Here is a 114,578-nt window from a genome sequence, read left to right on the forward strand (position 1 = left end):
TCGCCGGAGCAGCCGGAGCCGGTCAGCAGGACGGCGGTCACCAGGGTGGCGGCGAGCAGGCGGCGCATTGTCTTCTCCTAGCCGGGGGTGACCGATCGTAGCCGGGGCCGGAGAACGCGACAGGGCCCCTCCCGCCGGCACTGTCGCCACGGAAGGGGCCCCGCGAAACGTCGGGCTGGTCAGCCGGTCACGGGCGGGTCCGCCGACGGGGGCCGCCGCGGCGGGACCGGCGCCGGCCGGTGCCGCCCTCGCCGCTCTCCTCCTCGGTGTCGCCCAGCGCGTCCGGGTCGTCCACCCCGGCCAGCCGGGCCGACTCACCCTCCAGGCTGTCGGCGACCGCCGGCGCGGCCGGCGTCTCCGTCTCGTACCGGGACAGGTCGTAGCCCATCGTGTCGTGGTACTCGGCCTCCGCCTCGGCCACCCGGTCCACGTCGGCGGCCTCGGTGGTCTCCACCACCATGCGCTCCGGCGCGGCGGCGGCCTTGCGCGAGCGCCGCCGCGACGGCCCGCCGGTCTGCTCGGTCGCCGGGGCGGCGGCCACCGAGGAGGCGACCGCCTTGACCTTCTCCCCCGCGCCGGCGCCGGCACGCGGCTTCTCCGGCACCGGCTCGGTGTGGATGATCAGGCCGCGGCCCTTGCAGCACTCGCAGGTCTCGCTGAACGCCTCCAGCAGGCCCGCGCCGATCCGCTTGCGGGTCATCTGCACCAGGCCGAGCGAGGTGATCTCGGTGACCTGGTGCTTGGTCCGGTCCCGGCCCAGGCACTCGGTCAGCCGGCGCAGCACCAGCTCACGGTTCGACTCCAGCACCATGTCGATGAAGTCGATCACCACGATGCCGCCGATGTCGCGCAGCCGGAGCTGGCGCACGATCTCCTCGGCCGCCTCCAGGTTGTTGCGGGTGACCGTCTCCTCGAGGTTGCCCCCAGAGCCGGTGTACTTGCCGGTGTTGACGTCGATGACGGTCATCGCCTCGGTGCGGTCGATGACCAGCGACCCGCCGGAGGGGAGGAAGACCTTCCGGTCCAGCCCCTTGATGATCTGCTCGTCGATCCGGTACTCGGCGAAGATGTCGGTGGCGCCGACGTGCCGGCGCAGCCGGGCGACCAGGTCGGGCGAGACGTGCGACAGGTACGACTCGACCATGTCGTACGACTGCTCGCCCTCGATGACCAGCTCGCGGAAGTCCTCGTTGAACAGGTCCCGGACGACCCGGATGACCAGGTCCGGCTCCTCGTAGAGCAGCACCGGGGCACCACCTTCGGCCGCCTTGGCCTGGATGTCCTCCCACTGGGCCTGCAGCCGCTTGACGTCGCGGGCCAGCTCGTCCTCGCTCGCCCCCTCGGCGGCGGTCCGGACGATCACGCCGGCGCCGTCCGGCACCAGCTTCTTCAGCACGTCCCGCAGCCGCTTGCGCTCGTTGTCCGGCAGCTTGCGGCTGATGCCCGAGGCGTTGCCGTTCGGCACGTAGACCAGGTGCCGGCCGGAGAGCGCGATGTGGCTGGTCAGCCGGGCGCCCTTGTGCCCGATCGGGTCCTTCGTCACCTGCACCAGCACCGAGTCGCCGGAGCGCAGCGCCTGCTCGATCGAGCGGGCCCGCCCCTCCAGTCCGCTCACGTCCCAGTTGACCTCACCGGCGTACAGCACGGCGTTGCGGCCGCGCCCGACGTCGACGAAGGCCGCCTCCATGCTGGGCAGGACGTTCTGCACCTTGCCGAGGTAGACGTTGCCGGCCATGGTGCCGGAGGAGTTGCGGGTGACGTAGTGCTCGACCAGCACGCCGTCCTCCAGAACGGCGATCTGGGTGCGGTCGCCGCGCTGGCGTACCGCCATCACCCGGTCGACCGCCTCCCGGCGGGCCAGGAACTCCGACTCGCTGAGGATCGGCGGCCGGGTCCGGCGCTGCTCGCGGCCGTCCCGACGGCGCTGGCGCTTGGCCTCCAGCCGGGTCGAGCCGGAGACGCCCTGCACCTCGTCGACGGCCTTGCGCGGCTCGCGGATCTTGACCACGGTGGGCACGCCGTCCTCGGCGCCGCCCTCGACGTCCCCGGCGCCCCGGCGGCGACGACGGCGCCGGCGGCGGGTCAGCCCGTCGCCCTCGCCCTCCTCTTCATCGGGCTCCTCGGCCTCGCCGCCCTCGGCCTGGACGGCCTCCTCGGCCTCCTCCTCGTCGCTGTCCTCGGCGCCGCCCTTGCCGCGACCGCGGCCCCGGCGACCACGACGACGGCGACGGCGGGCCGCCGCGCTCTCGTCCTCGTCCTCTTCCTCGGCCTCGGCGGCCTCCTCGGCCTCGCCGGTGGGCTCCTCCTCGACCTCGAGCACCTCGACCGGCTCGACCTCGCGGCGACCGCGGCGACGCCGGCGACCGGTCTCGGCCGGCTCCTCGACGGCCTCCTCGGCCGCCGCCGGGCCGGGCTCGACCACGCGGACGGCCGGCAGCTCCTCGGGCAGCGGGGCCATGAACAGCACGGTGGGCGCGGAGAGCGCGGCCCGCCGACGGCGGGTACGCGGCTCCGGCGCGACCTCCGCCGACTCGCCGCCGGGCACCGCGACACCGGGCGGGACCTCGCCGGCCCGGCTCTCGGCGTCGGAGGTGGCGACGGCCGGCTCGGCGGCACCCGGCCGGGCCTCCTCGGTGGCGGCCTCGGCGGCCTCGGCGGCCTCGGCCTCGTCGACCGCGGTGGGCTCGGTGGGCGCCGCCGCCTCGACGGCGGGCTCCTCCTCCTCGGCCGGCTCGACCATCGGCGCGGCGGCCTCGGCCGGCGCGGCCGGGGTCTCGGCGGCCGGCTCGGCGGCCGCCGGGGCGGCGGCCTTCTTGCGCCGGGTACGGGTGACCTTCACCGGCGGGACGACCTCTGCCGAGGGCTCCTCGGCACCGGTGGCCACCTCCGGCTCCTCGGCGGCCTTGGCGGGCGTCGCCTTGCGCCGGCGACGGGTGGTCTTGGGCGGGGTGTCCAGTTCACCGGCGACCGGGGCCAGCACCTCGGCCTCGTGCGCCTCGTCGGTGGCGGAGGCCGCGGCCGCGGACGCCTCGGCGGGCGCCTCGACCTGCTCCGGCTGGCTCAGCGGGGCCGCCTTGCGCCGGGTGGTACGCCGGCGCTTCGGCGCCGCCTCGGCGGCGCTGTCGGTGGCGGCACCCTCGGCGCTGGTGCTGTCGGTGGCGTCGGCGGTCTGGCCGGCCGGCTGTGCGCCGGTCCGTTCGCCGCCCTCGGGCTCGTTCTCGAGCATGGACGTTCTCCAGTTCTGGCCGCCCCGGGCGCGGGTGAGCGCTGCCACGCAGGGTTGCCGCAAAAGTGTTTCCGCCGGGCGCGCGAGGTGCGCGACCGCCGAAGTCTGCCTGCCTAGAGCACCGACCGTCGGTCAGTGCTCACCGATGGTTGCCCCGTCGCGGTCCGCGTCCAACGGATCCACGATCGCGCCCTGCGCGGTCAGCGTGCCCTGCGCCAGCCGGATCACCCTCGGTGAGACCGGCGGCACCAGGTCGGCCACCACGCGGAGGCCGGAAAGGACGTCATCGGGCCGTACGGACGGGGTGACCTGCCGCACGACCAGTTCGAGTATCGCACACGCGGAGTCCGGTACCCCGGAAGGCGTCTCCGCGGGCGGCACCACATCGATACGCATGACGGCGGACCGGGCGTCGAAGGTGCGCCGGCCCTGCTTGGTCATCCGCTCGACCTGGATCTCGTCGGCGGCGGTGAAGGCGGCGACGGCGCGGTGCAGCGCGGCCGGCTCGACCTCGGGCAGCTCGATGCGCCAGTGCGAGGCCTCGATCCGGTCGGCCAGGCTGCCGCTCTCTGCGACCACCGCGTCGAGCACGTCCAGCCCCGGCGAGAGCGCGGCGTCCAGCGCGGCGCGCAGCTGGTCCGGGTCGACCGGCTCGCGCAGGCCGATCTCGAGGTACTCCGCCTCGCTGGCGACGCCGGTGGGGGCCGCGCTGGCGTAGGAGATCTTGGGGTGCGGCGTGAAGCCCTGGGAGAAGGCGATCGGGACGCCGGCCCGGCGCAGCGCGCGCTCGAAGGCCCGGGCGAAGTCCCGGTGCGAGGTGAACCGGAGCGGGCCGCGCTTGGCGTACCGGATCCGGACGCGCTGGACGACCGGCGCCTGCCCGCCCTCCGGCTGTGGTTTTTTGCTGATCGTCGTGCTCCTCGGTGTCAGGACCGGTCGGTCATGAAGGTGTCACGGATGCCGGTGACAATAACTTCATGATCGCCGGGCGGGGCGGGTGGCGCGCCCACGCGCGGCGCACCCGCCCCGGTACGGTCACTGCTGGGCGCCGGTGGGGACCTTCAGGCCGTTGACCGGGGTGAGCGGGAGCAGCTTCCGGCCGGTGGGGCCGATCTGGATCTCGGTGTCCATCGACGGGCAGACGCCGCAGTCGAAGCACGGGGTCCAGCGGCAGTCGTCCTGCTCGTACTCGGAGAGCGAGTCCTGCCAGTCCTGCCAGAGCCAGTCCTTGTCCAGGCCCGAGTCGAGGTGATCCCAGGGCAGGACCTCCAGCTCGTCGCGCTCCCGGGTGGTGTACCAGTCGAGGTCCACGCCGAAGGTCGGCAGTGCCTCGGCGGCGGCGTCCACCCAGCGCTGGTACGAGAAGTGCTCGCTCCAGCCGTCGAACCGGCCGCCGTTCTCCCAGACCTTGCGGATCACCGCGCCGACCCGGCGGTCACCGCGGCTGAGCAGGCCCTCGATCAGCGACGGCTCGCCGTCGTGGTAGCGGTAGCCGATCGCCCGGCCCAGCGAGCGATCCGAGTTGATCGCCTGCTTGAGGATCTTGAGCCGGTGGTCGATGACCTCCGGGCGCTCCATCGGGGCCCACTGGAACGGGGTGTGCGGCTTCGGCACGAAGCCGCCGATGGAGACGGTGCAGCGGATGTCCTTGGAACCGGTGGCGGCCCGGCCGGCCTTGATGACCTCGTGCGCCATGTCGGCGATCTCGAGGACGTCGTCGTCGGTCTCGGTGGGCAGGCCGCACATGAAGTACAGCTTCACCTGCCGCCAGCCGTTGGTGTACGCGGTGACGACGGTGCGGATCAGGTCTTCCTTCGACACCATCTTGTTGATGACCTTGCGGATCCGCTCCGACCCGCCCTCCGGGGCGAAGGTCAGGCCGGTACGCCGGCCGTTGCGGGACAGCTCCTGGGCCAGGTCGATGTTGAACGCGTCCACCCGGGTCGACGGCAGCGACAGGGACACGTTGGTGCCCTCGTACTGCTGGGCGAGGCCGGAGCACATGTCGCCGATCTCGGAGTGGTCGGCCGAGGAGAGCGACAGCAGGCCCACCTCGTGGAAGCCGGAGAACTCCAGCCCGTCGCGGACCATCTGGCCGACGGTGGTGATCGAGCGCTCCCGGACCGGGCGGGTGATCATGCCGGCCTGGCAGAACCGGCAGCCCCGGGTGCAGCCCCGGAAGATCTCCACCGCGTACCGCTCGTGCACGGTCTCGGCGAGCGGCACGAGGGGCTTCTTCGGGTACGGCCAGGCGTCCAGGTCCATCGTCGTGCGCTTGTGCACCCGGAACGGCACGTCCGCCCGGTTCGGCACGACCCGCTGGATCCGGCCGTCGGGCAGGTAGTCCACGTCGTAGAAGCGCGGCACGTAGACGCTCTCGGTGCGGGCCAGCCGCAGCAGCAGCTCGTCGCGCCCGCCCGGGGAGCCCTCGGCCTTCCACGCCCGGACGATCGTGGTGATCTCCAGGACCGCCTCCTCGCCGTCGCCCAGCACGGCGGCGTCGACGAAGTCGGCGATCGGCTCCGGGTTGAACGCGGCGTGCCCGCCGGCCAGGATCACCGGGTCGGCGTCGGTGCGGTCGGCGGCGAGCAGCGGGATGCCGGCCAGGTCGATCGCGGTGAGCAGGTTGGTGTAGCCCAGCTCGGTGGAGAACGAGACGCCGAACACGTCGAAGTCGCGCACCGAGCGGTGCGCGTCGACGGTGAACTGCGGCACGCCGTGGGCGCGCATCAGCTTCTCCAGGTCCGGCCAGACCGCGTAGGTGCGCTCGGCGAGCACGTCGGGCAGCTCGTTGAGCACCTCGTAGAGGATCTGCACGCCCTGGTTGGGCAGGCCGACCTCGTACGCGTCGGGATACATCAGCGCCCAGCGCACGGTGGCCGCGTCCCAGTCCTTGACCACCGCACCCAACTCGCCACCGACGTACTGGATGGGCTTGGTCACCTGGGGCAGCAGCGGCTCCAGCTGGGGCCAGACGGAATTGGCCGCGGCGGGGCGCGGCGTCGTGGACGGGGCACTCATGATGCCCAAGGGTACGCGCCCGCCAGCCACCCACCGCGCCGCACCGTCCGCCAATCCCCGACGGACCCCACGAAGCGCGCCTCCTGCCCCGCCCAGGTCAACGCCCCCCGCGCAGCCCCTCCGCCCCCACCGCCCGGTCCCCATGATCCAGTCGCATCTTCCGAGACGACACGCCGTGCTCGGACTCGGAAAGATGCGACCCGATCTTGAACCCCCGCGACCACCCCGCCCCCTACCACCGGCACCACCCGCGCCCGGCGACCACCGCCCAACCTCGGCACTGGTCAAGCTATCGGCGCCCGAGCGCCCGGTCTGACCCGTTACGGCACCCTCACCCGGTGTCGCCCGGGGGCGACCGACGGTGGACGGGTTCGTCGCTGGTGGCATGCCGGTACTAACCTCGCAACCGGCGCGAGAGGAGATTGCCGCGATGCCGCAGCCCCAGCCGGGGGCGGACCGGCCGGCCGACGGGAGCCCCCCGGTCACCGACGTCGGCCGGGAGCCGGCCGTCGCCGAGGAGCAGACCCCCTCTCCCGTACCCGCCGACGCCGGGCCCCGCACGGGCCCCGAGGGCACCCGTGAGCTGCCCGCCGACCGGGCCACCGCCCCGGGCGACCCGGAGCGGACGGCGGCCGAGCCGGCCACCGCGTCCCCGGACGAGCCCACCGCGCCGACCTCACCCGCCGAGGGCCGGAGGCCCGACGACCCGGAGTCAGCCCCGGTCGAGGCCGCCCCGACAGACGACGCACCTCCGCCCACCCGGATCGACACCGCACCGCCCGCCGCACAGCCCACCGGGCTCGACACCCGTGCGCCCGACGGACCGGAGCCCACCCGGGTAGACACCGGCGCGCCTGCGGCCCCGCAGCCCAGCCGGGCTGACACCGGTTCGCCGGCCGCCACCCCGGAGCCCACCCGGGTCGACACCGGTGCGCCCGCCACCCCGGAGCCGACCCGGGTTGAGCCGGAGCCGCCCGCGCCGCGCTGGACCGGTTCGGCGGCGGTCCCGCCCCCGCCCCCGCGTCGCCGTGCCTGGGGCGAGTCGGCGGAGCCCACGCCCATCCCGCCCACCCCGGTCGACCTGCCCGAACACCGCACCCCGGTGGACCCCTGGGCGGGCGCGGACACCGGCTCCTGGGAGCTGGAGCACCACCACCACCTCCCCGCGCTCCCGCCGACCCTGCCCTACCCCGCGCCGCCGCTCACCCGGCCGTACGAAGCCGCGCCCCCGGCCACCCGGCCCTACGAGGCCGCGCCGCCGCCGTCCCGCCCGTACCCGCCGCCCGCCGCGCACCCGGTGTCACCGCCGCCGATCGCCCCGTCCCGGCCGGCACCGCCGCCTCCCCCGCCGCCCGCGCCGCCCAAGCAGCGCCGGGGCCGCCGCCCGAAGGCGGTCACCCCGCCACCGGGGTGGGAGGCGCCCCGCGGGTACGTCCCGGTGCCGGTCCGGCGTCGCCGGCGCTGGCCCTGGATGCTGCTGCTGAGCCTGGTCTGCTGCTGCGGTTGCCCGGCCTGGTTCGGCAAGCCGATGTGGGAGCAGTACCCGGCCGACGCCGCGCTGCCCGGCCAGGTGGCCGACCTGACGCTGCGGCAGGACGCCCGTAGCCAGGCCACCGCCAAGCGGCTCAAGGCCGAGGTACGCGCGGCGAACCTGCTCTCCGAGGATGTCTTCGCCGGGGTCTACGGCACCGGCGACGGCAAGCGGGTCACCGTGTTCGGCGGCACCGGCTTCCGGTTCAACCCGGAGTCCGACGCGGACGACGAGATGACCCGGCTGACCGAGACCTACCGGCTCGACGCCCCCCAGGCGGTCGAGACCGGGGTGCGCGGCCGGTACGAGCGGTGCGCCACCGGCCGGTCGGACGGCGCCGACGTGGTGGTCTGCACCTCGGTCGACTACGGCAGCATCACCACCGCCGTCTTCACCCGGCTCTCCGTCGACGACAGCGCCAGCCTGCTGGACACCCTGCGGGAACAGATCGTCACGCCGCCGCCGGCGCAGCCCTGAGGTTCGCCGGGGAGCTGTCGCGACCCGAGCAGCGCCCGCGCAGGCGCCTCGGCGTCAGACGGCGCCGGGCTCCCCCGCCAACGGCGGGTGGGCGCGCGGCGGGGCGTAGCGCGGTACGTACTCCTGGCCGGTGAGCTTCTGGATCTCGGCCATCAGCTCCTCGGTCATCGCCCGCAGCGACGTGCGGTCGTCGGACCGACCGGTGAAGTCCAGCGGCTTGCCGAACCGTACGGTGATCTTCGCGCGGCCGGGCCGGGGCACCCGGGCGCCGATCGGCTGGGCCTTGTCCGTGCCGATCATGCCGACCGGGATGATCGGCACGCCGGCCGCCACCGCCAGCCGGACCGTGCCGGTCCGCCCCCGGTAGAGCCGCCCGTCGGGCGAGCGGGTCCCCTCCGGATAGACCGCGACCAGGTCGCCACCCTGCAACGCGGGGATGGCGGCGTCGAACGCGGACAGCGCCGCCCGGCCGCCGGCCCGCTCGACCGGGATGGCGCCCAGGCCGGTGAGCACGAACTTGGAGAAGGCGCCCTTGGGCCCGGTGCCCTTGAAGTACTCCGACTTGGCCCAGAAGGCCAGGTGCCGCGGGACCACGGTGCCGAGGAAGAGCTCGTCGGCGACCGAGAGGTGGTTGCCCGCGAAGATCGCACCACCGGTTTCCGGGATGTGCTCCAACCCCTCCACGGTCGGACGGAAGGCCAGCCGGAGCGCGGGCGCCACGGTGAGCTTGCCGATGGTGTAGAGCAGGGGCACTGGTCCTCCGGCGGTCGTACGTGAACAGGCGGTGTCACGGTAGCGGACGGGTCCACGCGGCCCCGCGCGGGTGGCGGGCCGGCCGGCTGGTGAGCGGGCCGGTCGGGGGCTCGGGCGGAGCCGGTGGCGGCGGCCCGGCGAAACACCGCCGGACCACCACCGCCGCACTACCTCATACCCGGCGGACGGCCACCGTCACGCGCTCGCCCTCGCCGACCTCGCCGGCGAAGCCGTCGACGCCCTCGGCGAAGTCGACCGTGTCGGCCAGCACCTCCCGGGCCACGAAGTCGGTGTACGCCGACACCGCCGCGCGCACCTCGTCGGAGGCCGACACCGACACCACGATCCGGTCCGAGACGTCCAGGTCGGCGTCCCGGCGGGCCTGCTGCACGACCCGGACCACGTCCCGGGCCAGGCCCTCGGCGGCCAGCTCCGGGGTGACCTCGGTGTCCAGCACGACCACGCCCTCGCCGCCGGGCAGCGGCGCGGAGTGCTCGGCGTCGGCGGCGACCAGCCGCAGCTCGTACTCGCCCTCGGCCAGGGTGACGCCGGCGGCGACCGGGGCGCCGTCGACCAGCTCCCACTCCCCCGCCTTGACCGCCTTGATCACCTGCTGCACCGCCTTGCCGACCCGCGGGCCGAGCGCGCGCGGCACCACGGTCAGCACCTGCTGGCAGTACGCGGACACCTCGTCGGAGAAGACGACCTCCTTCACGTTGACCTCGTCGGCGACCAGATCGGCGAAGGGCCGCAGCTGCTCCGCGACCGGGGAGGCCACGGTCAGCTTCGACAGCGGCAGCCGCACCCGCAGGCCCTTGGCCTTGCGCAGCGACAGCGCCGCCGAGGCGACCGCGCGCACGTTGTCCATCGCGGACACCAGCTCGTGGTCGGCCGGGAACTCCTGCGCAGACGGCCAGTCGGTCAGGTGCACCGACCGCTCGCCGGTGAGGCCGCGCCAGATCTCCTCGGCGGTCAGCGGCGCCAGCGGCGCCACCACCCGGCAGAGCGTCTCCAGCACCGTCCACAGGGTGTCGAACGCCTCGGCGTCGCCCGACCAGAACCGGTCCCGGGAGCGACGCACGTACCAGTTGGTCAGCGCGTCCAGGTAGGACCGGACGGTGGCGCAGGCGCCGGAGATGTCGTACGCCTCCATCTGCCCCTGGACCGTCTCGACCAGCTCGTTCGTCTTCGCCAGCACGTACCGGTCGAGCAGGTTGCCGGCGGCTTCGCCGCCGCCCGTCGGCTCAGCGTCGGTCCTCCGCTTCGCCCTGTAGCCGTCGGCGTTGGCGTAGAGCGAGAAGAAGTACCAGACGTTCCAGAGCGGCAGCAGCACCTGCCGGACGGCGTCCCGGATGCCCGCCTCGGTGACCGCCATGTCACCGCCGCGCAGCACCGGCGAGGACATCAGCATCCAGCGCATCGCGTCCGAGCCGTACGCGTCGAAGACGTGGTAGACGTCCGGGTAGTTGCGCAGGCTCTTGGACATCTTGCGCCCGTCCGAGCCGAGCAGGATGCCGTGGCTGAGGCAGTTGCGGAACGCCGGCCGGTCGAACAGCGCGGTGGCCAGCACGTGCATGGTGTAGAACCAGCCGCGGGTCTGCCCGATGTACTCGACGATGAAGTCGCCCGGGTAGTGGTGCTCGAACCAGTCCGCGTTCTCGAACGGGTAGTGCACCTGGGCGAACGGCATCGAGCCGGACTCGAACCAGCAGTCCAGCACCTCCGGCACCCGGCGCATCATGGACTTCCCGGTCGGGTCGTCCGGGTTCGGCCGGACCAGCTCGTCCACCGCCGGCCGGTGCAGGTCGGTCAGGCGTACGCCGAAGTCCCGCTCGATGTCGGCCAGCGAGCCGTACACGTCCAGCCGCGGGTAGTTCGGGTCGTCGGACTTCCACGCCGGGATCGGCGAGCCCCAGAACCGGTTCCGGCTGATCGACCAGTCGCGGGCGTTGGCCAGCCACTTGCCGAACGAGCCGTCCTTGATGTGCCCCGGCGTCCAGTTGATCTGCTGGTTGAGCTCGACCATCCGGTCCTTGAACTTGGTCACCGCGACGAACCACGACGACACCGCCTTGTAGACCAGCGGGGTGTCGCAGCGCCAGCAGTGCGGGTACGAGTGGGTGTAGGTGTCCTGCTTGAGCACCACCCCCCGCTCCTTGAGTTCGCGGATCACCGGCTTGTTGACGTCGAAGACCTGCTCGCCCTGGTACGGCGGCACCAGCGCGGTGAACCGGGTGTGGTCGTCCACGGTGACGACGGTCGGGATGCCGGCGGCGTTGCAGACGTTCTGGTCGTCCTCGCCGAAAGCCGGAGCCAGGTGGACGATCCCGGTGCCGTCCTCGGTGGTGACGAAGTCCGCCCCGAGCACCTGGTACGCGTTCTCCCCGGCCTGCTCGACCAGGAAGTCGTAGAGCGGGACGTACCGGCGCCCGACCAGGTCCCGGCCGTACACCGTGCCGACCTGCTCGTAACCCTCCAGCTCCTTGGCGTACGCGGCCAGCCGCGCGGCGCCGACGACGTAGCGGTCCCCGTCGCGCTCCAGCACCGCGTACTCGATGTCCGGGCCGACGGCGAGCGCCAGGTTGGACGGCAGGGTCCACGGCGTGGTGGTCCAGACACCGAGCCGGACCGGCCCGCGCACCAGCTCGGGGGCGGACTCGTCGGGGGTCAGCCCGAACCAGACCGAGAGGGTCGGGTCGTGCCGGTCCCGGTAGACGTCGTCCATCCGGGTCTCGGTGTTCGACAGCGGCGTCTCGCAGCGCCAGCAGTACGCCAGCACCCGGAAACCCTCGTAGACCAGACCCTTGTCGTGCAGGGTCTTGAAGGCCCACATGACGCTTTCCATGTAGTCCAGGTCGAGGGTCTTGTAGTCGTTGGCGAAGTCGACCCAGCGGGCCTGCCGGGTGACGTACCGCTCCCAGTCCTGGGTGAACTCCAGCACGGAGGTGCGGCAGGCCTCGTTGAACCGGGCCACGCCGAGGTCGAGGATCTCCGCCTTGCTGGTGATGCCGAGCTGCTTCTCGGCCACCACCTCGGCGGGCAGGCCGTGGCAGTCCCAGCCGAAGCGCCGCTCGACGTGCCGGCCGCGCATGGTCTGGTAGCGCGGCACCACGTCCTTGACGTACCCGGTGAAGAGGTGGCCGTAGTGCGGCAGGCCGTTGGCGAACGGCGGGCCGTCGTAGAAGACGTACTCGTTCTTGCCGTCGGTGCCGGCCGGGCGGGCCTCGACGCTGGCCTCGAAGGTCTTGTCGGCCGTCCAGTGCTCCAGGACCCGGCGCTCGACCGCGGGCAGGTCCGGGCTCGCCGGGACACCGGCGGCGGTCGGGTCGTGCATCGGATAGGCCATCGGGGGTCGCTCTCCTCGCGCAGCTCACTCATCTGTGGTCTGCGAGGACGAGCCTTCCGGGTACGCCTCGACGGCGTGCCCGAGCGGCCCGCGGTACCACCCCGCTTGGCGGTCGAGGTGCGACCGCCCGCTCGTTGGCCGGCTGTGACGGGCCGGACCCGTCCGGTTCTACTGGGCCGGTCACCCGGCTGTTCTTCCGGAGGCTCGCCGGTGATGGCCGGGTCATCGCCTTACGGTCGCCAAGGATACTCGACCGGCGGTGTGCAGCGCCGCCGAGTTCTCCCGCCTGCGATCCGGGTCCACCCGACGAGGCCACCGTGGCCCGCACCAAGATCGCGGTCAGCCCGCTCTGGGAGGCCCAGACCTGCGCCGGGCAGCTGCCATGACCACCGTCACAGCCCGCCGCCGTCACGCCCCCGGCCGCGGTCCCGTCGTGTCCGTGCAACCGACGGAACACAGGGAGGCCGCAATGAGTCGGATCGACGTGGGCCAGGTCGCGCCGGAGGCGTACCAGGCGGTGCTGGGCCTGGAGAAGTACGTCCGGGCGAACGTCGACCACCGGACGCTGGAGTTGGTGAAGCTGCGCGCGTCGATGCTGAACGGCTGCTCGTTCTGCGTGGACATGCACAGCCGGGACGCGCTGGACGCCGGCGAGTCGAGCCGGCGGCTCTTCGCGGTGGCGGCCTGGCGGGAGGCGCCCTTCTTCGACGAGCGGGAGCGCACCGCGCTGGCGCTCACCGACGCCGTCACCCGGCTCGGCGAGCACGGCGTACCCGACGAGGTGTGGGACGCCGCGGCGAAGCTCTGGTCGGAGAAGGAACTGGCCGACCTGGTGATGGCGATCGCCACCATCAACGTGTGGAACCGGATCGCGGTGACCAGCCAGGCGCAGCCGCCGCTGGAGGTCTGAGGTCCGGACACGACGACGCCCGGGCCGGTTCACCGGCCCGGGCGTCGTGACGGTTCAGCCCAGCTCGGGGAACCAGAGCCCGATCTCGCGCTTGGCGCTGTCGGTGGAGTCCGAGGCGTGCACCAGGTTCTCCCGGTTGGACAGGGAGAGGTCGCCGCGGATGGTGCCGGCGGCGGCCCGACGGCCGTCGGTGGCGCCGACCAGGCCGCGCACCACGTCGATCACCTGGTCGCCGGAGAGGATCAGGGCGACCAGCGGACCGCTGGTCATGAAGTCCTTCAGCGGCGGGTAGAACGCCTTGTCGACGTGCTCGGCGTAGTGCTGGTCGGCCAGCGCGGCGTCCATCGTCCGCGTCACCATGGCGTCGATCCGCAGGCCCTTGCGCTCGAAGCGGGAGATGATCTCGCCGACCAGACCGCGGCGGACCGCGTCGGGCTTGATCAGTACGAGCGTGCGCTCATCCGGGCTGCTGCTGGACACGCTGAGTTCCTCCTGTGCGCGGAAGACGGCCGGGCTGGGTACGGTCAGCCTAGCGACCCGGTCCCGGCGTCGGCGCGGCGGCTGCTCTTTCCAGCGGCCGCCGATCCCGCCTAGCCTGGTCCTGACCCCTGGGAGGTCCACTGTGGCGAATGGCGGGAACCGCACCATCGCGCCGGTACGCAAGCTCATCGCCGCGGTCCTCGGCACCGTGGCGACGTTCGTGGTCCTGTTCGGGCTGGGCATGACCAGCTGGGCGATCGTGGCCCTCGGCGTGGCCCTGCTGGTGCTGGCGATCGCCCTGGCCACCGTCCGCGGCGGCGGACGCACCTGGGTGATCGGCGTCGGGCACGTGCACAGCGCCTCCGAGCCACCCACCCAGTACGCCTTCGGCCGCTGCGAGCTGCAGTTGGTGATCGACGCGCCGGGCCTGCCTCCCCGCTCCAAGAAGATCATCGAGCCGCGGGTGCCGGTGTCCAAGTGGCCCTCGCTGGGGCAGACGCTGCCGATCCGGGTGGCCCTGGACGACCAGCGGCACGTCCGGGTGCTCTGGGACGAGGTGCCCACCCACGCGGAGAGCGCCGCCGCCGTCGACCTGCCGCCGGAGTACGCCGACGCCGAGCCGGTCGACGAGGTGCTCATCGTCCAGGAGGCCCCGCCGTGGGCCGGCCGTACGCCCGACGACGACTTCCACGACGACTTCCACGACGACCTGCGCGACGAGTTCCGCGACCCGCCCCCGGCCGACCCGCTGCGCCCCGAGCCGGTGGTGCTGCCCGACGAGCGTGAACCGGTGGTGGTGCACCAGCGCCCCGGCGGCCCGGTGGTGCTCGAGGGCACCCTGGTCGAGCCCCCGCCGGCCGGCGGGCTGCCGCGCCGGGCGGCCACCACCCCGTCCCCCCGCCCGCCGGTGGACGAGCGCTTCGACGCCCCGGTGGTCGACCCGGTGGACGTGCCGCTGGACGACCCGGAGCCCCGGGACCGGCTCGACCCCGACGAACTGGACGAGGCGATCTTCGGGTACGACCCGGCGGCGGACCCGGTCGACCAGGGCGCCCCGATCAGCGGGGTCGGGCTGACCCTGCTGGTCACCGACCTGTCCCGGTCGCTGGCCTTCTACCGGTCGCTGGGCTTCGGCGAGATCGACCGGGGCTCCGGCAACGCGGTGCTCGCCTCCGGCGCCACCCGCCTGGTGCTGCGCGAGATCACCGGCGCCGCCCCGATGAGCCGCCGGCTGGTGCACGTCAACCTGGAGGTGGACGACATCGACGCGGCCTACCGGCGGCTGAAGGACTCCGGGGTGAAGTTCACCTACGCGCCCCGGGTGGTCAACCGGGGCACCAAGCTGGAGGTCTGGGCGGCCGCCTTCCGCGACCCGGACGGGCACGGCATCGCGCTGACCCAGTGGCGGGAGCGCGCCGACGCCTGACCCCCGGCTCAGCCGAGGATGACCCGGCGGACGTGCAGGGCGTACGCCCAGACCAGCCCGAAGATGATCCCCAGCGCCAGCAGCGACCAGTGCAGCAGCCCGGAGAGCAGCAGCAGGCCCTGCACCACCGTGCCCGCCTGCCAGGCCCAGGGCCGCCCCATCCGGCCGGCCAGCACCACGCAGACGACGGCCAGCGCCACGATCGCCGCGATGGCCGCCCCGCTCAGGTCGCCGCCGACCACCCGGATGGGCTGGATGGCGAGCAGCAGCACCAGCGCCTCCAGGGCCAGCGTCCCGGCGCCCAGGCCGCGTACCGCCTTGTCGGGGTTGCGCAGCCCGGACCGCCGCTCCCCCGGCACGCCCGGGTCGGCGACCGGGTCGCGGCGGTCCTCGTCGGGGGCGCTCATCGCTTGAGCAGCCGTCGGGCGTCGGCCACGGTCACCACCGAGCCGGTGACCAGCACCCCGACCCCGGCCAGCTCACCGGGCACGTCGGACTCGGCCTCGGCGACGGCCGCCTCGATGGCGTCCGGCATCTCGTCGGCGACCTCCACCCGATCCGGCCCGAACACCTCGCGCGCCAGCGCGGCCAGTTCGTCGGCCGGCATCGTCCGGGGCGAGCTGTTGCGGGTCACCACCACCGTGTCGAGCACCGGCTCCAGCAGCTCCAGCAGGCTGCCCGCGTCCTTGTCGGCCAGCACGGCGAGCACGCCGACCAGCTTGCTGAACGCGAACTCCTCCTGCAACGCGGTGACCGTGGCGGTCATCCCGTGCGGGTTGTGCGCCCCGTCCAGCAGGATCGTCGGGGCGGTACGCACCTTCTCCAGCCGGCCCGGCGAGCTGGCCGTGGCGAAGCCCTCCCGGACGGCCTCCACGTCGAGCTGCCGCTTCGTCCCGGCCCCCAGGAACGCCTCGACGGCGGCGAGCGCCACCGCCGCGTTCTGCGCCTGGTGCGCGCCGTGCAGCGGGATGAACACCTCCTCGTACACGCCACCGAGGCCCTGGATGGTGAGCACCTGCCCGCCGACGGCGACGGCCCGGCGCAGCACGCCGAACTCGGTGCCCTCCCGGGCGACGGTCGCGCCGACCTCGAGGCAGCGCTCCAGGATCGGTCGGGCCGCCTCGTCGTCCTGCGCGGCGCAGATCACCGTGGCGCCGGGATGGATGATCCCGGCCTTGTGCAGGGCGATGTCCTCCAGGGTGTCGCCCAGCCACTCGGTGTGGTCCAGCCCGATCGGGGTCAGCACGGCCACCCCGGCCTGAAGCACGTTGGTGGCGTCCTCGGCCCCGCCGAGCCCCACCTCGACCACCGCGACGTCGACGGGCGCGTCGGCGAAGGTGGCGAAGGCCAGCGCGGTGGTCATGTCGAAGTAGGTCAGCGGCTCCGACGAGCGCTGGTCGACCAGCTCGGCCAGCGGCTTCACCTCGCGGTACGTGGCGACGAAGCGTTCCTCGCTGACCGGCTCCCCGTCCAGGGCGATCCGCTCCCGCACCGTCTCCAGGTGCGGGCTGGTGTAGCGGCCGGTGTGCAGGCCGAAGGCCCGCAGCAGCGAGTCGATCATCCGGGCCGTGGAGGTCTTGCCGTTGGTCCCGGTCAGGTGGATCGACGGGTACGCCCGCTGCGGGCTGCCGAGCAGGTCGAGCAGGGACTCGATGCGGTCCAGCTCGAAGACCATGCGGGTGAAGCCCCGCGCGGCCAGCTCGGCGTCGACGTCGGCGAACTCGGTGCGATCGGTGCGGTCGGTCACGAGGAAAGCGCCTCCAGGGCGGCGTCGATGCGGGTCAGGTCCGCCTGGGCCACCGCCAGCCGGTCACGAATCTTGGCGACCACCGGTTCGGGGGCCTTGCCGACGAAGGCGGGGTTGTCGAGCTTCGCCCGAGCCTGCGCGACCTCCTTCTCGGCCGCCGCGCGGTCCTTGGTCAACCGGGCCCGCTCTGCCGCCACGTCGATCGAGCCGCGGGTGTCCAGCTCGACGCTGACCTCGCCGGGCATGGCGAGGGTGGCGCTGGCCTGGAAGTCGCCGGCCGGGGCGTCGAGCCGGACCAGCGAGCGGATCAGCGGCTCGTGCGCCGCGATCCCGGCCACGGCCAGGCCGTCCAGCCGGGCCGCGACCCGCTGGGTCGGGCGCAGCCCCTGGTCGGAGCGGAACCGCCGGATCTCGGTCACCACCCGCTGAACGGTGCCGACCTCGCCCTCCGCGGCGTCGTCGATCCGGGTACGGTCGGCCACCGGCCAGGCGGCCGTCATCACCGTCTCGCCGCCGGTGAGCGCGATCCACAGCTCCTCGGTGACGAACGGGATGACGGGGTGCAGCAGCCGCAGCAGCTGGTCGAGCACGTGCCCGAGGACCCGTCGGGTGGCCTCGGCCGCCGGCCCGCCCTCGGCCAGCACCGGCTTGCTCAGCTCGACGTACCAGTCGCAGACGTCGTCCCAGGCGAAGTGGTACAGCAGGTCGCAGACCTTCGCGAACTCGTACGCCTCGAACTGCTCGTCCACCTCGGCGGTGACGTGCGCCAGCCGGGACAGGATCCACCGGTCGACGGTCGACAGCTCGGCGGCGGGCGGCAGCTCCCCCTCGGTGTGCGCGCCGTTCATCAGCGCGAACCGGGTGGCGTTCCAGAGCTTGTTGCAGAAGTTCCGCGAGCCCTGGCACCACTCCTCGCTCACCGGCACGTCCTGGCCGGGGTTGGCGCCCCGGGCCAGGGTGAACCGGGTGGCGTCGGCACCGAACCGGTCGATCCAGTCCAGCGGGTCGACGACGTTGCCGAACGACTTGGACATCTTCTTGCCGTGCTCGTCGCGGACCATGCCGTGCAGGGCAACGACGTCGAACGGCTGCCGGCCGTCCATCGCGTAGAGGCCGAACATCATCATCCGGGCGACCCAGAAGAAGAGGATGTCGTAGCCGGTCACCAGGACGCTGGTCGGGTAGAACTTCGCCAGGTCCGGGGTCTGCTCCGGCCAGCCGAGGGTGGAGAAGGGCCACAGGCCGCTGGAGAACCAGGTGTCCAGGACGTCCTCGTCCTGGTGCCAGCCCTCGCCGGTGGGCGGCTGCTCGTCCGGGCCGACGCAGACGATCTCGCCGGCCGGGCCGTACCAGACCGGGATGCGGTGGCCCCACCAGAGCTGCCGCGAGATGCACCAGTCGTGCATGTTGTCGACCCAGGCGAAGTAGCGCTTGGCCAGCTCGGCGGGCTCGATCTTCACCCGGCCGTCGCGCACCGCGTCCCCGGCGGCCTTGGCCAGCGGGGCGGTGTTGACGAACCACTGCAACGACAGCCGGGGCTCGACGGTGGTCTTGCACCGGGAACAGTGCCCCACCGCGTGCACGTACGGCCGCTTCTCGGCGACGATCCGGCCCTGCTCGCGCAGCGCGGCCACGATCGCCGGGCGGGCCTCGTACCGGTCCAGGCCCTGGAACGGGCCGTGGGCGGTGATGACACCGCGCTCGTCCATGATCGTCAGCGCGGGCAGGTCGTGCCGCTGGCCGATCTCGAAGTCGTTGGGGTCGTGCGCCGGGGTCACCTTCACCATGCCGGTGCCGAAGCTCGGGTCGACGTGCTCGTCGGCCACGATCGGGATCCGCCGGTCGGTCAGCGGCACGGCGACCTCGGTGCCGATCAGGTGCTGGTAGCGGGCGTCGTCGGGGTGCACGGCCACCGCGGTGTCACCGAGCATGGTCTCGGCCCGGGTGGTGGCCACCACCACCTCGTCGCTGTACCGGATCGAGATGAGCTCGCCCTCGTCGTCGGTGTGCTCCACCTCGATGTCGGAGAGCGCGGTCAGGCAGCGCGGGCACCAGTTGATGATCCGGTTGGCCCGGTAGATGAGGCCGTCGTCGAAGAGCTTCTTGAACATGGTCTGCACGGCCCGGGACAGGCCCTCGTCCATGGTGAAGCGCTCGCGGTCCCAGTCGACCGCGTCACCGAGGCGGCGCATCTGGCCGAGGATGGCCCCGCCGGACTCGGCCTTCCACTGCCAGACCCGCTCGACGAACTTCTCCCGGCCCAGGTCGTGCCGGGACAGCCCCTCGCCGGCGAGCTGCCGCTCGACCAGGTTCTGGGTGGCGATGCCGGCGTGGTCCATGCCGGGCAGCCAGAGCGCCTCGTACCCCTGCATCCGCTTGCGCCGGTTCAGGGCGTCCATCAACGTGTGCTCGAACGCGTGCCCCATGTGCAGGGAGCCGGTGACGTTGGGTGGCGGGATGACGATGGTGAAAGGGGGCTTGTCGCTCTGCGCCGACGCCCGGAAGTGGCCGGCGGCTACCCACTGCTCGTACCGTCGCTGCTCTACCTCGCCGGGCTGGTACTGGCCGGCAAGGGTCGGGGCGTCGGGGCGTCGGGCATCCAGTCTCTCGGTCACCCTGAAAGTCTACGGAGCGCTTCCGCGGACCCGACGTGCGCCACCTGTCATTCGCGTACGGTGGCGGACATGTCCGACGCGAATCTCACCGAGCGTCAGCTCGACGAGGGGCCCGACCCGGTCGATCTGACCGACGAGCCGATCCAGCTGAGCCACCGGGACCCGGCGAGCGATCCGATCCGGCGGGCGCCGGCCTCCCGCCGTCGGCGGATCGCCCTGGCCGTGGCGCTCGCCGTCGGCCTGGCCGGCGCCGCCGCCCTGGGCACCGCCGGCTGGCGGGTGGCGCAGCAGAAGGACACCCGGCTGAGTGCCCCGGACCAGGTCGCCGGGCTGACCCGGGACGACTCGGAGCGGGCCCGCAGCACGGCGGACTACCTGCGCAGCGGCTTCGCCGCGGACATCGACCTGGACACCAGTTTCGGCACCGTCTACCGGGACCCGGCGGACGAGACCCGCGCGGTGCTGCTCTTCGGTGGCACGACGCTGCTGTGGCAGCCGGAACGGGACCTGGACAGTCTCTTCGGGTTGATGGCCGACGAGACCGGCCGGGTGGCCGGGCTGCGCGAGGTGCCCGCCGGCAAGTTGGGCGGGGTGATGAAGTGCGGCACCACCAGCGGGGACGGCGGTGACTTCACGATCTGCGGCTGGGCGGACCACGGCAGCGCCGCGATGGCGATGTTCCCCAGCCGCTCCGTTGACGACGCCGCCGGCCTGTTCCGTCAGATCCGCGAGGGCGTCCAGACCCGCGGTTGAGCCGTCGCGAAAGGGCCGTGGCGTCGAGCGACCCCGCGGCCCTTCTTCGTGTACGGCTCGCGCCCGGCGTGATTCCGGGGGTGGGTATACCAATCAGGGCCACCCCTTGAAAGGGGTGGCCCTGATCGAATGGTTGTCCGGCGGTGTCCTACTCTCCCACACCCTCCCGAGTGCAGTACCATCGGCGCTGGAGGGCTTAGCTTCCGGGTTCGGAATGTTACCGGGCGTTTCCCCTCCGCCATGACCGCCGTAACTCTATCGACATGTCAAACAACTCGACCAGCAATTGCTGGGTGTTGTTCGTTTGTCGGGAGTTGCACAGTGGACGCGTAGCAGCTTTGTAGTCAAGTCCTCGGCCTATTAGTACCGGTCAACTGAACCCGTTACCGGGCTTACATTTCCGGCCTATCAACCCAGTCGTCTAGCTGGGGGCCTTACCCATCCAAGGATGGTGGGATACCTCATCTTGAAGCGAGCTTCCCGCTTAGATGCTTTCAGCGGTTATCCCTTCCGAACGTAGCTAACCAGCCGTGCCCCTGGCGGGACAACTGGCACACCAGAGGTTCGTCCGTCCCGGTCCTCTCGTACTAGGGACAGCCCTTCTCAAGTATCCTACGCGCACGGCGGATAGGGACCGAACTGTCTCACGACGTTCTAAACCCAGCTCGCGTACCGCTTTAATGGGCGAACAGCCCAACCCTTGGGACCTGCTACAGCCCCAGGATGCGACGAGCCGACATCGAGGTGCCAAACCATCCCGTCGATATGGACTCTTGGGGAAGATCAGCCTGTTATCCCCGGGGTACCTTTTATCCGTTGAGCGACACCGCTTCCACTCGCAAGTGCCGGATCACTAGTCCCGACTTTCGTCCCTGCTCGACCTGTCAGTCTCACAGTCAAGCTCCCTTGTGTACTTGCACTCAACACCTGATTGCCAACCAGGCTGAGGGAACCTTTGGGCGCCTCCGTTACCCTTTAGGAGGCAACCGCCCCAGTTAAACTACCCACCAGACACTGTCCCTGAACCGGATAACGGTCCGAAGTTAGATACCCAAATCAACCAGAGTGGTATTTCAAGATTGCCTCCACCCATACTGGCGTATGGACTTCACCGGCTCCCACCTATCCTACACAAGCTAATTCGGATACCAATGTCAAGCTATAGTAAAGGTCCCGGGGTCTTTCCGTCCTGCCGCGCGTAACGAGCATCTTTACTCGTAATGCAATTTCGCCGGGCCTGTGGTTGAGACAGTGGGGAAGTCGTTACGCCATTCGTGCAGGTCGGAACTTACCCGACAAGGAATTTCGCTACCTTAGGATGGTTATAGTTACCACCGCCGTTTACTGGCGCTTAAGTTCTCCGCTTCGCCCCGAAGAGCTAACAGGTCCCCTTAACGTTCCAGCACCGGGCAGGCGTCAGTCCATATACATCGAATTACTTCTTCGCATGGACCTGTGTTTTTAGTAAACAGTCGCTTCCCCCTGCTCTCTGCGGCCATACAACGCTCCACCCGCGTGGGGCTTCACGTCTCCGGCCCCCCTTCTCCCTAAGTTACGGGGGCAATTTGCCGAGTTCCTTAACCACAGTTCGCCCGATCGCCTCGGTATTCTCTACCTGACCACCTGTGTCGGTTTGGGGTACGGGCCGCTAAGAACTCGCTAGAGGCTTTTCTCGGCAGCATAGGATCACTGACTTCACCTGAATCGGCTCGGCATCACGTCTCAGCCTTCATGCACCACGGATTTGCCTATGGTGCGGCCTACACGCTTACCCCGGCACAACCACCGGCCGGGCTCAGCTACCTTCCTGCGTCACCCCATCGCTTGACTACTACCCGCCAGGTTCCCACGCTCACCAACATTGACCCGAAGGTCGCCGCCGGTTTGGGTGGTTAGCACAGCGAGGTTCGTCAGGGTCGCTCTTTCGCGGGTACGGGAATATCAACCCGTTGTCCATCGACTACGCCTCTCGGCCTCGCCTTAGGTCCCGACTCACCCAGGGCGGATTAGCCTGGCCCTGGAACCCTTGGTCATCCGGCGGAAGGGTTTCTCACCCTTCTTTCGCTACTCATGCCTGCATTCTCACTCGTGCCGCGTCCACAACTGGGTCACCCCGTTGCTTCACCCGCGGCACGACGCTCCCCTACCCATCCACACACCTGCACAAGGAATCAAGTCCAAGCGAGGTTGAAATGTGAATGCCACAGCTTCGGCGGTGTGCTTGAGCCCCGCTACATTGTCGGCGCGGAACCACTTGACCAGTGAGCTATTACGCACTCTTTAAAGGGTGGCTGCTTCTAAGCCAACCTCCTGGTTGTCTATGCGACCCCACATCCTTTTCCACTTAGCACACGCTTAGGGGCCTTAGCTGGTGATCTGGGCTGTTTCCCTCTCGACTACGAAGCTTATCCCCCGCAGTCTCACTGCCGCGCTCTCACTTACCGGCATTCGGAGTTTGGCTGATTTCGGTAAGCTTGTGGGCCCCCTAGACCATCCAGTGCTCTACCTCCGGCAAGAAACACGCGACGCTGCACCTAAATGCATTTCGGGGAGAACCAGCTATCACGGAGTTTGATTGGCCTTTCACCCCTAACCACAGGTCATCCCCCAACTTTTCAACGTTGGTGGGTTCGGCCCTCCACGCGGTCTTACCCGCGCTTCAGCCTGCCCATGGCTAGATCACTCCGCTTCGGGTCTAGAGCATGCGACTGAATCGCCCTATTCAGACTCGCTTTCGCTACGGCTCCCCCACACGGGTTAACCTCGCCACATGCCACTAACTCGCAGGCTCATTCTTCAAAAGGCACGCCGTCACCCCGCAAGGCTCCGACGGATTGTAGGCGAACGGTTTCAGGTACTATTTCACTCCCCTCCCGGGGTACTTTTCACCATTCCCTCACGGTACTCGTCCGCTATCGGTCACCAGGAAGTATTTAGGCTTACCAGGTGGTCCTGGCAGATTCACGGCAGATTTCAGGGGTCCGCCGCTACTCGGGAACACCCACAGAAGGTCAGCAACTTTCACGTACCGGACTATCACCGTCTACGGTTGGCTTTTCCACACCATTCGGCTAGCCACTGACTTTGTAACTCCTCGAGTGCATGTCAGTACACTCAGTAGGGTCCCACAACCCCGACCACGCAACCCCTGACAGGTATCACACGCAGCCGGTTTAGCCTCGATCCGCTTTCGCTCGCCACTACTCACGGAATCACTAAATTTGTTTTCTCTTCCTACGGGTACTGAGATGTTTCACTTCCCCGCGTTCCCTCCATACACCCTATGTGTTCAGGTGCAGGTGACACCACATGACTGGTGCCGGGTTTCCCCATTCGGACACCCTGGGATCACAGCTTGGTTGACAGCTCCCCCAGGCCTATCGCGGCCTCCCACGTCCTTCATCGGCTCCTGGTGCCAAGGCATCCACCGTTCGCCCTTGACAACTTGACCACAAAGATGCTCGCGTCCACTGTGCAATTCTCAACAAACGACCAACCCACAACCCGATCCGCCCCACACCTCGATCCCACAGGGATCCCGTTTGCAGGGCCAGGTCATGCCTGGCAACCGTCCCCCACCACAGGTGGGGTCATGGTTCTGAAAGACAACCGATGGTTGTTCTTTCAGGACCCAACAGGGTGCTTTGCGTTCCTCCTCAGCCGCACCAGGACTCCGTTCCCACCACCCGAGGGTGGCTGTACTAGGTGATCCCGGCCGTTGCCGAGCACGAACTCGCCAGTGTCTCCGCCATTGAGCACCCCACCATCGCATTCGGATGGCGCGGGCTCCTTGCACCCTTTCGGGTGAAGGTGCTCCTTAGAAAGGAGGTGATCCAGCCGCACCTTCCGGTACGGCTACCTTGTTACGACTTCGTCCCAATCGCCAGCCCCACCTTCGACGGCTCCCTCCCACAAGGGGTTGGGCCACCGGCTTCGGGTGTTGCCGACTTTCGTGACGTGACGGGCGGTGTGTACAAGGCCCGGGAACGTATTCACCGCAGCGTTGCTGATCTGCGATTACTAGCGACTCCGACTTCACGGGGTCGAGTTGCAGACCCCGATCCGAACTGAGACCGGCTTTTTGGGATTCGCTCCACCTCACGGTATCGCAGCCCATTGTACCGGCCATTGTAGCATGCGTGAAGCCCTGGACATAAGGGGCATGATGACTTGACGTCATCCCCACCTTCCTCCGAGTTGACCCCGGCAGTCTTCGATGAGTCCCCGCCATAACGCGCTGGCAACATCGAACGAGGGTTGCGCTCGTTGCGGGACTTAACCCAACATCTCACGACACGAGCTGACGACAGCCATGCACCACCTGTGACCGCCCCCGAAGGACCTCACATCTCTGTGAGTTTTGCGGCCATGTCAAACCCAGGTAAGGTTCTTCGCGTTGCATCGAATTAATCCGCATGCTCCGCCGCTTGTGCGGGCCCCCGTCAATTCCTTTGAGTTTTAGCCTTGCGGCCGTACTCCCCAGGCGGGGCGCTTAATGCGTTAGCTGCGGCACAGGGAACCGGAGAGGCCCCCCACACCTAGCGCCCAACGTTTACAGCGTGGACTACCAGGGTATCTAATCCTGTTCGCTCCCCACGCTTTCGCTCCTCAGCGTCAGTATCGGCCCAGAGACCCGCCTTCGCCACCGGTGTTCCTCCTGATATCTGCGCATTTCACCGCTACACCAGGAATTCCAGTCTCCCCTACCGAACTCTAGCCTGCCCGTATCGACCGCAGGCTTGGGGTTGAGCCCCAAGTTTTCACGGTCGACGCGACAAGCCGCCTACGAGCTCTTTACGCCCAATAAATCCGGACAACGCTCGCGCCCTACGTCTTACCGCGGCTGCTGGCACGTAGTTGGCCGGCGCTTCTTCTGCAGGTACCGTCACTTACGCTTCGTCCCTGCTGAAAGAGGTTTACAACCCGAAGGCCGTCATCCCTCACGCGGCGTCGCTGCATCAGGCTTCCGCCCATTGTGCAATATTCCCCACTGCTGCCTCCCGTAGGAGTCTGGGCCGTGTCTCAGTCCCAGTGTGGCCGGTCGCCCTCTCAGGCCGGCTACCCGTCGTCGCCTTGGTAGGCCATCACCCCACCAACAAGCTGATAGGCCGCGAGCCCATCCCAGGCCGAAAAACTTTCCACCCAGCCTCATGCGAGGCCAGGTCATATTCGGTATTAGCCCCGGTTTCCCGGGGTTATCCCAAAGCCTAGGGCAGGTTGCTCACGTGTTACTCACCCGTTCGCCGCTCGAGTACCCCGAAGGGCCTTTCCGCTCGACTTGCATGTGTTAAGCACGCCGCCAGCGTTCGTCCTGAGCCAGGATCAAACTCTCCAACAAAAACTTGTTGAAAACATGTCCTGACAACAAAAGTGTTGCCAAAGGAATCCCAACCAACAGCACTTCCGAAGAAGAACTGCCAGTCCGGGGTATAAATCATAATTGGCACTGGCTTATCAAGCACCCTGTTGAGTTCTCAAAGAACAACCACACACCATCCGAAAGCCCCACACTGTGGAACCCCCGTCCGGGGCAACCTCTCCAACTTACCCGGTCCGACTTTCGCTGTCAACCTCGTGTTTGAGGTGATCAACTTGGTGCGGCCCGATCCACGCTGACGCTCACCGTGTCCGGTGGTCGTTTCTGGCGTGGGAAGTCGGCAAGACCGGCCGATCGCCGCTTCGCGGCCACCCGCCCGGCTCCCTGCCGGCTTTCGAACACTACCCGGTCGGTCTCGCGATCGCAACCCTGTATTCCGGATTGTCTCGCACCGCCCGCTCCTCAGCCTCGCTCGGCGTCTCCGCCACGAGCCTGGTGCCCGCTCTCAGCCGGTTTGTCCGGCCTCCCGCGTGCAGAGAGAAAGTTACGCGGACTGGCCCGGAGAAGGCAAATCAATGATCGTCATTGGCGGATCCGGCGTGCCGGTCCGGCGCCGCGCCGGCGTACCCGATCGGATCGGCGCGCCGGCCGGCCGGCGGCGTGCCAGAGTGGCTGCCATGGATCCCGTGTCCCGATCCCCGGCGGTCACCCTCGCCGACGAGGCGCTGCTCGGACTCCTGGCGCCCTTCTGGCAGCTGGTGATCGCCGCGGTCGTACTCGCCGTCGTCGTGCTCTCCACCGCCCGGCTGGCCCGGCGCGGCCGGTCCCGGATGACCACCGCGTTGCTCGTCACCGCCGCGGCGATCGTCGGCCTCACCCTGATCGGCGTGCTCGTCCAGGGATGACCGGCGCTCAGAGCCGTCGGTTGGCGAGGCTGGGCAGCTCGGTACGGATGGTGTGCAGGCGATCGAGGTCCAGCTCGACCACGGTCAGCCCGGGGCCGTCGGGCACCTGACCGACCACCGTCCCCCACGGGTCAACCACCATGCTGCGCCCGAAGCAGGTGCGCTCCGGCTCGTGGTCACCGATCTGACCGGCGGCGGCCACGAAGCACTGGTTCTCGATGGCCCGCGCCCGCAGCAGCACCTCCCAGTGGTCCCGGCCGGTGTGCATCATGAACGCAGCCGGCACGACCAGGAGCTGCGCTCCCCCGTCGACGGCCAGCAGCCGGTAGAGCTCGGGGAAGCGCAGGTCGTAGCAGATCGACAGGCCGACCCGCAGACCCTCGACGTCGACCACCACCGGCTGGTCGCCCGGGGCGACCGTCGCCGATTCGAGGTACGACACCCGCCCCGGGATCTCCACGTCGTACAGGTGGATCTTGCGGTAGCTGGCGGCGAGCGCGCCGGAGCGGTCGAAGACCAGGGAGGTGTTCCAGGTGTGCGCCGGATCCGGGCCGGCCTCGTGGAACGAGCCCGCCACCACCCAGATTCCGAGCCGCTCGGCGACGCCGGCGAAGAAGGTGCCCACCGTTCCGTCCACCGGCTCCGGCTCCGGCATCCCCTTGCCCGGGCCGAGGTAGTCGACGTACTCCGGGAGGACCGCGAGATCCGCGCCGGCCGCGGCGGCCCTGACCAGCAGGGCCTCGGCGGCGGCCAGGTTGGCCGCCCGGTCGTCGCGGGCGTTGAGCTGGCAGACGGCGACGCGCATGGAGATCAGGGTACGGGCGGACGCCGGCCGGGGACAGCGTCAGACGCTGGCGAGGACCAGGGCGCCTGCGGCGAACCCGAGACCGGCCAGCTGCACCGGCCGGAGCCGTTCCCGGTCCACCGCGAGTGCGAGCAGCACCGTGCTGGCCGGGTAGAGCGCCGCGATCGCGGCGACCACGCTCAGGTGGCCACGGGCCGCGGCGGCGAGGTAGAGCGCGTTCGCGGCGCTGTCGAGCAGGCCGGCGGCGGCCGCCCAGCCGAGTACCCGCGGGCCGATCCGCAGGCGCACGCCGGTGCCGACCGCGAGCGCGACACCGAAGGCGATGGAGCTGAGCCGCAGCGCCAGCACCGGCCACATGCCGGCGGCCGGACCGGCCTGGCCGAGCAGCGCGAAGAAGACGCCGAAGAGCGCGCCGGCGGTGAGGGCCAGCCCGATCACCCGGGTGGACACCGCGCCGCGGGCGCCACCCTCGCCGAGACTGACCAGGGCGATGGCGAGCACGGCCAGCGCCGCCCCGCAGAGCGCGAGGGTGCCCGGCCAGCGGGCGGTCAGCAGCCCGGCGATGATCGGCACCACTGCGGCGGTGATCGCCGTGACCGGCGCCACCACGGCCATCATCCCGGCGGCGAGGGCCCGGTAGAGCAGCATCACCCCGGCGGCGCCGGCGACGCCCGCACCGAGCCCCCACGCCAGGTCGACGGCGGTCGGGGTGCCGGGTACCACCAGCACCAGCAGGAGCAGCAGCGGCACGCTCAACACCTGGGAGACCACGGTGACGGCGACCGGGTCGGCGCGGCGGGACGCCTTGCCGCCGGAGAAGTCGGCCGTGCCGAACGCGACCGCGGACACCGCCGCGAGCATGATGGGGAACATCGGACGGTCCTACCAGACGACGGGCGGACCCGGCCAGTGTGATCCCGTACCGAACGACGGCACGGCCCCCAGTGGTGGCCGTGCCGTCGTCGTCAGTCCGGTGCGCCGGTCAGGCGGACTTCTCCTCGCGCTCCCGGCGGGCCCGGCGGCCGGTGAACTCCCGCGGGACGATCGTCGGGTTGACGTTCTCCAGGACCACCTCGCGGGTGATCAGCACGCGGGCGGCGTCCGGGTTGCTCGGCACCTCGTACATCGCGGAGAGCAGGACCTCCTCGATGATGGCGCGCAGGCCACGGGCACCGGTGCCGCGCAGCATCGCCTGGTCGGCGATCGCCTCCAGCGCCGGCTCGTCGAACTCCAGCTCGACCCCGTCCAGCTCGAAGAGCCGCTGGTACTGCTTGACCAGCGCGTTACGGGGCTCGGTGAGGATCCGGACCAGGGCGCTGCGGTCCAGGCTGCGCACGTTGGTGATCACCGGCAGCCGGCCGACGAACTCGGGGATCAGCCCGAACTTGAGCATGTCCTCCGGCATCACCTGGCTGAAGATGTCGTCGGTCGACCGCTCGGAGACCGACCGGAGGCGGGCGCCGAAGCCGGTGCCGCCGTGGCCGGTGCGGGCCTCGATGATCTGGTCGAGCCCGGCGAAGGCGCCACCACAGATGAACAGCACGTTGGTGGTGTCGATCTGGATGAACTCCTGGTGCGGGTGCTTGCGCCCGCCCTGCGGCGGCACGTTGGCCACCGTGCCTTCCAGCATCTTCAGCAGCGCCTGCTGCACGCCCTCGCCGGAGACGTCCCGGGTGATCGACGGGTTCTCCGACTTACGGGCGATCTTGTCGACCTCGTCGATGTAGATGATGCCGGTCTCGGCGCGCTTGATGTCGTAGTCCGCGGCCTGGATCAGCTTGAGGAGGATGTTCTCCACGTCCTCGCCGACGTACCCGGCCTCGGTCAGGGCGGTGGCGTCGGCGATGGCGAACGGGACGTTCAGCATCCGGGCCAGCGTCTGCGCCAGGTGGGTCTTGCCGCAACCCGTCGGGCCGAGCAGCATGATGTTGGACTTGGCCAGCTCGACGGTGTCGCTGCCGGAACCCGGCGCGCCGGCCGCCTCGGCCTGGATCCGCTTGTAGTGGTTGTAGACCGCGACGGCGAGCGCCTTCTTGGCCTGGTCCTGACCGACGACGTAGTTGTCGAGGAACTGGCAGATCTCCATCGGCTTGGGAAGCTCTTCCCACTTCACCTCGCCGGATTCGGCCAGCTCCTCCTCGATGATCTCGTTGCAGAGATCGATGCACTCGTCGCAGATGTAGACCCCGGGGCCCGCGATGAGTTTCTTGACCTGCTTCTGCGACTTGCCACAGAAGGAGCACTTCAGTAGGTCGCCGCCGTCACCGATCCGTGCCACCTACGTTCTCCCTGCACTCGTCGGCCGGAACGCCGGCCCTGACCTGCGGGCGCCGCGCGCCCGTCCGTCTCGATCCCTGCCGCCGGCCCGACCCGGCCCAGCGGTACGGAACCGACGTTACCCGCTGACGGAGGTTTCTCCGACCCCCAAAACGGGTGTGTCAGAGGTCGGCCAGGAACGACTTCCCGACCGACCTCCGACCCGTGCTGCGTCAGCTGGCGGCGTTGGCCGCCAGGAGACCCTTCTTGCGGCTGGTCAGGATCGTGTCGACCAGCCCGTACTCCTTGGCCTCCTCGGCCGTCATGATCTTGTCCCGGTCGATGTCCTTGCGGACCTGCTCGATCGGGCGGTTGCAGTGCCGGGAGAGCATGTCCTCCAGCTGGGTCCGCATCCGCAGGATCTCCCGGGCCTGGATCTCGATGTCCGAGCCCTGCCCGTAGCCGCCCTCGGTGGCCGGCTGGTGGATGATGATCCGCGAGTTCGGCAGCGCCATCCGCTTGCCCGGGGTGCCGGCCGACAGCAGGACCGCCGCCGCGCTGGCCGCCTGACCCAGGCAGACGGTGGAGATGTCCGGACGGACGTACTGCATGGTGTCGTAGATCGCCGTCATCGCGGTGAACGAGCCACCCGGCGAGTTGATGTACATGATGATGTCGCGGTCCGGGTCGGTGCCCTCGAGCGTCAGCAGCTGCGCCATCACGTCGTTGGCGGACGCGTCGTCCACCTGGACGCCGAGGAAGATGATCCGGTCCTCGAAGAGCTTGTTGTACGGGTTGGACTCCTTGACCCCGTACGACGTGCGCTCGACGAACGACGGCAGCACGTAGCGGTTGTGCACGGCCGCGAACTGGGGCGGCAGGCTCAGATCGGTCATCGTCAGCTCCTCAGCTCAGGGTCCCGGCGCCATCCGGAACCTGAGCGGCCCCGATGATCACCTTGTCGATGAAGCCGTAGTCCATGGCCTCCTGGGCGGTGAACCAACGGTCCCGGTCCGAATCCGCCTCGATCTGCGCCTGGCTCTGGCCGGTGTGGTGCGCGACCCGCTCCTGGAACATCCGCTTGGTGTAGAGCATCTGCTCGGCCTGGATCGCGATGTCGGAGGCCGTGCCGCCGAGACCACCGGACGGCTGGTGCATCATGATCCGCGCGTGCGGGAGGGCGTACCGCTTGCCCTTCGTGCCGGCGCAGAGCAGCAGCTGGCCCATGGAGGCAGCCATGCCCATCGCCACGGTCGACACGTCGTTGTCGATGAACTGCATGGTGTCGTAGATCGCCATGCCGGAGTAGACAGAGCCACCCGGCGAGTTGATCCAGAGGTTGATGTCGCGGTCCGGGTCCTCCGCCGCGAGCAGCAGCAGCTGCGCGCAGATGCGGTTGGCGACCTGGTCGGTCACCTCGCTGCCCAGGAAGATGATCCGCTCCTTGAGCAACCGGTTGTAGACCGAGTCGTCGAGGTTGCCAATGGAGTCGCCACCGCGGGCCTCGATCGCCCGGAGCGACTTCTTGGGGATGTGCATGTCGGTCATGGCAGCCCTTCGCTCTCCGTACCGTCCTCCCCGACACTAACCGCTCAGCCGAGTGATCGACTCCCGGTCGGGGCACTGTTCGCTCTCAGCGCAGTTGTGTCTCCGACGTACCCGGAAAACGGTTTCGGCCGCCGTCCACCGCAACGGGCGGACGGCGGCCTACCGGGGAAGATCAGTGCTCGTGGTCGTGCTCGTGCGCCTGCTCGCTCTCGGCCCGCAGCGCCTCGAGGGTGACCTCGTTGCCGGCGGTGTCCTTGATCTTGATCTTCTCCATGACCGCGGCGAGGGCCTTGCCGCGACGCACGTCACCGAAGACGGCGGCGGCCGCGCCGGAGCGCACCAGCTGGTCGTAGTACTGCTGCGGCGCCATGCCGGCCCGCTGCGCGCGGTGGACGATCTCGTGGCCGAACTCGTCGTCGGAGACCTGGACGTCCTCGGCGTCGGCCAGCGTGTCCAGCAGGAGCTGGATCTTGACGCCCTCGGTCGCCGCCTCGTTCAGCTCGGCGTCGATCTGCTCCTCGGTCTTCTCCTCGGCGGCGAGGTACTCCTCCAGCGAGGCACCGATCCGCTCCAGCTGGTCGATCATCGCCGCCTTGCGGCTCTCGACCTCCTCGCGGACGACACCCTCCGGCGCCGGCACCTCGGCGGCCGCGACGAGCTGCTCCAGGGCCTTGTCCCGGGCGGCGTAGATCTGCTCGACCCGCTTGCCCCGGGTGACCCGCTCGCGCAGGTCGTCACGGAGCTCGGCGATGGTGTCGAACTCGCTGGCCATCTGGGCGAAGTCGTCGTCCAGCTCCGGCAGCTCCTTCTCCTTGACCGTGCGGACGGTCACCGCCACCTCGGCGTCCCGGCCGGCGAAGTCGCCGCCCACGAGCTGGGTGGTGAAGGTGGTGCTCTCGCCGGCGGCGAGGCCGACCACGGCCTCGTCCAGCCCCGGCAGGAGCTGCTGGCTGCCGACCTCGTGCGAGATGTTGCTGGCCGAGCCGCCCGGCACCTCCTCGCCGTCAACGGTGGCGTTCAGGTCGATCTGGACGTAGTCGCCCTCCTGGGCGGCCCGCTCGACCGTCTTGAGGGTGGCGAACCGCTCGCGCAGGCTCTTGACCTGCTCGTCGATCTCGCTGTCGTCGATCTGCAGCTCGTCCACGGTCACCTCGACGGTGGCCGGGTCCGGCAGGGTGATCTCCGGGCGGACGTCGACCTCGGCGGTGAAGTTGAGCGAGTCACCGTCGTTGAACTCGGTGATCTCGACCTCCGGGCGGCCGAGGGTCTTCAGGTCGTGCTCACGGACCGCCGCGAGGATGTTCTGCGGAATCGCCTCCTGCACCGCCTCGTTGAGGACGGTGCCCCGGCCCACCCGCTGGTCGATGACGGCGGTCGGCACCTTGCCCCGGCGGAAGCCGGGAACCTGCACCTGCGAACCGATCTCCCGGTACGCCTTCTTGAGGCTCGGCTCGAGCTCGACGAACGGCACCTCGATGGCGAGCCGCACGCGCGTCGGGCTCAGAGTCTCGACGGTGCTCTTCACAGGCGTACTCCTTGACGGATCTCAGTTGAGTCTGGGCGTGTTTGCGCGCATCGAGTGTAGGCGAGCCGGGCTGCTGCTCCGGCAGCGCCCGGGTACCGCGCGACAAAAATCGGCGACGGCCCGGGGCGACCCGGCCGGCGGACGACAGTCGGGGTGGCGGGATTTGAACCCACGGCCCCTCGCTCCCAAAGCGAGTGCGCTACCAAGCTGCGCCACACCCCGTGGCGACGAGAAGTGTATGCCGTCGGCACCCGGCGGAGGTGCCGGGGAGGCCCCCAACCCGCCGAACCCCCACTAACCGGACTCCCCCGCCACCCGCCGGGAGCCGTCGGGCGGCGGCCGCCCCGCGCACTTTCCGAGAAAGAGTGGCCTCGCAGCGGCCGGAGACCACTCTTTCTCGGAAAGTGTGCGGGGCACGGGAGGGGACGCGTGGATATGCCTGTGCGCGGTGGGTGGGGGGACCGGGTAGGCTGTCGGCGCGTCCCGTCGTGGCGGGGCGACTGCGGGCGTAGCTCAATGGCAGAGCTTCAGTCTTCCAAACTGACGGTGCGGGTTCGATTCCCGTCGCCCGCTCCACCGGCTTCCGGCCCAGGTCAGAGGCTCCAACCCCCGATCCTGGTCGGCTCGACCAATCCCCGGCTTCGATCTTGCGGGCCATCCGTGGGCCACTAGCTGCTCTGGCCGCCCTTGCGCCGGGCCTGCCGGGCGATCCGCCGATCCATGGCCGAGGCGATCTCGCGGTCCCGCTCGCTGGTCGCGTGCTGGTAGATCAACGCCGCCCGCATGCTCGCGTGCCCCATTCGCTGCATCAGCTCGCGAGTGCTCGCGCCAGAGGCTGCGGCGAGGGTGTTGCCGGTGTGCCGCAGGTCGTGGAAGTGGAAGTCGGGCAGCCCCAGCGCTGCGACCGTCCGCGTCCACTTGACCGCCCGGCCGAAGTTGCCGGACCGCAGCAGCGCTCCTTTGTCGCCGGTGAAGACCAGGGCGTCAGCATCGGCGGCGGTGAACTCGGCCAGATGCGCCCGCAGCGCCTCCATGGCAGCGGCCGGCACGGCTACGACCCGGGCCCCGGCAGCCGACTTGGGCGGCCCGAATTCAAGGCGGCCCGCAAGGCGGGCCGCGCCGGCCCGGCCCCGGCCTGCTGGCGACCTCCGGCCGGCATCGGCCGGGCGGCCGGCCACGCTGACGGACGACCAGGACGTTGAAGACCTCGGGGCTCCGCCCCGAACCCCGGCCCTCCTCAGAGATGCCGCCACGGATCACCTCGCCGGGCACCACAAGGGCTACCAGCCTCCCCGGACGGGGCCCAGGTCGTTCGTCCGGTAGGGCGCTCCACCTGGTCCCCGTCCGGGGAGGCTGGACGGTCGCAGACTGCCCGACGAGGAGATCCGCTTCAACGGTTGGCGTTGTTCTGTTGCGCGTCAGCCCGCCGTGGCTATGCGTGGGGCTCGCACATGCTGAGAGCATCACGCTCCCAGTCGCTTCCTACGAGAGCGATGGGGTAGCTGACTCCTCTGACCTGCTTGTCCTCGGTCTCGACTGAGAACCGTAGCGATAGTGGCTCTGGCTGAAATGCGGTCGAGCACTCGAACCGCAGCTCGACCACGAGCTGACCGGTGCCGGCAGGGGGTAACAGACGGGGTTGTCCGATGCTGTGCATCACGACGCCCGGCCTCTCTGCATGAACCCCACGAACCGTGATCGGCACGGGGCCAGCGTTAATCAACATCAACTTCCCAGAGAGTTGGACCGATCCCTGCGAGGCGGACGAGCCTCCGAAGTCGGCCGATGCAGGTAGGGCCACGAGTGCGACCACACCGGCCCGCTCCCGCTGATCACGCGAGTCTCGCAGCTGGCTGACACCAAAGCCGCCAAGCACAACGCCAACCACGAACGCAGCGACGAGCTGCAGGGTCATCCTCTGTCTGACCGTAAGGCGGCCAGGAGTGGTGGTACCCGACTCCACCGGCTGGTGATTCTGCTCGTCCAGGTCGATCACCGCATGCTCCCCGACATGGGCGTCAGCCTAGGGTCTCTCCGCACCGGCGCGTTGCCCGCGTCCGGGGAGCAGGTCTGTTCCAGATGTGCGGACCCACGGCGGAGATGGGCTTTGAGGCAGAGGAGCGGTACGTGCCAGACGAGGTGTTCCCCAGCGATCTTTCCGGCCACTTCTGGGCAACGCTGAAACACCGGCCGGAACTCGATCGATGGCGCTTCGAGATCCTCGACTATCAGAACAACGTCCTGCTCAGTGGCTTGGCCTGTAGCGAGCGGCAGGCCGCAGCCATCGTCAACGCATGGGACCAGGTGATCGCAACGTCGCCCGACGAAGAGGACCCCGGCATGGATTGGGTCGATGACTCGGAATGACGGGTGGACTGCTGTCCCAGGGACGCATGCAAGCCGGTGGCCGTGACGGGCCATCCACGGGCCAGTAACCGTGGCGCGCAGCGGTCACGAGCGGGCACGAGCGGCATTGCCGGCCGCAGGCGTTTCGGGCATCACGACCCCTTGAGCACGCTCTTCCAAACTGACGGTGCGGGTTCGATTCCCGTCGCCCGCTCCACCTATGAAGGCCCAGGTAGACCGCACGATTGCGACACCTGAGCCCTTTCACCCCTCCCCATATTGGATCTTGCGTGCCATCCGGGTGCCATTCACGGCCGGCGGCGGCCATTTCCGGCGATGCGGCGGTCCATCGCCTGGGCGATCTCGCGGTCACGCTCGCTGGTGGCGTGCTGATAGATCAGGGCGGCGCGCAAGGTGGCGTGGCCCATGCGGTGCATGATCTCCCGGGTGCTGGCCCCCGCAGACGCGGCGAGCGTGTTGCCGGCATGCCGTGGGTCATGGAAGTGGAAGCCGGCCAGGCCCACCGAGGCGACCGTCTTGGTCCACCTGACCGCCCGCCCGAAGATGAAGTCAGCCCTCTCAGGCTCGTACGCCTACTACGACCGGATCGACATCCTCCCCGAGGCCGGCCGGGCCTGGTCGGACGCCCACCGCAACGACTGAACCGCCCGCTCCCCCGGCCGCCCCCGGCGTCGCCCCCGCGACCCGGGGGTGATCGTCCTATACGCCCTCGGACGGCCGCTGCCACCCGCTAACGTCACGCCATGTCGAGCGAGTCCCGCGACCAGAACGCCGACGTCGCCGACCGGGCCACCCCCGTCGAAATCTTCTTCGACGTCGTCTTCGTCCTCACCATCACCCAACTCGCCGGCCTGCTCGAGCACGAACTCAGCTGGGCCGGCGTCGGCCAGACCGTCCTGATCCTCGGCCTGCTCTGGTACCTCTACAGCGGCTACGCCTGGCTCACCAACCACGTCCCACCCCGCCGCCCCGCCCGCAAACTCCTCCTCTTCGGCGGCATGGCCGGCTTCCTGCTCACCGCCGTCGCCATCCCCGACGCCTTCACCGGCAGCGGCCTGCTCTTCGGCGTCGGCTACCTGATCGTGGTCACCGTCCACGTCGCCCTGTTCACCCGCACCATTGCCCGCCCCGCGGTCCGCCGGTTCGCCCCCTACAACCTCGGCGGCGCCGCCCTCGTGATCATCGCTGGCCTACTCACCGGACCCGCCGTGCCGGTCCTCTGGGTCGCCGCCATCTTCACCCAGACCGTCCTGCCCCACCTGCTGCCCGGCCACTCCTGGGTCGGCAGCGCCGCGAGCTTCCACATCCGCCCCGCCCACTTCGTCGAACGGCACGCCCTGCTCGTCATCGTGGCCCTCGGTGAAACCGTCGTCGCCATCGGTATGGGCGCCCGGGTCGACCATCTCAACGCCGGCGTCGCCGGCGCCGTCGTGATGGCCCTCGCCCTCCCCGTCACCCTCTGGTGGACCTACTTCACCGACACCGCCGCCGGCGAGGCGGCCCTCGAACGCGCCGACGACGCCACCCGAGCCCGCATGTCCGTCCGCGTCTACGTCCTCACCCACTTCGTGCTGCTTCTCGGCATCATCGCCACCGCCACCGGCCTGCACGCCGTGGTGGCCCACCCCGAGACCCCCGCCGGATGGCCCGCCGCGCTCGCCCTCACCGCCGGCGTGGCCCTCTTCCTCGCCGCCATCGCCGACCTTCGCCACTCCCTCGGCGTCGGGCGGACCACCAGCCGCCTTGCCACGGCCGCGCTCGTCCTGGCCAGCACCCCCATCGGCGCAAGCGTCAACTCTGCCCTGCACCTGGGCGTCGTGATCATCCTGATGCTCGTCATGCTGCTGATCGACGGGCACCGTCCCGGCGCACCACTCAGCCGCGCGGCGCGTACATGATCACTGCGACGCATGGGCGGCGCTCCTTCGCTCTGGTCGGGCGGTCGCCAGGGGGCACGAGCGGTCTCACACTCGCTGTCTTGGCGTGGCCCACCAGGGCCTTGTCCGCCCTGATCTTCGTCCTTCCAGACTGACGGTGCGGGTTCGATTCCCGTCGCCCGCTCCACTCCCGAAGGCCAGCTTGACCGCATGATCGCGGCACCTGGGCCTCCCGCTCTCCCCCATTGTTGGATCTTGGTGCCATCCGCGTGCCATTCACTGGGAGCGTCGGCCCTTGCCGGCGATGGGGCGGTCCATCGGGCGATCTCGCTGGTAGGTGCTGGTAGACGAGAACGGCCCGCATGGTGGCGTGTCCCATGCGGGGCACAAGCTCCCGGCCCGATTGATCTGTAACGGCTTCGCGTCGGGCTTGGCGAGCGTCATTCGGGCTCGGTCTGCTTCGGCACCTGCCCCCGGTCGCGTAGCAGGACGGCCAGGTTCTTCCGGGTGCTCAGGGTGTGAGGGTGCTCCTCGCCCAGGATCCGGTTGCGGGCGGCCAGCACGGCCCGGTACTCGGCCTCGGCCTGCTCCAACTGCCCCCGGTGGTGCAGCAGGACGGCCAGGTTGTGCCGGGTGGTCAGGGTGTGAGGGTGCTCCTCGCTCTGGATCCGGTTGCGGGCGGCCAGCACGGCCCGGTACTCGGCCTCGGCCTGCTCCAACTGCCCCCGGCGGCGCAGCAGAACGGCCAGGTTGTGCCGGGTGCTCAGGGCGTGAGGGTGCTCCTCGCCCTGGATCCGGTTGCGGGCGGCCAGCACGGCCCGGTACTCGGCCTCGGCCTGCTCCAGCTGCCCCCGGTCGCGCAGCAGGCCAGCCAGCTCCTGCCGGGCGGTCAGAACGTCGGGGTGCCGTTCGCCCTGGATCCGGTTGCGGGCGGCCAGCACGGCGCGGTACTCGGCCTCGGCCTGCTCCAGCTGCCCCCGATGGTGCAGCAGGACGGCCAGGTTGTGCCGGGTGGTCAGAGTGTTCGGGTGCTCCTCGCCCAGGATCCGGTTGCGGGCGGCCAGCACGGCGCGGCACTCGGCCTCGGCCTGCTCCAGCTGCCCCCGGTCGCGCAGCAGAACGGCCACCTCGTGCCGGGTGGCCAGAGTGCTGGGGTGCTCCTCGCCCAGGATCCGGTTGCGGACGGCCAGCACGGCCCGGTACTCGGCCTCGGCCTGCTCCAGCTGCCCCCGGTCGCGCAGCAGGCCAGCCAGGGTGTGCCGGGTGACCAGGACGTCTCGGTGCTCCTCGCCTAGGAGTCGCGTTTCCGCGGCGAGCACCTCACGCAGATCACTGTCGGCCTGGGCGTAACGGCCGACCGCCCTGTAGTAGTAGGCGCCGTAGGTGGCGGGCCAGCTGATTTTTTCCCTGGCTTCGTGGGGGAGGTCGGCGTCAGGCGACAGTAGGTGCAGGGCGCTCGGGGCGTGCGGGGCGACAGCCTGCCAGATCGGCCACCAGGCTGGATCACCTGGTTCTTGGGTTTCGATGTCCATGGCACGCAACAGCAGTTGCGTGACCAGCGGAAGGTAGGCGTCCAGGTGTTCGGCGACGTCAGGATGCGCCCGGTTGGTGTCACGCACCACGGGATGCAGCGCCACGGCGTCCGCAACCTCCTCGGCGGTGGTCGTGGTGTCCTGGGCGAGGGTGACCAGGCTCAGGCCGGCAAGCGCGGTCAACGCTTGCCAGAGCCGAGCGGCGCTGAGACCGGGAAACAGCGGGGAGGCGGCCATCGTTGGCACGTGCAGCAGTAGACCGTAGGGAATGGGTGCGAGCTCGAAGCAGGACAGCAGGCGCAGAAGCGGCCGCGCCTCGGCGATGCCGCGCCGCTGCAGCAGTGCCAGGGACAGCTCCCACGTGTGGGTGATGACGGCGTTGCCCGCCTCCTGCGCGGAGCCGCTTGAAGGGTTGGACCACGGGAACAGCTGGCCAAAGTCACGGTCAAGGGTGGCTTGGTACTCGGTGAACGTCACCGGAGCTCCCGGCTCCCGGAACGCCGCTGGCGTCGCGGTGACGGTCGCCAGATAGGAGCCGGCCAGGTGTAGCGCCAGTGGCAGCCCGCCGAGCCGCTCGGCGAGCGCGTCGGCTTCGGCGCGGGATCCGGCCACCGGACCGGCGACATCCTGCAGGACCTGGCCGCCGTCGCGCCCACTCAGTTCCGGCACCCAATGCAGGGCCGCCTGGGGCCCCCACGTGCGAGGGTCCCCGTCGCGGGTGGTGATGAGAATGGCCCCGTCTGGTCCCGGTGGCCTCAGCCAGCCCGTCTCGTCGGCGATTTGCCCATTCGGGGCCAGCACGGGTTGCGGATCGTCGGCGTTGTCGATCACCAGCAGCCACCGCTGCGCGTGCTGGCGCAGCAGCCGCCAGGCCAGATCCGCAGGGTTCGCCTGCGACAGCTGCTCGACGGTGGCCCCGAGCCGGTGAGTGACCGCCTGCATCCCTGCGGCGAAGATGCCGGAGTCCACGGCCGAGACCCACCACACCTCCACACCCTGGGCGGCGATCCGGCGTGCGACCTCCAGCGACAGGCGCGTCTTGCCGGTCCCGCCCAGGCCGTACAGGACGTGCACGCGCGGACTGTCACTCTGCGCGGTCACGATCCGGCTCAGCCGCTCGACCAGTGAATCCCGGCCCCGCAGCGGTGCCTGCGGATTCCGGCGCCCCCACGGCGGGGCGATCGACGGCAGTGCCTCCGCCGATGCCGGCGCCAGAAAGTAGTTGTGCTGGGTGCCAGCCCCCTGCACTGCCTGCTGCGCCCAGCCGGCGGCCGACACGAACTGATCCACGACCTGGGCATCCGCCCGGTCGATTGCCTCGGCCGTGAGCTTATCGGCCTGCGGCACCTGATCCACCACCGAAGGTGTTGGCCTGGAGTCCCTGGCCCTGCACCGCCTGCCGGGCGTTGTCGAACGCCACGGCATGCTGCTGGACCGAGCCGATCGTCGGCTGTGGCACCCGCCCAGCTGCCTCCTTGACCAGCGCCTGCAGGCGCACAATCGCATCTGGGTCGTCCTCCAGCAGATCGCCCAGGCGGGCTTGCCAGGCCGTCTCCAGCCTCGACCGGGCCTGCACCATCTCCTGACCAGACAGACCCTCCAACTCGCTCCGCGATCCTTCTAGCCGCCGCTCCACCGCCTCCACCCGCGCTGGGTCGTCGCGACCGAATAGCCGTGCGAAGCTGGTCTTGGCCCATCCCCAGGCATCCGTAGCCATCGCCCCCACCAGCGCGCTGGCCGCCGTAGCCAACAACTCCACCGCCATTGCCCCTCCAGGCTCATACCCACCGTGGTCCTAGTAGTACACGGAGAGACAACACTGGGAAACCCTGCAGGGGGTCCAGAGCTCCTGTCGAAGGCTGGACACATGGTTGGCAACCAGCCCGGGCAGAGAAGCTGCCATCCGCCCCGTGCAGGTCAGGCCAATCACAGGCGTGCCGTCGATGTGCCAGTAGCCGGTAGCCGGGACGGTCACCAGGGGCCACCTTGTCCCCGTCGGGGAGGCTGGACGGTCTACGACTGCCCGACGAGGAGATCCGCTGCGATCGGCGGCGATCACCACTCCATCAGTGGAGGAACTTGAAGACCGTTCCCGTGGCGTCCAGGGGACGCGGTGCGCCGTCAAGCCGATGAACGCCCACAGAGAACCGCACATCGTCCGGAGCGTGGAATGCCTCCTCCACGAAGCCGGCATCGCGAAGCCACGCCCGTACGGCCGGCGTCAGGTCCGGTGCTCGCCGCGCCCTGGTCCAGATCACGGTGGCGCCCTCTGCGCACAGCTGGGGCAGGGCGGCAACCGTTCGCTGCACGTCACCGTCGGAGATGTTGCCGAAGACCCCAACCATGAGCACCAGATCGGCCGGAACCGCCCCGACGTACGACGAGAGCTGCCCAGCGTCTGCCTGCCTGACCACGAGGTTCGAGAGCCCAGCCTGGCCGGCTGCGGCTTGGGCAGCGGCCACGTTGCCCGCGTCGTACTCAAGCAGGGTTCCCTGGACCCGATGGGCATCCGGCCGTGGGGCGAGGACACCGATGAGGTCATGACCCTGCCCCGCGCATGCGCTCACCACGGTCAACCGCTCATCGGGACGCTGGTCGAGCCACGAGGCGATGTGCTGCTGCACCAGCCGCAGTCGACGCGACAGCGGGGAGTTCTCATCAGCGTAGGGTTCATGCCACGCCTGCCAGTGAGTCTGGTTGGTCATCCGGCTCACCTTGTCAGAGCAAGGTCGGCACCGACGCCCCGTCGTGGACCAGCCGGACTGGGGGCCGCGCCCGCAGCCATCCCCGAATGCCTCAGTCGCCGTTCGGCGCTCCATCGTGCTGCGTCTGTTTTTCCCCGGCCCGGTCGACGGGCGGCGAGGACAAACCCGCCGGCGCCTGGCGGCCCAGGCACCGTCGCTCCCGCCGATGGCGGCGCGCGGCGAGACCCGAAGCCCGTGCTCCGGCGGGGCATCGGAGTCGACCGTCGATGGCTAGCATCCCGTCCATGACGACCGCCGATCTCGCGGCGACCCCCGCGCCGCGCACACCTGGGCGCGCCCTGGCCCGTACGCAGTTCCTGCTGGTCGGCGTCTACGTCGTCGCCGTCAGCGTCGCGCTGGGCCGGGCCGCCGCCTTCTCCGGGCACCTCTACCTGCCTCGCCAGGGTGACGCCGCCACCGGCAACGCCGACCTCTGGCCGGGGCTGTGGGGCGGGGTGTGGCTGGTGCTGGTCGTCGTCATCGGCATGGTGCCCCTGGCCGCGGCGGGCACGGCGCTGGTCGCCGTCGCCCGGCTCGCCTCCCCCCGGATGCGTGCCGGGTCCGCCCGGAGGCGCAGCCTGCTGGCGGGCACTGTCCTCGCCACCCTCGTCGTCGCCGCCTGGGTGAGCCCGCCCATGACCACTCTGTACACCTGGCTCGTCGACTGACCCCCTGGGCTGCGGGCCGACCGCCGAGCCGTTGGAAGCGCGACGATCAGGCGAGGCGCGCGCCGCCCGCCGTCCCGCTGCCGCGCACCTTCGTTTCGGCCGGCGGACGGGGCCGGGCGGTCGATCGGGTCTGCTGCATCGGCTGCGTACGATGCGGGGCCGGGCAACTCGTGGGCGTGGAGGTATCGACCGATGGCAGGCCAGCAGGACGGGTTTGCCCTCGGCGTCGACCTCGGCACGTCCAACACCGTGGCCGTGCTGCGTTGGCCGGACGGGCGGACCCGGCCGCTGCTCGTCGACGGCCAGCCGATCCTCCCCTCCGGCGTGTACGCCGACGCCGACGGGCGGCTGCACGTCGGCCGGGACGCGCAGCGGCTGGCGCAGGCCGACCCGGCCGGGTACGAGCCGAACCCGAAGCGGCGGGTGGACGAGCCGACCGTGTCGCTGGGCGGGCGGGCGTACCCCCCGGCGGAGCTGCTGGCGGCGACGCTGCGCGCGGTGGCGGAGTCGGCGGTCGCGGCGGCCGGCTTCCTGCCCCCGGCGGTGGTCACCTACCCGGCGGCGTGGGAGGCGCCCCGACGGCAGGTGCTGCACGAGGCGCTGGCACTCGCCGGCTGGCCCACGGCCGCCGAGCACACCATGTCCGGACCGATCCCGCCCGGGACCCGCCTGCTGCGGGAGCCGGTGGCCGCCGCCCGGTACTACACCGACGTGCTGCGCCGGCCGGTGCCGGTCGGCGGCGCGGTCGCGGTCTTCGACTTCGGCGGCGGCACGTTGGACGTCGCCGTGGTCCGCAACGAGGGCGCCGACCCGTGGGGGGACTCCGGCTTCACGGTGATCTCCACCGGTGGGGTGGCCGACCTGGGCGGCCTGGACCTGGACGCCGCCCTGGTGGGTCGGCTCGGGGAGCTGGTCGCCGACGTCGATCCGGCACGGTGGGCCCGGCTGACGACGCCGGAGACGGGCACCCAGTGGCGGGACCGGCAGCAGCTCTGGGACAACGTGCGCGGGGCGAAGGAGATGCTGTCGCGGGCCACCGTCGCCCCGGTCGCCGTACCGGGGGTGGAGACGGCGGCGCGGCTGGACCGGGCCGACCTGGAACGGCTCGCCGCTCCCCTGCTGGCCCGGGCGGTGGCGGAGACCCGCGAGGTGATCGCCGCCGCGGGGCTCACCCCGGAGCGGTTGGCCGGGCTCTTCCTGGTCGGCGGTTCGTCCCGGATACCGCTGGTGGCCCGGATGCTGCACGCCGAGCTGGGCATCGCGCCGACGGTGCTGGAACAGCCCGAGCTGCCGGTCGCCGAGGGCGCGCTGACCGACCTGCCGATGCCCCGCCCGCAGTCCCGGCCGGCGCCGGTCGCCGCCGGAGCACCCGGCCACGTTCCGGCAGCGGCACCCGGAGCGCCCGGGCAGGCGGCGCACGGGACGCCGGGCCGAGCGGCGGCGCCGCAGCAGACGCCGGGGCACGCGTCACCCGGCGACGCGGCGGCGCACGGAACGCCAGGCCAACCGGCGACGCCGCAGCAGACGCCGGGGCACGCGGCGGCGGCGCACGGGTCACCCGGTGAGGCGGCCGGGGTGGCCGACCCGGCGGCGAAGACGGCGACGGCGGCGACGCTGCCCCGGCCGGCGCCGACCCGGCCCGACCCGTACCTGCCCGGGCAGGCGGTGTCGCCGGCAGCCGGGACGGTGGCGGGCTGGTCGGGCGTACCTCAGTCGGCTCCGCCGGTGTCGCCGGCACCCGGCGGCGGTCCGACCGGGCCGGGACGGTCCCGGCGAGGGCTCTGGATCGCGCTCGGCGCGGGCCTGGCGGTGGTCGGCGTGCTGGCCGCGACCGTGCTCTGGCTGACCCGGGACCGCTACCCGGCGCTGGAGTTCCGGACCCTGGAGGTGGTGGCCACGCCGAAGGCCGGCGCGGAGCGCGCGACCGCCGTGTTCACCTCGGTCCTCGGCGACCGTGCCTATCTCGCCCACCAGTTGGCCGACGACCGGCTGGAGGTGATGGCGGTCGACGCGGGCAGCGGGGACGAGCTGTGGCGCAAGGCCACCCCGGTCGGCGCGCAGCGGTGGACCGGGATCCGCGCGCTGCCCGGCGGGGTGGCGGTCCTCGCGGACGCGTCCGGCGACAGCACGCCGCGCGACCTGCTGGTGCTCGACGCCGGCTCCGGCGACCAACGCTGGCGGCTCTCCGTGCACGGCGACGACGACCTGCACTACACCCGGGACACGGTGGTCTGGGTCGACCGGACCGGCGACCGACTGGTCGGCCTGCGGATGCGCGACGGCCACGAGGAGTGGCGCCAGGACAGTCCGCGCGACGAGTACGGCAGCAACCGGACCCGGGTCGTGCGGGTCGGCACCCCGGAGGCGGCGAGCGGTGCCGGGTCGGTTACCGGCGCGCCGACGGCACCCTGGCTCGGTACCGGCGGCCGGCTGGTGCAGGTGGGCGCCGACCGGTCGGTCCGGCTGATCGACATGGACAGCGGTGACGTGCTGCGCAGCCGGCCCAACGTGGCCGACGTCGACGACCTGGTGGTGGCGCACGCCGACCGGCTGTACGTCACCGAGGACGAGCGCGGTTACCGACTGCTCGGGTACGACCTGGCGAGCCTCGGCGAGCCGGACGTGCTCTACACCGCTCCGGACGGCGGGCGGCGACCGCAGTCGCTGGTCGCCTGCGGCGAGCACCGGGCCTGCCTGCTGGAGGTGCCGGACGGCGAGACCGCGCGCACCGAGGTGGTGGCGGCGACCGAGGGCAAGGGCAGCCGGCACTGGCCGGCCCCGGAGGCCGACGGGCTGGTGTCGGTCGGCGAGCACCTGCTGGCCCGGCGGGACTCCCCGCAGTACGCCGTCACCCTCTTCGACGCCGACGGCAGGGCGGTGCTGGCCGACCGGGACGGCGTGGCGGTCCGGTTGGACGCGGGCAACGTGCTGCTCTTCGCGGAACCGCCGAGCACCGCCGAGGACGACCCCAGCCTCGCCGGCATGGCGGTGGACGGAAAGTCGCCGTTCGAGATGGGTGAGCTCAAGGACGTCCGCAGCGAGTCCTGCTCGTGGAACGCCTCGCTGATCGCCTGCGGCCGGGAGAAGGACTTCGTGCTGTACCGCTTCGCCGGGGACGACTGAGCCCCCACGGCCGGAGTTCACTGCGGCGGGCGGGTCGTTTTCCCCCAAGGCGGACGCGGAGGGGCTCGGCGTGACGGCGCGGCCGGGGCGCGGATGAACCGCGGCCGGCGGGGTAAGCACCGCCGGCCTGGTGGAGAACGACCCGTTGTCGCGGCCTCCCGCGACCGGACGCGCGGGCGGGTCGGCCCCCGGCCGATCCGCCCGCGACGTACGTCAGTTGCCGGTGATGAAGTTCCAGACCGACACGACCCACTCGGTCTGCTGAAGATAGGCGACTCCGACGCCGACCAGGAAGATCGCGGTCACCAGGTGCGCGCCGCGCGCGCCGCGCCGGATCCGGCCCAGCTGACGCTCCCAGATCACCCGCCCGATCAGGCGGGACAGCGCGAACAGGCCGACCGCCACCAGCAGGCTCAGCACGAAGGTGAGCAGCGGCGCGCCCAGGTCGCCCCGCCCGGAGATGGCCCAGATCCCCCAGCAGACGAAGGCGAAGAGCGCCCCCGCCATGCTCCACTCGCGGCCCTGGCGCAGCTGCGCCAGGTGCCAGCTCATCGGCCGGCGCGGCTCGGCCGGCTCGTTCCAGGTGTGCTCGTCGGCGCCCACGGTGGGGAACTGCTCGGTGCGTGGGGTGCGCGGCCGCCCGACGGAGGCGACGCCGGGGCGGAACGCGTCCCGCTGCGGCGGCACCCCGACACCGGGCTGCGGCGGCACCTCGACTGTCCGCTCCGCCCACGGTTGTGTCTGGTCTGCCATCTCGTGTCCTCCCCTGACCGGTGCCGGCCTCCGGCCGGCCCGCCGTCTTCGAGGGTAGCCAGCCGGCAAATCGGTCGCCGCCCCGCCGATGATGGGCTAGACAGGGGCGATGACCCACCCCCTCGCCGACGTGCAGGTTCCGGCCGCGACCGACTTCGACGAGATCGCCGACCTGATGGGTGACGCGTTCCACAGCGCGTTCGACACCGACGTCCGCGAGGTCGAGCGGGGCATCTTCGAGCCGGACCGGTCGCTGCTGGTCCGCGACGGGGGTCGACCGGTGGCGCACGCCGCCGCCTTCACCCGGACGCTCACCGTTCCCGGGGCGACGGTGGCGGCGGCGCACGTCACCATGGTCGCGGTGGCCGTCACCCACCGCCGCCGGGGCCTGCTCAGCACGCTGATGGGCCGCCAGCTTCGGGAGCTCCACGACACCGGCCGGGAGCCGATCGCGGTGCTGTGGGCCAGCGAGGGACGGATCTACCCGCGGTTCGGCTACGGCCTGGCCGCGCAGCGCCTCGCCGTCGACTGCCCGGCCACCGCCGAGCTGCGGCTGCCGGAGCCGGCGTCCGCGGCGGGCACCCTCCGCCTGGCCGACCCGGTCGCGTCGCAACCCGAGCTGGCCTGGGTATACGACCGGGTACGCCCGGACCGCCCCGGCTGGTCGGACCGGAGCGAGCGCTGGTGGCGGTACGTGCTGGCCGACCCGACCGCCTGGCGGGGCGGGGCGACCCCGCGCCGGGCGTTGCTGCACGAGGGGCCGGACGGCGTGGACGGGTACGCGCTCTGGCGGACCCGGGAGGAGTGGGACCAGCGCGGGCCGCGCGGCCAGGTACGGGTGGACGAGGTGGTCGCGGCCGACCCCGAGGCGTACCTGGCGCTGTGGCGGACGATGTTCTCGGTCGACCTGACCCGGCAGCTCTCCTGCGGCCGGGTCGCCGTGGACGAGCCGCTGCTGCGCCTGGTGGACGAGCCCCGCCGGCTCGGCGCCCAGCTGGTCGACGCGCTCTGGGTGCGGGTGGTGGACGTCCCGGCCGCGCTGGCCGCCCGCCGGTACCCGACCCCCGTCGACGTGGTGATCGAGGTCACCGACGAGCTGCTGCCGGAGAACACCGGGCGCTGGCGGCTCACCGGCGGCCCCACCGGCGCGGTGTGCGTCCGCACCGAGGTCCCGGCGGAGCTGACCTGCGACGTACGCGGCCTCGGCGAGCTGTACCTCGGCGGCGTGGCACCGGCCGCGCTGGCCGCCACGGGTCGGCTCCGCGAGCTGCGTCCCGGCGCGCTCGCCGCCGTCGGCCCGGCCTTCGGTTGGCACCGCGCCCCGGGGGCGATGGAGGTCTTCTGAGCGCCGGCGGGGCCACCGGGGCCGGTGTGGGCGGTACGGTCGGCTGATGGCGGATGCGGAGCGACGGCGACGCCGGCTGCGGCACCAGCCGGACGGGATGGCCGGGGACGGCGACGGCCCGACGGCGGCCACGGCCGAGGTGCACGACGGCACGCCCGCGCCCCGGGCGCGGCGCGGCGGCGGGGCCGAGGAGAGCGAGCGGGGCCTGCGGGGGCTGGTCGGTTCCGGTTCCTCGCAGGTCGGGGTCGGCGCGGCGCTGCGGGCCCGGGACGCCGCCCGGCCGACCGACGAGGACCTGGCCGAGGCGGAGGCCCGGCTGGTGATCGTCCGCCGCAACTGGGTGCCCCGCGAGGACCTGCCCCGCTCCGGCCGGTGACGGCCGAGGCCGGCCCGCACGGGCCGGCCTCGAACGGGACCCCGGCCCGGTGCGGCGGGGGTCAGCCGACGGTCAGGGCAGCTCGGGGAGCTGGCGGGTGCGCTCGTACTCGGCCACCTGGGCGATCCGCCGGGAGTGCCGCGGGTTGCCCGAGAAGGGCGTGGTGAGGAACGCCTCGACGATGGCGGTCGCCTCGTCCAGGGTGTGCTGGCGGGCGCCGACGGCCACCACGTTGGCGTCGTTGTGCTCCCGGCCGAGCTGGGCGGTCTCGACGTTCCAGGCCAGCGCCGCCCGGACGCCGGCGATCTTGTTGGCGGCGATCTGCTCGCCGTTGCCGGAGCCGCCGATGACCACTCCGAGGCTGCCCGGGTCGTTGACCACCCGGTCACCGGTGTGCAGGCAGAAGGCCGGGTAGTCGTCGTCCGGGTCGAAGGCGTGCGGCCCGACGTCGACCAGCTCGTAGCCCTGCTTGGCCAGGTGGTTGGCCAGGTGCACCTTCAACTCGAAACCGGCGTGATCGGATCCCAGGTAGACGCGCATACCGCGCAGTCTGTCAGGCCCCGCCCCGGCACGTCGCACGGGCGGCGGACCGGGGCGGATTCGTCACAGCGTCACCGGGGCAGCTCGGCGACGACCAGGCCGCCACGCGCCTTCGGGGTGAACCAGGTGCTCTTGCGGGGCATCTTCTCCCGCGCCAGGTTCACCGCGACGAAGTCGTCCACGGTCACCGGGGCGATCAGGATCGCCAGCTCGGCCCGGCCGGCGTCGACCTCGCCGGTGAGCCAGCTCGCCGGGTAGTCGCCGCCGACGTAGGTGATCCGCTTGTCGCCGGGGTCGAGGCCGAGCGCGTCGCGCAGCAGCAGCCGCTCGACCAGCGCGTGGTCCAGGTTCTCCAGCCGGGCGGCGCCCTCGTCGTGCGGCAGCGTGACCGCGTACCCCTGGCCGGACAGCCGGAGGTGGACGGTGCCGCCGGCCTGCGGGACCTCGACCGGGCCGTCGATCGGGGTGATCGTCGCGCCGGCGGCGCGCAGCCGGTCGAGCAGCTCGTCTCCGGTGGTGGTCAGCTCGCTGACCAGCCGGTTGTAGGGCTGGATGGCGACGGACGCCGGGGTGGTGACCACCGACAGGAAGCGGGGCAGGCCGCCGGTCTGCGCGGCCAGGCTGCGGTGGTTGCCGTCGGCGACCACCAGCTCGCCGCCGCCGGCCAGCGCGGTCAGCTCGTCCTGCTGCGGGCCGGGGCCGAGCAGCCAGATGGCGTGCGTGCGGCCGGCCTGGTCGGTGTCGGTCGCGGCGGGCGCGCCGGCGGACTCGGTCGCCGCCGCGAGCGCGGCGTGCAGCTCGTCGCCGCGCCCGGTCTGGAGCAGGAGTACGGGTGAGAGCAGGTGCCCCAGCGCCTCGGCGAGGGCCACCCGCTCGCGCACCTTGGCGATGAAGACGTCCTCGTTGCGGATGACCAGGCCGGGCTCGTCGGCGCTGGTGGAGATCTGGTCGGTGTCCACCATGGCGAAGAGCCCGTACGCCGACTCCTCGCCCGGTGCGCTGATCCGGTAGAGCACCACGACCTGCTCGGCCGGGGTGTAGCTGCCGTCGGCCTTGGCCTCGGCGAGGCGGGCCACGGCGTCGCCGAGCGCGTCGAGGAAGGACTTGCCGAGGCTCTCCGGCGCCCGGTGGGGCATCTCGATGCCGAGGGCACTGTGCGGGTTCGCCTCGATGATCGCGGTGATCTCCGCGTCGTCGGCGAACTCGTCGTAGTTCTGCGCGCCGGTGCCGCCAGTGGTGATCCAGGCCCGGGCGATCGGATGCACGACCGTCATGCCCGTTGACGCTACCGGCGTCGGCCGCTCGGGCGACGCCGACCCCGCGCCGGGTCCACCAGATGAACCGGTCATCCCCGCTCGGCCGGCTCCTTGGCGCGGCGGTGCCGTCCGGTCTGGCTGGGGACGGCCGCGCCAGGGGGCGCGGGCGCGGAGCCACCCGGGCCGGCCGGCCGGGCGCCGGGCGGGGTGGCCCGAGAGGTCACCGGGACGCGGGCGACGCCGACCACGATCGGCGGGGCGAGCAGGTCGACCATCTCGACGGGGAGCTCCGGGCTGACCGTCGGCCAGTGGCAGTCGTCGACCGACCAGTACGTGGTGGGGTCGGCCACCTCCTGCCCCGTCGACAGGTCGTCAGCGGACGGACGGCGGTGCTTGGCCATCGGGAAAGCCTCCGGGTCGGCCGGGTGCGGCCGCTGCGGCCGCTGCGCTGGACACCGGGAGAAACGAAATCGTGCCGGGGAGGGTGACGCGGCGGCGGGCCGGGGCCGGCACGGCGACGGGCTGCGGAGTCGGACGCGGCCGGGCGCGGTCAGCGGGTCCGCTCGAGGGGCGAGCCCGGTGCGCGCCGGCGCCGCTGGCGGGTCGAGGTGCGCGGCAACGAGGTCTCCGGACGCTGTGGAGCTGATGTCGTGAACGAATCACCAACCAGCGACGCGGTGAATCGTCCACGTCATCAGCTCGACAGGAGCGCCACACCGTCCTCGCCCCCCGAGCCGGGTCGTCGCCCCGGACCGGACGAGCGGGCCCGGGGCGACGGCCGCGGGTCAGTCGAAGATCGGGCCCAGCTCCCGGGAGCGCTTGAGCTCGTAGAAGCCCGGGGTGCCGGCGACCAGCAGGACGCCGTCCCAGAGCCGTCCGGCGGCCTCGCCCTTCGGGGCCGGCGTGATCACCGGGCCGAAGAACGCCACCTGGCGGCCGTCCGGGCCGGGCGCGTGGATGACCGGGGTGCCGACGTCGGTGCCGACCGGGCGCATCCCGGCCTCGTGGCTGGCCCGCAGCGCCTCGTCGTACTCGGTGGTGTCGGCGACGCCGGCCAGCGCCGGGTCCAGGCCGACATCGGTGAGCGCGGCCTTGAACAACTCCGGGCCGAGCTGCTCCTTACCCAGGTGGATCCGGGTGCCCATGGCGGTGTAGAGCTTCGCCACCGCCTCCTGTCCGTGCTGCTGCTCGACGGCCACGCAGACGCGTACCGGGCCCCAGCCCTTCTTCATCAGCTCCTGGTACTCCTCGGGCAGGTCCCGACCCTCGTTGAGCACCGAGAGGCTCATCACGTGGAAGCGGATGTCCACGTCCCGGACCTTCTCGACCTCCAGCAGCCAGCGGGAGGTGATCCACGCCCAGGGGCACAGGGGGTCGAACCACATGTCGACGGTGACACGATCGGTCACGGTGAGGTCCCTTCGCGACGAGTGACGCGCCGGGCAGCCCCGGCGCCGCTGCCTCGATCCTCACCCCGCAGGGCATCGACTGGCAGGGGAATGAGAGCGTGACCTCGACCACCGCGGGGCGTCGGTGCATGGAAGACTCGGCTCGGGCCGGCCGTCACGAGCGGCCGACTGGGCTGGCGCCGCGAGGCGGCGAGAGTGGGATGGAGACGAAAAGTGCCGGGAGTGCGCAACCTGACCCAGGTGGAGGCCACCGAGCGGGCCCGCCTGCTGGAGGTGACCGGGTACGACATCAGCCTGGACCTGTCGACCGCCGTGCAGGCCGAGGGCCGTACGTTCCGGTCGGTGACCGAGGTCCGGTTCCGCTGCGCCGAGCCGGGTGCCGGCACCTTCATCGAGACCGCCGCCGAGTCGGTGCGGTCGGCGACGCTCAACGGCGCGCCGGTCGACCTCTCCGGCTGGTCGGCCGAGAAGGGCCTGGCGCTGTCCGGGCTGGCCGCGGAGAACACGCTCGTCGTGGACGCCGACTTCGCGTACTCCAACAGCGGGCAGGGCCTGCACCGCACGGTGGACCCGGTCGACGGCGAGACCTACCTCTACAGCCAGTTCGAGACGGCCGACGCGCAGCGGGTCTTCGCCTGCTTCGACCAGCCCGACCTGAAGAGCGTCTACACCTGGCACGCCACCGTCCCCGACCACTGGCGCGTGGTGTCCAACATGCCGGTGGAGCGCGAGGAGCCGGCCGGCGAGGCGCTCAAGACCGTCCACTTCGTGGAGTCGGCGCGGATGAGCACCTACATCACCGCGCTCTGCGCCGGGCCGTACCACGAGGTGCGGGACAGCCACGACGGCATCGACCTGGGGGTCTTCTGCCGGGCCTCGATGGCGCCGCACCTGGACTCCGACGACCTGTTCCTGATCACCAAGCAGGGCTTCGACTTCTTCCACGAGCAGTTCGGGGTGCGCTACCCGCTGCCCAAGTACGACCAGCTCTGGGTGCCGGACTTCAACGCCGGCGCGATGGAGAACTTCGGCTGCGTCACGCACGCCGAGTCGCACTACCTGTTCCGCTCCCAGGTCACCGACTTCGAGTACGAGCAGCGGGCCAACACGATCCTGCACGAGCTGGCGCACATGTGGTTCGGTGACCTGGTCACCATGCGCTGGTGGAACGACCTGTGGCTCAACGAGTCGTTCGCCGAATGGGCCAGCCACTGGTGCAACACCCACGCCACCCGGTTCTCCGAGGCCTGGACGACCTTCCTGTCGATCCGGAAGAACTGGGGATACCGGCAGGACCAGCTCTCCTCCACCCACCCGGTGTACTGCGAGATGCCGGACCTGGAGGCGGTCGAGGTCAACTTCGACGGCATCACCTACGCCAAGGGCGCCAGCGTGCTCAAGCAGCTCGTCGCGTACGTCGGCGAGGAGCCGTTCGTGGCCGGCCTGCGGGCGTACTTCGGCAAGCACGCCTGGGGCAACGCCACCTTCGACGACCTGCTCTCCGAGCTGGAGACCGCCTCCGGCCGGGAGCTGCGCAAGTTCGCCGCGCAGTGGCTGGAGACCGCCCAGGTCAACACGCTGCGCCCCGAGGTGACCATCGGCGACGACGGGACGTACCAGCGGGTGCTGGTCCGCCAGGAGGCGCCGGCGGGGCACCCGACGCTGCGTACCCACCGCATCGGCGTGGGCCTCTACGACCGCACCGACGGCCGGCTGGTCCGCCGGGAGCGGATCGAGGTCGACGTGACCGGCGAGCAGACCGAGCTCTCCGCGCTGCGCGGCACGCGGGCCGCCGACGTGCTGCTGCTCAACGACGACGACCTGACGTACACCAAGCTGCGGCTGGACGAGCGGTCGATGGCGACCGTGGTGCAGCACATCGCCGGGCTGGAGTCCTCGCTGGCCCGGGCCCTGTGCTGGACGGCCGCCTGGGACATGACCCGGGACGCGGAACTCGCCGCCCGCGACTACGTGGCGCTGGTGCTGGCCGGGCTCCCCGCCGAGACCGACATCAACCTGGTCACCGCCACCCTGCGCCAGGCGAGCACCACGCTCACCGTCTACGCCGACCCGGCCTGGGCGCCGACCGGCTGGGCGGAGCTGTCCCGTACCGCGAAGACGGCGCTGTCCGCCGCCGAGCCGGGCAGCGGCTTCCAGCTCGCCTGGGCCCGCGCGTACGCCTCGGCGGCCCGCTCCGCCGAGGACCTGGCGACCCTGCGCGGCTGGCTGGACGGCAGCGGCGTACCGGCCGGGCTGACCATCGACACCGAGCTGCGCTGGACGGTCCTCCAGTCGCTGGTGGCCAACGGGGCGGCCGGCGCCGCCGAGGTCGAGGCCGAGCTGGCCGCCGACCGGACGGCCAGTGGCGAGCGGGAGGCCGCGTACGCGCACGCACTGGTGCCGACCGCCGAGAACAAGGCGGCGGTCTGGGCGGAGCTGACCGGCCCGCAGTCGCTGCCGAACTGGCGCAACCGGGCGCTGCTGCAGGGCTTCACCCACCCGGCGCAGGTGGAGCTCACCGCGCCGTACCGGGAGAAGTACTTCGCCAGCGTGGCGCAGGTCTGGGCGCAGCGGGACAGCGAGCCGGCGCAGGAGTTCGTCCAGCTCGCCTACCCGGCGTACCTGGTCGAGGAGGAGACGGTGGCGGCCACCGACGCCTGGCTGGCGCAGGACGGACACCCGGCGCCGCTGCGCCGGCTGGTCGCCGAGGGCCGCGACGGGGTGGTCCGCTCGCTCAAGGCCCGCGCCAAGGACGCCCAGAGCGCCTGACCAGGAGTACCCGGTCCGGGGCCGGCGTGGGCGAGAGTCCGCGCCGGCCCCGCCCCGTCATCGGAAACACGAAGCCCGGCCCGCGTGACGCGGGCCGGGCTTCGTCGTACGTGCGGAGGCTCAGGCCCTGCCGGCGTGGCTGGCGAGCTGGTCGAGGCCGTTGATGATGCCACCGGTCAGGTCGCCGCCGCCGAACGCCGCCACCATCGACAGCGCGGCGAGCCGGGCGTACGTGTCGGGGATGCGCTTGCGCGCATGCCGGCCGGTGACCACCTCCAGCTGGCGCTGGTTGGGCGACACCGCGATCAGGACGGACCGGTCGGGCTCGGCGAGCTGGCGGTGCAGGCGCTCGGCGTGCTCGCGGATCGGCTCGTCGAGGCCGCCCACGTAGACCGAGAAGACCAGGCCGGTGCCCTGGTCGGCCAGGCGGAGCGCCTCGTCGATGCGCAGCAGCTGGCGGGTCGAGAACGGCCCGTCCAGCACGTCGGGCGGGTTACCCGTCCCGGTCTGCATCTCACCAACGGTCACTTGCGCCTCCGGTTCCACCGGCCGGCGCCTCGATGCCGGCCCGCTCGAGCTTGTGGCTGGTCAGCGCCGGCGCCTGCGCGCCCGCGGACAGGGCGGTGCCGGCCGAGTCGGCCAGCTGCTCCGGGCGGCCCAGGAACCAGACCGGGGTGAAGTCGAAGCGGCGGCCCGGCCGGTAGCGCTTGGACCCGCCGCCACCACGGCGGTTGCTGGCGAACACCAGACCGACGATCACCAGCATCACCGCCGCCGGGATGCCGACGAAGATCAGCAACGTCTCAGTGACAGACAATCCCAACGCCCCCAGGCGGAAGATAGCGACCAGAGCATCCGGGTCGGGTGGACGATCATGGCGCCGACCGCCCGACTCCGCTGCCATTCACGTTAGCGGAGTCGACGCCCCGCCAGATTGCGGGGTGCCGATCCCATCCGTCACTGCAGTGTTCCAGTTGCGCTGCCGTGGCGATCAGTCGGGCGTCGTCGCCGTAGCGACCGGTCAGCAGCACCCCGACGGGCAGATCGGTCGCGGTGCGCCCGAGCGGTAGCGAGACGGACGGATCTCCCGTCACGTTGAACACCGCGCAGTACGGCGAGAACCGGCGCTGTAGGTCGAAATCGGCCGCCGGGTCGGCGTCGGCGGTGAACCAGCCGACCGGCGCCTGAGGTGCGGCCAGGGTGGGGCAGAGCAGCAGGTCGCAGTCGGCGGTGCGGCGGGCGCCGAGGCGTACCTGGGCCTGGATCTCGCCGAGGGTGGCCATCAGCGCGCCGGCGCCGACGACCGCGCCCCGGGCGCGGAGGAACCGGGTCAGCGGCAGCAGTTCGGACTCCCGCTCCGGCGGCACCGGGGCCAGCGCCAGCACGTACCAGAGGGTCTCGAAGAGCGGCCACACCGCGGGGCCGAGCGGCCGGTCGACCTCGACCACCTCGTGGCCGGCCGCGGTGAGCAGCGCGGCGGCCCGGTCCACCGCGGCGACGCAGTCGGGGTGGACCGGCTCTTCGGCGAGCATCGGGGCGTCGAAGCGGCCGATCCGCAGGCGGCCCGGAGCGGCCCGGCGGGCCACGGCGAGGTAGCCGCCGTCGGGTCGCGGCGGCGGCAGGTACGGCTCGCCGGGCACCGGCACCGCCATCGCGTCGAGCAGCGCGGCGACGTCGGCGACCGTACGCCCGAGCGGGCCGTTGGTGGGCAGGCCGAACGCGCCGGAGCCGAGCGGGCCGCTGGAGACCAGGCCCCGGCTCGGCTTGTAGCCGACCAGGCCGCAGAGGGCGGCCGGGATGCGCACCGACCCGCCGCCGTCGGAGCCCTGGGCGACCGGCACCAGGCCGGTGGCCACCGCGGCCGCCGCGCCGCCGCTGGAGCCGCCGGCGGTGTACGCCAGGTCCCACGGGTTGCGGGCCGGCGGCGCGACCAGCCCCTCGGAGTAGAGCGAGCAGCCCAGCTCGGAGGTGGTGGTCTTGCCGAGGCTGACCAGCCCGGCGGCGGCCATCAGCCGGACCACGTCGGCGTCCACCGGCGGGACGAAGTCGGCGAACGCCGCCGAGCCGAAGGTGGTGCGCACCCCGGCGGTGAGGGTCAGGTCCTTGATCGCGGTCGGTACGCCGTGCAGCGGCCCGCGCCCCGCGACCGGCACCGCGTCGGCGGCCCGGGCGGCGGCGAGGGCGCGTTCGGGCGTGACGGTGACGAACGCGCCGACGGTGTCGCCGAGCGCGTCCACCCGGTCGAGGTGGTGCGTGACCAGGTCGACGCTGGAGAGCTCGCCCCGCGCGACGGCGGCGGCCTGCTCCAGCGCGGTCAGGTCGTGCGGCTCGGCCATGCCGCCATCCTGCCCGCTCGGCGGCCGGTTGGCCCGCCGACACGACCGGCCGGGACGCGGAGCCGGCCGATCAGGAGGAGGGCGTCTTGTCCTCGTCGAGCAGGCCGGTCCAGTCGCGACCGATCGGGAGCAGGTCATGGGCGGCGAGCTGCCGGTCGATGCCGAGGAAGCGCAGCGCGTTGCCGCCGAGCAGCTTGTCGCGCTGCTCGGCGGTGAGGAAGTCCGCCTCGTGGACCACCCGACCGACCGGCCGCTCCCCCAGCGGGTACGGGTAGTCGCTGCCCACCAGCACCCGGTCCGCGCCCATGGTGTCGACCAGCAGCCGCAGCGCGGCCGGGGCGAAGACCACCGAGTCGACGCTGAACCGGTCGGTGTACGAGCTGGGCGGGGCGGTCGAGGCGCCGCGTACCAGGTCGCCACGGCGGTGCCAGGCGTTGTCGGCGCGGCCCAGCCAGAACGGGAAGCTGCCGCCGCCGTGCGCGAAGCAGATCCGCAGCGTCTCCGGCACCCGGTCGAAGACCCCGCCGAGGATGAGCGCCAGCACCGACAGGTGCGTCTCGGCGGGCATGCCGGTGAGCCAGCGGGCCATCCACCGGTCCAGCCGGGGCCCGCCCGGCATGTCCCACGGGTGCACGAAGACCGGCGCGCCCACCTCCGCGCAGTGGGTCAGGAACTGCACGATGCCGGCGTCGTCGAGGTCGCGGTCGCCGACGTGGTTGCCGATCTCCACGCCGACGTGCCCGGCCGCCAGGCAGCGGTCCAGCTCGGCGCAGGCCGCGTCCGGGTCCTGCAGGGGCACCTGGCAGAACGGCACCAGCCGGTCCCCACCGGCGGCGGTGACCTCCAGGGTGAGGTCGTTGAAGATCCGGGCGACCTTCACCGCCTGGTCGGCGGGGCGGTCGTAGGAGAAGAAGACCGGCGTCGGGGAGACCACCTGCACGTCGACGCCGTCGGCGGCCATGTCGGCCAGCCGGGTCGGGGCGTCCCAGCACTCCGCGCCGACCGGACGGAACTCGGTCTCCCCCACCATGATCATGGCGGCGCGCTCGGAGTCCACCCGCAACCAGGGCCAGCCGGACCCGCCGCACGCCGCGGCGAGGTCCGGCCACCCCCTGGGTACGACGTGCGTGTGCACGTCGACGACCGGTGGACGCATCAGCCCTTGCCCGGGTGCAGCGTGCCGCACTTGTCGCAGGTGCGCGCGGACTCGTCGGCGTAGAACGCCTGGAAGACCGGGGGCAGGTCGGCGGCGATGTCGCGCACCTGCAACTCCACCTCGTGCACCTTGTGCCCGCACTCCGGGCAGTACCACTGGAACTTCTCCAGCGTGCCCTCCTCGCGGACCCGCTCCACCACCACGCCGATCGAGCCGGCCTCGGGACGCTGCGGCGAGTGCGGGGTGTTGCGCGGCAGCATCCACATCTGACCCTCGCGCACGTGCACCGTACGCGGCCCCTCGGGCGTCATCAGGTTGACGTGCATGTTGCCCTTGACCTGGTAGAAGAACTCCTCGTACGGGTCGACGTGGAAGTCGGTGCGCTGGTTGGGCCCGCCCACCACCATCACGATGAAGTCGTCCCCACCCGGGAACATCTCCTTGTTGCCCACCGGCGGCTTCAGCAGGTGCTGGTTCTCCGCGATCCAGCCCGGGAAGCTGAACGGCTCGGCGATCTCACTCACGACTGACCTCCTTGGGGAAGCAGGGCGACGGCCTGGATCTCGATCAGCAGGTGCGGGTGCGGCAACTGGTGCACGGCAACCGTCGTCCGGGTCGGCCCGGACGCGTCGAAGAACTCCGCCCACACCTCGTTGTAACCACCGAAGTCGTTCATGTTGACCAGGTACGAGGTCACCTGGACGAGGTCGGACAGCTCCGCACCGACCGACCGCAGCAGATCGCGGATGTTCTCGATGACCGCCCGGGTCTGCACCCGGATGTCGAGGTCCGTGGTGCCGAACTCGTCCACCGACACACCCGCGAAGGTGTTGTCCGGCCGCCGCGACGACGTACCCGAGACGAAGACGAACCCGCCCGCCACCTTGACATGCGGAAACGCCCCCCGCGGCACGGCCTTGCCGCTGACGACGTGCGCCGACCCGGTCACGACCGACCACCGCCCGGCAGCGACGGGCGGACAGTGACCACGCCAGGGGTTCCGGGCAGCGCGGTCATGAGGAGGCCCGAAGAGAGGCGGTGCCGAGCTTCTCGACCACGGCCCGCACGTGGGCACCGGGACGCAGCGGAACAGCAGCGGTGGCGGCACCGGCGAGGAAGACCCACCCGGAGTGCATCCGCACCCCGTGCCGGCCGGCCAGCCGGATGCCCTCGTCCAGCGCCCGGCGCGGGTCGCCGAGGATCGCCGCCGTCGAGCCGACCTGCGCCACCCGCCCGTCGATCTCCAGCAGCACGCCCAGGTTGTCCAGCCCGTCGGGCACCGGCGACCACGGCCCGACCACGAACGCCGCCGCGGAGGTGTTGTCGGCGACCACGTCCGGCAGGGAGAAGCTGAAGTTCGCGTAGCGGGAGTCGATCAGCTCGATCGCCGGGGCGACCGCGCGGACCGCGTCGGCGAAGGCGCCGACCGGCTCGCCCGGGTCGGGGAGCCGGTCCAGCAGGAACGCGACCTCCGGCTCGACCCGTGGGTGGATGAAGTCGGCCACGTCGACCGTACCGCCGTCGGGAACCCGCATCACGTCGGTGAGCCGGCCCCAGATCACCTCGTCCACGCCCATCTGGGCCATCTTCGCCTTGCTGGTCAGCCCCATCTTGAGCCCGACCAGCCGCTCGCCCCGGTCCAGCCGGCGCTGCAGCAGCGCGGTCTGCACCGCGTACGCGGCGTCGACGTCCAGGCCGGTCTCGGCGGCCAGCTGCGGGATCGCGGTGGCCGAGTCCGCCGCCACGCCCAGCCGCTCGGCGATCCCCGCGACGTCCACCCCGATCATGCGGCCTCCCCCTGCTCCTCGCGGCCGGTCAACTGCTCCTCGCGGCCGGCCAGGTCCAGCGCCACGTCCACGATCATGTCCTCCTGGCCGCCGACCATCCGTCGCCGGCCCAGCTCGACCAGGATCGAGCGAACGTCCACGCCGTACTTCGCCGAGGCGCGCTCGGCGTGCCGCAGGAAGCTGGAGTAGACCCCGGCGTACCCGAGCGAGAGCGTCTCCCGGTCGACCTGGACCGGGCGGTCCTGCAGCGGCCGGACGATGTCGTCGGCCGCGTCCATCAGTGCGAAGACGTCGCAGCCGTGCTTCCAGCCGTGCAGCTCGGCGACCGCGACGAAGACCTCCAGCGGGGCGTTGCCGGCCCCCGCGCCCATTCCGGCCAGCGACGCGTCCACCCGGACGGTACGGCCGTGCGGGGCGTCCGGGCCGGCCGGCCCGTCGCCGGCGATCCGGCCGTGCTCGACGGCGAGCACGCTGTTGGCCACCCCGAGCGACAGGTTGTGGTGGGCGTGGATGCCGATCTGCGTCTCCGGCCGGAGCACCTGCCGGTACGCGTCGACCCGCTGCGCCACGTCGGACATCAGCAGCCGGCCGCCGGAGTCGGTGACGTAGACGCAGTGCGCCCCGTACGACTCCATCAGCCTGGCCTGGGCGGCCAGCCCGGCCGGGTCGTTCATGTGCGACATCATCAGGAACCCGGAGACGTCCATGCCGTTCTCCCGGGCCCAGGAGATGTGCTGGGCGGAGATGTCCGCCTCGGTGCAGTGGGTGGCGATCCGCACGCTGGTCACCCCGAGCGCCTTCGCCGCCTTCAGGTCGGCGATGGTGCCGATCCCGGGCAGCAGCAGGGTGGTCAGCTTCGCGGTGGTCAGCACCTCGGCGGCGGCGGAGATCCAGTCGGCGTCGCTGGCCGCGCCGTGGCCGTAGTTGACGCTGGAGCCGGCCAGCCCGTCGCCGTGCGCCACCTCGATCGCGGCCACCCCGGCGGCGTCCAGCGCAGCGGCGATGGTGCGCACCTGGTCGACGGTGTAGCGGTGGGCGATGGCGTGCATGCCGTCGCGGAGCGTCACGTCCTGGATGTACAGGTCGGTCACGCCGCCACCTCCGCGCTGCTCGTGCGGCGGGCCACCAGTCGCTCCGCGGTACGCAGCGCGGCGGAGGTCATGATGTCCAGGTTCCCGGCGTACGCCGGCAGGTAGTGCCCGGCCCCGGAGACCTCCAGGAAGACCGAGACCTGCCAGCCGGTCAGGTGCCGCCCGAGCGACGGCACGTAGGTGTCGACCCGGTCGAACTGCACGTCCTGCTTGAGCCGGTAGCCGGGGACGTACTCCTGGACGGTGGCCACCATGTCGGCCACCGAGGCGGCGATGGCGGCCCGGTCGGCGTCGGTGTCCGGGCAGAGGCAGTAGACGGTGTCGCGCATCAGCAGCGGCGGGTCGGCCGGGTTGAGCACGATGATCGCCTTGCCGCGCTCCGCGCCGCCGACCACCTCGATCGCCCGGGCGGTGGTCTCGGTGAACTCGTCGATGTTGGCCCGGGTGCCCGGACCGGCCGACTTGGAGGCGATCGAGGCGACGATCTCCGCGTACGCGACCGGGGTGACCCGGCCGACGGCGGCGACGATCGGCACGGTGGCCTGCCCGCCGCAGGTGACCATGTTGACGTTGCTCTCGTGCAGGTGCTCGTCCAGGTTGACCGGCGGCACCACGTACGGGCCGATGGCCGCCGGGGTCAGGTCGACCACCGTGCGGCCGTGCGCCCGCAGGACGGCGTCGTTGTGCCGGTGCGCGCCGGCCGAGGTGGCGTCGAAGACCAGCTCCACGTCGGCGAACTCGGGCATGGCGACGAGCCCGTCCACGCCGCCGGCGGTGGTGGCCACGCCGAGCCGCCGGGCCCGGGCCAGGCCGTCGGACTCCGGGTCGATGCCGGCCATCGCGACCATCCGGAGGCTGTCGCTGAGCCGCAACACCTTGATCATCAGATCGGTGCCGATGTTGCCGGACCCGATCACCGCCACACCCGTGGTCATGCCCGGGCCTCCTTCGAAAAACAGGTCCGCACCGAACCGAGCCCGGAGATCCGGGCCTCGTACGCGGCGCCCGGGGTGACCGGCACCATCGGGCCGAGCGCCCCGGAGAGCACCACGTCACCCGCGCGCAGCGGGTCCCCGGCCCGGGCCATCGTCCGCACCAGCCACTCCAGCGCGTGCAACGGATTGCCGAGGCAGGCCGCCCCGGCGCCCACCGAGACCGGCTCACCGGCGTGCTCCAGCACCATCCCGCACAGCCGCAGGTCCACGTCGGCCAGCCGGCGGGGCGTGGTGCCGAGCACGAACATCCCGCTGGAGGCGTTGTCGGCGACGGTGTCCACGATGGAGATGTCCCAGCCGGCGATCCGCGAGTCGACGATCTCGATGGCCGGGAGCACGTGGTCGACCGCCCGGAGCAGGTCGACGGTGGTGACCCGCTCGTCGGTCAGGTCCGCGCCGAGCACGAAGGCGATCTCCGCCTCCACCCGGGGCTGGAGCAGGCGCTCGATCGGCACCTCGACGCCGTCGCCGACCGCCATCGCGTCGGTCAGCACCCCGAAGTCCGGCTGGAAGACGCCGAAGCTCTCCTGCACCGCCCGGGAGGTCAGCCCGACCTTCGCGCCCACCCGGCGCTCGCCCCGGCCCTGCCACGCCCGCGCCTGCAACTGCTGCACCCGGTACGCCGACTCGACGTCCCCCTCCGGCAGCAGCCGCCCGCGCAGCGGTGGGCAGGGCTTCCCGCTGGTGCGGGCCTCGGCCAGCTCCCGGTTCGCCGCTTCGATGTCAGCTCTCACGCCGGCTCCTCGCCCGCTCACGACAGGTCCACGCAGACATTGGTCAGTTCGGAGTAGAAGTCCAGCGAGTGCACGCCGCCCTCCCGGCCGATGCCGGAGGCCTTCACGCCGCCGAACGGGGTGCGCAGGTCGCGCAGGAACCAGGTGTTCACCCAGACGATGCCGGCGTCCAGCCGGGCGCCGGCCCGGTGCGCCCGGCCGACGTCCCGGGTCCAGACCGTCGCCGCCAGGCCGTACTCGGTGCCGTTGGCCAGCGCGTACGCCTCGTCCTCGTCGTCGAACGGGGCCACGTGCACGACCGGGCCGAAGATCTCCTCGGTGTTGGTCCGCGCCCGCGGGCCGAGCCCGGTCAGCACGGTCGGCTGCACGTACGCCCCACCGTCGCGGCCGTCGCCGAAGCGCGGCACGCCGCCCCCGGTGAGCACCTCGGCGCCCTCGGTCCGGGCCAGCGCGTAGTGGCCGAGCACCTTGTCCCGGTGGCCGTGCGAGATCAGCGGCATGTTCGCGGTGGCCTCGTCGGCCGGCCACCCGTACGCCAGCTCCCCGGCCCGCTTCGCCAGCCGGGCGGTGAACTCCTCGAAGACCGGGCGCTGCACGTAGATCCGCTCGGTGCAGAGGCAGACCTGCCCGCCGTTGGTGAAGCTGGAGCGCACCGAGCCGGCCACCGCCGCGTCCAGGTCGGCGTCGGCGAAGACCAGCCCGGCGTTCTTGCCGCCCAGCTCGAACGAGACGGCCTTCACCCCGTCCGCGGCGGCCCGCATGATGGCGCCGCCGGTGGCCGACTCGCCGGTGAAGGTGATCGCGTCGACCCCCGGGTGCCGGGTGAGGAACTCACCGGCCGAGTCCGGGCCGAAGCCGTGCACCAGGTTGAACACCCCGTCCGGCACGCCGGCGGCGGCCATCACCTCGGCCAGCAGCGTCGCCGAGGCGGGCGTCTCCTCGCTGGGCTTGACCACCACGGCGTTGCCGCAGGCCAGCGCCGGGGCCACCTTCCAGGTGAGCAGCAGCAGCGGCAGGTTCCACGGCACGATCACGGCGACCACGCCGACCGGCTTGCGGACGGCGTAGTTCAGCGCCCGGCCGCCGGCCGGGGTGACCGTGGTGAACGACTCGGTCGGCGCGGTCGCCACGATCTCGGCGAAGGCCCGGAAGTTCGCCGCGCCGCGCGGGATGTCCAGGGTGCGGGCCTGCGAGATGGCCTTGCCGGTGTCGGCGACCTCGGCGGTGACCAGGTCGTCGAAGCGGCGTTCCAGCTCGTCGGCGACCCGGCGCAGCACCTCGGCGCGCTCCCGCTCCCCCATCCGGCCCCACGGCCCGCGCAGCGCCGCCCGGGCGGCGGCCACCGCGTCGTCCACCGTGGACTTCGACGCCTCGACCACCTCGAAGACCGGTTCGCCGGTCACCGGGCTGCGCTTGGTGAAGCGCGGCCCCGCGTCGACGAACTCGCCGCCGACGAAGTGGCGCAGCAATCCCGGCCCGTCCGGCGCGCTCCCGGCCATCAGCCGCGCGTCCCAGAGCGTCATCCGCGCCTCCCCCGGCCGATCGCCGCACCCACCGCGCCGACCAGCAACGCCAGCCCGCCCGCGGCCACCGCCCCCACCACCGCGTACTGGCGGCGCACCCGGCGGCGCACCTGCGCGTACGGGGTGGTGGAGAAGGAGACCAGTTCGTACTGCGAAACGTACCGGCCGGGCAGCGCCCGTTCCAGGGCGTGCTCGACCCGCTTGCGGGTCTGGAACACCGGCGAGGCGACCTTGTCCCGCATCTCCACGAAGTTGGCCAGCGCCATCCGGGCGATCGCCTCGGCGTTGTCCTGCCGGCGCCGCTGGTAGAGCGGCAGCGCGGCGGACCAGTCGTCGTCGCACTCGTCCAGGCAGCGGTCCAGTTCGACGACGTCCTCCATGGCGCAGTTGGCGCCCTGGCCGTAGAACGGGACGATGGCGTGCGCCGCGTCGCCGAGCAGTGCCACCTTCCCGTCGACCTGCCAGGGTGCGCAGCGGACCGTGCCCAGCACCCCGACCGGGTTGTGCTGGTAGTCGTCGACCAGGTTGGGCGCGAGCGGGATGAGGTCCGGGTAGTGGGTGGCGAAGTGCCGCTCGATCGCCGCCGGGCTGCCCAGCGAAGCGAAGCTGGCGGTGCCGTGGGTGGGCCAGAAGAGCGTGCAGGTGAACGAGCGGTCCGGGTTGGGCAGCGCGATCATCATGGAGGTGCCGCGCGGCCAGATGTGCAGCGCCGACGGATCGAGGGCGAAGTCGCCGCCGAGCGGCGGGATGGTGAGTTCCTTGTAGCCGTAGTCGAGGAAGTCCAGGCTCTCGGTCAGCACCCCGTACCCGAGCAGTTGCCCGCGCACGGCGGAGCCGGCGCCGTCGGCGCCGAGGACGACCGACGCGGTGGCGGCGACCTTGCCCTGCGGGGTCTCGAAGGTCATCTCGCCGCTGGTCGGGTCGAGGCCGACCAGCCGGTGGTCGAAGGCGAGCCGCACCCCGGGCAGCGCGGCGGCGGCGTTGAGCAGGGCGTTGTTCAGCGCGCCCCGGCTGATCGAGTTGATCGCCCGGTCCCCGGAGCCGCTGTACGACTGGAACTGCGGCTCACCGGCGACCGGGTGGATCATCCGCCCGCGCATCGGCAGGGCGTCCACCATCACCTGGTCGGCCAGGCCGATGCGGCGCAGCGCGTCCAGGCCGCGCTCGGAGAGCGCCAGGTTGATCGACCGGCCCCGCTCGACCCGCCCGGTCCTCGGGTCCGGCCGCCGCTCGTAGAGGGCCACCGGGTAGCCGCGTCGGGCCAGGTAGCAGGCGAGCAGGCAGCCGGCCAGGCCGGCCCCGACCACCGCGATCTCGTCGCGTTCCGTCCTCATCAGTGCCTGCCTTTCGTTCGCGACTGCGGGGCTCGCAAACCCGGCTCACTCCTCGCGCTCACAGGTGCCTGCCTTTCGTTCGCGACTGCGGGGCTCGCGAACCCGGCTCACTCCTCGCGCTCACAGGTGCCTGCCTTTCGTTCGCGACTGCGGGGCTCGCAAACCCGGCTCACTCCTCGCGCTCACAGGCGCACCTCGGAAACGGTCGCCGCCAGCGCGTCGGCGACCCGCCAGCAGTCGTGGTACGTGGAGTAGAGCGGCACCGGGGCGAACCGGACGATGTCCGGCTCCCGGGCGTCGGCGACCACGCCGTGCTCGTGTCGCAGCCGCTTGGTCAGCTCGGCGGCGCTGCCGGCGCCGATGCGCACCGAGAGCTGGCAGCCCCGCCGCGCGGGATCGCGCGGGGTGACCACGGTCAGCGGCCGGCCGGGGATCACCTCGTCGAGCAGCCGTTCCAGGTAGCCGGTGAGCCGGACGCTGCGCTCCCGCAGGGCCGGCATGCCGACGCTGTCGAAGAGCTCCAGCGAGGTGCGCACCGGGCCCATCGCGAAGATCGGCGGGTTGGAGATCTGCCAGGCCTCCACGGTGGCCGGCGGCCGGGAGACCGGGGTCATCTCGAACCGGGTGGTCGCCTCGGTGCTCCACCAGCCCTCGAAGCGGGGCAGCCGGGGGTCGCCCAGGTGCCGCTCGTGGACGAAGACCCCGCCCAGCGCGCCGGGCCCGGAGTTGAGGTACTTGTAGGAGCACCAGGCGGCGAAGTCGACGTCCCAGTCGTGCAGCGCCAGCGGCACGTTGCCGGCGGCGTGGGCCAGGTCCCAGCCGACGACCGCGCCGGCAGCCCGGCCGGCCGCGGTGATCGCCGGGATGTCCATCAGCTCGCCGGTGAGATAGTTGACCCCGCCGAGCAGCACCAGCGCCACCCGGTCGCCCTCGGCGGCCAGGTAGTCGGTCACGTCCTCGGTGCGCAGGGTGTCCTCGCCGGCGCGCGGGGTCAGCCGGACCACGGCGGCGTCCGGGTCGAGGCCGTGGAAGCGGGCCTGGCTGCGCACCGCGTAGCTGTCCGAGGGGAAGGCGCTGTCCTCGATGACGATCCGGGTCCGCTCACCGGCGGGCCGGTAGAAGCTCACCATCAGCAGGTGCAGGTTGACGGTGAGGGAGTTCATCACCACGGTCTCCGCGGGCCGGGCGCCGACCAGTCGCGCGGCGGGCGCCGTCAACAGCTCGTGGTACGGCAGCCACGGCCGCTCCGCCTCCAGGTGCCCCTCGACACCGAGCCGGCGCCAGGCGTCCAGGTCGGCGAGGAGTTCCGCGCGGGTCGCCCGGGGTTGCAGCCCCAGGGAGTTGCCGGCCAGGTAGGCCGTCTCCGGGTAGCGTCCGCCGTCGGCGGGCGGCACGTGGAAGAGGTGCCGGTGCCCGGGGTCGGCGGCGTCGAGGCGGTGCGCCTCCCGCTCCGAGGTGGTCATGTCCCGCTCCCCGCTCACATCGCCGTCCGGGCCGACCACAGCTCCGGGAAGACCACCCGGGCCATGCTGCGTTGCAGCCAGGCCAGTCCGGCCGAGCCGCCGCTGCCGACCTTCGCGCCCATGGTGCGCTGCACGGCCTTGACGTGGTTCCACCGCCAGTCGCCGAACTGCTCGGCCACCTCGGTCAGCGCCTCGCCGAGCAGGCGGAGGTGGTTCTGCGGCCCGCCGTCGTCGTAGATCTCGACCCAGGCCGCCTCGACCGACGGGTGCGGCCGGTGCTCGACGGTGACGTCCCGCTCCAGCAGGTCGGCGGGGAGGTCGTGGCCGTGCCGGGCGAGCAGGGCGATCACGTCGTCCCAGAGGCTCGGCACGTCGAGAGCGGCGCGCAGTTCGTCGTAGACCTCCTCCTGGCGGCGGAACGGCCGGATCAGCGCCGGATCGCGCAGGCCGAGCAGGAACTCCAGGTGCCGGTACATGGCGGACTGGAAGCCGGAGCCCTCGCCGAGCAGGTTGCGGAACCGGTTGAAGTCGGCCGGGGTCATCCAGCGCAGCCCGCGCCAGGCGGCGTTGAGCCCCTCCAGGTGCAGCGCGGCCCGGCGCAGCGGCGCCAGCGCCTCCCACACCCGGTCGGCGCGCAGGTCCTGCTGGGCCTGGCGCAGCTCGTGGCAGGTCAGCCCGAAGTACAGCTCCATGATCTGGCTGACCATCAGAAAGGACATCTCGCCGGGGTCCGTGCTGAGCGGCTGCTGCAGGGTGTGCAGCGTGCTGGCGTGCACGTACGCGTCGTACGGCACCCGGTCGGCGAACTCCAGCGTGGGCTCGCCACCGTTGCGGGCCGCCCGCGCGGTGCGCTGCTGCGGCGTGACCGGGCGCACCGCGGCGGTCCGGGTGGGCGCCCGCAGATCCGTCTGATCCACCTTGTCGTCTCCTCCGTGAGCCGGGTGACGTCATGATGCCCTGGTCACAACGGCATACGGAATGCCGATTCGACGGCGATCCGGGGTTTCACCTTTGGCGTGGAAGGCTCTTCTGCCATTCGACCTGTGGAAGGTAAGGTCCACACGTGGACGAGATGGACTGGGCCCTGCTGCGTGAGCTGCAGACCGACGCGCGGCTGTCGTACAGCGAGCTGTCCCGGCGGGTGCACCTGTCCCCGCCAGCGGTGGCCGAGCGGGTCCGCCGGCTGGAGGAGTCCGGCGTGATCACCGGCTACCACGCCCACGTGGACCTGACCCGGGCCGGTCGCGGCGTGGTCGCGCTGATCCGGATGTCCTGCTACGGCTCGCGCTGCATCCTGCACGACCCGGACGTCGCCGGCTGGCCGGAGATCCGGGAGATCCACCGGATCACCGGGGACGCGTGCAGCATGCTCAAGGTCGCCGCCGGCTCGATCACCGAGTTCGAGGCGGTCATCGACCGACTCGCCCCGTACGGCCAGCCGTCCAGCACGATGGTGCTCTCCACCCCGCTGGACTGGCACCCGGTCACCCCGCTGCCGACCCCGCCGGCCGGGGCGCCGGGCACCCGCCGCCGCTGACCCGTGCGGGTTTGCCCCACGGCGAGCGGGAATGCAGGCCCGGACACCCGTCGCAGGATTCCGGCGCACCTGGCCGGGAGGGGAGAATCATGCGGGGGCTCAGCGCATACCATCGTGCCTTTTCCGCCGTCCTGGCGATGTTCGCCCTGGTCGCGGCGTTCGTCCTGGCAACGGCCACACCGGCCCGGGCCGGGGAGAACACCTTCGTCGAGGTCACGCCGAACACCGCGCAGGCCGGCACCCGGGTCAACATCCGGGCCAGTTGCGCCAACGCCAACAACCAGCAGGCCACCGTGCAGTCGGACGCCTTCGGCCGGGTGGTGCTGCGGCCGAACAACGGCTTCCTGACCGGGGCGGTGACCATCCCGGGCAACAAGCAGCCAGGCGACTACCCGGTCGACCTGCGGTGCGCCAACGGCAACACCGCGTCGACCATCCTGACCGTGCTGAACATGGCCCAGCCGAGCAAGGGCCCGGCGACCGGGGGCGGCGGCACCGCCGGCGACCGGGGCGCGGGTTCGCTGCTCCTGGTCGGCGGCCTGGCCGTGGTGACCGTGGTGGCCGGGCTCGGGATCTTCGGCGGGAGCCGCCGGCGGGCCGGGACGAGCTCCTGACCCCACGTCGCCATGACCCGCACACGCAGACGCACCCCGCGGTCGGGTCGGGACCGGGTCCGCGCCGCGGCCCGGCTGGCGGCCCGTGCGGCCGGCCGCTTCCGCCGGGTGGCCGGCCAGGCCTTCACCGCCAGCGTGACCACGACCGACCCGGTCGCCCACGCCCGTCCGGTACGGCCGGCGACGCGGCCGGCCCGCTACGGCGGCTACCCGAGCCGGGGACCGGGCGTCGCGTTCATGGTTCTCGCCACCCTGATGGCGCTGATCGTCGCGATGCTCGGCGTCGAACAGGTGACCGGCCTCAGCGTGCTGCCGGACCGGTTCATCGCCGGCCTGCGCCCGCCGCCGAAGAAGTTCCCGGTGCTGCCGGGCAGCCCACCGACCCTGATCTCGATCTCCCGGATCGACGTGCAGGCGCCGGTGCACCACGTCGGGATCGCCCCGGACGGCAGCATCGGAGTGCCCGACGCCGCCCGCGCCCAGGAGGCCGGCTGGTACGACCAGGGCCCCACCCCCGGCCAGTACGGCCCGGCGGTGATCGTCGGGCACGTCGACACCACCACCGGCCCGGCGGTCTTCCACGGGCTGCGGGACCTACGCGACGGCGACACGGTCGAGGTGACCCGCGAGGACCGGAAGGTGGCGGTCTTCGAGGTGAACCAGGTGCAGCGCTACGGCAAGGAGGACCTGCCGGTGGACGAGGTGTTCGGCGACTTCAGCCGCCCGAACCTGCGACTGATCACCTGCGGCGGCCGGTGGGTGGGCGGCCAGACCGGGTACGCCGACAACGTCGTGGTGTACGCCTCGCTGGTGAAGGCGCGCGACCGGTGACCCGGCGGCGCCGGCGCCCGGCTCAGGCGGCCTCGGGCTCGCGCAGGTCGAGCCAGTCCGCCCAGCGCGGGTCGGGCGCGCGGTGACCCAGCACCCGCCAGGCGGTGCCCTTCGGGGCGGCGGGCAGGGAGTGCAGCCGCCAGCCCAGCTCGGCCGGGGTCTTGTCGCCCTTGGTGTGGTTGCACCGGGCACAGGCGGCGACCACGTTCTCCCAGGCGTGCCGGCCACCCCGGCTGCGCGGGAAGACGTGGTCGATGGTCTCCGCGGGCCCCCGGCAGTAGGCGCAGCGCCAGCCGTCCCGGGCGAAGATCGCCCGCCGGGACAGCCCGACGTGGGTCCGGTACGGCACCCGGACGAAGCGGGTCAGCCGGACCACGGAGGGCACCGGGAGGGCGTCGCGGGCGCTGTGCAGGACACCGTCGCCGTCGGCGACGCAGACCGCCTTGGCGGAGAGCACGAGAATGGCGGCGCGACGCACCGACACGACACACAGCGGCTCGTAGGTGGCGTTGAGAACCAGCGCGCCGGAGCCCACCGTGGGTCGTATGTCAGGCATCGTGCTCACCCTCCCGGTCCAGCTGCCCACCGCTGGCCGCGCCGGGCGCGCCCCGCGCAGCGGGGAACCACGACCGACGCCGGCGGGATCACCGACGTCCGTTGCGCCCATCGTCCCTGATAAGACCCGGGATTGCACGTACTAATCCGGGCTCCCTCGTGAAGCTTCTTCGGCGCGTGTGAAGATGTCCGGTTCACGGGCCGCCGTCCCGGCGGGTGGGGGTCGCCCGACGGTGGGTCGGCGGCGGGCCGCCGACGGTGTTGCGGTACGAAGACAGGGTGAGTGCCAGCAGCCTGACCTTCCCCGTCGCCGCCCCGACCCCCGACCCCACGCCCTCGGCCGAATGCGTCCAGGACACCTGGTGCAAGGGCGTCCTGGACGTGACCGGCTCGGTCTGGTTCGCCGAGGGCAGCTACTGGATCCTGCTCAAGCCGCTGCGGGTCGCGCTGATCCTGCTGCTGGCGTTCGCCGCCCGCTGGGCGTTGCACCGGACGATCAACCGGCTGGTCCGGACCACCACCCACGGCGCGGTCCCGACCATGCTCCGGCCGCTGCGCGAGCGCATCCCGTCGGCCGCGCTCGATCCCACCGAGTTCATCCCCGAGCGGCGCCGCCAGCGCGCCGAGGCGATCGGCTCGGTGCTGCGCAGCCTGGTCACCGCGTTCGTCTTCGGCATCGCGCTGCTGATGGTGCTCAAGGAGTTCAGCTTCGACCTGGCTCCGCTGCTGGCCAGCGCGGGCATCGTCGGCGTCGCGCTGGGCTTCGGCGCGCAGAGCCTGGTGAAGGACCTCATCGCGGGTCTGTTCATGCTCATCGAGGACCAGTACGGCGTCGGTGACACGGTGGACCTGGGTGAGGCGACCGGCGTGGTGGAGTCGGTGGGGTTGCGGGTGACCACCGTCCGCGACGGTCGCGGGGTGCTCTGGTACATCCGCAACGGCGAGATCGTCCGGGTGGGCAACAAGAGCCAGGGCTGGGCCCTGGTGGTGGTGGACCTGCCGATCGGCTTCGCCGGCACCGAGGAGGCGACCGCCGTGCTGCGTACGGCGGCGGCCTCGGTGGCGGTGGACCCGGAGCTGGCCCCGGAGATCGTCGAGGCGCCCGAGGTGCTGGGCGTCGAGCAGATGACCGTGGACGGCGCGGTGATCCGGACCGTGGTCAAGACGACCGCGGACGGGCAGTTCGCGGTGGGCCGGGAGCTGCGTCGCCGGCTGGCCGAGGCGCTGGAGAACTCGGGCATCACCGCGAAGATGGCGGCCGCCCGGCTCTACCCGGGGCTGCCGCAGACCGGCGGGATCGGCCCGGCCGGGGGGCCCGGGACGGTGGGCACCCCGGGCACCGGTCAGGGTGGGGCCACCTGACCTGCCGTGCGGGACGGAATCGGGGAGTCCGAAATCTGGGGGTCGCGGACCGCGCGGCCCCTCGGGTATCGTCCGTTCGTTCAGTCGGAGATGCGACGACCAATCCGTTCGCCCTAGCCAGTTGTCAGACGATCGGGCAGAATCCGGTGCACGCGCTCCCGCCAGCGCGTGATCTTGTCCTCGCTGATCCGTAGATCTGACGACGGGGTCCCCGTCAGGCCGTCACGAGTGGCCGTTCGCGGGGCACGATGGAGGCGACGGTGTCCGACGAGCGACCCTCCCCGGACGGGCCGGCCACATTTCGGGAGGTGTTCGGCCAGTCCGAGTACCGGGCGATCTTCGTCGCCACCGTGTTCTCCTGGGTGGGCGACTACGTGGCCAAGGCCGCGGTCACCGTGCTGGTCTACCGGCAGAGCCAGTCGATCGCCCTCTCCGCCGCCGCGTTCGCGGTCAGCTACCTGCCCTGGCTGGTCGGCGGGCCGCTGCTCGCCGCGCTCGCCGAGCGCTACCGCTACCGGCAGGTCATGGTCGTCTGCGACCTGATCCGGATGGCGCTGATGGCGCTGATCGCCGTGCCGGGCGTGCCGGTGTGGGTGATCCTGGCCCTGCTCTTCGCCACCACGCTCGCCAACCCGCCCAGCCAGGCCGCCCGGTCCGCGCTCATGCCGGCCATCCTCACCGGGGACCGGCTGGTCCTCGGCCTGTCGTTGAACGCCAGCTCGGCCCAGGCGGCCCAGGTGGTCGGATACCTCCTCGGTGCCGCGTTGGCCGCGGTGAACCCGACCGTCGCGCTGCTGATCAACGCGGCCACCTTCGCCGGGTCCGCCGCGCTGACCCGCTTCGGCGTCCGCGACCGGGAACCGGCGATGACCGCCGCGCACCGCAGCCACCTGTTGCGCGAGACGGGGCAGGGCTTCCAGATCGTCTTCGGCACCCCGGTCCTGCGGGCCATCGCCGTGCTGGTCTTCAGCGCCATGCTCTTCTCGATCGTCCCCGAGGGGCTGGCCGCCGCCTGGGCCGGCGAGCGTTCCGGCGACGGGCTGGACAGCGGCGTCGCGCAGGCCGTCATCATGGCCGCCAACCCGGTCGGGTTCATCCTGGGCGGGCTGGTGGTGGGGCGGGCGGTCGCGCCGGCCCGCCGGCTCGCCCTGATGCGGCCGCTGGCGGTGCTCGCCCCGCTGGTCCTGGTGCCCACCCTCCTCGACCCGCCACCGGTGGTGGTGGCCCTGCTCGCGGCCGCCTGCGGCTTCGCCGCCGCCGGCCTGCTGCCGACCGCCAACGGGCTCTTCGTCCGCGCCCTGCCCAACGGCTACCGGGCCCGCGCCTTCGGCGTGATGGCCACCGGCATGCAGGTGATCCAGGGCGCCTCGGTGCTGGTCACCGGGCTGCTCGCCGACCGCTTCTCCATCCCGCTGGTGGTCGGCCTGTGGAGCGCCGCCGGCGTGGTGCTGATGCTGGTGACGGCCCTGCGCTGGCCGGACGGCGAGACCATCGACGCGGCCGTCGCGGCGGCCGACCGGGCCAACCGGGACGACGCCGCGGCGCGGGAGGGCGCGCACGGGCCCGGTGGCCGGCCGCGCCCCGGCCGGGCGACGGACGGCCGCTCCGAGGGCCGGCGCAGCCCCGCTGTGACGTGATCGGCAGCCCGCCCGGCCGGTACGCGGCGGCCGGTGCACCGGGGCACCTGGCAGGATGGAACGGTGAATTCCGCAGCTGAGTCCGACCGGCCCGGTGCGCCGACGACCCTCTTCGAAGCGGTCGGCGGCGAGCCCACCTTCCGCAAGCTGGTCGACGAGTTCTACGTCGGCGTCGCCACCGACCCGCTGCTGCGCCCGATGTACCCGGAGGAAGACCTCGGGCCGGCCGCCGACCGGATGACGCTGTTCCTCATGCAGTACTGGGGTGGCCCCAACACCTACTCCGCCCAGCGGGGGCACCCGCGGCTGCGGATGCGGCACGCGCCGTTCCGGATCGGCGCGGCCGAGCGGGACGCCTGGCTGCACCACATGCGGCGGGCGGTCGACCGGCTGGACCTGCCGCCGGAGGTCGCCAAGGCACTCTGGGACTACCTGGAGCGCGCCGCGTACTTCATGGTCAACGTGATGGAGGAGCCGGCCGGGGACGCCTGACGGCCCGGCGGTCGCGACCGGCCGGGGCCGGCCCCGCCCGTCGGGCTCAGAGCAGGGCGCCCTCGTCGTGCAGCCAGTCCACGAAGGTGGTCGCCACGGCCGCCCCGCAGTCGAGCATCTCGACCAGGAGCGCGTCGTGGGTGCCCGCACCCAGCGGCACCTGCAGCTCGGCGTAGATCGGCAACTGGCCCCGCTCGGTGGGGTCGCCGATGTACGCCTTGCAGAACCGGCGGGTGTGGTTCCACTCGTTGACCACCCGGTAGGCCCGGTCCGCCCAGTCCGGCGGGACCGTCGCGTGTGGACGGGCCCGCATCACCAGGATCTCGTCCTCGGGGCCCTCCAGGGTGACCAGCACCGCGTGCCGCTCCCACATGGCCAGCAGGTTCCCGTCGCCGTCGGCCAGGTACCGCACGTCGAGCAGGTCGAGGGCCTCACAGACCCGGCGCAGGGTGACCGGCTCCACACTGACCGGCATGTCTGCGATCACCGGCCGTTCGGCCGCCTTGCAGTCGTCCCCCGGCTGCCGGGGGGACGGTGGTCCGACCCGGACGGTGCTGTCCACTGTGATCCCGGTTCGAGTTTCCGGGTCGCCGCCGCCAGCGGCGGGACCAGGGCGCCATGACCACCACGGCATCGCTCGCGCACCTCACTCCCCAGCGGATCCGGACGCCTACGGTGCGTTGGATCCGAGGATGGACGGTACCCGGACAGCCGGGTTGAAGCACCCCCCCAACGACAGCCCCAGGCCAGAAGAATGACCGTGGGTCATCCGTTCGGATGATCCTTCACCGGTCGGATCGCCAGCTCCGAGACCTTGCGCGACCATGCCGCTCCGTACGGTCCCACCAGGCCGATCCAGCGGCCCGCGACGCGTACCTGGACCTCGCCCGGGGCGTCGACGGGCCCGAGGAATCCCATCCGGACCACGCCCTGGACCAGGCGCTGGGTCACCTCGACCGGCTCGCCCGGCGGCTCGTCCGGGGTGACCACCACCGCCACGTGGTCGAGCAGCGCGTCGCGCAGCACCCGCTGGCCCACCGCCCGGCCGCCCACGCCCTCGGTGGCCGCGGTCCGCAGGGTGCCCGCCGCCGCCTCGGCGATCCGCCGCAGCTCCCCGGCGGGCAACGCCTCCACCCGGCGGCTCGCCGTCGGCGGCAGCGGCCAGCGCCACTGGTCGTCCCGCCGGCGCGGCAGCGCCCCGCTGGCGGACTCCAGCTCGGCCAGCAGGTCGGCGGCGGCGACCGTGACGTCACCCGGGCCGGCGCCGGCCACCGTGCGGACCACCAGCACGTCCCACGGCAGCCGGGCCCAGAGCGCCGTACGCCTGGCCCCGTCGACCGGGCGGAGCCGGACCACGGTGGCCGGGTCGAAGCGGACCAGCCGGGCCAGGAAGGCCCCCGCGTCGGGAACCCCGTCCAGCCCGTGCCCCGGCGTCACGACGCGCGCGCCACTCACGCCGCCCCGCCCGAGGGCGCGTACGCCACCAGGAAGGCCCGCTCATCGGAGGTGATCCGGCGGGGCCGCTTGGCCACCAGGTCGAACGGCACCAGCACCGACCGGGCGGTGCTGGCCAGCACGTCGCCGTCGTACAGCTCGTAGGCGACGGTGAACCGGGAGGCCCGGATCTCCTCCACCCACAGTTCGATCCGGACGGTCGGGGCGGCCTCCGCGGTGGCCCGGCCCAGCGCGTAGTCGACCGGGCGCAGGTAGTCGACCTCGTGCCGGCGGATGACCACTCCGTCGGCGAACGAGCCCACCCCCCACGCCCGGCCGCCGGCGAACATCAACGCCACCCGCGCCTCCTCGTAGAGGGTGAGGAAGCGCGAGTTGTTGACGTGCCCGTACGCGTCCAGGTCGGACCAGCGCAGCGTGCAGTGGTAGATGAACCGGTCAGCCAAGGCTCAGCACCAGTCAGTCACGGGTGAGCTTGCGGTAGGTCACCCGGTGCGGGCGGGCCGCCTCGGCGCCGAGCCGGTCGACCTTGTTCTTCTCGTACGCCTCGAAGTTGCCCTCGAACCAGAACCACTTGGACGGGTCCTCGTCGTCGCCCTCCCAGGCCAGGATGTGCGTGGCGACCCGGTCCAGGAACATCCGGTCGTGGGAGATGACCACGGCGCAGCCGGGGAACTCCAGCAGCGCGTTCTCCAGGCTGGAGAGGGTCTCCACGTCCAGGTCGTTCGTCGGCTCGTCGAGCAGGATGACGTTGCCGCCGATCTTCAGGGTCAGCGCCAGGTTGAGCCGGTTGCGCTCGCCGCCGGAGAGCACCTTGGTGGGCTTCTGCTGGTCCGGCCCCTTGAAGCCGAACGCGGCGATGTACGCCCGCGACGGCATCTCGACCTTGCCCACCATGAGGTGGTCCAGCCCGTCGGAGACGACCTCCCAGACGGTCTTGTCGCCGTCGAGGCCCTGCCGGGCCTGGTCGACGTAGGACAGCGAGACCGTGTTGCCGACCCTCACCTCGCCGTCGGTGGGCTGCTCCAGCCCGACGATGGTCTTGAACAGGGTGGTCTTGCCGACGCCGTTCGGGCCGATGATGCCGACGATGCCGTTGCGCGGCAGCGAGAACGACAGGTTGTCGATCAGCAGCCGGTCGCCGAAGCCCTTGCTGAGGCTGTTCGCCTCGATGACCGTGCTGCCCAGGCGCGGGCCCGGCGGGATCTGGATCTCCTCGAAGTCCAGCTTCCGGGTCTTCTCCGCCTCGGCGGCCATCTCGTCGTACCGGTCGAGCCGGGCCTTGGACTTGGTCTGCCGCGCCTTGGCGTTGGAGCGGACCCACTCCAGCTCCTCGGAGAGGCGCTTCTTCATCTTGGCGTCGCGGCGGCCCTCGACGGCCAGCCGGGCGGCCTTCTTCTCCAGGTAGGTGGAGTAGTTGCCCTCGTACGGGTAGGCCCGGCCGCGGTCCAGCTCGAGGATCCAGTTGGCCACGTTGTCCAGGAAGTACCGGTCGTGGGTGATGGCGATGACGGTGCCGGCGTACTTGGCCAGGTGCTGCTCCAGCCACTGCACGCTCTCGGCGTCCAGGTGGTTGGTGGGCTCGTCGAGCAGCAGCAGGTCGGGGGCCTCCAGCAGCAGCTTGCACAGCGCGACCCGGCGGCGCTCACCACCGGAGAGCTGGGTGACGTCGGCGTCCGGCGGCGGGCAGCGCAGCGCGTCCATGGCCAGTTCGAGCTTGGAGTCGATGTCCCAGGCGTCGGCGTGGTCCAGCTCCTCCTGGAGCTTGCCCATCTCCTCCATCAGCTCGTCGGAGTAGTCCGTGGCCATCTGCTCGGCGATCGAGTTGAACCGCTCCAGCTTGGCCTTGGTCTCGGCCACCGCCTCCTCGACGTTGCCGAGGACGGTCTTGCTGTCGTTGAGCGGGGGCTCCTGGGCGAGCATGCCGACGGTGTAGCCGGGCATCAGCCGGGCCTCGCCGTTGCTCGGCCGGTCCCAGCCTGCCATGATCTTGAGGAGGCTGGACTTACCGGCGCCGTTCGGGCCGACCACACCGATCTTGGCCCCCGGCAGGAAGTTCAGCGTCACGTTGTCGAGCACGACCTTGTCGCCGTGCGCCTTGCGCGCCTTTTCCAGGACGTAGATGAACTGGGCCACGGTGCGGGCTACCTCCGTCGGTTGCTGTCGCCGATTGGCGGGCACGGCACGGGCTGCGTCCGCCGCCCGCCGCCGCCGGCCGGGAGCCGGCTGCGCGCACGCCGTCGTCAATCCTGACAGGTACGGCGCGCCGCGCCCACATCACCCCGCCCGAGCAGTACGTCGCAGGTGGCTCCCGCGGGCTTTCCTGCGAGCCGGAGGACGGCGGGAGCGCCGACCTCCGCCCAGGCTGTCGCCATGATCACGAGTAAGGTTCAGCGACCGTGGGACGGGTAGGTGACTCCGGCACGGGGCGCCAGACGCCGCAGCTAGGCTCAGACTCTCATCGCGGTGGACCCGTCAGTACCCGGAGGTGGCCGATCGTGACCGTCCGTAGCTCCTTTGTCGTGGTGGCGAACCGATTGCCGGTCGACGAGGTGAGCACACCCGAGGGACGGCAGTGGCGACGCAGCCCGGGCGGGCTGGTGACCGCCCTGCACCCCGTCCTCGCCGAGCACCAGGGCACCTGGGTCGGCTGGGCCGGCGGTACCGGCGCCGCTCCGGAGCCGTTCGACCTGGAGGGCATCCGCCTGCACCCGGTGCCGCTGAGCGCCGAGGAGCTGGAGCGCTACTACGAAGGCCAGTCCAACGCCACCATCTGGCCGCTCTACCACGACGCGGTCGAGACCCCGGCGTACAAGCGCCGGTGGCGCGAGGCGTACCGCCTGGTCAACGCCCGGTTCGCGGAGGCCGCAGCGGACGTGGCGGCCGAGGGTGCCACGGTCTGGATCCAGGACTACCAGCTCCAGCTGGTCCCGGCGATGCTCCGCGAGCTGCGGCCGGACCTGAAGATCGGCTTCTTCCTGCACATCCCGTTCCCGCCGATCGAGCTGTTCATGCAGATGCCGTTCCGCACCGAGATCCTGCGCGGGCTGCTCGGCGCCGACCTGGTCGGGTTCCAGCAGCGGCTGGCCGCGCAGAACTTCGTCCGGCTGGCCCGGCACCTGCTCGGCCTGCGCTACGAGGGCCAGATGATCCAGGTGGACGGCCGGCAGGTGAAGGCCGGCGCCTTCCCCATCTCGATCGACACCCAGGAGATGGAGCGGATGGCCGCCGACCCGGCGATCCAGGCCCGGGCCAAGCAGATCCGCGAGGAGCTGGGCAACCCGAAGACGATCATCCTGGGCGTCGACCGGCTCGACTACACCAAGGGCATCGAACTTCGGCTGAAAGCCTTCCGGGAACTCCTCGCTGACGGAAAGTTGACAGTGCCGGACGCGGTTATGGTGCAGGTCGCGACGCCCAGCCGCGAGCGGGTGGAGCACTACCAGGCACTTCGCGTCAAGGTGGAACGCGAGGTTGGTCGGATTAATGGCGAATTCGGACGGGTGGGTGTGCCGGCGGTGCATTATCTGCATCAGTCGTACAGTCGCTCCGAGCTGGCCGCGATGTACGTCGCGGCCGACGTGATGATGGTGACCCCCCTGCGAGACGGAATGAATCTGGTGGCCAAGGAGTACGTGGCATCGCGCGCCGACCAGGGCGGCGCGCTCGTGCTCAGCGAGTTCGCCGGTGCGGCCACCGAGCTGCGCCAGGCATTCCTGTGCAACCCGCACGACCCGGACGCGGTCAAGGACGCCCTGCTGCGGGCCGTACACGTGGAGAAGCCGGAGGCCCGTCGACGCATGCGGATCATGCAACGTCATCTACGCACCCACGACGTGGGGCACTGGGCGAAATCGTTCCTCACCGAGCTCGGCACGTCCGGGGTGGAGGCAGCGTGAACGTCCCCACCGACATCGTGACCCCACCCGCGGGGACGATGGACCCCGAGCTGCGCGCGGCCATCGGGCGGATCGCCCGGGTCCCCCAGCTCCTGGTCGCCTGCGACTACGACGGCACGCTCGCGCCGATCGTGGAGGACCCGAGCAAGGCCGTGCCGCTGCCGGAGTCGGTCGCCGCGGTTCGGGCGCTCGCCGCGCTGCCGCAGACCACCGTCGCGGTGGTCTCCGGTCGGGCGCTGCGCGACCTGGCCGCGCTCTCCCGGCTGCCCAGCGAGGTCCATCTGGTCGGCAGCCACGGCTCCGAGTTCGACATCGGCTTCGTCGAGCGGCTCTCCCCCGAGCTGATCGCCGTCCGCACCCGGCTGCGCGACGCGCTGCGCGAGATCGCCGCGGCCCACCCGGGCGTCCGGCTTGAGCGCAAGCCGGCCAGCGTCGCCGTGCACACCCGCGGGGTCGACCCGCAGGTCGCGGCGGCCACCATCGAGGCGGTCCGCAACGGCCCCGCGAAGTGGGACGACGTCACGGTCACCCAGGGCAAGGAGGTCATCGAGCTGTCGGTGGTCGCCACCCACAAGGGCACCGCCGTCGACCAACTCCGCACCCAACTCTCGGCCAGCGCCGTGCTCTTCATCGGCGACGACGTCACCGACGAGAACGCCTTCGGCAACCTGCACGGCCCGGACGTCGGCATCAAGATCGGCCCGGGTGACACCCAGGCCGGCTACCGGGTCGCCGAGCCGATCGAGGCGGCCCGGGCCCTCGGCCTGCTGCTGGAGACCCGCCGGCACTGGCTCTTCGGCGAGCGGGCCGTCCCGATCGAGCGGCACTCGATGCTCTCCAACGGGCGGACGGTCGCCCTGCTCACCCCCGACGCCAAGGTCAGCTGGCTCTGCCACCCCAAGCCGGACTCGGCGGCGATCTTCGCCGACCTGGTCGGTGGCAGCCCCGCCGGCCACTTCACGGTCGCTCCGGAGCGCGGTGGCATCCCGCTGGGGCAGCGCTACCGCAGCGGCACCATGACCGTGGAGACCCGCTGGTCCGGGCTCACCGTCACCGACTGGCTCGACCTGCCGGCCCGGGAGACCACCCCCGACGGCCCGGCGATCATCACCGGCGACTCGACCCTGGTCCGGGTGCTGACCGGCTCCGGCAAGGCCCGCATCGACTTCGCCCCGCGCCCGGAGTTCGGCCAGGTCGCCGTCCAGCTCCAGCCGCTCGACGACGGCCTGCTGGTGCTCGGCTCCAACGAGCCGGTCGCGCTCTACGCCCCGGGTGTGGCCTGGGAAGTCAGAAGCGACGGAGTGAACGAGAGCGCGGAGGCGATGGTCGACCTCTCCGCCGCCGGCGGCCAGGTCGTGCTGGAGCTGCGCTTCGGCACGCACAGCCTGGAGCACCACGCCGTCCCGATCCACGAGCGGCAGGCCAAGGCGGAGCAGCCGTGGAAGGACTGGGTGGCCTCGCTGCGGCTGCCCACCACCGCCCGCGACCTGGTCGCCCGCAGCGCGCTCACGCTGCGCGGCCTCTGCCACGAGGCGACCGGCTCGATCCTGGCCGCCGCGACCACGTCGCTGCCCGAGGAGCTGGGCGGGGTCCGCAACTGGGACTACCGCTACTGCTGGCTGCGCGACGCGGCACTGACCGCCCGCGCGCTGGTCGACCTGGGTTCCCTCGATGAGGCCGAGGCGCTGCTGCGCTGGGTGGACGGCTGCGTCGAGCGCACCGGCGGCCACCCCGAGCGGCTGCACCCGCTCTACACCATCGACGGCTACGAGCTGGGCGCCGAGGCGGTCATCGACACTCTCCCCGGGTACGCCGGCTCCCGGCCGGTCCGGGTGGGCAACCTCGCCAACCACCAGCTCCAGCTCGACGTCTTCGGCCCGATCGCGGACCTGATCGCCGCCGTGGCCGACGCCCGGGGCTCGGTCCGCGAGGACGAGTGGCGGGTGCTGGAGAACATGGTCGAGGCGGTCCGCCGCCGCTGGCACGAGCCCGACCACGGCATCTGGGAGGCCCGCCTCCCCCCGCGGCACCACATCTTCTCCAAGGTGATGTGCTGGATGACCGTCGACCGCGCGCTGCACATCATGCGCCAGCACGGCGGCGAGGACCGGCCGGAGTGGGTGGAGCTGCGCGACCGGATCGGCGCCAACGTGCTGGAGAACGGCTGGCACGAGGCGGTCGAGGCGTACAGCGTCGCGTACGGCGACGAGGACATGGACGCCTCCTCGCTCTGGATCGGCCTGTCCGGGCTGCTGCCCGGCGACGACCCGCGCTTCCTCTCCACCGTGCTCCGGATCGAGGCGGACCTGCGCAGCGGGCCGGTCGTCTACCGGTACCACTGGGACGACGGCCTGCCCGGCCGGGAGGGCGGCTTCCACATCTGCACGGCGTGGCTGATCGAGGCGTACCTGCGCACCGGCCGCCGCACCGACGCGGAGGAGCTGTTCATGCTGATGATCGACACGGCGGGCCCGACCGGGCTGCTCCCCGAGCAGTACGACCCGCTCGCCGAGCGCGGCCTGGGCAACCACCCGCAGGCCTACAGCCACCTCGGCCTGATCCGCTGCGCGCTGCTGCTGGACAACATGCTCAAGCAGTGATCTGACCAGCGACGACGGCGGCCGGAGAGACACCTCTCCGGCCGCCGTCGCGTCTGGCGCCCCGTCGTGCGGAGCCGCCGGCCGGGGCGAAGATCCACCCCGCAGGCCGACGCGGGGACCGCGAGCGGGGTTGGTCAGGGGGCCGGCGCCGGGGTGCCGATCAGACGTCGAGCGCGCCCACCACGTCGCCGATCACGACGATGGCGGGTGGGCGCAGGCCCGCCGCCACCACGTCCGCCGCCACCGCGCCGAGCGTCGAGCGCAGCGTCCGCTGGGCGCCGGTGGTGCCCTCCTGGATCACGGCGACCGGGGTGGCCGGGTCCTTGCCGTGCGCGTTGAGCGTCGCGGTGATCGCGGCGAGGTTCTTCAGTCCCATCAGGACGACCAGGGTGCCGCGCAGCCCGGCCAGGGCCGGCCAGCGCACCAGCGAGTCCGGCGAGTCCGGCGCGACGTGCCCGGAGACGACGGTGAACTCGTGCGCCACCGCCCGGTGGGTGACCGGGACGCCGGCCACCGCCGGCACGGCGATCGCGCTGGTCACCCCCGGCACCACGGTCACCGGTACGCCCGCCTCGGCGCAGGCCAGCAGCTCCTCGCCGCCCCGACCGAAGACGTACGGGTCGCCACCCTTGAGCCGGACCACGACCTTCCCGGCCAGGGCCCGGTCCACCAGGATCCGGTTGATCTCCTCCTGGGCGCGCGACGGGCCGTACGGGATCTTGGAGGCGTCCACCAGCTCGACGTCGGGGCGCAGCTCGTCCAGGAGCAGCCCGGGCACCAGCCGGTCGGCGACCACCACGTCCGCCTCGGTGAGCAGCCGCCAGCCCTTGACGGTGATCAGCTCCGGATCGCCCGGCCCGGCACCCACCAGCGCCACCCGACCGGGTGCGGCCCCGCCCGGCGTCGTGCCCCGCCCGGCGGCGGCCAGACCGGTGCGCACGTTCAGCAGGTCGCGCACGGCGTCCCGGACGCTCATCGCGCGCCGCGGGTCGCCCCCGCCGAACACCGCCACGGTGACCGGGCCGTGCCGGGTCACCGCCGGCGTCCACGCGGTGGCGGCGGAGCGGTCGTCGGCGCGTACGCAGAAGATCCGGCGCTCGGCGGCGGCGGCGCTGACCGACGCGGCGGCGAGCGGGTCGTCGACGGCGACCTGGACCAGCCAGGCGCCGTCCAGGTCGGCCGGGACGAACCGGCGCGGCGCCCAGTGCAGCCGCCCCGCGTCGACGTGGGCCTGCAGCGCGGGGGTCAGCTCCGGCGAGACGAGGAAGACGTCCGCCCCGGCGTCCAGCAGCGCGGGCACCCGCCGGGTGGCCACCGCTCCCCCGCCCACCACGACCACCCGCCGGCCGGCGAGCCGCAGGCCGAGGGGGTAGGGGTTCCCGATCACTTCTCGGAGACCCCCGCCGAGTCGAAGGTGGCGACCTCGTGCAGCACCCGGACCGCGCCGGTGACCACCGGCAGCGCCAGCAGCGCGCCGGTGCCCTCGCCGAGGCGCAGGCCGAGGTCGATCAGCGGGTCCAGGCCGAGGTGGCGCAGCGCCACGGTGGCCCCCGGCTCGGCGGAGCGATGCCCGGCGACCATCGCGCCGACCGCGTCCGGGGCCAGGGCGGTCGCGACCAGCGCGGCGCTGGCCGCGATCACCCCGTCCAGCAGCACCGGGACGCGGCGGGCGGCGGCGCCGAGGATCAGGCCGGCCAGCGCCGCGTGCTCCAGGCCGCCGACGGCGGCCAGCACGCCGAGCGGGTCGGCCGGGTCGGGCCGGTGCCGGTCCAGCGCGGTCCGCACCACGCCGACCTTGCGCCGGTACGTCTCGTCGTCCACCCCGGTGCCGCGCCCGGTCGCCTCGGCCGGGTCGATACCGGTGAGCGCGGCGATCAGCGCCGCGGACGGGGTGGTGTTGCCGATGCCCATGTCGCCGGTGAGCAGGATGCCCGCTCCGGCGTCGACCAGGTCGCCGGCGATCCGGATGCCGGTCTCCAGCGCCGTGCGTGCCTCGTCGCGGGTGAGCGCCGCGGTGACGGTCATGTCCCGGGTGCCCCGGCGGACGTTCGCGGCGACCAGGCGGGGTCCGACCGCCGGATCGTCGGTGGCGTCCGGGTCGACCGGGAGCGGGGTGGCCACGCCGACGTCGACCACGGTGACCGAGGCGCCGGCCTGGCGGGCGAAGGCGTTGACCACCGCCCCGCCGGCCAGGAAGTTGGCGATCATCTGGGCGGTGACCTCCTGCGGCCAGGGGGTCACCCCCTGGGCGTGCACGCCGTGGTCACCGGCGAAGATCGCCACCGCCGCCGGCTCGGGCAGCGGCGGCGGGCAGGCGCCGGCCAGCCCGGCGAGGCGTACGGAGAGTTCCTCCAGGGCGCCGAGGGAACCGGCGGGCTTGGTCAGCCGGGCCTGGAGGTCGCGCGCGGCGGCCATCGCCGGCTCGTCGAGCGGCCCGATCGCCGCGATGGTGGTCTCCAGCATCATGCCTCCAGGATCTCGGCGAGTACGTCGGTGAACGCGTCGGTGGTCGCCGGGTCGCGTACCGCCACCCGCAGCCAGTCCGGCCCCAGACCGGGGAAGGTGTCCCCGCGTCGCACGGCCCAGCCGCGCTCGCGCAGGGTCTCCCGCACCCGGTCGGCGCCGGCCAGGTGCAACAGAACGAAGGCGCTGGCCGGGCGGCCCGCGACGCGTACCCCGGGCAGGGCCGACAGGCGGGCGACCAGGTGGTCGCGGTCGGCGGCGAGCCGCGCGGCGATCTCGCGCTCGGCCGCGACGGCGGTGGGCGACGCGCAGGCGGTGGCGGCGGCCAGCGCCGGGGTGGAGACGGCCCAGAGCGGCTGGACGGCCGCCAGCCGGTCCAGCAGCGGGGCCTCGCCGAGCAGGTAGCCGATCCGCAGGCCGGCCAGCCCCCACGTCTTGGTGAGGCTGCGCACCACCACCAGGCCGGGCAGGTCTCGCCGGCCGGCCAGCGACTCGGGCTCGCCGGCCACGCCGGGGGCCAGGGTGGTGTCGGCGAACGCCTCGTCGACGACCAGCACCCGGCCCGGTCGGGCCAGGGCGGCCAGGTCGGCGGCGGGGTGCAGCACCGAGGTCGGGTTGGTCGGGTTGCCGATCATGACCAGGTCGGCGTCGGCGGGCACCCGCGCCGGGTCGAGCCGGAAACCGTCGGCCGGGTCGAGCAGCACCCGTTCCACCTGGTGCCCGGCGGCGCGCAGCGCGGCCTCCGGCTCGGTGAACTGCGGGTGCACCACCACCGGGCGGTGCACCCCGGCCAGCGCGCGGGCCAGCAGCACGAAGCCCTCGGCGGCGCCGGCGGTGAGCAGTACCTCCGCCGGGGGACGCCCGTGCCGGGCGGCGACGGCCGCCCGGGCCGGCCCCGGGTCCGGGTACGCGGCCAGCTCGGCCAGCGAGGCGGTGAGCGGGTCGGCCAGCCAGTCCGGCATGGTGTCCCGGCGGACGTTGACGGCCAGGTCGACCAGGCCCGGGGTTGCCTCGGCGTCCCCGTGGTGCCCCAGATCGGGTTCTTTCCCGGTGCCCGGCGGCACCTCGATCAGCTGACCATGCATGTCCGTGATCCTGCCGGGAAGCCGCCGTACGGGACAGCGGATCCCGACGTGGGTCGCGTCACCGCTCGGCGACAGTCTCGCCCGTTTATGAATTCTTCTCATTTCCGAATCGGAAATGTCATAACTTGACCCTGTGAGCAACCGACCCCTTGCTGCCGCTGGTCGTACCGTTCCGCTCCTCCGCGCCGGGCTCATCGCCGGCATCGTCGTCGCCGCCGTGGCCTACCCGTTGGCCGCGTTCACCGGCCTCGGCGCCAAGGCCACCGCGCACGCCGTGGAGCAGAAGACGGGCATCCTGCGCACCGCGCTGCCGGCCGAGACGTCGTACCTCTACGCCCCCGACGGCAAGACGATCCTGACCATGTTCTACGAGGAGTACCGGCAGTACACGAAGCTGTCGGACATGTCGCCGAACATCCAGCAGGCGATCGTCGCCGCCGAGGACAACCGCTTCTACCAGCACCACGGCGTCGACCCGAAGGGCGTCGCCCGGGCCTTCGTGGCCAACGCCCGCTCCAGCGGCGTCTCCCAGGGCGCCTCGACCCTGACCATGCAGTACGTCCGGATGGCGCTGCGGGACAGCGCCAAGACCCCGAAGGAGGTCCAGGAGGCCACCCAGCAGACCAGCCTGCGCAAGGTCAAGGAGATGCGGATGGCCCTGGACGTCGAGAAGGAGCTGACCAAGGAGGAGATCCTGGAGCGCTACCTCAACTCGGCGTACTTCGGCCACCGGGCGTACGGCATCTACGCCGCCGCGCAGATCTTCTTCTCCAAGACCCCGGCCACCCTCACCCCGGTCGAGGCGGCCACCCTCGCCGGGCTGGTCAAGTCCCCCTCCGAGTACGACCCGATCAGCTCGGACCAGAAGGACGCCACCGGCCGGCGCAACTACGTGCTCGACCGGATGGCCCAGCTCGGCTACCTCTCCCCGGACGCCGCGGCGGCGGCCCGGTCGGAGCCCATCCGGACCCGGGTGACGACCCCGGCCAACGACTGCACCTCACTGCCCAGCCAGTACCAGACCTGGGGCTTCGCCTGCGACTACGTCAAGAACTGGTGGAGCGCGCAGTCCGCGTTCGGCGAGAACCGGCTGGAGCGGATGGACAAGCTGCGCCGGGGCGGCTACCGGATCGTGCTCAGCCTCGACCCGAAGGTCCAGTCGGCGGCGGAGAAGAACGTCGGCGCGAAGGACGGCGTCGGCAGCCCCTTCGCCAACGGCATCGTGGTGGCCGAGCCGGGCACCGGCCGGGTGAGGGCGATGGCGGTGAACCGGACGTACTCGCTGGACCTCAGCGAGAACCCGTCCAGCTCCAACCCGGAGGCCGGCCCCAAGGTCAAGGCGAACTACCCGAACACGGTGGCGCCCCTGCTCGGCGGCGGCAGCCTCCCCGGCTACCAGGCCGGATCGACGTTCAAGATGTTCCCGATGCTCGCCGCGCTGGACGCCGGGATGCCGCTGTCCACCGAGTACAACTCGCCGTACCGATACCAGTCGAGGATCTACGACGGCTGGGCTCCGTCCAACGCCAGCGGGGCGATGACCGGCCGGCAGACCATGTGGTCCGGCTTCGGCAAGTCGGTGAACACCTACTTCGTCCAACTGGAGGAGCAGATCGGCGCGGACCGCGGGGTACGCCTCGCCGAGCAGCTCGGGCTGCGCTGGCGTACCGACGTGGACCGGGACCACGCTTCCCCGGCCAAGGCCAAGAAGTGGGGCGCGTTCACCCTGGGCGTCTCCGACGCCACCCCGCTGGAGCTGGCCAACGCGTACGCCGCGATCGCCGCCGACGGCCGGTACTGCGAGGCGATGCCGGTCCTGTCGATCACCAACCGGGACGGCACGCCGGCGACGTACCGGACGGCGTCCGGCATCCAGCGGGAGGTGGCCAAGCCGCGCTGCCGGCAGGTGGTGAGCGCGGACGCGGCCCGGGCCGCCACCGACGCCGCCCGCTGCCCGACCGGGGACACCCCGGCGAAGGGCAGCTGCGGGGGCTGGTCGACGGCGGACAGCGTCCGGGGCACGGTGGGCCGCCCGGTGGCCGGCAAGACCGGTACCACGGACAGCACCCGGTCGGCCTGGTTCGTCGCCTACACGCCCGAACTGGCGGCGGCGAGCTTCATCGCCGACCCCGACAACCCGTTCAACGCGGTGGGTGACGGCCAGTCCCAGGTCCCCGTCAGCGCGGTCGCCGAGACGCTGCGCGACGGCCTCAAGGGCACGGCCCCCCGCCAGTTCACCCCACCGTCGGACCGCATCGTGGGGTGAGACCGGCCCGCCCGCCCGGATGACCGGGAGCGCTGCGTCAGGAACGGTGCGGTTCCTGGCGCAGCGCTTCTGTCCGCCCCCGGCCGCGGGCCGGCGCGGGTCATGGGCGCCGGCCCCCGCTCGCGGGCCGGCGGGTCGCGGGGCGGCTGCCGCCCCGCTCACGGGCCGGCCGGGCGCGGGGCGGGCGCGGTGACGGGCGGGGCGTTCAGTGCAGGTCGGCGGCGACCAGGGACCAGAGTTCCAGGTCGACCCGGGCGCCCCGGACGAAGCCGGCGTTGCGCAGCAGGCCCTCGTAGCTGAAGCCGGCCTTCTCCGCGACCCGGCGGGAGGCCACGTTGCCCGGGGCCACCCGCAGCTCGACCCGCTGGAAGCCGTGCTCCAGGATCAGCGCGATGGCCAGCGCGTCCACCGCCTCGGCGGCCAGCCCGAACCCGCGGGCGTGCGGGGCGAGGGCGTACGACACCTCGGTGAGCCGGGCACCCCAGTCCGTGCGCCGGGTCCAGAGGCAGCCGACCACCCGGGCGTCCTCCCGGCGCACCACCGCGTAGTGGTCGCCGTCGCCGCTGTCGCGCCGCTGCCGGGCGAGATCCGTGCACCAGGCCGGCCCGTCGATCTGCCCGTTGGCGTCGGCCAGCGGCAGCCAGCGCTGGGTCTGCCGGTCGGCGAAGACCTCGTCGACCTCGTCGGCGTCCGCCGCCCGCAGCTGGCGCACCTCCGTACGCGGGGTGGAGACGGTCAGCGCCGGGAAGCGGCGGACGGCCACCTGCCCGATCACGCCGGTGCCCCGACGCCCTCGGCAATCCCGGCCGCCGACACCAGTCGCGTCGCGATGGCCGGGTCGGCCGCCCAGTGCAGGCCGAGCTGCGAGGCGTGCACGCCCCGCCAGACGAAGCCCTCGGGAGCGCCGCCCTCCCAGCTCCACGCCGGGCGTTCACCGGCCCGGGGGGTGAGCACCGCACTGTGCTGCTTGTAGCCGACCACGGTCGCCCCGGCCTCGGCGACCACGCTGGCGGTGCGCGCGGTCGCCTCGCGGTAGCCGACGACCAGACCATCGCGGCTGGCGCCCATCGCGTCCAGCACCCCGCACATCGGCCGGCCGTCCAGCTCGCGGGCCAGCCAGAGCAGGCCCGCCCCCTCGGCGAGCACCGGGCGGCCGGTGCGGGCCAGCTCGGCCACGGCGATGCAGAGCCGGCGGTTGGCGGAGAGTTCGGCGGCGTACGACTCGGGCAGGCCGGCGCCGACGACCAGCGCCCGGGTGCCGGCGGGCAGCGCCTCGTCGCGCAGCGGGTCGACGGTGACCACCTCGGCGCCCGCCGCGCGCAGCAGCTCGGCCGTCTCGGCGTAGCTGTAGCTGCCGCCCGGCCCACCGGCCAGCGCGACCAGCGGGCGGCCCTCGACCGGGGCGGCCGGCGACGGCGACCACGGCTCGACGGTCAGCGCGGGCGCGGAGCGGGCCAGCGCGAGCAGCCGGTCCAACTCGACGGTGCCGGCCACCGCCTCGCCGAGGCGCCGCACCGCGCGGGCCGCCTCGGCGTCGCCGCCGACCACCGGCAGCACGCCGTGCCGCCGGGCGGGCAGCACCGGGGGCAGCTCGTGCCGGCGCAGCGCGCCGTAGACGGGGACGTCGACGTCGTCGAGCGCCTGCCGCAGCATCGCCTCGTGACGCGGGGACGCGACCTGGGTGAGGATCACCCCGCCGAGCCAGAGCTGGTCGTCGTAGGAGCGGAAGCCGTGCACCAGGGCGGCCACCGACTGCCCCATCGCCGCCACGTCCACCACCAGCACGACCGGGCTGCGCAGGGCGGTGGCCACGGCCGCCGTGGACTCCGCGTCGGGGCGCCCGGCGACCGAGTCGTACAGCCCCATGGTGCCCTGCACCACGGCCAGCTCGGCGCCGGCCGCGCCGTGCGCGAAGAGCGGGCCGAGCCGGTCCGCGCCGACCAGCCTCGCGTCGAGGTTGCGGCCGGGTCGACCGGCGGCCAGGCCGAGGTACGCGGCGTCGACGTGGTCCGGGCCGACCTTGAAGCCGGCGACGTCCAGGCCCCGTTCGGCGAGGGCGGCGAGCAGCCCGATGGCCAGCGCGTTGGTGCCGTGTCCGGAGGACGGCGCGCTGAGCACGAGGCGCGGCACGGCGGTCATCATCGACTCCTCGCGGGCGACGGGTGGTGGCAAGCGGACGACCGGGAAGATCTCCGACCGGAGATCCGCTCGCGTGACCATACCCGCCCAGACCGACACGTGGCGGCCGCCGACCGGTCCGCGCACCGGGCCGTCGCGGTCAGTGGTCGCGGTCATACAGGTAGCCTCGTGGCGTGTACCGGTTCCTCCTGACCCCACGCTGGCTGGGCATCCTCGCGCTGACCCTGGTCGCCGCCGCGGTGATGGTGCTGCTCGGCAACTGGCAGCTGGACCGCTACGAGCAGCGCACGGCGGTCAACGAGCGCATCGACGCCGGTAGCCGGGGCACCCCCGCGCCGCTGCGCGACGCGCTGCCCGCACCCACCGGCGGGGCGGGCTCCGTCGGCCCGGCCCCCGCCGAGCAGGTCGAGTGGAGCCGGGTCACCGCCACCGGCCGGTACGACGCCGCGAACGTGGTCCTGATCCGTGGCCGGACGGTCGACAGCAAGGTCGGATTCGAGGTGCTCGCCCCGCTGGTGCTGACCGACGGCACGGCCGTGCTGGTCGACCGGGGCTGGGTCCCGCCCGCACCGGGTGGCGCGATGGCCATGCCGCAGGTGCCCGCCCTGCCCACCGGCGACGTGACGGTGGTCGGTCGGGTGCACCCCACCGAGACCGGCGGGTCCGGCGTGGACCGGCGCGACGGCCGGCTGGAGACCCGCCGGGTCACCGTCGACAAGATCGCCCGCGAGCTGCCGTACCCGGTGCACGGGGCGTACCTGCTGCTGGACGAGCAGACCCCGGCGAACGACCCGGCCTTCCGCGCGGTACCCATCGGGCACGCCAACAACTGGCAGAACTTCGGCTACGTGATCCAGTGGTGGCTCTTCGCCGCGATGTCGCTCTTCGGCTACGGCTGGGTCGCCCGCCGGGAGGCCCGGCGGGCGGCGGGGCTGGACGCGCCGAAGGGGCCGGTCGACCGGGCAGCGGAACCCGCCACCCCGGCCTGACGGCGCGATCGGCGGTCTCCTCGGCCGGGTGAAACCGGACAGTCGGGCGGGCCACGGGACAGCGGAGGACGTTGTAGGGTCCGCCCGTGATCAACGAGCCGGCGACCCCTGATCCCACCACCGCCCCGTCGGAGCCGGCGACGGCGGCGTACCCGGCCTACGACCCGTGGAGCGCCATGCCGCCCTCGGACACCCCGCCGGTCACCGCGCGGTTCTCCGCGCCGCCGGCACCGCACCCGGCCCCCACCGCGCCGTTCTCCGCCCCGCCGGCGGCGCCGTCCACCGCGCACGTCCCCGCGCCGCCAGCCGGGCACGAGGAGCCGACCGCGCGGTTCTCCGCGCCGCCGGCACCGCATCCCGCACCCACCGCGCAGTTCCCCGCGCCGCACTCCGCCGGCCCGACCGCGCCGTACCCCGCCGTTCCGCCCGCGCTGTACGCCATGCCGCCGGCGGGACCGGTCGGACACGTACCCCCGCAGTCGCCGCCGACCGCGCACCTGCCGATGGCGCACTCCGCGCCGCCCGCGACGGCGCAGTTCTCCGCGCCGCCGGCCCACTTCTCGGCGCCGCCGGCGCCGTTCCCGGTGCCGGCCCAGTTCTCCGCGCCGCCCGCCCGGCCGGGGCCGCATCCGCCGGTGCCCGCGCCGGCGCTGCTGCCCGCCGGCTACCCGCCGGCCCGGCCGGACGTGGTGGCGGTGCAGATCGGCGAGATCGTGGTCACCCCGCCGGTGATCCGGACGCCGGCCGGGGTGCTGCCGCTGGCCGGCGCCTCCTGGCAGGTGGCGGACTTCTGGCAGAAGGAGGAGAAGATCGCCACCTGGGCGCTGGTCTGCGCCATCGTGGGCTTCTTCTGCCTGACCTTCTTCAGCCTGCTCTTCCTGCTGGTCAAGGAGACCCGGCACCACGGCACCGTCCAGGTGACGGTCGTCAACGGCGCCCACCAGTACGTGGCCCGCATCCCGGTGGTGGACCAGGGCCAGGTGCAGCACATCAACAACCAGGTGAACTACGCCCGGTCGCTGTCGACGTTCTGATCCCGGCGGCGGCGCGGGTCAGCCGCCGGCCCGCCCGGCGTGGATCGCCCGGACCATGTCGATGGTGTCCGCCTCGGCGGCGGACTTGTCCTCGCGGTAGCGCACCACCCGGGCGAAGCGCAGCGCCATCCCGCCCGGGTAGCGGGAACTGGTCTGCACCCCGTCGAAGGCGATCTCGACCACCTGCTCGGGGCGGACCCGGACCACCCAGTCGCCGCGCTCGACCGCCAGCGACAGGAACCGCTCGGTCTGCCAGCGCAGCAGCTCGTCGGTGAGGCCCTTGAACGTCTTGCCGAGCATCACGAAATCGCCGGTGTGCGGATCCCGGGCGCCGAGGTGCAGGTTGGAGAGCCAGCCCTGCCGCCGGCCGCTGCCCCACTCCACCGCCAGCACCACCAGGTCTAGGGTGTGCCGGGGCTTGACCTTCACCCAGGCCGCGCCGCGCCGGCCCGCGTCGTACGGCGCGTCCGGCGACTTCACCACGACGCCCTCCTGGCCGGCGTCGATGGCGGCGGCGAAGGCCACGGCGGCCCGCTCGGCGTCGTCCACCTCCATCCGCCCGACCAGCAGCGACTCGTCGACGGCGCCGGCCAGCGCCGCCCACCGCTCCCGGCCGGGCCGGTCGATCAGATCCTCGCCGTCGATGTGCAGCAGGTCGAAGAAGTACGGCGTCAGCACCGTCTCGCCGGTCGTCTCGGCGGCGGCGAGCACCGCCGGGGCGACCGGAGCGCCGCTGGTGGTGCTCGGCGTGGTGCGCCGGGCGGCCCGGCTGGAGGTCTGCTGGAACGGCAGCGGGCGGCCGGTGGCGTCCAGCCCGATGGCCTCGCCGTCGAGCACCAGCTCGCGGGCGGGGAGCGCGCGCACGGCGGCGACCACCTCGGGAACCCGGGTGGTGCACTCGTCGAGGCTGCGGGTGAAGACGGCGATGTCGTCGCCGGAGCGGTGCACCTGGATCCGGATGCCGTCGAGCTTGACGTCCACCACCGCCGGTACGCCAGCGGCCTCAAGCGCCGCGTCGACCGACGGGGCGCTCTGCGCCAGCATCGGGGCGAGCGGTCGGCCGACCTGGAGCCCGAACTCGGCCAGCGCGGCGGCGCCCCCGGAGAGCGCGGCGACCGCCACCGCTCGCAGGTCACCCGCGAGCAGCAGGGCCCGGCGGACGGCGGCGACCGGCACCTCGGCGGCCCGGGCGATGGCGTCGGCGAGCAGCCCCGCCTGGGCACCCTGGCGCAGCTCCCCGCTGAACAGCCCGACCAGCAGCCGCTGCTCGTCGGCGGTCGCGGCGGCGAAGAGCGCGCCCAGCAGCTCCCGCCGGCGAGCCTGCGAGCCGGGGCCGCTGACCGCCGCGATCCGGTCGACCGCCGCGTCCACGACGGCCACGGTCAGGGACGGCTCGGCGGCCGGTGCCGGCAGGTCGCGCAGGGCGGCCCAGCCGACGCCGGTCTGCCGCTGGCGCAGCTCGCCGGCGAGGTAGCCGGAGCCGGCCGGCACCTCGGCCGGGTCGAGCGCCCGCAGCGCGGCGGCGAGCAGCTCCACCTTGGCCCGCCGGCCGCTGGTGGCGCCGACCGCCGCGGAGGTGGCTGCCAGGTCGAGGAACCGCACGGCCTCATCCTGCCAGCCACCCCCGACACCACCCGGGCATTGCCGTGCCCGGGCCGTCCTGGTGGGCGGCGCGGGACAGCCTCTCAGGCGGAGACGGGCTCCTCGATGCGCAGGCCCCGGGCCCGCACCTCGTCGGCGACCCGGGAGAGGACGCCGTCGAGGGCGACCAGCGCGGCCGAGAGCTCGCCGAGCTGTTCCTTGAGCGTGTCCTCGGGCCACGCGGAGACGTCGACGTCCCCCAGAGCACTCACGGCGGCCTCGAGCCGCGCCATCACGTCGTTCGTACGCATGTTCGAAAGGCTATAACAGCCCTGCGCCCGACACACCGCAAACTCCGACATCGGCCTCGAAGTTACGGTTCCGTCACCAAGGGCCTGCGCCAAAGCCCCTGGCCAGCCACTGACTTGACACAGGCCCTAACCGACCTGGCGCTCCACCTCGGCGACCCGAGCCAGCAGCAGCGCCTCGGCCAGGCAGACCCGGGCGAACTCGCCCAGGTGCAGGCTCTCGTTCGGGCCGTGCGCCCGCGCGTGCGGGTCCTCGACGCCGGTCACCAGGACCGCCGCCTGCGGGAACATCTCCTGGAAGGTGGCGATGAACGGGATCGAGCCGCCGACGCCGATGTCCACCGGATCGGTGCCGTCCCAGGCGGTACGGAACGCGGCGCGGGCCGCGTCGAACATCGGGCCCGAGGCGTCGATGACGCAGGGGTCGCCGTCGTGCTCGAAGGTGACTGTCACCTGGGCGCCCCACGGCGCGTGCTTCTCCAGGTGGGTGCGGAGCGCATCGTACGCGCGCGTCCGGTCGTCTCCCGGCGCCAGCCGTACGCTGAGCTTGGCCTTTGCTGCCGGCACGAGCGCGTTCGGCGCCTCGGCGGTGGCCGGCGCGTCGACGCCGAGGACGGCGAGCGCCGGCTTGGTCCAGAGCCGGTCGGTGATCCGGCCGGTCCCGAAGAGGCTGGCACCCGCGACCAGGCCGGCCTCGGTGCGGAACCGGTCCTCCGGGTAGTCGACGCTGGCGCCCTCCCGCCCGACGAGACCCTCGACGGCCACGTCACCGGCGTCGTCGTGCAGGGTGGCCAGCAGCCGGACCAGCGCGGTCAGCGCGTCCGGCACCGCGCCGCCGAACATGCCGCTGTGCACCGCGTGGTCGAGGGTGCGCACCTCGACGAAACAGTTGACGATGCCGCGCAGCGAGGTGGTCAGCGCCGGTACGCCGACGTCCCAGTTGGTGGAGTCGGCGATCACGATGACGTCGGAGGCGATCTCGCTCCGGTGTTCGGCGAGCAGCCGCTCCAGCGAGTCGGAGCCGTACTCCTCCTCCCCCTCGATGAAGAGGACCACGCCGACCGGGAGCTGGTCGCCGAAGGCGCGCAGCGCCGCGACGTGCGCCATGATGCCGGCCTTGTCGTCGGCGGCGCCCCGGCCGTAGAGGCGGCCGTCCCGCTCGACCGGCTCGAACGGGTCGGACTCCCAGAGCGACAGGTCGCCGACCGGCTGCACGTCGTGGTGGGCGTACAGCAGGACGGTGGGTGCCCCGGGCGGTGCCGGCTTCCTCCCGATCACCGCCGGCTGGCCGCCGGAGCGGACGATCCGGGTGTCGAGGCCGCAGCCGCGCAGCAGCTCCGCGACGGCCTCGGCGGAACGCTCGACGTGCGAGTGGTCGAAGCCCTCGAAGGCGATGCCGGGGATGCGGACGAGTCGTTCCAGATCGGCACGGACACCGGGCAGTTCACGCTCGACGGCGGCCCGCACCTCGGACTCGGACATGATCGGTGTGGTCATGACCGGCATCGTATGCCGACCTTACCTGGGCGCACCTCGCAAGGCCGCGTCGCCGCAGCTCGCGGGGTGGCGCACGAGGTAGCGCGCGGCGTCGTGCGGCAGCGCCGGGGCGCCGTCGACCACCAGGTCCACGTGCACGGCGGTGCGGTCGGCGACGAAGTGCGCGCGTTCCCCGGCGTGCCAGCGGCGCAGCTCCGGCAGGATCTGCGGGCCGTCGCGGTCCAGCGCCCGGGCCCGCCGCAGCGGCGCCGGGGCGGTGACGAACACCGCGAGGCTCAGCTCGGGGCGGATCGCCGCCCGCGCCGCGCTCACCCCCTCCACCAGCAGCACCGGCGCGACCGGCACCGGCACCGCCCGGGGCAGGAAGCCCCGCCGCACCCAGCTGTAGCGCTGGTACGCCCCGGGTTGCCCGGCCCGCAGCGGTGCCAGCACCCGCTCCTCCAGCCGGGACCAGAAGGTGAACTGGTCGTCCCACCCGTCGAGCAGGTCGTCGGTGTGCACCACCGGTGGCCGCTCGCCGCCGGGCAGCGCGGCGAGGGCGTCCGCGAGCCGCGCGGCGAACACGCTCTTGCCCGCGCCGCTCGGCCCGTCGACCGCCACCAGTCGGGTACGCCCCAGCCGCGCCGGACGGGCCAGCACCCGGCGGGCCAGCGCCGCGTACGCCTCGACCACCGCCACCCGCGGCCGGCCGGGCTCCGCGCCGGCGTCCTCCCGGTCTCCTGTCACCCGGCCGACGCTAGCGCCGCCGGGAGCCGCGCGGACCCCCGGCCCGGTGGCCGTCTGCCCTGGTCGCGCCGGGTAATCGCGGTGTTGTCCCCCGTGAGCCTGGTTCCGTCTTCCGCCCGGCCGTTTCGCCCGGCGGTCGCTCCTGGTGACCGGCATGATCTGGATGTGCTGCATGACGTGATGAGTCCGGGCGTGGACGCCCTGCTGGAACAGGCCCGTGCCGGGCTGCGCCGGCTGAGTCCGCAGGAGACGGTCGAGGCGGTGCGGGCCGGCGCCCTGCTGGTCGACACCCGTACCGAGTCGCAGCGACGCGAGCAGGGTGAGCTGCCCGGCGCGGTCGTCATCGACCGGACGGTGCTGGAGTGGCGGCTGGACCCGGCGAGCGAGTGGCGCGTCCCCGAGGCGACCGGGTACGACCGGGAGATCGTCGTGGTGTGCCGGGAGGGCTACAGCTCCAGCCTCGCCGCGGCGAGCCTGCAGGCGCTGGGGCTGCGCAACGCGACCGACATGATCGGCGGGGTGCAGGCGTGGCGGGAGGCGGGGCTGCCGTTCTCCGACGAGCCCGCCGACATCCGCCCCTGAGTCCATTACCGGCCCGACCGCGCCGCGCTTGACCGCCTCGGTCCGACCGGGCCGCGTGCGACCGGGCCACGTGTGGCCCGGCGGCGTGGCCCCGTTGGCGGGCCGGTCAGGTCGCTGGCGGGGCCCCGGGCGGGATGAACGGCAGGTCGGCCGGCGCGCCGGTCTCGACCAGCCGCCACAGCGCGTCGGTGTCGAGGTGTTCCTCGACCAGGTCCCCGAGCAGGTCGAGCGAGCGCTCGCGGGCGGCGGCGAAGGCGGTGTCCGGCGCCACCCGGAAACCGTGCCGCCCGGCGGTCCGGGCCACCTCGGTGAGGAACCGGCGGCGGAACTCGTCGGACTCGAACGCGCCGTGCCAGTGGGTGCCGTACACCGCGCCGAGCCGCGCGCCCTCACCGTCGCCGGCGGCGTACGTCAGGAGCGGGGGCAGGCCCGGGTCGGCGGTCGAGACGTACCCGTGGTGGATCTCGTAGCCGCGCACCGGGACGCCATCGGCGGCGGTGCCCACCGCCTGCCGGACGGTCTTGCGCGGGTCGAAGGTGATCTCGACCGGGAGCAGGCCCAGCCCGGGGACGCTGCCCCGGCGGCTCTCCACCGGGTCGTGGATGGCCCGGCCGAGCATCTGGAAGCCGCCGCAGATGCCGAGCAGCGGCCGGCCGGCGGCGGCGTGCGCGGTGACGGCGTCGGCGAGGCCGGTCTCGCGCAGCCAGGTCAGGTCGGCGACGGTGGACTTGGAGCCGGGCAGGACGATCAGGTCGGCGGCGGCCAATTCGGCGGGCTCGACGGTCAGCCGGACCCGCACGCCCGGCTCGGTGGCGAGCGCCTCGACGTCGGTGGCGTTGCTGATCCGGGGCAACCGGACCACGGCGACGTCCAGCCAGTCGGTGCCGCGTGGCGCGGCCGGCCGGCCGAGCACCCGCCCGTACGCGAGGGAGTCCTCGGCGTCGAGCCAGAGGTCGAGGTGCCAGGGCAGCACCCCGTACGTCGGGCGGCTGGTGACCCCCCGCAGCATCTCCAGCCCCGGCTGGAGCAGCCCCGGGTCACCCCGGAACTTGTTGATCACGAAGCCGGCGACCAGCGCCTGGTCGGCCGGGTCGAGCAGGGCGACGGTGCCGAACATCGAGGCGAACACCCCGCCCCGGTCGATGTCGCCGACCACGATGGTGGGCAGGCCGGCGTGCCGGGCCAGCCCCATGTTGACGTAGTCGCCGGCCCGCAGGTTGATCTCGGCCGGGCTGCCGGCGCCCTCGCAGATCACCACGTCGTACGCCTCGCGCAGCTCGGCCAGGGCCGCGTACGCGGTCTCGGCGAGCTTCGGCCGAAGCTCGCGGAAGTTGCCGGCGGTGACGGTGTCGACGGCCTCGCCGAGCAGCACCACCTGGCTGGCCAGGTCGCTGCCGGGCTTGAGCAGCACCGGGTTGAACCGCAGGTCGGGGGCGAGCCCGCAGGCCGCGGCCTGCATCGCCTGGGCGCGGCCAATCTCGCCCCCGCGGCCGTCGGGGCCGACGACCACCGCGGAGTTGTTGGACATGTTCTGCGCCTTGAACGGGGCCACCGCGACCCCCCGACGGTGCAGCCACCGGCAGATGCCAGCGGTGAGCACGCTCTTGCCGGCGTCGGAGGTGGTGCCGGCGACCAGCAGCCCGCCGCTCACCGTCCACTCCCCCGACCGACGGCGCCCAGTCCGCGCAGCCCCCGCCGGCCCACCGCCGCCACCAGCCGCCCGCCGGTCAGCGGCCAGGCGGCCGCGATCCCGAGCGCGGCCAGCCCGACGGCGCCGGAGATCCGGGCGGCCCGCTTCAGGTGCCGCGCCTCGGGGCGGGGGCCGTCGCCGAGGAACGGCCGCACCTCGGAGCGGCCGAAGTACACGTTGCGCCCGCCCAGCCGGACGCCGAGGGCACCGGCCATCGCCGCCTCGCACTGGCCGGCGTTGGGGCTGGGGTGGTCGTCGCGGTCACGGCACCAGACGTGCCAGGCGCGGGCCCGGTCGCCGTGCGCGGTCGGGGAGAGGGCGACGGTGAGCAGCCCGGTCAGCCGCGCCGGCGCCAGGTTGAGCAGGTCGTCGAGGCGGGCGGACGGGGTACCGAAGCGGGCGTAGCGGGGCGAGCGGTGGCCGACCATGGCGTCGAGCGTGTTGGCCGCGCGGTAGCCGAGCAGGCCGGGCAGGCCGGCGACCGCTCCCCAGAGCAGCGGGGCGACCACCGCGTCGGAGGTGTTCTCGGCGACCGACTCGACGGTGGCCCGGGCCAGCTCGGACTCGTCGAGCGCGGACGGGTCCCGCCCGCAGAGGTGGCCCAGGCGGCGCCGGGCCGCCGGCAGGTCGCCGCCGCGCAGGGCGGACCCCATCACGCCGGCCTCGTGCCGCAGCGTGCGCCCGCCCAGCACCGTCCAGGTGCCGGCGGCCACGAGCAGGCCCCGCAGCACCGGGTGCCGCCGGGTCGCCACGGTGGCGGCGGCGCCGAGCAGCACCGGCGCGCCGACGGCGAGCGTGGTGAAAACCGCGCCGGCGGCCCGGTCGGGGCGGTACACCCGCCGTTCGAGGGCACCGGCCGCGCGGCCGTAGCCGGCCACTGGGTGCCAGCGACGCGGGTCGCCGAGCAGGGAGTCCAGGGCGTACCCCGCCACCAGCCCTGCCGCGTTCGCCACGGCGGTCGCCTGACGCACCTCGCACCACCTCCGGCCGGCCAGCCTAGCCGTACGGCGGGGTGACCGACGCCGCCGTCGCCACCCCGCCCCCGTCCGTACGTCCCGTCGGGCCGCAGCGGCGCCACCTGCGCGGCTCACCGCTCCGGCCCGCCGGGTCAGGCCGGCACCGGCACCCGGCCGCGCCCGCGCCGACCCCGTCCGGCCGGCGCGACGGCGGTCTCCTCCGGTGCGGCGTCCAGCTCGCCCTCCCCGGCGCTCTGTTCGCCGTCCCCCGGCACCGGGGCCAGCTCGTCGCCGGACCCCGGCGCGTCGTCGCCCTCCTCGTCGAACGGGTCGGTCAGCTCCTCCAGTCCGGTGCCGGGCAGTTCGTGGCCGGCGCCGGGCACGGCGAAGCCGGAGAACTCGAAGTCCTCGTCGAACGGGCGGTCGTCCGGCGCGGCCGGCGCCTGCTCGTGCGGCACCGGCTCGGTCGGCTCGCCCTGCACCCGGCCGGCCGCCTCGGCGTCCTCCACGGTGCTGGTGGCCATGGTCGGCTTGTTGCGCAGGAACCGGGCCCGCCCCCGGGACAGGTCGTGCCCGACGGCGACCGCCTCCAGCTCGTAGAGGGTGCGGTGGTTGCCCGCGTCGTCGGTCCAGTCGCGGGTGTAGAGGCGGCCGGCCACCACCACCGGGTCGCCGACCATCACCGAGGCGGCCACCCCCTCGGCCAGCTTGCGCCAGCAGTTGACCCGGACGCGGAGGCTGTTGCCGTCCACCCACCGGCCGCTGTCCCGGTCGAGCCGGCGGGCGGTCGAGGCGACCTTGAAGTTGGCGACCAGGGTCTTGCTCTGCGTGGTACGGCGCCACTCGGGGGCCGTCAGCACATTGCCGACGATCGTGACGTAGGTATCGAACATCGTCCCCTCCCAGGGGTTCAGGGCCTGCCGTGGCGAGTCGACTCGGTGCCGAGCCTGGCCGGGTCGGCGCCGCGCCGGGAGCGGACCGGTCCGGCCTGTGGACGACGGGACCGCCTGTGGACAAGAACCTGATCAAGGGCCCGGTCTGCTAGGGCCGGGCGGCCCTGGGTGGCCGTACCGGGTGTGACCAGGATCGGAAGGCGGGGTCACCCGGCGTGGGATCGACTCCGGCTGGGTATGGATTTGATCAACCGAGAGCCAGCACGGCACGAGGTTCGATGAGAAAGGTCAGTGACGATGATTCTCAGCTCGCGTACCACCGGCCCCGTCCGCACCGAGCGGGAGGTGCGGCGATGAGCGCGGTGACCAACCCGGCGACCGTTGCCGAGTGCCTGCGCGTCGGCGCCGGCTTCTCCCAGGGCGACCGGAACTGGATCGTGGAGCAGTTCGCGACCCTGGACGCGCGGCTGGCCGCGTTCCACGCCGACGCCACCGAGCTGGAGGTGTCGGTCAAGGACCGCGAGGCGCGCGGGCAGAAGGTCACGCTGGAGTGCTGGATCGCCGGTCGGCAGAAGATCGTCACCACCTCCAGCGAGGAGGACCTGCGCGCGGCGCTCCACGACGCCCGCGACGACCTGCGCCGGCGGCTCAACGACGCCAAGACGCGGCAGGAGCCCCGGCACAACAAGCACATCCGGGAGATCGGCCAGCCCGGCCCCGACCAGGTGGCCGACGCCGACGCCGACCTCGAACGGGTCGACGCCGAGACGGCCTGAGCCACGCCTCGACCGTCCCCGTCCGACCGGTGCGGTCAGGCGGGGACGGCACGGGGGGCTACCGCCCGGTAGCTTCCGGGCGTACCGTCGCCTTCGTGGAACCTGACGTGCTTGGGCCGCCGTACGAGCGGCAGACGATCGACCTGGGCACCGACGACGAGGGACCGGTGGTCGCCACCCTGGTCCGGCGGCGTGCCGAGCGCCCCACCGGGCGGGCCGTGCTCTACGTGCACGGCTTCGTCGACTACTTCTTCCAGACCCACGTCGCCGACTTCTTCGCCGAGCGCGGCTGGGACTTCTACGCGCTCGACCTGCGCAAGTACGGTCGCAGCCTGCTGTCGCACCAGACCCCGAACTTCTGCCGCGACCTCGGTGACTACTTCCCCGAGCTGGACGCCGCCGCGAAGATCATCCGCGAGGACGACGGGCACGACACCCTGCTCGCCATGGGCCACTCCACCGGCGGCCTGATCCTCTCGCTCTGGGCGCAGGCCCGACGCGACGCCGGCCTGGTCGACGGGCTCTTCCTGAACAGCCCGTTCTTCGACATCAACGCCCCCTGGCTGGTCCGTCGACCCCTCGCGGCCGCCGTCTCCCGGCTGGGCCGCAGCGCGCCGCAGCGCATCCTCCCCTTCGGCCTGGGCACCGTGTACGGCGAGAGCCTGCACGCCGAGCACCGCGGCGAGTGGACGTACGACCTGGCCTGGAAGCCGCTCGCCGGGTTCCCCGTCCGGGCCGGCTGGATCAACGCCATCCGCACCGCCCAGCGGCAGCTGCGCGCCGGGCTGGAGATCCCGGTGCCCGTGCTGCTGGCCTGCTCGACCCGCAGCTTCAAGGGCACCAAGTGGCACGACAACGCGGCCCTGGCCGACGCCGTCCTGGACGTCGAGCACATGGTGCGCTGGGCGCCCCGGCTCGGTCACCACGTCACCCTGGCCCGCTTCGACGGCGGCATGCACGACCTGACGCTCTCCGGCCCCGCCGTACGCGAGAAGGTCTTCGCCGAGGTCGGGCGGTGGGCCGAGGCGTTCCTCGGCGCGGGCCCGACGAACGCCGGCCCCGACACGGCGGCCCCGGCCGGCGCCGGCGGCGCCGCGGTCCCGGGCAGCCGGGAGCCGGCCGCGGACACCGCACCGGCGGGAGCGCCGCAGGCCGGCTGACCGGCGCTCAGCCGCCGGTCGGCAGCTCGGCGGTGATCCGGTCGAAGGTGGCCACCGGGTGGCCGCCCTCGCCGGGCAGCACCAGGCCCAGGCAGCGCAGCCCGACCTCCCCCGCCGGGTCGGCCTGCACGCCGAAGACGGGCGCGCCGACGTATCCGGCGGGCAGCTCGCCGGTGATCCGCAGGCCGTCGCCCGCGCGGACGGCCCGCTCGACCGCGACCTCCAGCGGCCGCGACCCGTCGTCGCGGACACCCAGCGCCAGCACGATCGCGGTGACCGGCTCCGCGCCGATCCGGGCGACGTCGTCCGCGCCGGCCGCGACCGCGTCCGGCACCGGTTGGGTACGCCAGCGCCAGCCCTGCCCGGCCGCCCGCTCATGCAGCCCGGCGGTGGGCAGCACCGCCACCCCGAGGTCGGGCAGGTGCCCCCACCGGTCGGTGAAGTGCGGCAGGACCACCGCGTCGGGGGCCACCCCGGCGGGCTCGGTGACACTCGGCCGCAGCCCGACCTCGCCGGCCTCGACCCGGGTCAGGACGTCGGCGGTGAGCAGGTACTCCCCCGTCGGATGCGCGAAGAAGAACGCAGTGCCGGCGGGCCCGTCGTCGGCCGGCCCCGCCGGGCGGACCGGCAGGATCGCCCGCCCCAGGAGCTGGCACAGCTCGTAGGCGACCTCGTTCTCGGCGTCCGGTTCCAGCAGCACGAAACCGAGGGTACGGGGCGCGCCCGGCCGGAACCCGGATGACCGGACGCGCGGCGGCGTGCGACGCTGATCACCGCGCCGCAGCGGGCACCCGTTCCCCCGCGGCCCGGGGGTGCGGCGGTACCCTCTTGGCGCGACACGCACGCCGCGCGCCCGTAGCTCAGCGGATAGAGCAGGGGACTTCTAATCCCAAGGCCGCAGGTTCGAATCCTGCCGGGCGCACCGATGTCACCGCAGGTCAGCGGTTTTCCGCACCCGGTCGAGACGATCATCAAGCCATCACCGGTGAAGGCGCCCGGAGACTCATCGTCCACGCGGCCTCCAGTACTAGGCGCCGGACGGCATCTGTCTGGTCCCACCACATGCCTGACGAATCCGTTCCAGCACACGTATGACAGCCGGCCTTGTTGCTCGGTCATCCTCGGTGACGACCGCGCGATGGTGGCGGCGCACTCACAGGCCGAGATCAGTGCATCAGTGTGTGAGGGATGCGGCGCGTCGGGAAGCTTCGATAATTCGTTGCTCGCTTGTTGGAGGCGGCCGTCCGGCACGCACTCGGCGCGGCGGGTGCGGGTCCGGCCCGTAGCAGCGGGTGAAGGGGATAAATGGCTTGCACAGGCGCCGGGCTGAGAGTTTGACTGCTCGCCATGCCTTTCCCCTCACCGATCTTCGTTGCGGGTACGGGTCGTTCGGGAACGTCACGGATCGCCGACATCATCGGCGAACATCCGCTGATCCATCGGATTCCCATGGAGACCAAGTTTCTCATCGACCCGGGTGGCCTGCGGGACCTGGCCGACGCGCTCACCGATCGATACGACCCCACCGTCGGTGAGGACGCCCTGCACCGGCTGAGCGACTTCCTCACCGTACGAGTGCCCGGCCGGCGCGACGATCGCGGCAAAACCGTTCCCGAGCTGGTCGGCGAGCGGCGCTACCGGGACGCGGTGCAACAGCTCTGGCCGCAGTTGATCGCGTACACATACGACGAACCTGCGCCCGCGGAAGGCTTCGGGAACGCCGACCGGCCTGCCGGACCGTTCGAGCCGCTGAGCCGCCGGCGGGTACTTCCCAGGTATTTCAGCGACCGGGGCGAACTGCTCGGAATCTTGCGGGGCCTGATCGACACCATGTTCGGCGGAGCAGCCGCCGACGCGGGCAAGCCGACCTGGTGCGAGAAGACACCGTTCAACCTGCTGTGCATGGAGTTCCTCTGGGAACTGGTCCCCGAAGCGACCATCGTGCACATCAAGCGTCACCCGGTCTCAGTGCTCGCATCCCACCTGGCCCAGCCATGGGCACCGCCCACCGTCGACGGCGCGCTCGCCTACCTCAAGCCGGTCTACCACCGATGGCTCACCTGGAAGAACACGGTCGACCTGACGGGCAGGCGATACATCGAGGTGAAAGCAGAAGATCTCGCAGCCGACTGGCCCGGGCAGCGCCGCGCCCTGTTCGAACGGCTCGACGTCGACGACTTCGCCACCCCTTCAACGTTTCAGTCGCACAAGCTGACGAACCGCAACGACCAATTCGACGACGAAACCCGCGAGTTCATCGAAGAAGCACTCGGCAAGGTCATCCCGGCCATGGGATATGAGTGACGGCTCTGGCTCTCCACCTTGACGACGCCGCGTCGCGCCCCTCGAACGCCCGGTAAACGCGCCGAGAAAACCCGTTGCGAGTGGCCGGCATCAGATGTCTGGTTGATCGGCCACCAATCACGGGAGGGAACATGACGCGCATGTCGCTGCCCACCCCCACGCTGCCCACCGCTCGCCTTCGACTGCGTCCCTTCGACGACGCGGATTCGAACGACCTCTTCGCGCTGCACAGCAGCGCCTACGTGTTGCGCTACTGGGACGCGCCGCCGTGGAGCGAACGCGTGCGCTCCGAGCGGTTCATCGCGGCTTGCCGGCAGATGGCAGAGGGGGGCACCGGGGCGCGGCTGGCCGTGGATCGTGTCTCCGACGGGGCCTTCATCGGCTGGTGCAGCCTGAACCGGTGGAATCCGGACTACCGCAGTGCATCGCTGGGCTACTGCTTCGACGAGGCAGCGTGGGGCCACGGCTACGCGACGGAGGCCGCGCGCGTTTTGCTGCGGTGGGCATTCGACACGCTGGACCTGAATCGCGTCCAGGCTGAGACCGATACACGCAACGTGGCATCTGCCCGCGTGCTGGAGAAGCTCGGGTTCGTGCGTGAAGGGACGTTGCGGGAAGACTGCGTCGTGAACGGCGAGGTCTCTGACTCGTGGGTCTACGGGCTGATCAGGCGGGAGTGGCGGCCGTCGTCCGAGCCGGTTCCAGCCCGCTAAGTCCTTGCTCCCTCGCGAGACGTCGCCCGGCATCCGGGTGCTTCGCTTCGCCGCGTCGAGGGGCCGGCACCGGGCACTCTCATGCCGCCGTCCGCTCGTCACGCTCGGTCGCGGTGATCAGTTGAGCCGAGCGCGGTCGTGCCGATGAGCGGTACTACTCGGACGGGTCTCTTCCTCAACGTCCTCGGGGAACGTGCGGTCGTCGCGCAACAGGTAACCTGCAAACGGCTGCACCCTCCGCCTCGATGACCCGGTCGACGACCTCCTCCCGGAGCTGGCGGACATGACCGTGCTCGCCGATCCCCACGGGCCGCTGGGAGACACCGTCCCGGCGAAACGCGCGATAACGCTGCGGGATCTGCTGACCTACACCCTCGGCACCGGCATGGTCCCCGCCGAGCCGGGAACGGTCCCGATCGCCGACGCGCTGAACGCACTCGGCAAGCGCCGCCGGACGAGTGGATGCGCCGGCTCGGCACGCTTCCGCTCATCCACCAGCCAGGTGAGCGCTGGATGTACGACACCGCCGCCGACGTGACGGGCGTGCTCATCGCCCGGGCCACCGGCATGTCCTTCGGGGATGCCCTGCGCGAGCGGATCTGCGATCCGCTCGGAATGAAGGACACCGCCTTCAGCGTGGGCGGCGAGAGCATCGGCCGGTTGGCGACAGCGTACGAGCGCGACAATGCCGCCACCGGTGAGCCGGTCGTCGAAGACGCCCCCGACGGGCGGTGGAGTCGGCCGCCGGCGTTCGAATCAGGTGGCGGCGGGCTCGTCTCGACCGCCGACGACTACCTTGCCTTCGCCACGGCTCTGCTCGCGGGCGGCACACACCACGGCGAGCGGATGCTCCCGCGGCCGTCGGTGGCCCTGATGACCAGCGACCACCTGACCCCGGCGCAGAAACCGGTCTCCGGTTCTGGCCTGGGTACTTCGACACCATGGGCTGGGGTTTCGGGATGTCGGTCCGCACCCGCCGCACGCGCCTCGGCCCATCGGTCGGCAGCTACGGATGGCCCGGCCTCTACGGCACCGCCTGGTACAACGATCCCGCCGAGCACATGACGACGATCTTCATCATGCAGCGGGCGCACGCGGGCGACCAGAGGCTGCCGAGGTCGCACGACTTCTGGACCACTGTCTACCAGGCGATCGCCGATTGACCGCGGGGGCCGATTCCGCCAAGTCAGACGGTGGTGTCCGCACGCGCCGCCCGGAGACCGGCCAGTGACCTACTCACTCGAAGGAGTTCTCCCGGTTGGGGGCGGGACCTGCCCGCGATGACGACCAGCCGCACTCTCATAGCCAGGGCGAAGGCCAGCGGGAGGGAACAAGTCCCACCGGGGGCGGCCGGAATACGGCAGAAAGGGGCCGCGGCGGCGATCGGCGCGTGGTCGACGCCCAGCTCGCCGACCCCGCCCCTCAGTGCTCGGCACCAGGACAAAAATGGGTGGCCTTGCCAGCCCGTCCCGCCCTACCTTCTAACTGGATCTTCTTCTCCGACCCACTCACAAGAGGACTTCACCCCGCGTGACGCCGCCTGCTCTTTAGACCTGACACCTTCCCCGTGCATCGGTCGCCGACGTCGCCGTCGGCTCTTTTCCCATGCCTTCCGTCAGGTCTTCAGAGAGAATCATGTCTACGCGTCCTCATATCGTGCTGTCCTCGACCGTTCGGCGCACGCGCCTTCCCCTGCTCGCGTTCCGCTGCGTCCACTGCCATTCCGGCCTCGCCAGCACCGGCGACGGGAAGTTCCGCGTCAATCCCAACGGCAAACTCCTCGACATCTGGCTCCTGGTCGCCTGCGTTTCCTGCAACCGCACCAGCAAAATCACCGTTCACGATCGCGTCCCGGTCCGGTACCTGGATCCGATCCTGCTGGAGGGCTACTCCGGCAACTCCTCTGCCCTCGTCGCCCGCGTCCTTCTCGACCCGCTGATCGCCCGGCGCAACCGGTTCGACTCATGCTGGGAACTGCTCGCCCCGTCCCCTCCCGAAAGCCCCTGGCCCGTCCAGGTCTCGGTCATCTTCGACGACCCCGTGCCCCTTCGCCCCGAACGGCTCATCACCCAGGGGGCTGGGCATCAGCCGCGGGGAGATCGCTCGCCGCGTCAAGATCGGCATTCCGCTGAACCGCAGAACTCACAGGGACTTCTCGTTCCTCCTGCTATGAGCCGCCGCCGTGGGCCTGAGCCGGAGCGAGAGGCAAGGTGGCCTTGCCCCGGACTGCATCACGCGGCGGCCCGCGCGCGGTCGCTCATGACCGGGCGCGAACGAAGGTCAGGGCCGGCCCGATACCGGCGACGAAGGTGAACGCCCGGGTGCATACATCCGGACGTGCCGATGTGAGCACACCTGACCTTGCTTCAAGGCGCTTCTCCGATGTCAGGCGATCGCGCGGGTGCGGCCGCCCCGCACGACCACCAGGGTCGGGCACGACGCGAACCACACCAAGGTTCTCCACCGAGACCACTGGGCGAGCCGGCCGATCCGCCCACCTGCCCCCGTCCCGCCTCGGAGCGAGACAGCGCTTCCGCAGGTGCCCACGCCGAGTAATCGAGCCTGTGTGGACGGACATCGTGGCCGCTCGTCCTGACGGCGCCCGACTAGAATTCATGCCACATCAGGCGCGACCTGCCGATTCTCGGTGTCGCTGCCACTTCCCAGTCTTGCAACTAGCCCATCGTAAACCCGGTCAACGTGCCGTCCACGCGGCGTGGCAAGCAGACGAGTGACCAGGTCCACTCACCGCCATGGGATCGACGACGGATCATGTGCTACGGTAGCCGAGTTGCAGTTTTGATTTCCGTAGACGTTTTCCGGCGCCTGATGGGGCATCTGAAACCCATCCAGGCGCTTTTCGTTTTTCGTGTCGTTTCGACGCGGGTGATCAACGCGGCGGCGTAAGGGTCCGCACAGTGCGGTCTCTAACAGCCTGCGAAGGAGCAGACATGACTACAGGTACCGTGAAGTGGTTCAACGCCGACAAGGGCTTCGGCTTCATCAGCCCGGACGACGGCGGCGCCGACGTCTTCGCCCACTTCTCCGCGATCTCGGCGAGCGGCTTCCGCAGCCTCGACGAGAATCAGAAGGTGGAGTTCGACATCACCCAAGGCCAGAAGGGCCCGCAGGCGGAGAACATCCGCCCGCTTTGATCCACACTCTGCGAACGGCGGCCCGACTGGTTCAGCGGGCCGCCGTTCGGCGTTTCATGCGCTCACCACGGCATCGCGAAAGTCGTCTGATCGGCAGAAGGCCGGCCATCTCGGTGTGGAGCCAGCTCAGCATCGCCCCCGTGTTCTCTTCTCTGGATCGATTCGGACCTCGGGCGCTAGTCTGCCCAGGCCGACTGTCAGCTCGCCCAAGGCGCGCCTCTGGCTCATGAACCAGACAGACACAGACATCGACCCTTATCGCTAACGAGCCGAATTCCGCATCGCCGCCGCCCTGACGGTCGAGGCACGTACGGTCGCGGTCCAGGTGGAGCACACCATGGTCGGACTCGACGCCTCGCCTCCTGATGACTGTCAGACAGCCGGGACCCGGGGTGCACGGCGCTACATCCTGAAGGGTTGATGACTATGACGACGACCTACTCGGGTCCTGCGAGGCTGATCCTGGTCGACGGCGCATGCATATCCGGCATGGCTTCCCTCAGTACCAACCAGCGCGGAGGACTCAACGGCTGGGGCGGCACGTTCCGTCCGGACGAGATCACGACAGACCTTCGCAACGCAGTCGAAGGTCTGCAATTGGAACTGCCCTACGATCGGATGGGGACAGTCGCCGTCACCGGCATACGCAAGCTACTCGCCACGCAGGTGTTGATGTCGTTGGCAGGCCACGGACCCGCACCATTCTGATCGTGCGCCGCACGGCCGCCGCTACATCGCCGCCGCGACGCGCTCACTCTGCTCTGACGCAGCGGCGAGGGCAGGACCGTGTTGATCGGTAGACTCTGCCAGGAACCGTTAACTCTCATGCCGCGATGAGCGCTCGTGGCGCGGACAGTCACGGCCTCTGCGGTGTCATGAGGATCATGTCAGTCATCAGGTGGGACGCGGGTGTCAAGCAGGTCCCGCCACACGCCAACGCCAGACGCATCCCGTTGCCGAATTCCGCTCTACCAGATCAAGGCGGCCCGCAAGCGGGCCGCGCCGGCCCGGCTCCGGCCTGCTGGCGACCTCCGGCCGGCATCGGCCGGGCCGGCCGGCCACACTGGCGGAGCACCAAGGGCATGAAGGGCTGAGACGGGACGATCGCCGTCGGGGTTGCTCTCCATCGAGGGCAGGGCGATCGCTGCCGCGCAGCAGAGCTGCTTGCCTCCGAGCCACGTGGGCGCTGTCCTCGGTTCGATGACGACGGGGACCGGGGCGTGACCCATCCCCCCGGGTGCCCAATCCTCTACGCCACCCAGCCGGCGTCAAGGGCGCTGCGCGTCGGCACGCCGGCGGGTTCAATCGGTCAGCGCAACGGTCTTGGTGGGTCAGCGAGAATCTCGTTGATCTATTGAGGGAGACGTTGATGACCGCCCATCTGACGGTGGAGCAGCGGCAGTTGGCCCGACGGCTGAGCGCGAAGGGCTTGTCTCTGCGGGAGATCGGCCGGCAGGTCGGCTGCTCGCACGAGGTCGTCCGAACCGTGGTTAGACGCGACTCGAAGCGGCCCGTGCGGTCCGACTCCTGGCAGCCCGGGCCGGGACTGCTGACCCTGGCCGATCGGGAGGAGATCAGTCTCGGCCTGCGTGCCGGCGACACGTTCACCGCCATCGCGATCAGGCTGGGCAAAGCAGTCTCCACGGTGTCGCGGGAGGTGGCCGGCAACGGCGGCCGCGATGATTACCGCGCATGGCGTGCCCACCGACGGGCTCGTGACCGCGCTCGTCGTCCTAAGACGCCGAAGCTGGCCTGTGCCCGACTCGCGGCCCAGGTCACGCGGTGGCTGCAAGAGTGGTGGTCGCCGGAGGAGATCGCCGGCCGGTTGCGGATGGAGTTCGCCGACGATCCGATGATGCACGTGAGCCACGAGACGATCTATCAGGCCCTGTTCGTGCAGGGCCGGGGCGAACTACGTCGCGAGCTGGCTCGATGCCTGCGCACCGGACGGGTCAAACGGCGTGCACGTCGACGCCCGGAGAAGACGGGCCAGCTCCGAGACATGGTCATGATCAGCGAACGGCCACCAGAAGCGGACGACCGCGCAGTCCCCGGCCACTGGGAGGGTGACCTGCTCATCGGTGGGGACTGTCGCTCCGCGGTCGGAACCTTGGTCGAGCGCACTACCCGTTACGTGATGTTGCTGCACCTTCCCGGCGGGCGCAACGCCTACGGCGTGGACCAGGCGATGCGGCACGCGATCAGCACGCTGCCAGCGCAACTACGCCGAAGCATCACCTGGGACCAGGGCAAGGAGAGGGCCCCCCACGCTCAATTCACGATCGCCACCGGCATCCAGGTCTACTTCTGCGACCCCCACAAGCCTTGGCAACGCGGCTCGAACGAGAACACCAACGGCCTACTGCGCCAGTACATGCCCAAGGGAACGGACCTGTCCGTGCACACCGCCGAGGACCTCGCCCGCTACGAACGAAGCTTGAACAACCGCCCACGCAAAACGCTCGGCTACATGACACCATCAGAGCGACTCGCCGAGCTCCTTGCGCACACCGGTTGAACCCGCCCGCCGATGGCCTACGGCCACCCTTGACACCGACAGGGCACCGCAGTCCTTGGCAGCCATCCCGGGGACGGGGGCAGACTGGCGGCCACCTTCCGCGAGCGAGGCTGGACGCTCTGCGACTGCCCGACGAGGGCCTGCCTTACGCGTGTCCCATGGGCACAGGCGCTGCCGTCACGCTCTCGTTCTGCTCGATGCGCCGGTTCCGAAGTGCCTCGCGGATGATTCGCCCGACGGGCGAGGGTTCGTCGTCGGCCACGGTGAGGTCGAAGGGCCGGTGTTCGAAGGCCGGCGGCGGTGGCAGGCCCGGCTGTCCGAGGAGGCGGGGTCTACGGCCGTGGTTGGGTTGTGCCGCGTGCACCAGGAACGGGTGGCACACGTATACGTCTCCGGGACCACCAGTGGCGAGCGCCAGCGGCCGATGCGCCGAGGCCGCGTCGACCTGCGGACTCAACCGGTTCCCGTGCTCCCCCCGATCACCGTGGGGCAGCAGCACCGGCGGCACGTCCCAGTGCGACCCGACCCTGATCCGCGTCGGCGCGTCGCCCTCGTCCACCTCGGTGAAGAGGAAAAGCATGAGCAGCACCCGTGCCCTGGAGTGCACGTTTGTCCAGTAGCCGGAGGTGCCTGGAATTTCGTAGCTGCCCTCGATGTGCCAACCGGCGTCCGGCGGCTCCACCGGGTGCGGGAACCGCAACGGAAACGACCCGATCGAGTCCCGTGCGGCCCACCGGCCCGGCCCCACCAGCGCATCGAACGCGTCGTGCAGGACTGGGGCGTTCACGGCCTGAACGAATGGCTCCTGGCTCATGCCCCCAACCCAGACGACCGGCTGGGTCCATGTCGACGGGTCGTCGGGGTCTGCACCCGTCTCGGCCCACAGCAGGTCAACACACGCGTCGATCACATCGCGCGGCACCGCTTGATCCAGCTTGACGAACCCATCCTCGACGAAACGCTGAACGAGAGCTGCATCCATGCGGTGACCATCGTGGATCAACCGCAGCGGCTCAAGCCACTTACCGCTCGCCCACCCGAACCCGGTCCTACAGCCTGGGTTTCAATGCCAGCGACGCATACAGCCATCCGTACAGCCAAAGCTCCACACTCATGCCGACGTTGCCCGACAACCACGGACGGGCTGACCAGGGATACAGCCGCGCGACAGCCAGCGCTGATCTTCTTCTAATCCCAAGTCCGCAGGTTCGAATCCTGCCGGGCGCACCGATGTCACCGCAGGTCAGCGGCTTTCCGCTCCCGGTCCAGACGATCACCACGGCCCTGGACGGCCATTGGCACAGCCGAGGCAGCCGAAGAACAGTTTCGTGGCCTCGTCCACGGCCACCCGATCGACACATACCCCCAGAGCTAGCGGGCGAGGTCACGCCCGCTCAGCTACTCCTTCAGGTATCCGGTGGCGGGGTCGATCTCAGCGAGGAAGTTCCGGATGGCCTCCTCCATCTCAGGCAGGGTCATTGCGCAGCCGTCAGCTCTGGTGATCCCGAAGCCGTAGTCGTGCGGCCCGCTGAGCCAGTCGAAGTCGTACCCACCGGGGGCCTCAGCACGCTGACGGATGCGAAAGTCCTGCCCGTCGACCGTCATCACGATCGGATCATCCTTGGCATAACGGGGTTTCGTGTGTTCGGGCGCGAGGCCGGGCTCCGGTTCGGTTGACATGCCTGCTCCTTCCTCCGCCACCCGCGCCGTGGCGGGCATTCACGAGGCCTGGTTGCAGGCCATCACCTCGACCACGCGCACGTCGTCCTTCACGTCGATCACCGTAGCGGCCGGGTACAGCCATTCGTACAGACAAGGCCGCCGGCCAACGCCGACCCGACCCCGACAGGGCCGGACGGCCTGACCAGCAGCGGCCTGCCCCGACCAGCCCGACCGTGATCGTCTTTAACCCCAAGGCCGCAGGTTCGAATCCGGCTGCGGGCACAGGTACTAGCTGCGGGAACGCTCACCAGGTCTGATCCTCGACCCAAGCCGAACCCATTTGGGACCACCGCGTCACCCGTGGCCAGCCGTACGCCGGCCAGGCGTCGCCCGCCACTGCGAGGGGCCCGGCACTCCGGCCGGGCGGCGATCGTGGCTTGCGGTCGGAGCGCGGTTCGACCGCGTCGGCTTGCCGTGGGGCATGGGCGCAGGGGCGGGACGCAGCACCCGTACGCCGGACCGCTGCACGTAGACCTCACGCTTGTCCACCGCCAAGCCCTTGTCGTTCAGCACGTAGCCCCGTCAGCCAGACCCACCCCTCGTACGTCGGGCGGTCGTCCACACTCACCAGCCGTAGGCGTAGGGCGCGGGGGCCGCCGAACTGGACGCTGGCTGCCGCGCCTATCAGCAGCACGTCTCCCGGCTTGAAGGTCCTCATGCCGGCCAGTGCCCACGGTTGATCGGTATGCGGTGGCGGGCATGGCACGGTAGTTCCGAGCCGAAGCGGCACACCCTGCGCCAGCGTGCCCAGCTCCAGGCGCGCCGATGTCTGCGGGCAAGCGTCAGCGCGGTGGCAAGTAGGTAATCGTCATAGTGGATCCGGACAATCAGCACTCCTGGACGCCGGTCGGGGTTCACGGGTGACCGCTTCCTACGTCACTTGCTGACGATGGTTGGTGCATGGTCAGATGGCAGGGCCGAACCAAGGGAACTGACATCATGCCCTCTGCACCTGCTGAGTACCGAAGAATTGCCGACGAGTTGACCGCGAAGATCAAGAGCGGTGAGCTCGCGCCGGGGACGAAGCTGCCCAGCACGGCCGAGCTCGCGGATCAGTTCGCCGTCAGCGTTGCCACCGCGTACCGCGCGGTCTCGCTCCTGCATGACCGGGATCTGGTCGTGGGCCAGACCGGACGCGGGGTCTACGTCGCAGGGGCGAAGTAGCCGGGCTACGCCGCCTCGGCCTCCCTGTTCAGCCTGGCCGCCCGACTGCCGCTACTCGTCCTCTGTGGCGTGGACTCTCAACCGGTTCGCGCGGTTCCTGGTTCGCGGAGGTCAGCGAGTCGCGTGCCGCATGATCCAGGTGGGCAGCGGCTCCGGGAAGGCGCGTACCACCTCCCAGCCGGCGCGGCCGTACACCTCGACGTTGTCGGGGTTGCTGGTCTCCAGGATCGCCGGCAGTTCGTCCGCGGCGGCACGGACCAGTCCGGCTCTCATGACGGCGTGGCCCCACCGGCGGCCGGCGTTCTGCGGATGGGTACCCAGGACACCGAGGTACCAGTAGGGAGCGGCCGGCAGTGCCGCATGCACGGCCTCGTCGTAGGCGTGGACGCGGGCCAGTGCGTCGGCGGGGAGTTGGGCGACGAGGTCGTCGTCCGGCCACTCGCTCTGCATCGCGGGAGGCTCCCAGATTGCGACCGACGCGCCGCGCTCGATCGTCCAGATCGTCTCCTTGCGCACCCGCTTGTCGAAGAGGTGCCCGAAGAAGGCGGCGGCGTACTGCGGGTAGGTCGCCTCGTCGGGAAACAGGTACCGGAGGACGGGGTCCTTGGTGAATGCGGCGACCAGCGAGCTGATGACCCGGTCACGGTCTTCCGGGGTGGCGACGGTGATCTCAGGCGCGGTCACAGCGTCCGACCGTATCGCAGGCGGTTCGGTCGCACACCCGGCCGCACAGCCGAACCGGACCCGGAATACGGCTGCCCGTCCGCGGAGGCGGTGCCATATGCTGCGCCCGTCGTCACGGGGACACGGGGGAATCAGATGCGAAGCCAGGGCAGGGCGGCGGTCACGGCTGCGCTGATCACGATGGTGCTGACAGGCTGCGGCACGCCGGCCGGCACGGACGCGGACCTGACCGACGACTGGCGGCCGATGGCAGCGGCGCGGCAGTTCAGCCCGCAGGCCGGCGAGTGCCACCTGATCCGCGAGGCGACCGCGTACCTCACCAGCTACGCCCCGGTGGACTGCGCCACGACCCACCTGGTGGAGACGTTCCACGTCGGCACCTTCACCGGCGCCCTGGCCGCGCGGCCCATCCCGCCCAGGGTGGAGTCGTCCGCCATGCGCGCCGCCTTCGCCGACTGTGACAAGCGGGCCAAGCAGTTCGTGGGCGGTGACTGGCGGGACGCCCGCCTGTCGGTGCAGGTCGCACCGGCCTCGCCGGCTGGTTGGACGGGCGGCAGCCGCTGGTACCGCTGCGACATCTTCGAGTTGGACGAGGTGAGCGGCGCCAACGGCGACAGCGACCGGGCGATCGACCGGGCGGGCACGCTGCGCGACACGGTGGGCAGCCGCTCCCCGCTGACCCACGGCTGCTCGAACGAGGACGACTGGGGACGGCTGCGGCCGGCCGGCTGCACCACCGCGCACCAATTCGAGTACGCCGGCATCTGGACCGCCCCGGACCGCTCCTACCAGGTCACCAACCGGGACGGGAAGACCATCCACGCCGGGTGCCGCGCGGTGGTGGCCCGGTACGCCAAGGTGCCGGTCGACGGCAACCTGCGGTACCGCACCGGGACCGCGTACCGTCTGCCGTCGCAGGAGTTGTGGGCGCGCGGTGACCGGGGGGTGCGCTGCTACTTCTGGTCCAGTGGTCGCACGTTCACCCGGTCGATCGCCGGCGGCGGCCCGAAGGTGCTGCCGGTCAACTGAGCCGGGGAGGCAGCGCCGCCCTGGATCACCTCACCCGGGCCGTCAACCCGTACCGTCCGGACCGCTCGTGGCGAGGGGCCGCCCTCCCGGCGAAGCGGAAGGGCGGCCCCTCGTCAACGATCAGTGCGTCAGGCCACCGAGGCGGGGAACCTCTCCCACACCCGGTGCGCGGCCAGCAACTGCTGCACAGCGGTGAACACCTCGGCTCCGGAGTCGCCCGAAATCCATCTGGACGGGTACCTCCATGGAGCGGCGGTGAGCAGGCTCCTGGGCCGTACCCTGACCCGGTCGCGCAAAACGGACTGATCACCACCGACCGGCCAGTCAGGTGGCATCAGGGCGTGGG

The 114,578-nt window shown here is 72.0% G+C and carries 97 protein-coding genes, 3 tRNA genes, 3 rRNA genes and 1 pseudogene (1 of these 104 only partly in view); 39 read left to right on the forward strand and 65 right to left on the reverse strand.

What is annotated here, in order from left to right:
• The 4 genes from ACTWM8_RS24055 to ACTWM8_RS24070 all read right to left on the reverse strand — a co-directional run.
• Window positions 1–68 carry the 5' end (the start) of a hypothetical protein gene (locus ACTWM8_RS24055; protein ID WP_346538653.1) on the reverse strand. Its footprint begins 433 nt before the window's first position, so only the first 68 of its 501 coding nucleotides appear in the window; it begins with the start codon at window positions 66–68; its stop codon lies beyond the left edge, outside the window.
• Window positions 69–187: 119 nt separating this feature from the next.
• Complete coding sequence (locus ACTWM8_RS24060; protein WP_446210999.1) at window positions 188–3,226, reverse strand: Rne/Rng family ribonuclease; 3,039 nt, start codon at window positions 3,224–3,226, stop codon at window positions 188–190.
• A 132-nt stretch (window positions 3,227–3,358) separates the two neighbouring features.
• Window positions 3,359–4,078, reverse strand: a complete 720-nt coding sequence (locus ACTWM8_RS24065; protein WP_446214654.1) for a TIGR03936 family radical SAM-associated protein — start codon at window positions 4,076–4,078, stop codon at window positions 3,359–3,361.
• Window positions 4,079–4,261: 183 nt separating this feature from the next.
• Window positions 4,262–6,247 (reverse strand): TIGR03960 family B12-binding radical SAM protein, encoded by a 1,986-nt coding sequence (locus ACTWM8_RS24070; protein ID WP_446211000.1) that lies wholly within the window; start codon window positions 6,245–6,247, stop codon window positions 4,262–4,264.
• 430 nt (window positions 6,248–6,677) lie between these two features.
• Here ACTWM8_RS24070 and ACTWM8_RS24075 point away from each other — a divergent pair, with 430 nt between their 5' ends.
• On the forward strand, window positions 6,678–8,255 hold the full coding sequence (locus tag ACTWM8_RS24075) for a hypothetical protein (protein WP_446211001.1): 1,578 nt from the start codon (window positions 6,678–6,680) through the stop codon (window positions 8,253–8,255).
• Between the two features lie 54 nt (window positions 8,256–8,309).
• Here ACTWM8_RS24075 and ACTWM8_RS24080 read toward each other — a convergent pair whose 3' ends face one another.
• Together ACTWM8_RS24080 and ileS are read right to left on the reverse strand one after the other, a co-directional pair.
• On the reverse strand, window positions 8,310–9,008 hold the full coding sequence (locus ACTWM8_RS24080) for a lysophospholipid acyltransferase family protein (protein WP_446211002.1): 699 nt from the start codon (window positions 9,006–9,008) through the stop codon (window positions 8,310–8,312).
• Window positions 9,009–9,180: 172 nt separating this feature from the next.
• Complete coding sequence (gene ileS, locus ACTWM8_RS24085) at window positions 9,181–12,354, reverse strand: isoleucine--tRNA ligase (RefSeq protein WP_446211003.1); 3,174 nt, start codon at window positions 12,352–12,354, stop codon at window positions 9,181–9,183.
• Between the two features lie 469 nt (window positions 12,355–12,823).
• Between ileS and ACTWM8_RS24090 the strand changes: the two genes are divergently transcribed.
• Window positions 12,824–13,264 (forward strand): carboxymuconolactone decarboxylase family protein, encoded by a 441-nt coding sequence (locus ACTWM8_RS24090; protein WP_446211004.1) that lies wholly within the window; start codon window positions 12,824–12,826, stop codon window positions 13,262–13,264.
• 54 nt (window positions 13,265–13,318) lie between these two features.
• Here the strand turns inward: ACTWM8_RS24090 and ndk are convergent, their stop codons facing one another.
• The gene (ndk, locus tag ACTWM8_RS24095) at window positions 13,319–13,744 is read right to left on the reverse strand and encodes a nucleoside-diphosphate kinase (RefSeq protein WP_446211005.1); all 426 of its coding nucleotides are present in this window, start codon (window positions 13,742–13,744) and stop codon (window positions 13,319–13,321) included.
• 142 nt (window positions 13,745–13,886) lie between these two features.
• Here ndk and ACTWM8_RS24100 point away from each other — a divergent pair, with 142 nt between their 5' ends.
• Window positions 13,887–15,170 carry a VOC family protein gene (locus ACTWM8_RS24100; RefSeq protein WP_446211006.1) on the forward strand — a complete coding sequence of 428 codons (1,284 nt, stop codon included), beginning with the start codon at window positions 13,887–13,889 and terminating at the stop codon, window positions 15,168–15,170.
• An 8-nt stretch (window positions 15,171–15,178) separates the two neighbouring features.
• Here the strand turns inward: ACTWM8_RS24100 and ACTWM8_RS24105 are convergent, their stop codons facing one another.
• The 3 genes from ACTWM8_RS24105 to ACTWM8_RS24115 all read right to left on the reverse strand — a co-directional run bounded on the left by ACTWM8_RS24105 (window position 15,179) and on the right by ACTWM8_RS24115 (window position 19,532).
• Entirely contained in the window at window positions 15,179–15,577 is a 399-nt protein-coding gene (locus tag ACTWM8_RS24105) for a DUF4233 domain-containing protein (RefSeq protein ID WP_446211007.1), read from the reverse strand.
• The gene (locus ACTWM8_RS24110; protein WP_446214655.1) at window positions 15,574–16,845 is read right to left on the reverse strand and encodes a bifunctional folylpolyglutamate synthase/dihydrofolate synthase; all 1,272 of its coding nucleotides are present in this window, start codon (window positions 16,843–16,845) and stop codon (window positions 15,574–15,576) included. Before ACTWM8_RS24110 ends, ACTWM8_RS24105 begins: the two co-directional genes overlap by 4 nt.
• A gap of 68 nt (window positions 16,846–16,913) precedes the next feature.
• Window positions 16,914–19,532, reverse strand: coding sequence for a valine--tRNA ligase (locus ACTWM8_RS24115; protein ID WP_446211008.1), 2,619 nt, complete (start codon window positions 19,530–19,532; stop codon window positions 16,914–16,916).
• A gap of 69 nt (window positions 19,533–19,601) precedes the next feature.
• On the opposite strand from ACTWM8_RS24115, the gene ACTWM8_RS24120 reads away from it, so the two are divergent.
• Window positions 19,602–20,285: a hypothetical protein gene (locus ACTWM8_RS24120; RefSeq protein ID WP_446211009.1), complete on the forward strand. Its 684-nt coding sequence runs from the start codon at window positions 19,602–19,604 to the stop codon at window positions 20,283–20,285.
• A gap of 135 nt (window positions 20,286–20,420) precedes the next feature.
• On the opposite strand, the gene rrf is transcribed toward ACTWM8_RS24120, so the two are convergent.
• The 3 genes from rrf to ACTWM8_RS24135 all read right to left on the reverse strand — a co-directional run bounded on the left by rrf (window position 20,421) and on the right by ACTWM8_RS24135 (window position 25,623).
• A 5S ribosomal RNA gene (gene rrf, locus ACTWM8_RS24125) occupies window positions 20,421–20,537 on the reverse strand.
• An 88-nt stretch (window positions 20,538–20,625) separates the two neighbouring features.
• Window positions 20,626–23,736: ribosomal RNA gene (locus ACTWM8_RS24130) — 23S ribosomal RNA — on the reverse strand.
• A gap of 370 nt (window positions 23,737–24,106) precedes the next feature.
• Window positions 24,107–25,623, reverse strand: a 16S ribosomal RNA gene (locus ACTWM8_RS24135).
• The 16S, 23S and 5S rRNA genes sit together here, the layout of an rRNA operon.
• A gap of 656 nt (window positions 25,624–26,279) precedes the next feature.
• On the opposite strand from ACTWM8_RS24135, the gene ACTWM8_RS24140 reads away from it, so the two are divergent.
• Window positions 26,280–26,507: a hypothetical protein gene (locus ACTWM8_RS24140; protein WP_238450288.1), complete on the forward strand. Its 228-nt coding sequence runs from the start codon at window positions 26,280–26,282 to the stop codon at window positions 26,505–26,507.
• 7 nt (window positions 26,508–26,514) lie between these two features.
• On the opposite strand, the gene ACTWM8_RS24145 is transcribed toward ACTWM8_RS24140, so the two are convergent.
• The 7 genes from ACTWM8_RS24145 to ACTWM8_RS24175 form a co-directional block, all read right to left on the reverse strand.
• Window positions 26,515–27,312, reverse strand: a complete 798-nt coding sequence (locus tag ACTWM8_RS24145; protein WP_446211010.1) for a carbon-nitrogen hydrolase family protein — start codon at window positions 27,310–27,312, stop codon at window positions 26,515–26,517.
• 39 nt (window positions 27,313–27,351) lie between these two features.
• Window positions 27,352–28,185, reverse strand: coding sequence for an EamA family transporter (locus tag ACTWM8_RS24150; protein WP_446211011.1), 834 nt, complete (start codon window positions 28,183–28,185; stop codon window positions 27,352–27,354).
• A gap of 109 nt (window positions 28,186–28,294) precedes the next feature.
• The gene (gene clpX, locus ACTWM8_RS24155; RefSeq protein WP_446211012.1) at window positions 28,295–29,590 is read right to left on the reverse strand and encodes an ATP-dependent Clp protease ATP-binding subunit ClpX; all 1,296 of its coding nucleotides are present in this window, start codon (window positions 29,588–29,590) and stop codon (window positions 28,295–28,297) included.
• Window positions 29,591–29,801: 211 nt separating this feature from the next.
• Entirely contained in the window at window positions 29,802–30,464 is a 663-nt protein-coding gene (locus ACTWM8_RS24160) for an ATP-dependent Clp protease proteolytic subunit (RefSeq protein WP_088960729.1), read from the reverse strand.
• A 10-nt stretch (window positions 30,465–30,474) separates the two neighbouring features.
• Window positions 30,475–31,116, reverse strand: coding sequence for an ATP-dependent Clp protease proteolytic subunit (locus tag ACTWM8_RS24165; RefSeq protein WP_088960728.1), 642 nt, complete (start codon window positions 31,114–31,116; stop codon window positions 30,475–30,477).
• Window positions 31,117–31,288: 172 nt separating this feature from the next.
• Window positions 31,289–32,641 carry a trigger factor gene (tig, locus tag ACTWM8_RS24170; RefSeq protein ID WP_446211013.1) on the reverse strand — a complete coding sequence of 451 codons (1,353 nt, stop codon included), beginning with the start codon at window positions 32,639–32,641 and terminating at the stop codon, window positions 31,289–31,291.
• 148 nt (window positions 32,642–32,789) lie between these two features.
• Window positions 32,790–32,863: transfer RNA gene (locus ACTWM8_RS24175), tRNA-Pro, on the reverse strand.
• A 280-nt stretch (window positions 32,864–33,143) separates the two neighbouring features.
• Here ACTWM8_RS24175 and ACTWM8_RS24180 point away from each other — a divergent pair.
• Window positions 33,144–33,217, forward strand: a tRNA-Gly gene (locus ACTWM8_RS24180).
• A 92-nt stretch (window positions 33,218–33,309) separates the two neighbouring features.
• Here the strand turns inward: ACTWM8_RS24180 and ACTWM8_RS24185 are convergent.
• The gene (locus ACTWM8_RS24185) at window positions 33,310–33,690 is read right to left on the reverse strand and encodes a tyrosine-type recombinase/integrase (RefSeq protein ID WP_446211014.1); all 381 of its coding nucleotides are present in this window, start codon (window positions 33,688–33,690) and stop codon (window positions 33,310–33,312) included.
• Window positions 33,691–34,768: 1,078 nt separating this feature from the next.
• On the opposite strand from ACTWM8_RS24185, the gene ACTWM8_RS24190 reads away from it, so the two are divergent.
• Window positions 34,769–35,008, forward strand: coding sequence for a hypothetical protein (locus ACTWM8_RS24190; protein WP_446211015.1), 240 nt, complete (start codon window positions 34,769–34,771; stop codon window positions 35,006–35,008).
• Window positions 35,009–35,295: 287 nt separating this feature from the next.
• Here ACTWM8_RS24190 and ACTWM8_RS24195 read toward each other — a convergent pair whose 3' ends face one another.
• The gene (locus tag ACTWM8_RS24195) at window positions 35,296–35,511 is read right to left on the reverse strand and encodes a hypothetical protein (RefSeq protein WP_446211016.1); all 216 of its coding nucleotides are present in this window, start codon (window positions 35,509–35,511) and stop codon (window positions 35,296–35,298) included.
• Between the two features lie 13 nt (window positions 35,512–35,524).
• Between ACTWM8_RS24195 and ACTWM8_RS24200 the strand changes: the two genes are divergently transcribed.
• The gene (locus tag ACTWM8_RS24200; RefSeq protein WP_446211017.1) at window positions 35,525–35,650 is read left to right on the forward strand and encodes a hypothetical protein; all 126 of its coding nucleotides are present in this window, start codon (window positions 35,525–35,527) and stop codon (window positions 35,648–35,650) included.
• Window positions 35,651–35,751: 101 nt separating this feature from the next.
• Window positions 35,752–36,906 (forward strand): low temperature requirement protein A, encoded by a 1,155-nt coding sequence (locus ACTWM8_RS24205; RefSeq protein ID WP_446211018.1) that lies wholly within the window; start codon window positions 35,752–35,754, stop codon window positions 36,904–36,906.
• A gap of 419 nt (window positions 36,907–37,325) precedes the next feature.
• Here the strand turns inward: ACTWM8_RS24205 and fxsT are convergent, their stop codons facing one another.
• From fxsT to ACTWM8_RS24220, 3 genes are all read right to left on the reverse strand, one after another.
• Window positions 37,326–39,707, reverse strand: a complete 2,382-nt coding sequence (fxsT, locus tag ACTWM8_RS24210) for an FxSxx-COOH system tetratricopeptide repeat protein (RefSeq protein ID WP_446211019.1) — start codon at window positions 39,705–39,707, stop codon at window positions 37,326–37,328.
• A 40-nt stretch (window positions 39,708–39,747) separates the two neighbouring features.
• Window positions 39,748–40,182 (reverse strand): hypothetical protein, encoded by a 435-nt coding sequence (locus ACTWM8_RS24215; RefSeq protein ID WP_446211020.1) that lies wholly within the window; start codon window positions 40,180–40,182, stop codon window positions 39,748–39,750.
• 301 nt (window positions 40,183–40,483) lie between these two features.
• Window positions 40,484–41,122, reverse strand: coding sequence for an SAM-dependent methyltransferase (locus ACTWM8_RS24220; protein WP_446211021.1), 639 nt, complete (start codon window positions 41,120–41,122; stop codon window positions 40,484–40,486).
• A 284-nt stretch (window positions 41,123–41,406) separates the two neighbouring features.
• Between ACTWM8_RS24220 and ACTWM8_RS24225 the strand changes: the two genes are divergently transcribed.
• Together ACTWM8_RS24225 and ACTWM8_RS24230 are read left to right on the forward strand one after the other, a co-directional pair.
• The gene (locus ACTWM8_RS24225) at window positions 41,407–41,829 is read left to right on the forward strand and encodes a hypothetical protein (RefSeq protein ID WP_446211022.1); all 423 of its coding nucleotides are present in this window, start codon (window positions 41,407–41,409) and stop codon (window positions 41,827–41,829) included.
• A gap of 450 nt (window positions 41,830–42,279) precedes the next feature.
• A pseudogene (locus ACTWM8_RS24230) lies at window positions 42,280–44,952 on the forward strand (Hsp70 family protein); the annotation flags it as partial.
• Between the two features lie 213 nt (window positions 44,953–45,165).
• Here ACTWM8_RS24230 and ACTWM8_RS24235 read toward each other — a convergent pair.
• On the reverse strand, window positions 45,166–45,705 hold the full coding sequence (locus ACTWM8_RS24235; RefSeq protein ID WP_446211023.1) for a hypothetical protein: 540 nt from the start codon (window positions 45,703–45,705) through the stop codon (window positions 45,166–45,168).
• A 109-nt stretch (window positions 45,706–45,814) separates the two neighbouring features.
• Here ACTWM8_RS24235 and ACTWM8_RS24240 point away from each other — a divergent pair, with 109 nt between their 5' ends.
• Both ACTWM8_RS24240 and ACTWM8_RS24245 read left to right on the forward strand, forming a co-directional pair.
• Complete coding sequence (locus tag ACTWM8_RS24240; RefSeq protein ID WP_446211024.1) at window positions 45,815–47,050, forward strand: GNAT family N-acetyltransferase; 1,236 nt, start codon at window positions 45,815–45,817, stop codon at window positions 47,048–47,050.
• A 46-nt stretch (window positions 47,051–47,096) separates the two neighbouring features.
• Entirely contained in the window at window positions 47,097–47,426 is a 330-nt protein-coding gene (locus ACTWM8_RS24245) for a hypothetical protein (protein WP_446211025.1), read from the forward strand.
• Between the two features lie 72 nt (window positions 47,427–47,498).
• On the opposite strand, the gene ACTWM8_RS24250 is transcribed toward ACTWM8_RS24245, so the two are convergent.
• The 4 genes from ACTWM8_RS24250 to ACTWM8_RS24265 form a co-directional block, all read right to left on the reverse strand.
• Complete coding sequence (locus ACTWM8_RS24250; protein WP_446211026.1) at window positions 47,499–47,966, reverse strand: ribose-5-phosphate isomerase; 468 nt, start codon at window positions 47,964–47,966, stop codon at window positions 47,499–47,501.
• Between the two features lie 71 nt (window positions 47,967–48,037).
• Window positions 48,038–49,240, reverse strand: a complete 1,203-nt coding sequence (locus ACTWM8_RS24255) for a DUF1015 family protein (protein WP_377612535.1) — start codon at window positions 49,238–49,240, stop codon at window positions 48,038–48,040.
• 71 nt (window positions 49,241–49,311) lie between these two features.
• Window positions 49,312–49,623, reverse strand: a complete 312-nt coding sequence (locus ACTWM8_RS24260) for a hypothetical protein (RefSeq protein ID WP_446211027.1) — start codon at window positions 49,621–49,623, stop codon at window positions 49,312–49,314.
• Between the two features lie 384 nt (window positions 49,624–50,007).
• Window positions 50,008–50,607: a mycothiol-dependent nitroreductase Rv2466c family protein gene (locus ACTWM8_RS24265; protein ID WP_446214656.1), complete on the reverse strand. Its 600-nt coding sequence runs from the start codon at window positions 50,605–50,607 to the stop codon at window positions 50,008–50,010.
• A 246-nt stretch (window positions 50,608–50,853) separates the two neighbouring features.
• On the opposite strand from ACTWM8_RS24265, the gene pepN reads away from it, so the two are divergent.
• Window positions 50,854–53,400, forward strand: a complete 2,547-nt coding sequence (gene pepN, locus ACTWM8_RS24270) for an aminopeptidase N (RefSeq protein ID WP_446211028.1) — start codon at window positions 50,854–50,856, stop codon at window positions 53,398–53,400.
• Window positions 53,401–53,520: 120 nt separating this feature from the next.
• Here pepN and ACTWM8_RS24275 read toward each other — a convergent pair whose 3' ends face one another.
• The 14 genes from ACTWM8_RS24275 to ACTWM8_RS24340 form a co-directional block, all read right to left on the reverse strand.
• Window positions 53,521–53,928 carry a DUF5130 family protein gene (locus ACTWM8_RS24275; RefSeq protein ID WP_446211029.1) on the reverse strand — a complete coding sequence of 136 codons (408 nt, stop codon included), beginning with the start codon at window positions 53,926–53,928 and terminating at the stop codon, window positions 53,521–53,523.
• Window positions 53,915–54,217: an aa3-type cytochrome oxidase subunit CtaJ gene (ctaJ, locus tag ACTWM8_RS24280; protein ID WP_446211030.1), complete on the reverse strand. Its 303-nt coding sequence runs from the start codon at window positions 54,215–54,217 to the stop codon at window positions 53,915–53,917. The genes ACTWM8_RS24275 and ctaJ overlap by 14 nt, the downstream gene beginning before the upstream one ends.
• Window positions 54,218–54,272: 55 nt before the next feature.
• Window positions 54,273–55,736 carry an amidase gene (locus tag ACTWM8_RS24285; RefSeq protein ID WP_446211031.1) on the reverse strand — a complete coding sequence of 488 codons (1,464 nt, stop codon included), beginning with the start codon at window positions 55,734–55,736 and terminating at the stop codon, window positions 54,273–54,275.
• A gap of 70 nt (window positions 55,737–55,806) precedes the next feature.
• A complete protein-coding gene (locus ACTWM8_RS24290; protein ID WP_446211032.1) occupies window positions 55,807–56,892 on the reverse strand; it encodes an amidohydrolase family protein in 1,086 nt (361 codons plus the stop codon).
• Entirely contained in the window at window positions 56,892–57,416 is a 525-nt protein-coding gene (locus tag ACTWM8_RS24295) for a 3-hydroxyanthranilate 3,4-dioxygenase (protein ID WP_446211033.1), read from the reverse strand. Before ACTWM8_RS24295 ends, ACTWM8_RS24290 begins: the two co-directional genes overlap by 1 nt.
• Window positions 57,413–57,841, reverse strand: a complete 429-nt coding sequence (locus tag ACTWM8_RS24300; protein ID WP_446211034.1) for a RidA family protein — start codon at window positions 57,839–57,841, stop codon at window positions 57,413–57,415. The genes ACTWM8_RS24295 and ACTWM8_RS24300 overlap by 4 nt, the downstream gene beginning before the upstream one ends.
• Before the next feature lie 64 nt (window positions 57,842–57,905).
• On the reverse strand, window positions 57,906–58,679 hold the full coding sequence (locus ACTWM8_RS24305) for a 2-keto-4-pentenoate hydratase (protein WP_377612547.1): 774 nt from the start codon (window positions 58,677–58,679) through the stop codon (window positions 57,906–57,908).
• Window positions 58,676–59,770 (reverse strand): 4-hydroxy-2-oxovalerate aldolase, encoded by a 1,095-nt coding sequence (gene dmpG, locus ACTWM8_RS24310; RefSeq protein WP_238449268.1) that lies wholly within the window; start codon window positions 59,768–59,770, stop codon window positions 58,676–58,678. Before dmpG ends, ACTWM8_RS24305 begins: the two co-directional genes overlap by 4 nt.
• On the reverse strand, window positions 59,767–60,705 hold the full coding sequence (locus tag ACTWM8_RS24315; RefSeq protein ID WP_446211035.1) for an acetaldehyde dehydrogenase (acetylating): 939 nt from the start codon (window positions 60,703–60,705) through the stop codon (window positions 59,767–59,769). The genes dmpG and ACTWM8_RS24315 overlap by 4 nt, the downstream gene beginning before the upstream one ends.
• The gene (locus ACTWM8_RS24320; protein ID WP_446211036.1) at window positions 60,702–61,499 is read right to left on the reverse strand and encodes a 2-keto-4-pentenoate hydratase; all 798 of its coding nucleotides are present in this window, start codon (window positions 61,497–61,499) and stop codon (window positions 60,702–60,704) included. Before ACTWM8_RS24320 ends, ACTWM8_RS24315 begins: the two co-directional genes overlap by 4 nt.
• Before the next feature lie 17 nt (window positions 61,500–61,516).
• Window positions 61,517–62,998, reverse strand: coding sequence for a 2-hydroxymuconic semialdehyde dehydrogenase (locus tag ACTWM8_RS24325; protein WP_238449272.1), 1,482 nt, complete (start codon window positions 62,996–62,998; stop codon window positions 61,517–61,519).
• Between the two features lie 20 nt (window positions 62,999–63,018).
• A complete protein-coding gene (locus ACTWM8_RS24330; RefSeq protein WP_446211037.1) occupies window positions 63,019–64,356 on the reverse strand; it encodes an FAD-dependent oxidoreductase in 1,338 nt (445 codons plus the stop codon).
• A gap of 182 nt (window positions 64,357–64,538) precedes the next feature.
• The gene (gene kynU, locus ACTWM8_RS24335) at window positions 64,539–65,819 is read right to left on the reverse strand and encodes a kynureninase (RefSeq protein ID WP_446211038.1); all 1,281 of its coding nucleotides are present in this window, start codon (window positions 65,817–65,819) and stop codon (window positions 64,539–64,541) included.
• 14 nt (window positions 65,820–65,833) lie between these two features.
• Window positions 65,834–66,736 carry a tryptophan 2,3-dioxygenase gene (locus ACTWM8_RS24340; protein ID WP_446211039.1) on the reverse strand — a complete coding sequence of 301 codons (903 nt, stop codon included), beginning with the start codon at window positions 66,734–66,736 and terminating at the stop codon, window positions 65,834–65,836.
• 146 nt (window positions 66,737–66,882) lie between these two features.
• On the opposite strand from ACTWM8_RS24340, the gene ACTWM8_RS24345 reads away from it, so the two are divergent.
• The 3 genes from ACTWM8_RS24345 (at window position 66,883) to ACTWM8_RS24355 (ending at window position 68,801) form a co-directional block, all read left to right on the forward strand.
• Window positions 66,883–67,356, forward strand: coding sequence for an Lrp/AsnC family transcriptional regulator (locus ACTWM8_RS24345; protein WP_346538612.1), 474 nt, complete (start codon window positions 66,883–66,885; stop codon window positions 67,354–67,356).
• A 137-nt stretch (window positions 67,357–67,493) separates the two neighbouring features.
• Window positions 67,494–67,970: a hypothetical protein gene (locus ACTWM8_RS24350; protein WP_446211040.1), complete on the forward strand. Its 477-nt coding sequence runs from the start codon at window positions 67,494–67,496 to the stop codon at window positions 67,968–67,970.
• Between the two features lie 12 nt (window positions 67,971–67,982).
• On the forward strand, window positions 67,983–68,801 hold the full coding sequence (locus ACTWM8_RS24355) for a class F sortase (RefSeq protein WP_446211041.1): 819 nt from the start codon (window positions 67,983–67,985) through the stop codon (window positions 68,799–68,801).
• Between the two features lie 22 nt (window positions 68,802–68,823).
• Here ACTWM8_RS24355 and ACTWM8_RS24360 read toward each other — a convergent pair whose 3' ends face one another.
• A complete protein-coding gene (locus ACTWM8_RS24360; RefSeq protein ID WP_154942404.1) occupies window positions 68,824–69,357 on the reverse strand; it encodes an HNH endonuclease in 534 nt (177 codons plus the stop codon).
• A 278-nt stretch (window positions 69,358–69,635) separates the two neighbouring features.
• Here ACTWM8_RS24360 and ACTWM8_RS24365 point away from each other — a divergent pair, with 278 nt between their 5' ends.
• The 3 genes from ACTWM8_RS24365 to ACTWM8_RS24375 all read left to right on the forward strand — a co-directional run bounded on the left by ACTWM8_RS24365 (window position 69,636) and on the right by ACTWM8_RS24375 (window position 72,847).
• The gene (locus ACTWM8_RS24365) at window positions 69,636–70,718 is read left to right on the forward strand and encodes a mechanosensitive ion channel family protein (protein ID WP_446211042.1); all 1,083 of its coding nucleotides are present in this window, start codon (window positions 69,636–69,638) and stop codon (window positions 70,716–70,718) included.
• Between the two features lie 248 nt (window positions 70,719–70,966).
• The gene (locus ACTWM8_RS24370; protein WP_446211043.1) at window positions 70,967–72,355 is read left to right on the forward strand and encodes an MFS transporter; all 1,389 of its coding nucleotides are present in this window, start codon (window positions 70,967–70,969) and stop codon (window positions 72,353–72,355) included.
• 63 nt (window positions 72,356–72,418) lie between these two features.
• Entirely contained in the window at window positions 72,419–72,847 is a 429-nt protein-coding gene (locus ACTWM8_RS24375) for a globin (RefSeq protein WP_446211044.1), read from the forward strand.
• 46 nt (window positions 72,848–72,893) lie between these two features.
• Here the strand turns inward: ACTWM8_RS24375 and ACTWM8_RS24380 are convergent, their stop codons facing one another.
• The 4 genes from ACTWM8_RS24380 to ettA all read right to left on the reverse strand — a co-directional run bounded on the left by ACTWM8_RS24380 (window position 72,894) and on the right by ettA (window position 76,435).
• A complete protein-coding gene (locus ACTWM8_RS24380) occupies window positions 72,894–73,481 on the reverse strand; it encodes a YbjN domain-containing protein (protein WP_446211045.1) in 588 nt (195 codons plus the stop codon).
• Window positions 73,482–73,612: 131 nt separating this feature from the next.
• The gene (locus ACTWM8_RS24385) at window positions 73,613–74,302 is read right to left on the reverse strand and encodes a hypothetical protein (RefSeq protein ID WP_446211046.1); all 690 of its coding nucleotides are present in this window, start codon (window positions 74,300–74,302) and stop codon (window positions 73,613–73,615) included.
• Window positions 74,299–74,745 carry an acyl-CoA thioesterase gene (locus tag ACTWM8_RS24390; RefSeq protein WP_446211047.1) on the reverse strand — a complete coding sequence of 149 codons (447 nt, stop codon included), beginning with the start codon at window positions 74,743–74,745 and terminating at the stop codon, window positions 74,299–74,301. Before ACTWM8_RS24390 ends, ACTWM8_RS24385 begins: the two co-directional genes overlap by 4 nt.
• A gap of 13 nt (window positions 74,746–74,758) precedes the next feature.
• On the reverse strand, window positions 74,759–76,435 hold the full coding sequence (gene ettA, locus ACTWM8_RS24395) for an energy-dependent translational throttle protein EttA (RefSeq protein ID WP_446211048.1): 1,677 nt from the start codon (window positions 76,433–76,435) through the stop codon (window positions 74,759–74,761).
• 362 nt (window positions 76,436–76,797) lie between these two features.
• Here ettA and ACTWM8_RS24400 point away from each other — a divergent pair, with 362 nt between their 5' ends.
• A complete protein-coding gene (locus ACTWM8_RS24400) occupies window positions 76,798–78,198 on the forward strand; it encodes an alpha,alpha-trehalose-phosphate synthase (UDP-forming) (protein WP_154942398.1) in 1,401 nt (466 codons plus the stop codon).
• Window positions 78,199–78,236: 38 nt separating this feature from the next.
• Window positions 78,237–80,798, forward strand: a complete 2,562-nt coding sequence (gene otsB / locus ACTWM8_RS24405; RefSeq protein ID WP_446214657.1) for a trehalose-phosphatase — start codon at window positions 78,237–78,239, stop codon at window positions 80,796–80,798.
• A gap of 160 nt (window positions 80,799–80,958) precedes the next feature.
• Here the strand turns inward: otsB and cobA are convergent, their stop codons facing one another.
• The 3 genes from cobA to cobC are packed head-to-tail and all read right to left on the reverse strand — an operon-like array spanning window position 80,959 to window position 84,346.
• The gene (gene cobA, locus ACTWM8_RS24410; RefSeq protein WP_446211049.1) at window positions 80,959–82,185 is read right to left on the reverse strand and encodes a uroporphyrinogen-III C-methyltransferase; all 1,227 of its coding nucleotides are present in this window, start codon (window positions 82,183–82,185) and stop codon (window positions 80,959–80,961) included.
• Window positions 82,182–83,261, reverse strand: a complete 1,080-nt coding sequence (gene cobT / locus ACTWM8_RS24415; RefSeq protein WP_446214658.1) for a nicotinate-nucleotide--dimethylbenzimidazole phosphoribosyltransferase — start codon at window positions 83,259–83,261, stop codon at window positions 82,182–82,184. The genes cobA and cobT overlap by 4 nt, the downstream gene beginning before the upstream one ends.
• A complete protein-coding gene (gene cobC, locus ACTWM8_RS24420) occupies window positions 83,261–84,346 on the reverse strand; it encodes an Rv2231c family pyridoxal phosphate-dependent protein CobC (RefSeq protein ID WP_446211050.1) in 1,086 nt (361 codons plus the stop codon). Before cobC ends, cobT begins: the two co-directional genes overlap by 1 nt.
• Window positions 84,347–84,479: 133 nt before the next feature.
• Between cobC and ACTWM8_RS24425 the strand changes: the two genes are divergently transcribed.
• Window positions 84,480–86,612 (forward strand): transglycosylase domain-containing protein, encoded by a 2,133-nt coding sequence (locus ACTWM8_RS24425; RefSeq protein WP_446211051.1) that lies wholly within the window; start codon window positions 84,480–84,482, stop codon window positions 86,610–86,612.
• 205 nt (window positions 86,613–86,817) lie between these two features.
• Here the strand turns inward: ACTWM8_RS24425 and ACTWM8_RS24430 are convergent, their stop codons facing one another.
• Together ACTWM8_RS24430 and ACTWM8_RS24435 are read right to left on the reverse strand one after the other, a co-directional pair.
• Window positions 86,818–87,387: a GNAT family N-acetyltransferase gene (locus ACTWM8_RS24430; RefSeq protein WP_446211052.1), complete on the reverse strand. Its 570-nt coding sequence runs from the start codon at window positions 87,385–87,387 to the stop codon at window positions 86,818–86,820.
• Window positions 87,384–88,751 (reverse strand): cobyrinate a,c-diamide synthase, encoded by a 1,368-nt coding sequence (locus tag ACTWM8_RS24435; protein WP_446214659.1) that lies wholly within the window; start codon window positions 88,749–88,751, stop codon window positions 87,384–87,386. Before ACTWM8_RS24435 ends, ACTWM8_RS24430 begins: the two co-directional genes overlap by 4 nt.
• Window positions 88,752–88,924: 173 nt before the next feature.
• On the opposite strand from ACTWM8_RS24435, the gene ACTWM8_RS24440 reads away from it, so the two are divergent.
• Entirely contained in the window at window positions 88,925–89,740 is an 816-nt protein-coding gene (locus ACTWM8_RS24440) for an SURF1 family cytochrome oxidase biogenesis protein (protein ID WP_446211053.1), read from the forward strand.
• A gap of 86 nt (window positions 89,741–89,826) precedes the next feature.
• Window positions 89,827–90,774, forward strand: coding sequence for a hypothetical protein (locus ACTWM8_RS24445; protein WP_446211054.1), 948 nt, complete (start codon window positions 89,827–89,829; stop codon window positions 90,772–90,774).
• An 18-nt stretch (window positions 90,775–90,792) separates the two neighbouring features.
• Here ACTWM8_RS24445 and ACTWM8_RS24450 read toward each other — a convergent pair whose 3' ends face one another.
• The 4 genes from ACTWM8_RS24450 to ACTWM8_RS24465 all read right to left on the reverse strand — a co-directional run bounded on the left by ACTWM8_RS24450 (window position 90,793) and on the right by ACTWM8_RS24465 (window position 94,886).
• Entirely contained in the window at window positions 90,793–92,376 is a 1,584-nt protein-coding gene (locus ACTWM8_RS24450; RefSeq protein ID WP_446211055.1) for an ATP-dependent DNA ligase, read from the reverse strand.
• Window positions 92,377–92,459: 83 nt separating this feature from the next.
• The gene (locus ACTWM8_RS24455) at window positions 92,460–92,666 is read right to left on the reverse strand and encodes a hypothetical protein (protein WP_088975693.1); all 207 of its coding nucleotides are present in this window, start codon (window positions 92,664–92,666) and stop codon (window positions 92,460–92,462) included.
• Between the two features lie 126 nt (window positions 92,667–92,792).
• Window positions 92,793–94,145 carry a M20/M25/M40 family metallo-hydrolase gene (locus tag ACTWM8_RS24460; RefSeq protein ID WP_446214660.1) on the reverse strand — a complete coding sequence of 451 codons (1,353 nt, stop codon included), beginning with the start codon at window positions 94,143–94,145 and terminating at the stop codon, window positions 92,793–92,795.
• Window positions 94,146–94,181: 36 nt separating this feature from the next.
• Window positions 94,182–94,886, reverse strand: coding sequence for a uridine kinase family protein (locus tag ACTWM8_RS24465; protein WP_446211056.1), 705 nt, complete (start codon window positions 94,884–94,886; stop codon window positions 94,182–94,184).
• 180 nt (window positions 94,887–95,066) lie between these two features.
• Here ACTWM8_RS24465 and ACTWM8_RS24470 point away from each other — a divergent pair, with 180 nt between their 5' ends.
• A complete protein-coding gene (locus tag ACTWM8_RS24470) occupies window positions 95,067–95,468 on the forward strand; it encodes a rhodanese-like domain-containing protein (RefSeq protein WP_446214661.1) in 402 nt (133 codons plus the stop codon).
• A gap of 106 nt (window positions 95,469–95,574) precedes the next feature.
• Here ACTWM8_RS24470 and ACTWM8_RS24475 read toward each other — a convergent pair whose 3' ends face one another.
• From ACTWM8_RS24475 to ssb, 3 genes are all read right to left on the reverse strand, one after another.
• The gene (locus ACTWM8_RS24475) at window positions 95,575–97,119 is read right to left on the reverse strand and encodes a cobyric acid synthase (protein WP_446211057.1); all 1,545 of its coding nucleotides are present in this window, start codon (window positions 97,117–97,119) and stop codon (window positions 95,575–95,577) included.
• Window positions 97,116–98,129, reverse strand: coding sequence for a cobalamin biosynthesis protein (locus ACTWM8_RS24480; protein WP_446211058.1), 1,014 nt, complete (start codon window positions 98,127–98,129; stop codon window positions 97,116–97,118). Before ACTWM8_RS24480 ends, ACTWM8_RS24475 begins: the two co-directional genes overlap by 4 nt.
• A 137-nt stretch (window positions 98,130–98,266) precedes the next feature.
• Entirely contained in the window at window positions 98,267–99,007 is a 741-nt protein-coding gene (ssb, locus tag ACTWM8_RS24485) for a single-stranded DNA-binding protein (RefSeq protein ID WP_446211059.1), read from the reverse strand.
• A 353-nt stretch (window positions 99,008–99,360) separates the two neighbouring features.
• Here ssb and ACTWM8_RS24490 point away from each other — a divergent pair, with 353 nt between their 5' ends.
• Both ACTWM8_RS24490 and ACTWM8_RS24495 read left to right on the forward strand, forming a co-directional pair.
• Window positions 99,361–99,783, forward strand: coding sequence for an HPF/RaiA family ribosome-associated protein (locus tag ACTWM8_RS24490; RefSeq protein ID WP_446211060.1), 423 nt, complete (start codon window positions 99,361–99,363; stop codon window positions 99,781–99,783).
• 95 nt (window positions 99,784–99,878) lie between these two features.
• The gene (locus ACTWM8_RS24495; RefSeq protein ID WP_446211061.1) at window positions 99,879–100,943 is read left to right on the forward strand and encodes an alpha/beta hydrolase; all 1,065 of its coding nucleotides are present in this window, start codon (window positions 99,879–99,881) and stop codon (window positions 100,941–100,943) included.
• 7 nt (window positions 100,944–100,950) lie between these two features.
• Here ACTWM8_RS24495 and ACTWM8_RS24500 read toward each other — a convergent pair whose 3' ends face one another.
• A complete protein-coding gene (locus ACTWM8_RS24500) occupies window positions 100,951–101,643 on the reverse strand; it encodes a hypothetical protein (protein WP_446211062.1) in 693 nt (230 codons plus the stop codon).
• A gap of 149 nt (window positions 101,644–101,792) precedes the next feature.
• Between ACTWM8_RS24500 and ACTWM8_RS24505 the strand changes: the two genes are divergently transcribed.
• The 9 genes from ACTWM8_RS24505 (at window position 101,793) to ACTWM8_RS24545 (ending at window position 109,633) form a co-directional block, all read left to right on the forward strand.
• A tRNA-Arg gene (locus ACTWM8_RS24505) sits at window positions 101,793–101,865 on the forward strand.
• Between the two features lie 425 nt (window positions 101,866–102,290).
• Window positions 102,291–103,247 carry a sulfotransferase family protein gene (locus tag ACTWM8_RS24510; RefSeq protein WP_446211063.1) on the forward strand — a complete coding sequence of 319 codons (957 nt, stop codon included), beginning with the start codon at window positions 102,291–102,293 and terminating at the stop codon, window positions 103,245–103,247.
• Window positions 103,248–103,387: 140 nt separating this feature from the next.
• Complete coding sequence (locus ACTWM8_RS24515) at window positions 103,388–103,960, forward strand: GNAT family N-acetyltransferase (RefSeq protein ID WP_446211064.1); 573 nt, start codon at window positions 103,388–103,390, stop codon at window positions 103,958–103,960.
• Window positions 103,961–104,243: 283 nt separating this feature from the next.
• On the forward strand, window positions 104,244–104,498 hold the full coding sequence (locus ACTWM8_RS24520; RefSeq protein WP_446211065.1) for a hypothetical protein: 255 nt from the start codon (window positions 104,244–104,246) through the stop codon (window positions 104,496–104,498).
• Entirely contained in the window at window positions 104,423–105,025 is a 603-nt protein-coding gene (locus ACTWM8_RS24525) for a serine hydrolase domain-containing protein (protein ID WP_446211066.1), read from the forward strand. Before ACTWM8_RS24520 ends, ACTWM8_RS24525 begins: the two co-directional genes overlap by 76 nt.
• A 591-nt stretch (window positions 105,026–105,616) precedes the next feature.
• Window positions 105,617–106,273, forward strand: a complete 657-nt coding sequence (locus ACTWM8_RS24530; protein ID WP_446211067.1) for a DUF1062 domain-containing protein — start codon at window positions 105,617–105,619, stop codon at window positions 106,271–106,273.
• A 638-nt stretch (window positions 106,274–106,911) separates the two neighbouring features.
• On the forward strand, window positions 106,912–107,115 hold the full coding sequence (gene cspE / locus ACTWM8_RS24535) for a transcription antiterminator/RNA stability regulator CspE (protein WP_013283833.1): 204 nt from the start codon (window positions 106,912–106,914) through the stop codon (window positions 107,113–107,115).
• Between the two features lie 426 nt (window positions 107,116–107,541).
• On the forward strand, window positions 107,542–107,823 hold the full coding sequence (locus tag ACTWM8_RS24540) for a hypothetical protein (protein WP_446211068.1): 282 nt from the start codon (window positions 107,542–107,544) through the stop codon (window positions 107,821–107,823).
• 661 nt (window positions 107,824–108,484) lie between these two features.
• Window positions 108,485–109,633: an IS30 family transposase gene (locus tag ACTWM8_RS24545; RefSeq protein WP_446211069.1), complete on the forward strand. Its 1,149-nt coding sequence runs from the start codon at window positions 108,485–108,487 to the stop codon at window positions 109,631–109,633.
• Window positions 109,634–109,778: 145 nt separating this feature from the next.
• On the opposite strand, the gene ACTWM8_RS24550 is transcribed toward ACTWM8_RS24545, so the two are convergent.
• Together ACTWM8_RS24550 and ACTWM8_RS24555 are read right to left on the reverse strand one after the other, a co-directional pair.
• On the reverse strand, window positions 109,779–110,615 hold the full coding sequence (locus ACTWM8_RS24550) for a phytanoyl-CoA dioxygenase (RefSeq protein ID WP_446211070.1): 837 nt from the start codon (window positions 110,613–110,615) through the stop codon (window positions 109,779–109,781).
• Between the two features lie 416 nt (window positions 110,616–111,031).
• Window positions 111,032–111,313, reverse strand: a complete 282-nt coding sequence (locus ACTWM8_RS24555) for a hypothetical protein (RefSeq protein WP_446211071.1) — start codon at window positions 111,311–111,313, stop codon at window positions 111,032–111,034.
• A gap of 1,023 nt (window positions 111,314–112,336) precedes the next feature.
• On the opposite strand from ACTWM8_RS24555, the gene ACTWM8_RS24560 reads away from it, so the two are divergent.
• Window positions 112,337–112,519, forward strand: a complete 183-nt coding sequence (locus ACTWM8_RS24560) for a GntR family transcriptional regulator (protein WP_446211072.1) — start codon at window positions 112,337–112,339, stop codon at window positions 112,517–112,519.
• 111 nt (window positions 112,520–112,630) lie between these two features.
• On the opposite strand, the gene ACTWM8_RS24565 is transcribed toward ACTWM8_RS24560, so the two are convergent.
• Window positions 112,631–113,203: an N-acetyltransferase gene (locus ACTWM8_RS24565; protein ID WP_446211073.1), complete on the reverse strand. Its 573-nt coding sequence runs from the start codon at window positions 113,201–113,203 to the stop codon at window positions 112,631–112,633.
• Window positions 113,204–113,383: 180 nt separating this feature from the next.
• Between ACTWM8_RS24565 and ACTWM8_RS24570 the strand changes: the two genes are divergently transcribed.
• A complete protein-coding gene (locus tag ACTWM8_RS24570; protein ID WP_446211074.1) occupies window positions 113,384–114,232 on the forward strand; it encodes a septum formation family protein in 849 nt (282 codons plus the stop codon).
• Window positions 114,233–114,578 lie beyond the last annotated feature (346 nt).

It is taken from the genome of Micromonospora sp. IBSANI012, assembly GCF_052814045.1.

Coding starts and splice junctions, on each gene's coding strand:
- ACTWM8_RS24205 (WP_446211018.1), top strand. CDS start 35,752: ATGTCGAGCGAGTCCCGCGACCAGAACGCCGACGTCGCCGACCGGGCC.
- ACTWM8_RS24350 (WP_446211040.1), top strand. CDS start 67,494: ATGTTCGCCCTGGTCGCGGCGTTCGTCCTGGCAACGGCCACACCGGCC.
- ACTWM8_RS24325 (WP_238449272.1), bottom strand. CDS start 62,998: ATGGCCGGGAGCGCGCCGGACGGGCCGGGATTGCTGCGCCACTTCGTC.
- ACTWM8_RS24260 (WP_446211027.1), bottom strand. CDS start 49,623: ATGGCCAAGCACCGCCGTCCGTCCGCTGACGACCTGTCGACGGGGCAG.
- ACTWM8_RS24285 (WP_446211031.1), bottom strand. CDS start 55,736: ATGGCCGAGCCGCACGACCTGACCGCGCTGGAGCAGGCCGCCGCCGTC.
- ACTWM8_RS24330 (WP_446211037.1), bottom strand. CDS start 64,356: ATGAGGACGGAACGCGACGAGATCGCGGTGGTCGGGGCCGGCCTGGCC.
- ACTWM8_RS24435 (WP_446214659.1), bottom strand. CDS start 88,751: ATGACCGCCGTGCCGCGCCTCGTGCTCAGCGCGCCGTCCTCCGGACAC.
- ACTWM8_RS24140 (WP_238450288.1), top strand. CDS start 26,280: ATGGATCCCGTGTCCCGATCCCCGGCGGTCACCCTCGCCGACGAGGCG.
- ACTWM8_RS24060 (WP_446210999.1), bottom strand. CDS start 3,226: ATGCTCGAGAACGAGCCCGAGGGCGGCGAACGGACCGGCGCACAGCCG.
- ACTWM8_RS24235 (WP_446211023.1), bottom strand. CDS start 45,705: ATGGCAGACCAGACACAACCGTGGGCGGAGCGGACAGTCGAGGTGCCG.
- ACTWM8_RS24355 (WP_446211041.1), top strand. CDS start 67,983: ATGACCCGCACACGCAGACGCACCCCGCGGTCGGGTCGGGACCGGGTC.
- ACTWM8_RS24545 (WP_446211069.1), top strand. CDS start 108,485: ATGACCGCCCATCTGACGGTGGAGCAGCGGCAGTTGGCCCGACGGCTG.
- ACTWM8_RS24075 (WP_446211001.1), top strand. CDS start 6,678: ATGCCGCAGCCCCAGCCGGGGGCGGACCGGCCGGCCGACGGGAGCCCC.
- ACTWM8_RS24105 (WP_446211007.1), bottom strand. CDS start 15,577: ATGAGCGCCCCCGACGAGGACCGCCGCGACCCGGTCGCCGACCCGGGC.
- cspE (WP_013283833.1), top strand. CDS start 106,912: ATGACTACAGGTACCGTGAAGTGGTTCAACGCCGACAAGGGCTTCGGC.
- ACTWM8_RS24240 (WP_446211024.1), top strand. CDS start 45,815: ATGACCCACCCCCTCGCCGACGTGCAGGTTCCGGCCGCGACCGACTTC.
- ACTWM8_RS24150 (WP_446211011.1), bottom strand. CDS start 28,185: ATGTTCCCCATCATGCTCGCGGCGGTGTCCGCGGTCGCGTTCGGCACG.
- ACTWM8_RS24460 (WP_446214660.1), bottom strand. CDS start 94,145: ATGTCCGAGTCCGAGGTGCGGGCCGCCGTCGAGCGTGAACTGCCCGGT.
- ACTWM8_RS24120 (WP_446211009.1), top strand. CDS start 19,602: ATGTCCGACGCGAATCTCACCGAGCGTCAGCTCGACGAGGGGCCCGAC.
- ACTWM8_RS24540 (WP_446211068.1), top strand. CDS start 107,542: ATGACGACGACCTACTCGGGTCCTGCGAGGCTGATCCTGGTCGACGGC.
- ACTWM8_RS24250 (WP_446211026.1), bottom strand. CDS start 47,966: ATGCGCGTCTACCTGGGATCCGATCACGCCGGTTTCGAGTTGAAGGTG.
- ACTWM8_RS24225 (WP_446211022.1), top strand. CDS start 41,407: ATGACGACCGCCGATCTCGCGGCGACCCCCGCGCCGCGCACACCTGGG.
- ACTWM8_RS24215 (WP_446211020.1), bottom strand. CDS start 40,182: ATGGCGGTGGAGTTGTTGGCTACGGCGGCCAGCGCGCTGGTGGGGGCG.
- ssb (WP_446211059.1), bottom strand. CDS start 99,007: ATGTTCGATACCTACGTCACGATCGTCGGCAATGTGCTGACGGCCCCC.
- ACTWM8_RS24360 (WP_154942404.1), bottom strand. CDS start 69,357: ATGCCTGACATACGACCCACGGTGGGCTCCGGCGCGCTGGTTCTCAAC.
- ACTWM8_RS24515 (WP_446211064.1), top strand. CDS start 103,388: ATGTCGCTGCCCACCCCCACGCTGCCCACCGCTCGCCTTCGACTGCGT.
- ACTWM8_RS24305 (WP_377612547.1), bottom strand. CDS start 58,679: ATGATCGGGGTGGACGTCGCGGGGATCGCCGAGCGGCTGGGCGTGGCG.
- ACTWM8_RS24525 (WP_446211066.1), top strand. CDS start 104,423: ATGCGCCGGCTCGGCACGCTTCCGCTCATCCACCAGCCAGGTGAGCGC.
- kynU (WP_446211038.1), bottom strand. CDS start 65,819: ATGACCACCTCGGAGCGGGAGGCGCACCGCCTCGACGCCGCCGACCCC.
- ACTWM8_RS24110 (WP_446214655.1), bottom strand. CDS start 16,845: ATGGTCTTCGAGCTGGACCGCATCGAGTCCCTGCTCGACCTGCTCGGC.
- cobT (WP_446214658.1), bottom strand. CDS start 83,261: ATGCTGGAGACCACCATCGCGGCGATCGGGCCGCTCGACGAGCCGGCG.
- ACTWM8_RS24555 (WP_446211071.1), bottom strand. CDS start 111,313: ATGTCAACCGAACCGGAGCCCGGCCTCGCGCCCGAACACACGAAACCC.
- ACTWM8_RS24090 (WP_446211004.1), top strand. CDS start 12,824: ATGAGTCGGATCGACGTGGGCCAGGTCGCGCCGGAGGCGTACCAGGCG.
- ACTWM8_RS24220 (WP_446211021.1), bottom strand. CDS start 41,122: ATGACCAACCAGACTCACTGGCAGGCGTGGCATGAACCCTACGCTGAT.
- ACTWM8_RS24550 (WP_446211070.1), bottom strand. CDS start 110,615: ATGGATGCAGCTCTCGTTCAGCGTTTCGTCGAGGATGGGTTCGTCAAG.
- ACTWM8_RS24255 (WP_377612535.1), bottom strand. CDS start 49,240: ATGACGGTCGTGCATCCGATCGCCCGGGCCTGGATCACCACTGGCGGC.
- ACTWM8_RS24165 (WP_088960728.1), bottom strand. CDS start 31,116: ATGACCGACATGCACATCCCCAAGAAGTCGCTCCGGGCGATCGAGGCC.
- ACTWM8_RS24455 (WP_088975693.1), bottom strand. CDS start 92,666: ATGCGTACGAACGACGTGATGGCGCGGCTCGAGGCCGCCGTGAGTGCT.
- ACTWM8_RS24245 (WP_446211025.1), top strand. CDS start 47,097: ATGGCGGATGCGGAGCGACGGCGACGCCGGCTGCGGCACCAGCCGGAC.
- ACTWM8_RS24315 (WP_446211035.1), bottom strand. CDS start 60,705: ATGACCACGGGTGTGGCGGTGATCGGGTCCGGCAACATCGGCACCGAT.
- otsB (WP_446214657.1), top strand. CDS start 78,237: ATGGACCCCGAGCTGCGCGCGGCCATCGGGCGGATCGCCCGGGTCCCC.
- ACTWM8_RS24510 (WP_446211063.1), top strand. CDS start 102,291: ATGCCTTTCCCCTCACCGATCTTCGTTGCGGGTACGGGTCGTTCGGGA.
- ACTWM8_RS24145 (WP_446211010.1), bottom strand. CDS start 27,312: ATGCGCGTCGCCGTCTGCCAGCTCAACGCCCGCGACGACCGGGCGGCC.
- ACTWM8_RS24470 (WP_446214661.1), top strand. CDS start 95,067: ATGAGTCCGGGCGTGGACGCCCTGCTGGAACAGGCCCGTGCCGGGCTG.
- ACTWM8_RS24070 (WP_446211000.1), bottom strand. CDS start 6,247: ATGAGTGCCCCGTCCACGACGCCGCGCCCCGCCGCGGCCAATTCCGTC.
- ACTWM8_RS24520 (WP_446211065.1), top strand. CDS start 104,244: ATGACCGTGCTCGCCGATCCCCACGGGCCGCTGGGAGACACCGTCCCG.
- ACTWM8_RS24490 (WP_446211060.1), top strand. CDS start 99,361: ATGAGCGCGGTGACCAACCCGGCGACCGTTGCCGAGTGCCTGCGCGTC.
- ACTWM8_RS24370 (WP_446211043.1), top strand. CDS start 70,967: ATGGAGGCGACGGTGTCCGACGAGCGACCCTCCCCGGACGGGCCGGCC.
- cobC (WP_446211050.1), bottom strand. CDS start 84,346: ATGCATGGTCAGCTGATCGAGGTGCCGCCGGGCACCGGGAAAGAACCC.
- ACTWM8_RS24265 (WP_446214656.1), bottom strand. CDS start 50,607: ATGTGGTTCGACCCCCTGTGCCCCTGGGCGTGGATCACCTCCCGCTGG.
- ACTWM8_RS24290 (WP_446211032.1), bottom strand. CDS start 56,892: ATGCGTCCACCGGTCGTCGACGTGCACACGCACGTCGTACCCAGGGGG.
- ACTWM8_RS24570 (WP_446211074.1), top strand. CDS start 113,384: ATGGTGCTGACAGGCTGCGGCACGCCGGCCGGCACGGACGCGGACCTG.
- ACTWM8_RS24380 (WP_446211045.1), bottom strand. CDS start 73,481: ATGCCGTGGTGGTCATGGCGCCCTGGTCCCGCCGCTGGCGGCGGCGAC.
- ACTWM8_RS24160 (WP_088960729.1), bottom strand. CDS start 30,464: ATGACCGATCTGAGCCTGCCGCCCCAGTTCGCGGCCGTGCACAACCGC.
- ileS (WP_446211003.1), bottom strand. CDS start 12,354: ATGGCCTATCCGATGCACGACCCGACCGCCGCCGGTGTCCCGGCGAGC.